Origin of the sequence: Bifidobacterium pongonis (assembly GCF_019331805.1) — a bacterium.
Taxonomy (GTDB): domain Bacteria; phylum Actinomycetota; class Actinomycetes; order Actinomycetales; family Bifidobacteriaceae; genus Bifidobacterium; species Bifidobacterium pongonis.
The window spans coordinates 1-84,271 of the sequence record NZ_JAHBBE010000004.1; the positions used below are offsets into that span (position 1 = coordinate 1).

Consider the following 84,271-nt stretch of genomic DNA (forward strand, 5'->3'; position numbering starts at 1 on the left):
CGCATCCGAGCGCCGCCGCCCACGCTTTGGACGTGGTTCGCAATCCCAACACCACGATGACCACGCACGCCACCATGGCGAGAACGGAAATCACCCACGTGAACCCCGAACCAACCCCTCCTCATCACCCCGACCACACACCCCTCGGTCACCGACAACCGTCCAAAACCAAATCAACGTTTATCCGCAAACCATCAACGTTTATCCGCAACCGTTGGCAACGCGAACACCACCGGTCGGACAACGCCATCCCATACTCATCCCTATACGTTCCGGGCGAAATGCCCGCATACCCTGATACGGTAAGGCCATGCTGATCTATTTCCTGCTACGCATCATCAACTTCGCAATCGACGCATATCTCACGGTGCTGTTCATTCGCATGCTGCTCGATTGGGCGGCGATCCTGTTCCCGCGCTGGTACCCGAGAGGCGTCGCCGCACAGCTCATCAACGCCGTATACATGGCGACCGAACCGCCGCTGAGGTGGCTCCGACGCTATATCCCGCCGATTCGCATGGGCGCCGTCGGGTTGGATGTGAGTTTCATGGTGCTGTATTTCCTGCTCGTCGTGCTCCGCATACTCGTCTGACGGGCTTGATCCCAAGCCTGAATAATCGCCGTTTTGCCCACGTAAGGCCGTATTACGTGGTAAGGTCGGAAATGTTATCAACGTAACCGAGGCATACACGGCCTTGAATCGAGGTGTAATTTTATGGTTCTGTTGACGCCGAAGGACATCAGGGAACATCGTTTCCAGCTCGTGCGCTTCAAGGAAGGCTATAACGCCGACGAGGTTGACGAGTTCCTTGATCAGGTCACCGAGACCATCGAGGCTCTCGGCAAGCAGGCTGTCGCTGGCGGTCAGTCCACCCAGGCTCTCGGCCCGGACGTCTCGTCGCTGAATACCAAGATCTCCGATCTCACCGCCCAGGTGCAGCAGCTTGAGAAAGAAAACGCGGAACTGAAGAATGTCGCCGCAGCGGCATCCTCCAACAACGACAATGACGTTCTGACCGCGAAGCTGAACGAAGCGACCAACAAGCTGAACGAAGCCAACGAAAAGCTCACCGAAGCCGAGGGTGCGAACCGTACGCTCGCCTCCAGCAACGAACAGCTGAAGGGCCAGGTCGACCAGCTCAACGCCCAGATCGACCAGCTCACCGCACAGGCGGCACAGGCATCCGGCAATCAGGATGCCGTCGCCCAGCAGATCGCCGCCGTCCAGCAGGAACGCGACCAGTTCCGCGCCCAGAGCGAACAGCTGCGCGGCCAGCTCGAACAGTTCCAGGCCAACAACCAGCAGCTGCAGGCCCAAGGCCAGCAGGTGCAGGCACAGGCCGAAGAGCTGTCCCGCAAGCTGCAGGAATCCCAGAAGCGCGAAGAGCAGCTGCGCGCCCAGCTCGCCAAAGTCGAGCCGAGCACCGAAACCGGCTCCCTGCAGAAGATCGCAGGCGCCGCCGCCACCGGCAGCAACGAGGCCGAGCGTGCCACCGCAATGCTGTCGCTGGCCATGCAGCTGCACGACCAGTACGTCGACAAGGGCAAGGCCCAGGCTCAGGAAATGGCCGAGGAAAGCCAGCGCGAATACGACGCCCTGATCGCCAAGGCCAACGAGTACTCCAAGCATTCGCACAACGAGGCCGACGCGTACAACAAGCGCATCCACGAGGAAGCCGACGCCTACAGCAAGCAGACCCGCGACGATGCCGACGCATATTCGCAGACCACTCGCAACGAGGCCGACGCCTACTCCGCGAAGACCCGTCAGGATGCCGAGAACTACGCTCAGAACAGCGCCAACGAGGCCGACGCGTACTCGCAGAACACTCGCAACGAGGCTGATGCGTACTCCGCAAAGACCCGTCAGGACGCCGACACCTACCTGAGCGGCAAGCACAACGAGGCCGACGAGTACGAGAACGAGGTCCAGAAGCGCGCAGCCGAATACGACCAGCAGACCCGTACCGCCGCCGACAACTACGCTCAGCAGGTGCGTGACAACCTCACCCACCAGTCCAAGGTTATCGAGGGCAACATCCAGGGCCTCAAGCAGTTCGAGAGCGAATACCGTGCTCGCCTGACCGAGTTCCTGACCAACCTGCAGCAGCAGGTGTCCGATTCCAACAACTACGACACTGTCGAGCAGCCTGCCCAGTGAGCGACAAGGCTATGGCAAGACGGCCGCGCCTGTGCGTGGCCGTCTTTGTGTGCGTGGCGGCGGTAGCGCTCCTGCTTGATCAGATCACCAAGCTGTGGGCGCTATCCGCTTTGAGCGACGGCCGTTCGTACCGTGTGATCGACGGGTTGCTGTCCTTCACGCTGGTGCGCAACCCCGGCGCGTCGCTCGGTCTTGGTTCGGGGTTCACGTGGGTGATTTCCGTTCTCGCCATGGTGGCGTGCGTGGTCATCGTGGTGTTGGGATTGCGAACCACGTCCAAAGCGTGGGCGGCGGCGCTCGGATGCGCTTTCGCCGGAGCGTTGGGCAATCTTGTTGACCGCGTGAGCTATGCGGACGGGTTCCTCAACGGCAAGGTCGTGGACTTCATCAACTACGGTTGGTCGGTCGGCAATGTGGCGGACATTTTCCTCACGATCGCCGGCGTGGGCATTGTGGTGATGATCCTGCTGAACGTGCCGTTCGCCGATGAGTCGTCCGATTCCGCAAGCCCTGCGGCAACCCCTGCGGCAACCCTTGCGGCAGCCTCTTCGGCAACCCCTGAATCTTCCGTAACCTCTGAATCAACTGCTTCATCCGAACAAGAAGGCAAGGTTCGATGAGTCGTTTGGTGCCAGCTCCCGATGCGCTCGTTGGCGCGCGTTTCGATGTCGCCGTTTCCAAGATGCTCGGCGTTTCGCGGTCCAAAGCCGCTACGCTGATCGACACAGGGCAGGTGCGCGTGCTGAATCGCGACCTCTCCAAGTCCTCCACGCTCCAGGCGGGGGAGACCGTGGAAATCGACCTCGTCGAGGAACGTAGGGAGCCGGAACCCATCGCCGACGATATGGCGATTCGGTACGAGGACGACGATGTGGTCGTGGTCGACAAGCCGGTGGGCGTGGCCGCGCATGCGTCCGTCGGTTGGACCGGGCCGACCGTGCTCGGCAGTCTGCTCGATCGCGGCGTGCACATCACGTCCTATGGTGCGGCCGGGCGGCAGGGCATCGTGTCGCGTCTGGACGTTGGCACGTCGGGACTGATGCTGGTATGCAAATCCGACCTCGCGTATGTGGAGATGCGGCGGCAGTTCGCCGAACATGAGGTCGTCAAAACGTACCATGCGCTCGTGCAGGGCAATCTGAAAGAAGATAAGGCGACCATCGACGCGCCGATCGGGCGTGCGAAGGTTTCCGATTTCCGATTCTGCGTGACGCCTGCGGGCAAGCCTGCGATCACGCATTGGGATGTGATGGAGCGGTTCGGCAGCGAGGCCACGCTGGTGAAGGTGAACCTGGAGACCGGGCGCACGCATCAGATTCGCGTGCATTTCTCCTCCATCGGGCATCCGCTGGCGGGCGACCACATGTATGGCGCGAACCCCGTGCTCGCCGAAGAGCTGGGGATTGAGCGGCAGTGGCTGCACGCCATGCAGCTGGAATTCCGTCACCCGCGCACGCACGTGTGGACCACGGTGTGCAGCTCCTATCCGGTCGATCTCGCGCACGCGCTCGACGCGATGCGTTCGCGCCACACCGAAGAATCCCAGCGCTGAAGAAGTTCGGCACTGATTCCACTGGCGCTATCCCCTTTCTCTACCCTGTTTGAATCGCACCCTTTACCGAAACCAGACAAAATCAGCCCATTTTTGTCCGATTTCGGTAACGGAGGGCGGGGCATTCTCATACCGTTTTCGGACAGATTCGGGCTGATTTTGTCTGATTTCGGTATGGGGGATTAAGAGGGCGGCGTGGAGTGTGTGAGACCGTAGGCTTGGCCGAACGGCCTTGAGTGTGTCGAACACGCTCCATGCCGCCCGTCCATTGCCGAGGATCTGGGTGCCCCGTTACCGGAATCGGACAGTTTCGGGCTATTTTTGTCTGATTTCGGTATTAATAGGCGGGCATTCTCATACCGTTTTCGGACAGTTTCGGCCCGTTTTTGTCTGATTTCGGTATGGGGGATTTGGAGAGCTGGGGCTGTCGCCGATTGTCTACGTTGAGTGCCACCTCATCGTACCCATTCGGCGAATCTCATACCGGAATCGGACAGAATTGGGCTGTTTTTGTCTGATTTCGGTAACGGGGGTGTTCTCATACCGGAATCGGACAGAATTGGGCTGTTTTTGTCTGATTTCGGTAATGGAGGGAGGGGCGGTATCGCCGTCTTTCTACGCTGGGTCATTCCTGGGCGTAACCGCTTGGCCATTTCTGGTAGTCCGGACAGTCGTGCCAAACGGTTTCAGCGGTCAACAGCGGACTCCATGCGGTACATGCGGTACATGCGGTACATTAGAGGGTATGTCTGATTCGGGAAACTTCGTACATCTGCACAATCACACCCATTATTCGCTGCTGGACGGCGCCTCGAAAATCCCCGAATTGGCGAAATACGCGGCCGAACTCGGCATGCCCGCGGTAGGTATCACCGATCACGGCAACATGCACGGCGCCTACGAAATGTACACCAACTGCGTCAAGGTCGGCGTCAAACCGATCATCGGCATCGAAGCCTACGTAACGCCGGAAACCGCGCGTCAAGACAAGAGTCGCGTGCACTGGGGCACCGAAGCGCAACGCCGCGACGACGTCTCGGGCGGCGGTCTGATCACCCATCTCACGCTGTGGGCGGAAAACGACGAAGGCCTGGTGAACCTCATCAAAGCCAGTTCCGTGGCCAACCTTGAAGGCCGCGTGCAGCGCTACCCGCGTATGGATAAGGAAGTGCTGTCCACGTATTCCAAGGGCATCATCTGCGGTTCGGGCTGCCCGTCCGGCATCATCCAGACGAGGCTCGCGCTCGGCCAGTTCGACGAAGCCCTACGCGCCGCCGGCGAACTGCAGGACATTTTCGGCAAGGACAATTTCTTCATCGAGATCATGGATCATGGTCTGAACATCGAAAACCGTAATATTCCGGGCCTGCTTGAAATCGCCAAGAAGCTCGACGCGCCGTTGCTGGCCACGAACGATTCCCACTACGTGCACGCCGAAGACGCCGAAGCCCAGGACGCCATGCTGTGCATCAACTCCGGCTCCCACCTGGACGACCCGAACCGTTTCAAATTCGACGGCACCGGCTACTACCTGAAGCCCGCGAACGAAATGCGCGAACTGTTCAAGGATTTCCCGGGCGCGTGCGACAACACGCTTGAAATCGCGGAACGTTGCAACGTGATGTTCGACGATCACGAGGACGGCGCATTCATGCCGCAGTTCGACTGCCCGGAAGGCTGGGATGAGGCGTCGCTCTTCCTGAAGAAGGTCGAGGAGGGCTTGGAACGCCGGTACGACAACAATGTGCCGGAAGAAGTGTCCAAGCAGGCCGATTACGAATGCGGCGTGATCTGCCAGATGCAGTTCTGCGGTTACTTCCTGGTGGTGGCCGACTACATCCAGTGGGCGAAGGATCACGGCATCATGGTGGGGCCGGGGCGTGGTTCCGCGGCAGGTTCGATGGTCTCCTACGCCATGGGTATCACGGAACTCGACCCGTTGAAGCACGGTCTGATCTTCGAACGCTTCCTGAACCCGGAACGTGTGTCGTTGCCTGATATCGACGTCGATTTCGACCCTGAAGGCCGTCTGCACGTCATCGACTACTGCGGTGAGAAGTACGGTCGCGACAAGGTCGCGCAGTGCGTGATCTACGGTGTGATCAAAACCAAGCAGGCGTTGAAGGATTCCGCCCGCATCATGGGCTACGATTTCGCGACGGGCGATAGGGTCACCAAGGCGCTGCCGCCCAGCAAGAACGGCAAGGACGCGAGCCTGAAGGAAATCTTCGACCCCACGTCCAAGCATTACGCGGAGGCGCGCGAATTCCGCGAACTGTACGAATCCGATCCGGACGCGCACAGGATCATCGACAAGGCGAAAACCATCGAAGGCCTGATCAGGCAGACCGGTGTGCACGCCTGCGCCACCATCATGGGTAGCGAGCCGATCACCGACACGTCGCCGCTGCTGCAGCGCGTGGACGACACCGTCACCACCACGTTCGAATACCATACGTGCGAAACGTTGGGCCTGGTCAAGATGGATTTCCTTGGCCTGTCCAACTTGACGGTCATCCAGGACACGTTGAAGAACATCGAAGCCAACGGCAAGGATCCGGTGGATTACACGAAGATTCCGTTGGACGACAAGGAAACGTACCAGCTGCTGTCGCGCGGCGACACCCTGGGCGTGTTCCAGCTGGATTCCGACGGCATGCGCGCGCTGCTCAAATCGTTGAAACCCGATAACTTCAACGATATTTCCGCACTGATCGCGCTGTACCGCCCGGGCCCGATGGATATGGATTCGCATAACAATTATGCGAAGCGTAAGAACGGTTTGCAGAAGATCGAGCCGATCCACCCCGAGCTGGAGGAGCCGCTCAAGCAGGTGCTCGACGAAACCTACGGTCTGATCGTGTACCAGGAGCAGGTGCAGTCGGCGGCGCGTATTCTCGCGGGCTATTCGCTGGGCAAGGCTGACGTGCTGCGTCGAGCCATGGGTAAGAAGAAGCCGGAAGTGCTGGCCAAGGAGAAAATCCCGTTCTTCCAGGGCATGAAGGAGCATGGCTATTCGGAGGAGGCCGCGCAGGCCGTGTGGGACGTGCTCGTGCCGTTCTCGGGCTACGCGTTCAACAAGGCGCATTCCGCCGCGTACGGTCTGATCTCCTATTGGACGGCGTATTTGAAGACGCATTACCCGGTGGAGTTCATGGCGGCGCTGCTGCAAGGCACCAAGGACAACAAGGATAAGACCGCGTTGTACTTGGGCGAGGCGAGGCGCATGGGCATTCAGGTGCTGTCGCCGGATGTGAACGAATCCGTGTACGCGTATTCCGCTGTTGGCGACGTGGTGCGTTTCGGTCTTGGCGCGATCCGTAACGTGGGCGATAAGGCTGTGGCCGATATTATCGCCGAGCGTGAGGGCAAGCGCGGCAAGTTCGTGAATTTCATGGATTTCATTCGACGTGTGCCGTTGAGCGCGTTGAACCGGCGTTTGGTGGAATCGCTGATCAAGGCGGGTGCGTTCGATTCGATCGATCCGAACCGTCGCGCGCTGTTCCAGATTCATGAGACGGCGATCGAATCGGTGGTCAGTCTGAAACGTAAGGAGGCGGAAGGCCAGTTCGACCTGTTCAGCGACATGGATGATGCCGATGAGCAGAATGCGATGGGCGACGCTTCCGTCACGGTGCCGGACGTGGAGGAGTGGGATAAGAAGACGAAGCTCAATTTCGAACGTGAAATGCTGGGCTTGTATGTGTCCGACCATCCGCTTTCCGGTATGACCGCGGTGCTGGCCGGGTTGCGTGAAATGTCGATCGCGCATCTGATCGACCGTGCCAAGACCATGGGCGAAGGGCAGCAGGTGACCATTGCCGGCCTGGTTACGAATGTGGACCGGCGCGTGTCGAAGCGCGGCAATGCGTGGGCGATCGTGACCGTGGAGGATTTGGAGAGTTCGATCCAGTGCATGTTCTTTGGCAAGGTGTATGAGGCTGCCGCCGCGGAACTGACGGTCGATCAGGTGGTGCAGATTCGTGGCATGGTCGAATTGCGCGATGAGAGCGTGAGTTTGCGCGCCACCGAAATGCAGGTGCCGACGTTGGAGGCGGCGGATGAGCGGCCGGTGATCATCACGCTGCCGCAGTCGGCGCTGGACCGGCAGCATATGATGCAGCTGGGGCATGTGTTGACGAATCATCCGGGGTATTGCGAGGTGAAGCTTGCGATCATGGACCCGAAGGGCAAGGCCGAGGTGTTGACGTTCGGCGACCGGTTCCGTGTGAAGCGCGACACCAGCCTGTTCGCGGAGATCAAGATTCTGTTCGGCCCCAGCTGCTTGCCTGCCTCCTGATGGGTGTTGCGCGTTGGTGTTGGCGGGTGCGGCGCGTGCTCATTACCGGAATCGGACAGATTCGGGCGGATTTTGTCTGATTCCGGTAGGGGAGAAGGGGCGTATGCGTGGCCATTTGGCGATGCTGTCCCCATCTTTCTACGCTGACTAGGACGTGACCCCTCCATACCGTTTTCAGACAAATTCGGCCTGATTTTGTCTGATTTCGGTAGGGGCGGATGGTGCTGGCGGACGGGTGACGCGTGCTCGTTACCGGAATCGGACAGATTTGGGTGAAATTTGTCTGATTTCGGTATGGGATGGCGTGTGGCTGTTTGGCGGCTCTCGGCTCGTTCCCGCTTACCTACGTTGTGAAGGCGGCCCTCATACCGGAATCGGACAGATTCGGGCGGATTTTGTCTGATTTCGGTATGGGGTGCGTGACCGTCTGGCGGTCTGTCCCTGTTTGGCTGACGCTGACTGAGACGGGAATCTCATACCGTTTTCGGACAAATTCGGCCTGATTTTGTCTGATTTCGGTATGGGAAGGTGGGTGGCTGTTTGGTGATGCCGTCCCGTTTCCGTTTGTCCGTGCTGATTGTGGTGTGCCTGTTACCGGAATCGGACAGAATTGGGCGGATTTTGTCTGATTTCGGTAGGGGAGAAGGGACGTATGCGTGGCCATTTGGCGATGCTGTCCCCATCTTTCGACGCTGACTAGGACGTGACCCCTCCATACCGTTTTCAGACAAATTCGGCCTGATTTTGTCTGATTTCGGTATGGGAAGGTGGGTGGCTGTTTGGGGAAGCTGTCTTTGTTTGGATGTGCAACAGGAATTCGCTTTCAGGAAAAACCCAAGAATCGTCCAGTTTCGGGCTAGGGTGTTGCTAGCCAACCGCCATGCTGCGGGAGCATGCTGGGCTGTGACGCGGCGGACATGGGGTCTGCCGCATGACATATGCCAAGGGAACCAGTATGTTCGTGTTGAAGAATGCCTGGAGATCGGTCGTACGCAACGCCGGGCGCAACATACTTATCGTCATTATCGTCGCGGTGATCGCAGCCGCGGCCACCATAGGACTCGCCATCCGCAACGCCGCGCAAACCGCACGCGAAACCGGATTGAGTTCGACCACCGTCACCGCAACGATCGATGTGGACCGCGATCAGATGATGAACGGTGCCGGCCAGTCGTCGAGCAGCGACGGCAATCCGGACAAGGACGCCATGCGCAAGGCCCTTGATCAGGATTCGCTGACCTTGACCGATTATAAGAAATACGCCAAGGCGTCCAGCGTTCCGGTGACGACGTACTATACGGAAACCACGTCGGTCAACGGCACCGATAGTTTCCAGCCGGTGGAGACATCCACGTCCAATAGCGAGCGCAGCTCGTCCGATTCCACCGATACCAACGCCGACTCCGGCTCCAGCAATTCCAGCAATTCCAGCAATTCCAACGATTCCAACGATGGCGGCAACGCTCCCGACGGTCAGAACGGCCAGAACGGCCAGAATGGCCAGGGCGATCAGGGCGGCCACGGCGGCTTCGGCGGCATGACATCCGGCGACTTCTCCCTGGTCGGTTTCTCCTCCGATACCGCGGTATCCAACGCATCCAACGGCACGTTCACCATGGCCAGCGGTAAGGTGTTCGGCTACGGATCGGATTCGGACGGCCAGGTCATCATCTCCCAGGCGCTCGCCAAGTTCAACGGTCTGAAGGTCGGCAGCACCATCACCGTCGAGGATCTGAGCGGCAGCGACACCACGTACACGCTCACCGTGGTCGGCATCTACAAGAACGATACGTCCGCGGACATCGGTTCGCACGGTCCGATGGGCGGCACGTCGTCCGATCCGGACAACGCCATCTACACGTCGGTCGGCACGTTGAAGAAGCTTGGATTGTCCACGGAATCCGACAGCGATTCCTCCGCTTCCACTTCCTCCACTTCCTCCGACTCCTCCACCCAGTCCACCCAGTCCACCCAAACCTCCGCTTCGCGCACCCAGCTGAGCTTCTCCTACGTGCTGGGCAGCAAGGACGATTACGAGACTTTCGCCTCCGACGTGAAGAAGGCGGGCCTCGATTCGAACCACAAGGTGTCGTCCGCCGACGTGGAGAACTACGAGTCGAGCTTGGTGCCGCTCGACAATCTCGCCAAGTTTGCGCTGACCTTGCTGATCATCGTGCTCGCGGTGGGTGCCGCGGTGCTCATCGTGATCAACCTGTTCAATATCCGCGAGCGCAAGTATGAGATCGGCGTGCTGACCGCGATCGGCATCACCAAGGCGAAGGTGGTGGCGCAGTTCGTGACCGAGCTGCTGATCGTCACGATGGCGGGTATCGCGATCGGTGTGGCGGGCGGTGCGGCCGCGTCGGTGCCCGTGTCCAACCAGCTGCTCGCGCAGCAGGTTTCGAGCCAGGAATCGCAGGCTTCCAGCCGTCAGGCGCAGTTCGGGCGTGATGCCGATATGCCGGGTGCGCCGGGGCAGGGTGGCCAGTCGGGTGATTCGCAGTCCGGCCAGTCGGATGGCAACAGTCAGTCGGATAGCGGCAGCCAGTCCAACGACGGCCAGTCGAACCAGTCGAATCAGCCGAATCAGTCGAACCAGCAGCAGTCCGCACCGTCCGGCCAGAACGCGCCGTCCGGTAAGGGTGATGCGCGCGGATTCGGCAAGGCGGTCGAATACGTGAGCACGATCAACGCCACCGTCAACTTCAAGATCATCGGCGAACTGGTGCTGATCGGCATCGCGCTCACGCTCGTCTCCGCACTGGTCGGTGTCGTGGCGATCGTACGGTACGAGCCGCTGCAGATTCTCGCCGACCGCTCCTGAACATTACGAACGTTTCTGAACATTACGAACGTTTCTGAAAGGACCTGATATGACTGACAATATCGAAACGACCGCGGCCGGGCTTGCGACCGATCCCATGATCGAACCCATGATCGAACCCGCCGCGCACGAGCCGAACGGTTCGGACACACCGAGCGCGATTCTTTCACTCGACCACGTCACGTATTCGTACACGAAGGGCGGCAAGAAGGTCATCAACGACCTGAGCCACGAGTTCCATCCGGGCAAGCTGATCGCGATCACCGGGCCTTCGGGCGCGGGCAAGACGACCGTACTGTCGCTGCTGTCGGGGCTGACGCTGCCCACCGAGGGACGCGTGGTCTATGATGGCCGCGATCTCGCCACGCTCAACCGTTACCGGTTCCGTAGCCATGACATCGGCGTGATTTTCCAGAGTTTCAACCTGCTGCCCGCGCTCACCGTGGAGGAGAACATCGTGCTTTCCATGGAGGCGTCCGGGGTTGCGTTCGACCGCCCGAAGCATGAGGTGGTGCTGGAGCTGCTGCGGAAGGTCCGGTTGCCGGAGGAGTACGCCAAGGAGCGCATCCTGCACCTGTCGGGTGGCGAGCAGCAGCGCGTCGCCATCGCGCGGGCGTTGAGTTATGGGCCGAAGATCGTGCTGGCCGATGAGCCGACCGGCAATCTTGACATGGCCACGCAGGATGACATTATGGCGATTTTCCGCAATCTTGCCCACGATGAGGGTAAGTGCGTGATTATCGTGACGCACAGCCCGGCGGTGGCTGAGCAGTCCGATGAGGTGTTCCAGCTCAAGCCGCTGCGGCGCGGCAAGCGCTCAGCGTAGACGGGCGGCGATGCCGTCTCTGTCTGGCTGCGCTGTCCGGCCATTTCCCAGAGCAACCCTTGACCGGAATCGGACAAAATCGGGCTGTTTTTGTCCGATTCCGGTAATGAGGGAGGGGGATTCTCGGGGCTGTCGTTGTTTATCCATGCCGCTCGGCCACTACTAGCGATAGCACAGACGAAAGCGCCCGTTGCGATGGGGCAGCGGGCGTTTTCGCGGAAGAAGGGAGGTGATGTAAAAGGTTGGAACTTTGGTCTTCCGAAGCGTTAGCTCCGGAAGACCAAAGTTCCTTGGAACAACAGGGGAGCTAAAACCCGGGAGAGGCTCTCAGGGAAGCCCCTCAGCCCCGGCCGATCACTTGCCGGCGGCGGCGAGGTAATCCGGGATCTGCTCCGGGTACTCCGGCCATGCGCCGTTCTGGGTGCACACGAATGCGGAGGTGTTCACGGCCAGACGGTGCGCTTCGACCAGGGAATCGCCCTGCAGGATGCGGGAGGCGAAGGTGCCGGAGAAGGAGTCGCCTGCGCCCACGGTGTCGACCACTTCGACGCGGGCGGTTTCCACGGTGGAGGTTTCGCCCTTCTTGGAGATGATCGTGGAGTAGGCGGCGCCGGCGGTCAGGATCACGTAGTCGAGGTCGAACTTCTCCATGAACCAGCGGCTGGCGTCTTCGCCGGAGGTGCCGCGGATGTCGAACATGTCGCGCAGCAGCAGGAGCTCCTCATCGTTGATCTTGAACACGGTGGCGTAGCCGAGCAGTTCTTCGATGAGCTCCTTGGAGTAGTGGTCGCCGCGCAGGTTGATGTCGAAGAACTTCATGGCGCCCGGCTTGGCGTGCTTGAGCAGCTCGGTGATGGTGGCGTGGGATTCGGGGGAGCGCAGCGCCAGGGTGCCGTAGCAGATGGCGTCGGCCTGCTGTACGATGTCGATGAGCTGGCGGGTGTAGAGGATGTGATCCCAGGCGACGCCCTTGACGATGGTGTACTCCGGGATGCCGTTGCGCAGTTCGACTTCGACGGTGGAGGTGGGCCATGCGTTGCGCTGGATGACGGCGTGGATGCCGGCCTTGGCGGTTTCGGCCAGCAGCTCGTCGCCGAGTTCGTCTTCGCCGACGGCGCTGATGGAGTAGCCTTCGGCGCCGTTCTTCATGGCGTGGTAGGCGAAGTTGACGGGGGCGCCGCCTGCGCGCTTGCCGGTGGGGAGCATGTCCCAGAGGAGTTCGCCGAGGGAGAGAACGATGGGTTTGGTCATGATGGGGTTCCTTTCGGTTGGTTGGTTGTGTGGTTGTCGGTTCGCTATTTCAAGTCGAAGAATTCGGAGGGGTGGTCGAGGAAGTAGCTGATGGCTACCGCCGCCGCGCCCAGCACCGCGGCATCGGTCGGTGTGGACGTGAGCCGTATGGTGGTGGATTCGTAGATTTCGGGTATCGCTCGCTGTTTGACGGTTTGTTTGACTTCGTCGAGCAGGGGCTGGCCGGCTTCGGAGACGATGTCGCCGATTACGATGGTGTGCGGGTTGAACGCGTTGAAGATGATGAGGCACCCGTAGCCGACGTATTTGCCGATGGTGCGGATCATGGCGAGCGCGGTTTCGTTGCCGTTGTTCGCGAGTTTGAACAGTTCGCGGCATGCTTCGGTGTGGCTCATGGCGGCCGCGCCGGGGATGAGCGTGCCTTCGTCGATGATCATCTGGTGGATGGCGGGGGTGGAGCAGTAGCGTTCCAGGCAGCCGATGTTGCCGCAGTCGCAGGGTTTGCCGTTCACGTCGATGGAGACGTGGCCGATTTCGGTTGCGGTGCCGAGTTCACCGTTGATGATTCGACCGTTGTCGATGACGCCCAGGCCTACGCCTTCGCCTACGAGGTAGTAGGCGAGGTTGGCGTTGCCGGTTTCGGTTTCGGGGTCGAACAGGTAGTTGGCGAGTACGCCGGCGCGGGCGTCCTGTTCGATGAGGACGGGTACGCGGAAGCTGCCGGCGAATTCGGTGATGAAGTTGACCGCGCGCCAGCCTTGCATGGAGGAGACGACCGCGGTGTGGCCGATGCCGCGCAGGTAGGGGCCGGGGACGGCCATGCCGATGGCGAGGATGGTGGGGTCGCTGTCGAGCAGTTGGCTGATGGTGCTGTGCACGGTGGCGATGGTTTCGGTGATGGTTTCGTTGGACACGTAGGGGAGTGCGGTGAGGCTGGATGCGTGCCCGGCGAGGTCGAAGACGCCGATTTGTACGAGGGAGCGTGCGAATTTGACGCCGATGACGTGGAAGCGGGTGGTGTCGAGTGCGAGGCCGATGGAGCGGCGGTTTTTCGCGCCTTCGATGCCGCCGGTTTCTTCGATGGCGTTGGCTTCGATGAGCTGTGCGGTGATTTTGGTGATGGCGGCCGGGGTGAGACCGAGTGCTTTGGCGATTTGCGCGCGTGAGCTGGTGCCGTGATGGTAGAGGTGTTGCATGACTCGTGACCGGTTGGTTTCCGCGACTCCCGCCTGTGATGCGGTGTTGGGGTTCGCTGTGTTCATGGTTGACACCTCCTTGCGTCGTGGTCGTTCATCGTCGAACCGTATCTGAACTTGGTTAAGATATTAACACTGTTAATAAATAGCGGCAAACGTGTGGAGAATACGGCGTGTCGCGCTCGCAGGCGCGGGAATCCGCCATTGCCCAACGTGCCGATACGAGATGAGCCCGGCGGGGAATTCCCCACCGGGCTCATCGCAAAACATGCTCGACATCACTCGGTATCGCTTGGTACTGCTCGGCACCACGCACTCGGCGCATATGCTCGGCGCGACCAGCGGCAACCGCAGCGGCTGCTACAACACCGTCCCGTCGAACTTGAACAGCGCGTGCGCGTCGCCCTGCGCCTTGGCGTCAAGATAGCGGCGGAACAACGCGAGCCGTTCCACACTGCTCGCCGTCATCGGCTCCGGCAGATCATCCCAGTCGAACCAGCCGACCTCCAGACTCTCATCGTCGCCGACGAACGGTTCCGCATTGCCGCCCGGCTTCAGCTCGCACAGGAACGAATGATCCATGTACTGCGTGATATCGCCGTTCATATAGGTGACGACGCGCGAATCCGAAATGACGGACACCAGATCGGTGACGATCACGTCGACGCCCGTCTCCTCCTTGACCTCGCGTGCCACCGTATCGGCGGGCTGCTCGCCCGGCTCGTTGATGCCGCTGATCAGCGCCCACTTGCCGTTGTCGGAACGCCGGCCCAGCAGAATACGGCCCTGATCGTCGCGCGCCAGCGCGGTCACGCCCATCAGCCACAGAAGATCGTGGCCGATCTTTTCCCTGAGATCCAGTACGAATTGCGGTGTCGCCATGCCAGCTCCTCTCAGCTCCTCGTCAACCGATCAACCGATCAACCGATCAGTCGATCAACCGATCACGCGCGGGCACGTTCGGCCATCCAGGCCTCCACGTCGTCGATCTGCTTCGGAATACCGGCGGACAGCCATTCCGGGCCATCCTCGGTCATGAGCACGTCGTCCTCGATGCGAATGCCGATGCCACGGTACTCCGGCGGAATGAGCATATCGTCCTCGCGGAAGTACAGGCCGGGCTCGATGGTGAAGATCATGCCCGGGCGGATCTGCGCACCCTGATACGCCTCGAAGCGGGCCTGCGCGCAATCGTGCACGTCAAGACCCAGATGGTGCGCCACACCGCAGGCGAGCCAACGGCGATGCTGCTGGCCTTCGGGGGAGAGGGACTCCTCGACGCTCACCGGCAGCAGACCCCACTCGTGCAGACGCTCGGCGATCACGCGCATGCAGGCATGATGGATATCGCAATACGTGGCACCCACCTTCGCGGCCTCGAAACCGGCCTGCTGCGAGTCGAGCACCGCCTGGTACAGGCGCTTCTGCAAATCGGTGAACTTGCCGTTCGTCGGGAACGTGCGGGTGATGTCGGCGGTGTACAGCGAATCGACCTCCACGCCGGCGTCCACCAGCAGCAGATCGCCGTTGCGCACCACGCCCGTGTTGCGCATCCAGTGCAGGATCGGGGCGTGCGGTCCGGAAGCGACGATCGAATCGTAGCCCACCGCGTTGCCCAGCTCGCGGGACACGGAGTTGAACGCGCCCTCCAGAATGCGCTCGCTGCGCGGCTTGTCAAGCGCGGACGGCAGCTTGGAAAGCAGACGGTCGAAACCGGCCTTGGTGGCGCTGATCGTCTTGCGCATCTCGCCCACCTCGTAGGCGTCCTTGCACATGCGGGCCTCGGAAGTGAACTCGCGCAGCTTGTCGTCGTCGGCGGCATTGCGATCCGGATCGGCGAAGCCGTTGGCCTTGCGCACATCGTTCACCAGCGCGGTGATCTGCGGATCGGTTTCACTCACGACACGCACGCGCACGGCACCGGCCTCGGTGCCGACATCCTTGCTCAGCGCGTCGGCCAGCTGCGCGATGTCATGCGTTTCGATACCGGTCATCGCCTGCATTTCGACCAGGCCGGCACGCGGGCCGACCCAGTATTCGCCGTAATGCGGGTTCATGAAGAAGTCGGCGGTGGAATTGTCGGCGCGAGGCGCGACGAACAGTTCCGGTACGTGGGTCTGACCGGCCTTCGCCTCCGGCGAATCCGGGTCGACGGGGTTGAGCACGAGCACGGCACCCGCCTCATAATCGGTGCCCAGACCCGTGTAATACGCGAACGTGGTGTCCGGGCGGAACATGTAATCGCAATCGTTGTTGCGCACCTTCGGCTGGCCTGCCGGGATCACCAGACGCTCGCCCTCGAACGCCTTGCCCAGCGCCGCACGGCGGGCCGGGGTGAACTTGGAGGATTCCAACGGTTCGATATCCGGGTCCTCATCGGCCCAACCGGACTTCATGAACTCGCGGAACGCGTCGGAATTCGGGCGCAGCGAACGGTTGTTCACGCGGTCTCCCATGGCCTGATCGTTGCCCGGCGCGGCGGCCTGTTCCGCCGCCTCGTATTCCTTGTCCTTATCGGTGATTACTTCACCCATGTCTGCTCCTTGGCTCATTGATTCCTGATTCGATGGTTCCGCGGCTCCAAACGGCCCGCACAAGGCCTCTGGCCACGCCATCACACCATCGTCCCATCGTAGTCCACGCGCGGCCCGCGCACACCGTGTTTCCTATGGGGTTTCCTATGGGGTTTCCTGTAGGGCTACCGGGCGGCGCGATCCGTGGCGAGGATATCCGGGCGGGGTATCCGGAACGCTGCGAACCGTACATCGGGGCGTGCAATAGAATATGAGAGGTTTGTACGTATCGGTTGTGCAGGTTGTACATATCTGTACGTATCGAGAGGAAGTCATGTCATTCGAGCATCCGAACAGAAACGGCGAATCCATCCACGATGTGGAACGCGACATCATGAGCCGCCCGCCGGAACACAACACCACCAATCTTGACCTTGACCGCATGAACCTCATGCTGGACGTGCTGGGCCATCCGGAGGAATCCTTCCGCGTGATCCACGTCACCGGCACCAACGGCAAGGGCTCCACCGCGCGCATGGCCGAAGCCATCTGCCGCGCATACGGTCTGCGCACCGGCCTGTACACCTCGCCGCACCTGGAGAAGGTGAACGAGCGTATCGCCATCGACGGCCAGGAGCTGAGCGACGACGACTTCATCGACGCATGGGACCAGATCAAGGACTACGTCAATCTGGTGGACGCCAAGATGGAGGAGCAGGGCAAGCCGCGCATGAGCTTCTTCGAAGTGCTCACCGCCATGGCGATCTGGAAGTTCGCCGACGCGCCGGTCGACGTCGCGGTCGTCGAAGTCGGCATGGGCGGCGCATGGGACGCCACGAACGTGCTGAACGCCGACGCGGCGATCATCGGACCGATCGACATGGACCACATGAAGTGGCTGGGCGACAGCGTCGAAGACATCGCGCAGGAGAAGGTCGGCATCATCAAGCCCGGCTGCACCGCGATCATCGGGCGTCAGCCGCACGAGGAAGCGGTTATGCCGATCATCGAGGAGGCCGCGGAACGCAACCACGCCAAGCTGGTACGCGACGGTTACGAGATGGAGGTCGTGGAACGCATGCCCGCAGTCGGCGGCCAGGTCGCCACCCTGTCCACGCCGCTCGGCACCTACACCGAAGTGCCCATCGCCAAATTCGGCGAACATCAGGCGCATAACGCGCTCGCCGCGCTCGCCGCCTGCGAGGCCGTGATCCCCACGTCGGGCGCGTTGGACGGCGATCTGGTCGCCGAAGCGTTGAGCGGCGTCAAGATCCCCGGGCGCATCGAGCAGATCCGCACTTCGCCGACCATCATCCTTGACGGCGGGCATAACATCAACGCCGCCGAATCGCTGCGTGCGGCGCTTGAGGAGAACTACAACTTCGAGCAGCTGGTCGGCGTGGTGGCCATGATGGCCGACAAGCAGGTCGAACAGTATCTGGGCATTCTGGAGCCGGTGCTCAGCCAGATCGTGGTGACCGAGAACTCGTGGCGCGACCGCGTCATGCCGGCCGACGAACTGGAGAAGATCGCCATCGACGTGTTCGGCGCCGACCGTGTGATCAAGGAGCCGAACCTGCCCGACGCCATCCAGACCGCCGTCAACCTGGTGGACGCGGATGATGAACTCGGCGTGGGGTACGGCCACGGCGTGCTCATCTGCGGCAGCTTCGTCACCGCCGGTGACGCGCGTGCCATGCTGAAGGAACATGCGAGCCCTGTCATGCAGAAGGCCATGAGCATCCATCAGGCAACGGTGGAGCCGGATGCCCGCGATGATGCGGATGCCGATTTCGATGCCGATGCCGACACCGGTGACGGCGAGGACGTCGAAGCAATCGAGGAGTGACCTAAGCCGCGTCATTCCAACGAAAACGGGAGCCGGGGCATTGAGTCCGACTCCCGTTTTCCTGTTATATGCGTGTTGTATGCGTGTTATGTACGCAGGTGTGCGCTGGTTCGTGTCGAAACGCTAGCCGTTCGGTGCGTTCGGCACGTTCAGTGCGTTCAGCGTAAGCCGCCGAACCTTCAGCCGCGCAAGGCCTTGGCACGTTCGACGGTCACATCCACCAGCACTGCCTGCGCGTCGATGACCGGCAGCTGGGGGAGCGGGAACGCCTCGTTGAGCACGCTGAGCTCGGTGCAGCCAAGGATCAGCGCATCGCACGCGCACGGGCCAGCCGGGTCGAGCATGTCGCGGAGCACGGATTCGTAGCGGGCGAGATTCAGCTCGCCGGTACCCTTCACATCGTCGTAGATCAGCGAGGTGATGTGCTCCTGCAAGGCATCATCCGGTTCCACGAACGTGTACCCGGCCTCCTCCACGGCATGCTTGTACACGCCCGAAGCGCGCGAACCCACCGTGCCGAGGAATCCGACGCGCGTGGCCGAACCGGCGGGGTACGATTTCGACAGTCGCTTGACGGCCTCACGTGGCATATGCAGGATCGGCACGTCGGTGAGCGCCTGGAAACGGTCGAAGAAATAGTGGGCGGTGTTGCAGGTCAACACGATGAAGCTCGCACCCATCGCCGTGGCCTTCTCGATATCGTCCGCGATCACGGGGAACGGGTCGTTATCCGATTCGCCGATGATGAACGCGGTACGGTCGGGCACGGACGCGTCGTTGAACACGACGTAATCCAGATACTCCTGATCGCTGTGCGCGTGCGTGGCCGCGTCGACCAAACGCACGTAGCTTTCCGTGGCCAGCGTGCCCATGCCGCCGAGCACGGCGAAGAACGGTCGTTTCATGATTTCCCCTTGCTTGGAATTCCGGCCGGGGCCATGCGATTGAACGGACTGAACATCACATGGCCCCGGCCGCCTGCCGAATGTATGCCGGCCCACGGCCGGTTCATTACCGGTCTGCCTCCGAATCAGCGCCGGTTCAGCCCCGAATCATTTGGAGACGGGAGTCAGATCGGGCTTCTCGCCGTTATGGTTGAAGAAGATGTCGTACCACACCAGGAAGGAATACACCGTCCAGATCTTGCGGCGTGCGTTGTTCTTGTTCGCGTAGTTGTCGTCGATCATCTTCAGCAGCGCGTCGCGGTCGAAGAACTTGGTGACGTAATCCTGTTCGAACACGGAACGCACCAGACGGTAGTAAGGCTCCTCTCTCAGCCAGTTCTTGATCGGCACGGGGAAGCCCATCTTCTCGCGGTTGTACCATTCCTCGGGCAGGTGGCGGGCCGCCGCCTCGCGGAACGCGTACTTGCTGTTATGCCAGTTGATCAGGTACTTGGTCGGCACGGTCTCCGCGACCTTCATCACCTCACGGTCGAGGATCGGCACGCGCAGCTCCAGCGAATTCGCCATCGACATCTTATCGGCCTTGAGCAGAATGTCCTTCACCATGCCCTGATGCATGTCGACGTACTGCTTCTTCTTGATATCGCTCACGTTCTGGATGGTGGGCGACTTGTACAGCTTGAGGACGGGATCCCACTGGCTGGTGCCCTTGTGGAACTCCGGGTTGAGCAGATGATCGGCCTCATCTTCGGTCATGACGCGGCTGCAGCCGTAGAAGCACTCCTCCGGGGGAGCCAAGTGCAGGTACATGTGCAGCTTGCCGTGGAAATCCTTACGGTTCCAGATGAAATGAGCCAGCGACGTGCGTGCGCGGCGCGGCAGCTTCTCCAGCATCTGCGTGACGAAACGGATGATCTTCGACTTCGTGTAGAAGCCGTACGGCTGGTAACCGGCGAACAGCTCATCCGCGCCCTCGCCGCTCATCACCACATGGACCTGGCTGCCGGCCAGCTGGGAGAGGAAGAACAGTGGCACGCACGACGGGTTGCCGTCGGGTTCGTCCAAATGCCACTGGATGCGGCGGAAGTAGGTGAACGCCTCGTCGGGGGAGACGATCTTGGACTCGTTGTTGAGCTTGATCATCTCCGAGAGTTCCTTGGCCTGCTTGGCCTCGTTGAACGGGCCGGTGCCGAAGCCGACGGAATAGGTGTGGTCGGGGCGGGCCACGGAGGCGACGTAGCTGGAATCGACGCCCGCGGACAGGAAGGAACCGACCTCGACATCGGCGATCTTGTGCGCTTCGACGGATTCCATGACGGCCTTATCGATCGCGTCGACGGTTTCCTTGAGGCTCTGACGCGATTCGCGCTGGCGCGGATCCCAATACTGGTGGGTTTCCATCTTGCCTTCGCGGTAGATGAACCAGTGCGCCGGCGGCAGCTGGAACACGCCCTTGAAGAAGCTCTGATTCGTGCAGTTGTACTGGACGGTCAGGTAGGCGCGCAGCGGGTCGGGGTTGAATTCCTTGACGAAATCGGGGTGCTGCAGCAGGGCCTTGATCTCGGAGGCGTACATGAAGGTGCCGTTCATCTGCGCGTAGTAGAACGGCTTGATGCCGAACTGGTCACGTGCGCCGAACATCTCCTGCTTGTTCTTATCCCAGATCACGAAGGCGAACATGCCGCGCAGCCTGTCGAGCAGCTTCGGACCCCACTCCTCGTAACCGTGCAGCAGCACTTCGGTGTCGCCGTTCGTGGTGAACGTGTGGCCGGCCTTGATGAGCTCCTCGCGGAGGGGCTGATAATTGTAGATCTCGCCGTTGAAGGTGATGATCATGCTTCCATCCTCATTGAGGATGGGCTGCTTGCCGCCTTCAAGATCGATGATGCTCAGACGACGGTGGCCCATCGCCACATGCTCGTCCACGTATTTGCCCTCATCGTCGGGTCCGCGATGCGCGATGATATCGGTCATGCGCTTGAGAACCGGGCATTTGACGTCGATCGGATCGTCGTTGACGAAACCAGCGATACCGCACATATCGGTATTGTTCTCCTTAAATATCAGGAATGAATCGAATAGGAATGGGTGACGAGTTCGAATCGTATAGGAACGATGTTACCGTTCGGGCGTGTACTTCGCGAAATCACGGCTGATGGCACGCTGCCAACGCAGCAATTCGAAGGATCTCTTGAAATTACGGTCGTCACGGTCATGGGCGGAACGGCTCCACTCTCCCTTGTCGAGCAGCTCCAGGGCCTTGTTCTTGACGGGGCCTTCCGGCGCGTACTTGCGGAACACCTTCGGCGGCACTTCCATCCACAGGTGGGAATCGAAGCACAGCTCGGTGTCCGCATGGCGATGCTGCACCAGATCGCGGCCGATGTACGCGGCGAGATTGTAGCCGGAGCAGGTGGTGAAATCGCTGCTTCCACCCGGGCGCGGGTTGAGTTCGAAGAACCGGTAGCTGCCGTCGCGCGGATCGCGCTTGATGTCGAAATTGGCAAACCCGGTGTAACCGAGGGTTTTCAGCAGCTTCGCGCACTGGCGGTACACTTCGCTGTCGCCTTCGGAAAGGATCGCGGCGTAGTTGCCGATACGGCTCGGAGCATACTCCTCCATGATCGGATTGCCCATGCACATCATGGCGATGCTGCCGTCCATGTTGACGTAGGCGTTCAGCGTGCGCATTTCCGTATCGTCGCCCGGAATGAACTCCTGGATGACCAGATCGCCACGGTAACCGGCCTCGTAGATCTTGCGGGCCACGGTGTTGAGTTCCTCACGGCTGTGGATAGTGTAGGCCTTCTTACGGCCCTCGAACTGGACATCAAGATACTGCACGGAATCGGCGGCCTTGAGTTCCAGCGGGAATTCGCCCGGTTCGGGGACCGGCGTGCCGTTGCGGTGATCCTCATAGGTGTATGCGGCGGTGGCCGGGGTGTTCACTTCCGCTTCCTCGCACAGCTTCCAGAATTCGACCTTGTCCACCGCACGGTCGAGCGTCGCGCCGTCGACGGAAGCGGTCAGGTAGTGTTCCGCGATGGCATCGCGGTGGTGGGCGAGCAGTGCCGCGGTGGTGTCGCCGCAGGCGACGATGAGCAGCTGACGGTTCGGGTCGGCTGCCTTAAGCTCCTTCGCCAGCTTCGTAAGTTCCGGGACGAAATGCTCGTCTTCGGCCAGATCGGGGATGAGCCTGGTGTCCACATACTTGGAGTTCCGGCATTGCAGCAGGACTGCCGGGCCGACAGCCAGGGACTTCACGCCGAATTCACGGAAGAAGCCTCGCGCCAGACCATAGGCGTTGGCGCCGGTGCCGAGCAGCACCGGCAGGAACGCGGTGCCGTTGGGGGAGTCTGTCGTGGAAGGGGATGATTGCTGATTCACTGTTCGAACCTCGATTGGCGGATGTGTGCGATGGAATGAAAGGAATGATACGCGCGGGATGTGCGCGTTATGTGCGTGTCGCAGCGCGGTTTTTGGGTGCGGTTTAGCGTTGCTGGCTGATGCGCGGAGCCGTGTGCTTCGCGATCGGCGGTATGGGGAGACGTGATGCCATGTGACGGATCCGTCACGCCCATGCCGCCGATCGCGGGTTCGGTCTCGGCCTTCCGCCCGATCAGTGGCGAAGATGCTTGCGGGCGGACTGCACCATGGTCAGCGTGCTGTAGAACGCCTTCTTGATCGGCACATCACGGCCTGCCGCAACCGGCGTGACCTCTTCCGTGAACTTGGTCTTGAACGCGTTCAGGCCGTTGAGGCTGGGAGCGAAATCGGATCCGATACCCATCAGATCGTATGCGGTGATGCCCTGAGCGCCCAGAATGCAGCACTCGGTGTACGCCAGCTTATCGGTGATATGCATACGCATCGCCTCGGTGCGCATGCCCGCATAGTAGCGCACCGCATGCGTGCCGTTGACCGTGACGATGGACCATGCGTCCACACGTCCGTCGACTCGCGCGGCGAACACGCGGCAATGATCGGGGCCGAGCGCGTTGATCATATCGGAATAATCGCTCATGGGAGCGGGGGTGAAACCATCGCGCTCGCCGGTCTCCACCATGACGTCATAGTATTCGGAGAAATCAGCCGTGGCCTGTGCGGTCTCGTCGGCCACCTCGGCGGGGCACTCGCGCAGCGACTTGCGCACGTCACGCCTGCCACGGCGCTTCATACGAGCCAGGATCTCCTCGTCGCCGCCGGTCACGTCGATCACCACGGTACGGTCATACGGCACGGTCGACAGCACCGGCACGGTTCCGTTCTCATACCAGGTGTCGATGCGCAGGAACGCCTGCTTCTTGTCATGCTCCTTGATATAGTCGCGGATCGCTTCGATGACCTCCAGCTCTTCGGCCTCATTGGGCTTGGCCAGCCAGACCGGGCCATGCAGCGAGCGCAGATAGTGGTACCCGTGGGTTTCCATATCGATGAAGGACAGGTAGGCCACGGCGGTCCCGTCACGCAGGATACGGTATGCGCCGGCGGGGGTACGTCCGTTGATACCGGCCTGATAGTTGGCCCACACTTCGGTCTGTTCGATGGGAAGGGTGATGCCGGCCTCGGAGGTTTCCTTCTCCATGTCGGCCAATGTGATGGGTTCGAGTGTAATCATGCTTTGGTCTTCTTTAGCTTGCGGTGTCTGATGTGATAGGTCGGAAACGGGCGGTAAGCCCATGTTTTCCGGGTCTGCTCAGTATGTTCTTCGCGTATGCCGGTAACAGTGTAGAACGGGGCGATGGACTTTGTAAGGCATGGCGAGTTACGCCGTTTCGCCCCCTGCCGGGCCGTCGCCCAGCTCACGGCGCACGATGGTCGCGTCGCCGGGCCAAGGCACGGCCGCACCGTTGATGATGTTGCGGCGTTCATGGCCTTTGCCGATCACGAGAACGATGTTGAACCGGTCCGCGTGCTCGCGCGCCTCGCCGATCGCGGTGACGATGGCCCGCTCACGGTCGGTGATGATCCGCACCTGCGCATCATCCGTCACATACGAGGCCATCTGCTCGCAGATTGTCTGCGGATCCTCGAAATTCGGGTCATCCGTCGTGAACACGAACGATTCGGCCCGGCCGAGCGCACCCTTGACGATACCCTCACGCCGATCGATGGCCTTGCCACCGGTGGAACCGGCGACCACGGTGATACGCGGGTCGCGCTCGCCGTACACGCGCATCATCTCATCCACCAGCGCCTTGGTGGACAGGTAGTTGTGCGCGAAATCCACGAACACCAGCAGATTCTCTCCGCCCGTGAACCGTTCCATATGGCCGGGGACCTGCACGGATTCGATGGCCTTCATGGCGTCATCGTCGAACGGTACGCCAGCGTTGACGGCCAGGGCGATGGCGGCCGCGGCATTCAGGAAGTTGAATTCGCCGAGCATATCCAAAGTGAACGTGCGCGTTTCGCCAGCGCAGGAGACGGTGATGCCCGTTTTCGTTTCCGCAGTGGGGGAGACGGTGAGATCGGCGGCGGTGCGCTTGCCCTCCGTATCGTCGTGGAGCGCGAACGAGAACACCGGCACGTTGTGCGCGGCGGCATCCTCGCGCAGCAGATCGGCATGGTCGCAGTCGGCGCCGAGCACGAACCTGCGGCTGTGGGCGATGATCTGCCGTTTGCAATGCAGGTAATCCTCGAACGTCGGATGCTCGATGGGGCTGATGTGGTCGGGGGAGATGTTGAGGAATGCCCCGGCGTCGAAGGTCAGATCATAGACGCGGTTGACCTTATAGGCCTGCGAGCTGACCTCCATGACGAAATATTCCATGCCGTTATCCACGGCTTCGCGCATCATGCGCGCCAAGTCCAACGAGACCGGCGTGGTGAGTTTGGATGGAATCCAAGTGCTGCCGTCCAGGCAGCAGGCGATGGAACTGGTGATTGCGGCGCGGCCATGCGAATACGCGTTGAGGATCGCATGGGTGAAATAGTTGGTGGTGGTTTTGCCCTTGGTGCCGGTGATGCCCACCATCTTCAATTGCCTGTCGGGGCGGCCGTAGAATTCGAGCGAGAGCAGGGCCATGGCCTTCGGGGCATCCTCGACGATGAGGCCGACCGCCGACGTGCGATCCGAAAACTCGGTTTCGGAAACGTAGACGGCCAGGCCGCGTTCATCGATGCCATCCATGAATTCAGGCTTGAATCGGCCCTTGACGAACAGCAACGACCCCGGCGTCACATCGCGGGTGTCGTAGGTGATGGCGGGGATCGGCGCATCCGCTCCGGGAAGGCCCTCCGCGCTGATGGTCCAGCGTTCGGGCGTGATGATCTCACGGAGCAGATGATGCCGTTTGAGCAGTTCGACCGCACTGGTCAGGGTGAACGATGCGTTCGTGAATGCCATAGGGGAAACGCTTCGACTTTCCTTGGGGGAACAGAATCCCCACCATCGTACCCCAGCGTTTACAGCAGCGTACGCTCCACTACACAATCATCACCTTCGTACGGCACATGCTTGTTGAGATCCTTGATCCAACGCTCATGGCCCTTGCCGATGATCAGCACCACGTCGAAACCGTCGACGTCGGTGCGTGCCTTTTCCACCGCGAATTCGATGGCCTTGGTGCGGTCGATGATCGTGTAGGACTCCACCCGGTCATTGGTGATGCAATCCGCCATATCACGGCAGATATCCTCATACGGTTCGGTGTCGGTGTCTTCGGCGGTGAACACGAAACGTTGGATGCGGTCCTGCGCGGCCTTGACGATGCCCTCACGGCGATCAAGCGCCTTGTTGCCCGCCGAACCGGTGACCAAGGTGATGCCCGGGCATTCATCGCCGTACCGCACGTCGACATAGTCAAGCAGTTTGACCACGGAATCGTAGTTGTGCGCGTAATCGACGATGGCGACGGTTTCCGTGCCCTCGTCGTAATACTGCATCATGCGGCCGGGCACCTTGGTGTGCTCCATGGCATGCATCGCTTCGCTGTCGATGGGCACGCCCGCGGCATGGGCGATGGTGACGGCCGCCAGCGCGTTCCGATAGTTGAAATCGCCGTCCAAATCAAGCGTGTACTCACCCAGATCCACGCCATCCAAATGCATATGGTAGGCGCGGTGCGTGTAATCGACCGCCCAGGCGCAGGTGGCGGGAAGATCCTCCAAATGCTCCGGATCGTAATGATCCTCCAGATCGTCGAACACCGAGAATTCGCTGACCGGCACGTTATGCGCGGCGGCGTCCTCGCGCAGCAGACCGATATGCTTGCAGTCGGAACCGAGCACGAGCTTGCGGCAGTTGGCGATGAGCTGGCGCTTGCAATACAGGTAATCCTCAAGCGTCGGATGCTCGATGGGGCTGATATGGTCCGGGGTGATGTTGAGGAACGCGCCCACATCGAAAGTGAGGCCATACACGCGCTGCACCTTGTACGCCTGCGAGCTGACCTCCATCACCAGGTATGTCATGCCGTTATCCACGGCTTCGCGCATCATGCGCAGCGCGTCCAGCGATTCGGGCGTGGTGAGATCCGATTCGGCGTAGGTGTGGCCGTCAAGGCAGTTGTCCACGGAGGAGAACAGGGCGCAGCGGCCGTCGCTGTAGGCGTTGAGGATGGCCTGCGTGAAATAGGCCGTGGTGGTTTTGCCTTTGGTGCCGGTGATGCCCACCAGCGTGAGCTCGCGTTCCGGGTGACCATAGAATTCGGCGGCGAGCAGGCTCAGGGCTTTGCGTGCGTCGTTGACGATGAGGCCCGGACGGTCGGTATGCTCCGACATGTCGGTTTCCGCGACATAGGCGGCGAGTCCCTTCTCCTCCGTACCATCGAGGAATTCCGGCTTGAATCTGCCCTTGCAGACCAGCAGCGTGCCGGGAGCGATCTCGCGCGTGTCATACGTGAGTTTTTCGAAAGGCGTGTCCGCGCCGTCGATACCCGAGGCGTCGAGTTGCCAGTTGTCGCCATGAATCACCTCTCTCAGAAGATTATGCTGTGAGAGAAGCGAAGCGGCGGAAGCCAGTGTCAGCGTCATGTTGGGTCCTTTCCCAAGTCTTTTTCCCGACCCCCATTGTGCTGAGCAAGCCTGACAAAAAACTGGGGATTACAATGGTGCTCGTGACGAATGATGACGGCGAAACTCTGACGCAGAAGCGAGAGCGCTTCGAACGGCTCGCCATGCCCGCGGTCAACGCGCTGTATCGTCAGGCGATGAAGCTGACCAATAATCCGGATGACGCGCAGGATCTGGTGCAAGACACCTTCGAACGGGGATTCAAAGCCTTCGACTCCTTCAAACAGGGCACGAACTTCGAAGCATGGATGACCACCATCGAACGCAACGCCTACTTCAACCAATACGCCAAAGCCAAGCGCCGCCCGCAACGCGCCAACGACTCCTCCGGCGAATACGACGACTGGGACATCTACTCCGCTTCGGAACACTCCTCGGACGGGCTGAAATCCGCCGAAGAGGAATACCTGGACGCGTTCGCGCCCGAAGAGATCATGGCCGCGCTCGCGAAACTGTCGCCGGAACGCCGGCAGGTGTTCATCGACGCCGCGATCGACGGCAAATCATACAGCCAGGTGGCCGAGGAACAGGGGGTGAAAATCGGTACGGTGATGAGCCGTTTGAATCGAGCCCGCACCCAGCTCAAACATGAGCTGGCAGCCTACGCGAAGGAGCGTGGGTACCTTGACCGCAAGACCGGCGGGCCGAAAGGTTCACTATGCGCAAAGACCAGTGACAATCCGCGGTCGGACAACGATAATACGAGTAAATAGGAGAGAGAACTATCATGTGTTGTTGTTGCGAATCGCCCCAGCGAAGCGAAGCGTCAGGCGACGTGCCGAGCGACAGACGGCCCGCCGCCATCGAACGCCATATTTCCATCACCCGCGCCGGTGCGGATGGTGTGGTGAGGCATACGGAAGTGCATATCACCACCACAACCACCACGGCCTCCGCGGCTCCCATGGCTCCCGCGGCTCCCCTGGGCGAGTACTTCGATCCGGCATCCTGCTGCGACGTGCATGAACGTGCGATGATCGCCGCGCTGCGCAGCTATCTGAGACCGGAAGTGGCACCCGCCTGCCTGTTGGCGCGGTTGCGAGCCACGCTTGACCACTGCTGCGAGGAGGAAGACGAGTAGAGGTTGCGGGGATGGGGAGTCGAGCCGTTGAGCCGTTGAGCCGTCGAATCATCGAACCTTCGAGCCGTCGAACCCCGGATCGCGCTTGACCGTGTCGGTCACGCCTGACTGTGCCGGTCAGGATGAACCGCCGAAATCCTCGGATGCTCATCGGATAAGACCCTCAGATAAGACCATCGGATAAAACGAAACCCTCCCGAACCGGAAGATTCGGGAGGGTTTCTACGTCTATTCGACAGGATCAGGCGTTCGGGCGCTTGCCGTGGTTGGCGGCCTTCTTACGACGATCCTTGCGCTTACGTCCACGCATGCCCATGATTGGACTCCTTTTCAGTAATAAAAATAAGCCTTAGGCATTATGCCATGACCGAAAGACCTTGGCAAATGCCCGTTTCATTATCCAGTCGCAGCGCGGCTTGCGGCCTTGCGAATCAGGCCAGTTCCGCGCCGAGATAAATCGCGGTGGTGCTGGTCTCGCCCGGCTTGATGACGATGAGCTCGTTGCCGGTGTTGAAGGCGTTCGCGTAGGCGGTCTGCGGCTCCACGGCGGTGCCGGCCGGGTGCTTCTCGGCGGGGAAGCCGGTGCCGGTGCACACTTGGAAGGAAGTGATGGTCTCGTCGCCGCCCACGGTGATGATCAGACCGTCCGGACGGGTGAACGTGGCGGTGGTCCTGCCGGACTCGTCATGCTCGACATCCGTCCAGGCGTCGTCGAACGGCTGGTTGGTCAGCAGCGTCGGCTTGCGCAGATCGTACTTGGTGCCGTCAACCGGTTCGGTGCCGGTCGGGATGAGGTTCTCGTTCACGGTGACGTGCGTGTTCGCCGGAACCTGCAGCGTGCACTGCGCGTTATGGCCGTCGATTTCGTCGCCGTAGCCGTTGAAGCCGTTATCCAGCCACGGGTGGAGCGCCAGCGCCCACGGGGCGTCGATGTCGCCGTTGTTGGTGGCGCTGATGGTGACCTTCATGCCCTCTTCGGTGAGTTCGTGCGTTGCGCTCACCGTGACGTCGAAGGGGTAGCCCAGCAGGTACGGCACGCGCCAGGACTGGGTGACGGAGGTTTCGGTGAGCGATTCGAGCTTCCAGAACGAGCGGTAGCCGTAGCCGTGGATGGCGTTGTTGCGGTCATGCTCGTCGATGGGCAGCTCGTAGGTGACGCCTTCGAAGGTGTAGGTGCCGGCCTCGATGCGGTTCGGGAACGGAACGAGCATCTGGCCTTGGCAGCAAGTGACCGGGTCATCGGGGCCGAGCGGGACGATGACGTTGCGGCCGCGGTAGGTGAGCTCGCGCAGGGTGCCGCCCAATTCGGTGACGACGGCCTTCCAATCGCCGCATGCGATCGAGTACTGCTGACCGGTACGAGGAGAAAGATGCTGTGCCATTGTTCACACTCCCATAGTGTTCGATGTATCTGATGGTCCGATGCGCAACGGTTGGAATTGCGGGTTTGTTACCGTTAACAACCGTTGCCGTCACTACCTAGTGTAGCGCGGGGAATCGGTGCCGCCCCGTTTCTAGTAAAAACGGTGGTGTTGTTGGTGGTGTTGTTGGTGGTGTTGGTGTTGGTCACCGCTAAAGTTCGGATCCCCATGATCGAAATCAGACAAAATCCGCCTGATTTTGTCTGATTTTGGTGACATGAGATTTGGAATCCCCATGATCGAAATCGGACAGAATTCCCCCGATTCTGTCTGATTTTGGTAATGGGGGAGTCGGGGCGGTGCTGCCAAGTGAGCATGGTCGGGATCTCCATGATCGAAATCGGACAAAATTCCCCCGATTCTGTCTGATTTTGGTGGCGTGGGGTTCGTGGCGTTGAAGGGTCGAGGACTTTGGAATCCCCATGACCGGAATCGGACAGAATCCGCCTGATTTTGTCTGATTATGGTAATGAGGGGTTCGGTGATGGGGGCGTGAGGTGATGAGGGTTCGGGGTTCCTATGAACGGAATCGGACAAAATCGGGCCATTTTTGTCTGATTTCGGTAATGGGGGGAGTCGGGGTGGTGCTGCCGAGTGAGCATGGTCGGGATTCCCATGACCGGAATCGGACAGAATCCGCCTGATTTTGTCCGATTTTGGTGACGTGAGGTTCGAAGTGACGGGGAATAGCGTTGCCATATCGCTACGCTGGGCGGCCTGACGCTAAGCGGGTCGGCGCGGTGTGCAAGGGCGAGGGTTTGCGGCTATGCTTGGTGGGGTTGTTTTCGCGACGAAAGGCGGATGATATGGGCAAGCGCATTATTCTGGCCGACCCACGCGGTTTCTGCGCCGGCGTGGACAGGGCGATACTGACGGTGCAGACCATTCTGAAATCCGTCCCGCAGAACGGCGATCACGGCGATCTGCCGCCGGTGTACGTGCGTCGTCAGATCGTACACAATCGTCACGTGGTCGAGGAACTGGCATCGCAGGGAGCGGTGTTCGTCGAAGAGCTTGATGAGATCCCCGACGCCGCGGCCGAAGCGAACGTGCCGGTCGTGTTCTCCGCGCATGGAGTGTCGCCGCAAGTCAAGGACGAAGCGAAACGTCGCGGTCTGAACGTGATCGACGCGACGTGTCCGCTCGTCGGCAAGGTGCATCGCGAGGTGCTGCGCTTCGTGCGTGAAGGGTATGAGATCGTGTACATCGGGCATCTTGGCCACGATGAGGCGGTCGGAGTGGTGGGGGAGAGCCCCGAGCATGTCCATCTGATCGAACATGCCGGCGATGTTGCAAAGCTTGATTTTGCGCCGGAAACCAAGCTGGTGCTGCTCACTCAGACCACGTTGAGCGTGGATGAGACGGCGGATACGATCGCCGCGCTGCAAAAGCGTTTCCCCTGGATCGAAATGCCGCCCAGCTCCGATATCTGCTATGCGACGTCGAACCGTCAGGCCGCGGTCAAGCTGGTTGCGGAGAAATCCGATTGCGTGGTGATCGTGGGATCGGCCAATTCCTCCAATTCCGTGCGACTTATGGAAGTGGGTCAGGAGGGGCTTGATGCGCGTTTCGCCGCCGAAGGTGCGCCGGCGCGGGTCGGAGCGTGCGGGGTGGCGCATCGTGTGGATGATGCGAGCGAGCTTGACCCGGCTTGGTTCGAAGGGGTTGAAGCGGTCGGTGTTTCCTCGGGTGCGTCGGTTCCGGAAATGTATGTGGAGGGCGTGGTCGAGGCGCTGCGTGGCATGGGGTACACGGGGATGGAATCCGTGGAGACCACCAAGGAGAACATGCATTTCGTGCTGCCCGCGGAATTGCGCCGCCAAGCCGCCCACTGATCCGCGGTTAGGTGTCCCGCGCTGTCCCGCCGCCGCTAGAGTTCGAGGTCCCCTTCTTCGGAATCAGACAAAATCAGGCCATTTTTGTCTGATTCCGGTAATGGGGAATTCGAAGGCCGGAGAAATTGGATCTCCCCTGTTCGGAATCGGACAGAATTGGGCTGTTTTTGTCTGATTTCGGTAATAGGGATTGGGGGGGGGGCTGTGAGTGTAGATAGATGGAGAAGAGGTTGCCGGTTGGCTGCGCCGGGTGGGGATTAGCGTAGACGATTGGGGATGGCTTCTCTGGTTGGCTACGCTTACAATCAGAGAAGCCGGGCGGTTGGTGTTTACCAGGTGCCGATCGGAGCGGCGATGCCGTCCAGCACTTTCAGCAGATCATGCGGGTCGAGCCCCACGGAGAATCCGCGCTTGCCGCCCGACAGCAGAATCTCGTCGAACTGCAACGCGCTCTCATCCAGCACGGTCTTATGCTTCGTGCGCTGCCCCAACGGCGAAATACCGCCGACCACATATCCCGATTCGCGCATCGCGACCTTCGGGTCGGCCATCGTCGCCTTCTTCGCGCCGACCGCCGCGGCCAACGCCTTCAAATCCATATGACCGCTCACGGGCACAACGCCCACCACGCGCTCCGAACCCGTATCGGCCATCAGCGTCTTGAAAACCTGATGCTCGTCGAAACCGAGTTTCTTCGCGGCTTCGATGCCGTAGCCGTCATCCATGTGGTCGTTCGAATGCTCGTATTCGTAGGTTTTGAACTCCACGCCCGCTTGTTCCAGTTGCACGGTCGCGGGAGTGGAACCCGCACCCTTCTCGCGCTTTTTCTTGCTCATGGTGCCTCATCATAGAACCCGGCGTGACCGATTCGGGAAATCCGACAAAGAGAGGGGCGAACAGGAAGGAAACGAAAGCGGAACGAAACGAGAGAAGCGCCATCATGCAAGCCGCAAGCCGCAAACCGCAAACCACACGCCCACAAACAGACGCAATACGAAAACCCCCGCCCGAAGTGGGGCGGGGGTTTCAGCTGAGACCGTCAGAGTCGTATATCAGACGGTTCCTCACGAATCGTCGCGGATCACTCCGCGCTGGTTCACTCGGAGATCTCGGCGAAGTACAGCAGGGTACGGATCATGTTGGAGGTGAAGCCGTACTCGTTGTCGTAGAAGGAGACGGTGCGAGCCAGGGTCACGCCGTCAACGGTGTTGACGTCGGTCTGGGTCGGATCGAACACACCACCGTGGGTGTCGCCCAGGATGTCGGAGGACACGATGCCCTCGTCGTTGTAGCCGTAGTACTCGCAATCAGCGAAGGCTTCCTTGAAGGCCTCGTTGATCTCGTCGGCGGTGGTCTCCTTGTTCAGGACGGTGGTCAGCTCGGTGACGGAGCCGTCCGGAACCTGGATACGCTGAGCGTGGCCCTGCAGCTTGCCGTTCACGGACGGAACGACCTTGCCGATAGCCTTGGCAGCGCCGGTGGAGTGGGCGATGGTGTTGATGGCGGCAGCGCGCAGGTTGCGGCCGGTCTTGGTGCCACGCGGGCCGTCCAGCAGCATCTGGGTGCCGGTGTAGGCGTGGATGGTGGTCATGAAGCCAGCCTTGATGCCGAACTTCTCGTCCAGCAGCTTGACCATGGCGGCCATGGAGTTGGTGGTGCAGGAGCCGGCGGAGACGATCACGTCGGAAGCCTTCAGGATGTCGTGGTTCACGCCGAACACGACGGTCGGGGTGGTGTCATCCTTGGCCGGGGCGGAGATCAGGACCTTCTTGGCGCCAGCGTTGATGTGGGCCTGGGACTTCTCAGCGGAGGTGTAGAAGCCGGTGCACTCGAGCACGTACTCGACACCGTCGTTCTTGACCCACGGGATGTTGTTGGCGTCCTTCTCGGCGTAGACCTTGTATTCCTTGCCGTCGACGATGATGGAATCCTCGGTGGCCTTGACGTCGACCGGCGTGCCGTCGTCGTGACGGAAGGTGCCGTGGGTGCTGTCGTACTTCAGCAGGTAGGCGAGAGTTGCCGGGGTGGTCAGATCGTTGATGGCGGCAACTTCGATGTCGCCAGCCTGGCCGCCACGAGCCTGCAGCTCGAAGATGCGGCGGAAGGCGAGACGACCGATACGACCGAAGCCGTTGATACCAATCTTAACTGTCATGTAATTCTCCCTTTGGGAAGGCGCGACATGCCGTTGCGCATGCCGAGCCATGGTTTTACCAACGTCTCCACTCTAATGCCTTACCTGTACTTCAGGCAATGAGAACGTACGCATTTTTCGATTCGTGACACACGGCGTTTCACCGCCGTTTTGTTGCGGTTGGGCGCATTGCTCCGCACGGTGTTTCATATGCCGTTCCGTGCGTCGCCCGGTGCGTCGTTCCGTGCATCGTTCGGCCTTGTTACGCCTCTTCCGTCGGGTCTTAACTATCGGTCCTTTTGCCAAGTCGCTCAGCGCGTGCCGTCGTGCAGCGCCGCCGACACCGACGTGTCGAGCGCACCCAGATCGCCGGTGAACTCGTGCAGTCTCGTCACGGCGGGAATCGGCGCTTCGATGGGGAAGGTGACGATGAGCGTGCCGTGGGCGACGGCGATTCGTGCGGGATTGCCGTGCAGGAACTCGTTGCTGACGCCGTTGACGCGGATGCTGCTCATAACCGCGTCGGTCAGTTCGTATTTGAGTCCGATTTCGCTCACGCCGGTGGAGATGTCGGAATGGGAGAATACGGACACCATGCGCCCGGGGCGCACATGGTTCTCGGGGAAGTCGAGCGCGCCGTCGCAGATGGCGGTGATGATCGTGCCGTCGCCGTGCAGGAAACCGGTGCCGCCGTGGCTGGCGAGCAGGGCGGTGAGCTGGATGTTCGAGATCGTATGGTCGACGCGCCCGCCGAGCGCACCATATATATGGAATGTTCGCGCACCGTGCGACCAGCCGATTTTCAGCGCGGACAGCATGTCCGGGTCGTCCTTTTCCGGGGGCAGCGCGATCGTGCGGTCGCCGGTTTGCGGCATCCGTCCGTTCAACGAATCGAAATCGCCCACGATCACGTCGGCGTCGATGCCCAGTTCGCGCGTGTGGTCGAGTCCGCCGTCGGCGGCCACCACGAACGCGCCCGCCGGTACGAGCGGCGTCTCATCGTAGTATTCGCCGGCTCCGAAGATCACGCATGTCGGTGCCATATCAGTCATGCTCATCATGCTCACATAGTCTAATTAACCGACCGGCCTACCGATCGGCGGGATTCCCGATTCGACCGATTCGACCGATTCGACCGATTCAAGCCGGATCGACCGGTGGGACGGTTGAGACGCGACGGTGAAGGAACGTCATGGTCACGCATCCGATGACGGATCCTTGCTAGTGTGGTGCTCGGTTTTGAGGCGAAAGGTTCGCAGGGCATTTGTGATCGGCGCCGGTGGCGCCGCAAGGTCTGCCGAACGCAAGTTGATCGATGCGGGTTGATGCGGAATGCATGACGCCGCGGAAGGGACGTTGGATGAAGGGTGTGGATCGAACCCGCATGGCGAAGCGTGCGGCGGCAGTGGTGTTGGCGATGGCGACCTGCGTGTCGGTGGGCGGCTGCACCATCGAGATCAAAGGCGGCAAACATGCGTCGCTCAACGGCAAGGCGCTCGATCTTACGGACGGCAAGTGGCATACCGGCAGCAACGGGTACGGCGGCAGCGACAGTTCCAGCTACCGGTATGTGACGCTGAAAACCCCGGACGGGGAGAAACATTGCGTCGTCTTCCGCGACAGCGGTGGCGCGGGCGGCATGAACTGCTGGGATAAGCAGACCGAGAGTGAGGACGATACGAAGTAGCGCCATGCCGGAACGCCACGCCGGAACGCCACGCCAGCCGTTTCACGAGTGCCGAAAGCCCCCTCTGACACGCGGGATGCCGTTTGTCAAGGCCGGTGGTACACTGAGCACTTGGCTTGAGAAATCAAGAAAGCGGGGCGACCCCACCTGGGAACCTTTCAGGGTTTCGGGTTCAAGGCAGTTTCCTCATGCGTTATGCATGGAAGAGAAACATAAGGCCGATGATTCGTTCGTGTGCGTATGAACGGGTATTCGGCATGCCGTGAAACCGATGCTGTGATTCCAGGTGAGCCTCGTGAAGGAATATAGAGGGATTGGAGTCATCATCAGCGACGAACCACGCATTAACGACGAGATTCGCGTCTCGCAGGTGCGCCTGATCGGCCCTAAGGGCGAGCAGGTGGGCGTTATCGCGACCTCGGTCGCACTGAACCTTGCGAAGGAAGCGAACCTCGATCTCGTCGAGGTGGCGCCCAATGCAAAGCCTCCGGTTGCCAAGCTCATCGATTACGGCAAGTACAAGTACAACGAGAAGATCAAGGCTCGTGAAGCTCGCCGCAATCAGAACACCGCAGAAGTCAAGGAAATCCGCTTCCGTTTGAAGATCGATGACCATGACTTCGACGTGAAGAAGGGTCATGTCACCCGCTTCCTCAACGGCGGCGACAAGGTCAAGGTCACCATCATGCTGCGTGGCCGCGAGCAGTCCCGCCCGATCGGCGGCGTCGAACTGCTGCAGCGTCTCGCCGCTGAAGTGGAGGAGAGCGGCACCATCGAGTCCCAGCCGAAGCAGGAAGGCCGCAACATCATCATGGTGCTTGCGCCTAAGGGCAAGAAGGTGCACACCCAGTCCGAGCAGCGCCGTCGTGGTGCGGAGTCCCGCGCCGAACGTCAGGCTCGCCAGGCCGCTCGCCTCGCCGCGAAGCAGGAGGCTCAGGCTCAGGCGGCAGCTGAGGCGCAGGCCTCGATTTCTAAGACTTCCAGCAAGAAGCACACCAACAAGGAGGGCAGCAATGCCGAAGATGAAAAGTAATTCCGCCGCTTCCAAGCGCGTCCGCCGCACCGGTTCGGGCAAGCTGATGCAGGCCGGCAGCGCCATGCGCCACAACCTTGAGCACAAGTCCGCTCGTAAGCGCCGTGCGCTGAAGGCCGATCAGGTTCTCGCGGGTCCGCAGGCCAAGAAGCTCAACCGCATGCTGAGCAAGTGAGACAATTCTTTTAGGATTTTATAAGAAAGCGAAGGAATAAATATGGCACGTGTGAAGCGCGCAGTAAATGCCCACAAGAAGCGTCGCGTCGTTCTCGAAAGGGCCTCCGGCTACCGTGGCCAGCGTTCCCGCCTGTACCGCAAGGCCAAGGAACAGCTGCTCCACTCCTTTAACTACAACTTCCGCGACCGCAAGGCTCGCAAGGGCGACTTCCGCAAGCTGTGGATCCAGCGCATCAACGCCGCTGTCCGCGCTGAAGGCATCACCTACAACCGCTTCATCCAGGGCCTCAAGCTGGCCGGCATCGAACTGGATCGCCGCGCCCTCGCCGAGCTCGCCGTGAGCGACCCGGAGACCTTCAAGGCCATCGTCGCCGAAGCCAAGAAGGCTCTGCCGGCTGACGTGAACGCTCCGGTCAACGCCTGAGATCCACGCGGATCGAACCTCCGACCGCATATCGCCGGTCGAATGAGGAGCGAAGCCGCATAGGCTGCATCGAACCCCGCCACATGGCGGGGTTTTCGTTATTCCGGCCGGTTTTCCGAATCGCCGCGCCGCCGTGCTCTCCGCAATCCAGTGATCTCCGCAATCCCGCGAATCCCGCGAATCCCCGAATCCTCGCACGGCGCGCGCCCGATACGCGCCCGATACGCGCGGACGCGCATACAATGGTCGGCATGGATAAGACCGACGCCCTCGCACGTTTGCACACGCAGTTCATCGCACACATCGACGTGGAGCGGGGACTTTCCAAGGCGACGGTCGCGGCGTACGATTCCGATCTCAAGCGTTACCGCGCATGGCTGAACGACCGCGGCGTCACCGATCCGAACGGCATCACCAAACAGCATGTCGAGGATTACGTCGCGTTTCTGGACGCCAACGGTGCAAGCGCCCGTTCCAAGGCCCGTAGTCTCGCCTCCATCCACGAATTCCACCGTTTCGCGCTCAGCGTGCATGCCGTAGCCGATGATGTGTCGGCCGCGGTCAAGGCGCCGAAGGGTGCGAGCACGTTGCCCGACGTGCTGACCGTTGACGAAGTGGCGAAACTGTTGGATTGCATGCTCGTTCCGGCGCCCGGATGCGTGATGGATGTGCCGAATGCCGTGCTGTTGCGTGACAAGGCGCTGCTGGAGTTCATGTATGCCACCGGATGCCGCGTTTCGGAGGCGGTGGGCGTTGACCTGGGTGACATCGATTTGGACGAGCGTGTGGCCAGGGTGACGGGCAAGGGCTCGAAGCAACGCCTGGTGCCGGTGGGGGACTGCGCCTGCGCGGCGATGGCGCGATACCTGCGTGAGGGGCGGTCGACATTGGAGGGTTGCGCGAAAAGCGGGGAGCCCGAACGCAGAGCGGTGTTCCTGAACAAGCGAGGACGGCGCATGTCGCGCCAGTCGGTGTGGGAGGTGGTGAACCAGGCCGGGCAGCGGGCGCATATCGGCAAACAGCTGCATCCGCATACGTTGCGCCACTCCTTCGCCACGCATCTCATCCAAGGCGGTGCCGACGTGCGCACCGTGCAGGAGCTACTTGGTCATGCGAGTGTCACCACCACGCAGATCTACACGCATGTGAGCCCGGAGAATCTCATCGAGACGTATCTCACCGCGCATCCACGCGCACGATGACGCGTTTCGGTGTTCGGAATATGGCGGCGAAACGCAGCCGGTGAGTACGATCGAGGCGTGGCAGGTGTTGCATGCGTCGTGCGAATCGCCGATGAACCACTGGCAGGTCGCCGATGAACCGCCGACGGATGCGCCGGGAAGTCGCGCATGAAGCGGCGTTTTTCCAAGGGGTGCCCGATTTCCCCGACGAATGTCGCGGGTTTGGTAAAGTGGAGGTTATGCCTACGGATTTGCTTGGACGCGACTATGAAACCTTCCCCGCTCCCGAGCCGCTGGAACACCACGGCCCGGCACGGGTCATCGCTATGTGCAACCAGAAGGGTGGCGTCGGCAAAACCACCAGTTCCATCAATATCGCCGGTGCGCTCAGCCAATTCGGCCGCCGTTGCCTGATCGTCGATTTCGACCCCCAAGGGGCTGCGACGGTTGGCCTTGGCATCAACGCCAACACCGTGGAGAACACGATCTACACCGCGCTGTTCACTCCGGACATCGACCCGCATGAGGTCGTGCAGCATACGAAATTCGAGAATCTCGACGTCATCCCCGCCAACATCGACCTGTCCGCCGCGGAAGTGCAGCTGGTCACCGAGGTCGGCCGTGAGCAGGTGCTCGCCAGCGTGCTGCGTCCGCTGAAGGACGAATACGATGTCATCATCATCGACTGCCAGCCTTCCCTTGGTTTGCTCACGGTGAACGCGCTGACCGCCGCCGACGGCGTCATCATCCCCGTGGCCGCCGAATTCTTCGCCCTGCGTGGCGTGGCGCTGCTCATGCAGTCCATCAAGAAGGTGCAGAGCCGCATTAACCCGAGCCTTGAGGTGTACGGCGTGCTGGTGACCATGTTCACCAAGACCCTGCATTGCGAGGAGGTCATGCAGCGCATCTACGAGGCGTTCCAGGAGAAGGTGTTCCACACCGTGATCTCCCGCTCCATCAAACTGCCGGATTCCACCGTCGCCGCGGCGCCGATCACGTTCTACTCGCCCGGTCACAAGACCAGCAAGGAGTACCGTGAAGTGGCGCGCGAGCTTGTGGCGGAAGGAATCGTCGCCTGACTTTTGGCCGCCGATCGCTTGGCTGCTGCACCATATCACCGCATCAGGCGATCACATTCGGCGTGAGAATGCGATGGATGGACCGGACGGTTCAGACGGTGTGCGGCGTGTCTTCAGCGGAGTCCATGCGAAGGTGATGTTCGAAGTCACCTTCCCATAGCGGCTCATCAAAGGATTTAGCGACCCTGAGACGCACCGGTGCGGAAAGATCCACCAGCTCGAACTCCAAGGTCGTGGACATCATCAGATTGGGATACACGCGTAGACTGTCGGAATACACGACGGAAGGATCCTTCTGTTTGGCGTAACGATCCCTGTACAGTTCTTTGCCGTTCTGGAAGAGCGTCGGATACAGGTCGCTGAAGTCGCATGGTTGGTCGGTCCATTCCACGAACCAATGAATCGTCATGGTGGCGAGTGAACGGCCCCTGACATATTCGTGGGTGAGGGATTCCACGGAGAAGGTGTATTTCCGATCCCGCGCGATGACCGTCACCGGTTTCTTCATGTCGCTTGGATTGGCCGTCGGAGGCTTGGGGAGTGAGCTGTGCGCAACACGTCGCAGCGCCGCCCCGCTTAGGGTGTTGTCGGTGAACATGAAGGCTGATTTCGCGCGGATCGTGCCGTTGTATTCGCGAACGGTCACGTCGACTCCGCTGACGGTATTGCGCGGCACATAGGTCACGGTGAGCGCCTTTGTTGTGGAAGCCGGTATCTCCGACATCACCATGAGTTGTGAAGGCTGTTCCGGGTACCGCATATTCATGGGGAGCAATTCCTTGCCATCCTGAAACACTCCCAGGTTACTGCCGCTGATATATGCGCTGCGGCTGCCTTTCGCGCGTATCTTATACCGTATCCGCAGCGTTGCCCCGCAAGGGATTTTTGGTCCGAAATACGCGTCAAGAATGGAGATATCCGTTTCCCCATCCGTGCCGGGACGTAGCGTTCCCGTCTGTTCACCATTGGGCATGTCATCCGATGCCGGTTCCAGAATGACTTCCTCCGTATTCGTTACCGGAGAGTAGATGCTGCGCTTGCTTGCATACATGTTGGAGCGTGATATGACCGTGACGATGAGAGCGAATATGACCATGATGAGAACCGCTATCCCGATTCCTCGGAATGTGGTTTCCGATCGTGTATTGGACGGCGGGAACAGTGTGGATATATGCGATTCGGTTTTCGCGTTCCAGGTCTTCCGGGTCTTCCGGGTCTTCCGGGTCTTCCGGGTCTTCCGGGTTTTCGTGGTGTGGAATGCATGCTCTGTTTTCGGTGTTTTCGGTACATAGTAGGGTTTGTCGTCCGAGATGTTGTCGCTGATCTTGTCATCGTCGGCGCTGTCAACGGTTTCGCTGGCATCGAATGGGGAGACGTAGCCGTCGTCGGAATGGAACAGGCCCATGTCGCTCCTTTGCGTATTGGGTTATGGGGACGGACTCATCTCAATCACCATTCTAGGGGAAAACCGCGTGTTGGGGGAGCGGTGGACTATTCTGTTCGCTGGCTTATGTATAACGATTGACGGAAGGGTGTGCCGTGAACGTAGCGCAGGGTGGGCAGTCATCGAAGGTTGCGAAGGTCGCGAAGCTCTCGAAGGCTTCGGCGGATTCGACCGTTTCCATTGCTTCGACTGCTTCGACTGCTTCGAACGCTTCGACCGATGAGGGAGGATTCTTCAACCTTCCCGTCGTCACGCTGATCGCGTTGAGCTTCGCGCTTGGCATGAGCGAATTCATCATGGTCGGCATTCTGCCGGACATCGCCGCGGGACTGAAGGTTTCGGAGGTGACGGTCGGCAATCTGGTGTCGTTGTTCGCGCTCGTCTACGCGCCCGTCACACCGCTCGGTTCCGCACTGTCCGCACGGTTCCCGCGTTTCGCCACGCATCTGACACTGGTCGCCGTGTTCCTTGCTGGCAATGTGATGTGCGCGTTCGCCCCGAACTATACGGTGCTGCTTATCGCGCGTATCGTCATCGCACTCGTATCCGGCACGCTCGTCGCCATCGCCATGACCTATGCGCCGGACGTCACCACCGAACGGTACCGCACGAAGTTCATCGCCTAGGTGTTCTCCGGCTTCTCCATCGCATCCGTGGCCGGCGTGCCGGTAGGCACATGGGTGGCCGGCGTGTTCGGATGGCGTTGGGCGTTCCTGCTGGTGTGCATCATCACGGTCGTGCTCATGGTGTTGATGGTCGCCGTGCTGCCCCGCAACAGTCATATCGTCAAGATCGGATTCCTGCCGCAGTTCAGGCTGTTTCTTGACCGGCGCATCCAACTCGGCGTGGCGGACGTGATGTTCGGTGCCGCGGCGAGCTACGTGTTCTACACGTATCTGACGCCGATCATGCGCGATGAAGTGCATGTGCCGGAACGGTTCCTGAGCATCGGCCTGGTGGTGTTCGGCGCGGCGTGCCTGTGGAGCAACCTGTATGGCGGCAAGCTGGCCGACCGTGGCAGGGGAGTGGAGCCTCTGACGCATATCCGGCCCATCTACTGCGTGCACACGCTGCTGCTCGCTTCACTGGTTCTTGTGCACTGGGTGCCGGCATACGGCGTGCCGCTGCTCGTGGTGCTCGGCATGTTCATGTACTTGCAGAACTCCGCGTCGCAGGTGCTGTACATGGATGTCGCCGCGCAATCGCATCCGGGGTCGCTCAATCTGGCGGCATCGTTGAATTCCATGTCGTTCAATATCGGCATCGCGCTCGGCTCGGCGGTCGGCGGTCTGGTCAACGATCATCTCGGTCTGATGTGGCTCGGCCCGGTCGGCGCGGTGTTCACCCTGCTCGCCGTCGGCACGACCACGCTGCTGCGCCCGTTCGTGGCGAAGGACCGCGGATTCTACGAGAGAGCGGGAAAGTAGGCCGCGCAGTAGCCTGCATGGTTCGGCGCGGGGTTATTGGAATGGTTGCCAGGGCGTTTCGTTGGCCGGGGTCACGTTCACGCCGGAGGTGACCAGGCAGTCCAATGCCTTGGCGTTGTCCGTCAGATCATTGTGGTCGGAACCGAGATCCTTCTCCAACTGTTCGACGGTGTAGCTTTTCGGCTTGACATTCTCTCGCCGTAGGCAGTCGACGGCGACGGCGCTGCTGTTCGTCGAGAGGCTTGGATTGCCGATCTGCAGTTTGTACACCGTGTCGATGTTCGTGATATGCAGCTGGTCGCATGTTATGAGATCCTCGCTGAGCTTGCTGGTCTGCTCCTGGGTCGCCTTGGAGGCATCGTACGAGGGGAGCGAGTACACGCCGCTGGAATACCGTTGCAATTCCGGTGCCGAATAGCCTTTGTCGACGATGCACTGCTTGTAATCCGACCAGGCACGTTCATAATCCGACCGGGAGACCTTGCCGTCGTTCTGCACGGCTCGTTCCAGGGCGGAACGCTGCTGGTCGGACATGGTGCCCTTGTCGGAATCGAGCAGGCTTTGGATGTAATCCTTCAAGGTCGGCGCGATCTTCGCGCCATTATTCTGCGTGGTCGCCGAGGATGCCGAGGAATCCGAGGAACCGGATTGGGAGGTGCTGCCTGGCGCGCCGCACCCCGCGCAGCCGGTAAGGGCCATACCGATGCAGAGTGCGAAAGCCGCCGTGCGATGCATGTGTCTGATGCTCATGATGATTCCTCCTTGAATCCGGTTCCCGAACGGTTCGTGAATGGTTGACTGGATGTTTGGGTAACAGGCCGTCCCCCTGAAACAAACCTATCCTTCCATTATCGTCGGGATGGCGCGGTGAAGGCAACCGTGGATTCCGCATTTGTGTAGGAAACGAAGTACACATTTGTGTAGGTGGTGGGCGTCCCGCAGAAAACAACCTATCCTTTCCTACAGGAAATCGATAGGGAGGGACTATGCCGAGGACCATGCCGAACGGATGCCGCAATGTGCCGAAGCGTATCGCGTTGGTCGACAATGACGAATTGGCGTTGCGCGTGCTGGATTCGCTTGTTTCCGATCATCTGCCGGGATTGTACGTTGCCTGGCAGTCCACGTCGGGGCTTGAAGCGGTATCCGAATGTTCCGGGCAGAACGGACATTATGATTTGCTGATGCTCGATATGTCGATGGAGGATATGCAAGGCGCATCGGTATGCAGAAGGATCCGTTGCAAGAACAGGTATTTGCCGATACTGGGCATGACGAGTTTCTCCCTGAACAGGTATAGGAACGCCCTGATCGAAGCCGGAGCACAGGGGTTGGTCGGCAAAGAGGACCTTAACCGGATGGCTGGCTCCATGGCGCAGGCGCTCAATGGTGGGGTGATGGAAGGCTTCGAGACGCCACAAGGGGCGTACTACCGCATTCGGAACAGCACGGAAGGGCCGCGGTTGACCCCGACGGAGGAGACGGTGATTGAATTGGCATCGAACGTGGGGCTGCGGGATGATGAAATCGCCGAACGGCTGCACATCGCTCCCGCGACGGTGCGTAAGCATATGCAGAACCTCACCAGAAAACTCGGATGCAGGACTTCACGCCAGGCCGTATCGCTATGGTTGCGTAACCATGAACACGATGGACAGTGAGGTGCACGCATGATGAACATTCGACATCGGCTGAGTCATCCTTTCCGTTTGTTGTTGCTGCTGATTCCCATCGCCAATCTGTGCTCGTACCTGGTGATGGGCGATTTCTCCCATTGGTGGGTTCTGTTGCCAGCCTTGGCGCAGATTGCGTTGCTTGTGGTCGCATATTGGTATCCCAAGGTCGCGTTCTACGTCGATAGGATTTCGGATTTGGGCGGTGTTCTGACGTCGGAGAATTTGGATGATGACTGGAATATGTACGCCAGCATTCCCGTGAAGGCGACGAAATGATGGCTTCGTCTCCCGTTTCACGGACGCGGCATATCCAGGCATATCCGGCGTACGCATACACAAATGCGGCAGAAAGAAATTGCGCTCCATAACGGTGCGGCGTGATACTGGCTGAAAACAGGCAAGGAATCGTACGGCATAGACGACGTAGGCTTCACATGAACATCATCGGGGGACTGGCATGAGCAAACAGGGGAGCGATTCGAAAAATGGTGGCAGATCGCGGAGAAGAGGCCTTACTTGGACGCTGTTGGCGGCCGCCTTGTCCGCATGTCTCGCAGTCGGAGCGTGTGCGCTATGGCTTCCCGACCGTTCTCCGCAGTTATTATCCGCGGCACAGGAGGTCACTTCCGCTCCGGCATCGGTCCAGGACTACAGCGGATCGCAGCAGGTGACGCTCGTGCCAACGGTTTCTGCCGACCGTGAGCTCATCGGTAACGCGACGGGCACCGTGACCGATGACTGGTCCGCGGGTGGCCTTGCCTCCGGCAGAAGAGCCTACCGCGTCGACGATCGCTCCATAGTGGCCTTGAATACGGCGACGCCCCTGTATCGCGATTTGCAGACAGGGGATAAGGGCGATGACGTGCTTGCATTGAACAACGAGTTGAATCGACTCGGTTATAACAGTGTTCCGGATTCGAACACCTACTGGTGGGCCACGTCCGATGGGTGGCGCCAGCTCATGGCGGACAACGGGAACGCATCGGATGGCTCGCTGAAACTTGCGGATACGATCTGGATTCCCGGCGATTCGGTGAACGTGGATCAGTGGAGTGCCGTCAAGGGAAGCGTGGTCGCCGCTGATGCCGCGGTGGGCAAGGTCCCCGGAAGCCTGATGAAACTTACCGTTAAGAACGGCGCGGCATCGTCCGAGGACCGCGTCGTCGTGACGTCCGGCGTCACGGGCACGTTGCCCGCGAATTCGACGGAGATGACGGACGGCACATTCCTGCAGCAAGTAGCGGGAACGGACGCGTATCGTTCGCTTTCGCAGGATGGGAAGAACGCTGGTCTGGATGCCACGCTGACATTGTCCGAACCGCTGCGTGCGCTAAGGGTTCCCGCTGGAGCGGTGTTCGGCATCAACGGTTCCGCCGGGTGCATCGTGCCGGAAACCGGGAAGGCCAAGGGGAAGCCGGTGCCGGTGTCGATAGTGGGTAGCGAGCTTGGTGTGAGTCTGGTCACTGTGGATGACGCGGATATTTCCACGATTTCGACGGTGCGTATCGGCAGCGGCTTGGATGCGCTGCGATGCGGATGATGGGTGGCGTCGTATGCATGTCGAGATGAGGGGATTGGCGCATCGCTTCCCGGGGACGGATGTGCTGTTCGAAAACCTTGATTATACGGTCGAACCCGGTGTTACGGTGGCTGTGTGTGGTCCTTCCGGATGCGGCAAGTCCACACTGTTGTCGATTCTGGCGGGTTGGGAGAAACCGTATCGGGGTACGGTGATTCGCGAAGGTGTGGAACGCATCGGTTGGGTGTTCCAGAATCCGTATGGGGTGGCGGAACGCACCGCGTTGGATCATGTGGTGTTTCCTCTGCTGGCGAAGGGAATGCGTCGAAAAGAGGCTGAGCCTGAGGCGTTGGGCGCCATGGACCTGTTCGATCTGGCCTATGCCGCGGACCGTCGTTTCTCGGATCTCTCCGGTGGTGAGGCGCAACGTTTGATGCTGGCTCGCGCGGTGTGCTCAAGGCCGGATATGCTGCTCGTCGACGAGCCGACGGCGCAGTTGGATACACGTACGGCGCATTCCGTAAGCCACGTGCTGGGCAATCTTGCCGGGCAGGGGATGATCGTGCTGGTGGCCACCCATGATCCGGATACGCGCGATGCGTGTGATTGCGTGCTCGATCTGGCGGACTATGCGCCGGGCGGCAAACGGTCCGGTGAGACGGAAGGCGAACACGCATGAGAGTATGGTCGGTGGTTTCCGAAGCGATGCGCAACATCGGCAGCGGGGTCAGTCGCGCGTTTACGATGTTCCTCGTGGTGTTGGTAGCCGGCACGCTTTTGGGCGGCTATGAGGCGATGAACGTGACCGGGTTGGAATCCGAGGCGAGCGAACGTATCCGTTCCGATGCCGATGTGAAATCCATCGTCGGCGGCGACGTCGATGGCGGTGCCTGCGATCGGCTTGCCGACGCGCTCGGCGGCGGTACCTCGGCTGGGGCGATGCGTGCCGCTTCCCGCATCATTATGCAGGCCACGCCGGGCAAAGACGTCACATCATATGAAGTGACTTCAGGCATGTTGCGCCTGATCGTTTCGGGAACGGATGGCGCGAAGGCCGACGCTTCCGGAGTGTGGATCTCATCCGATGTGGCTGGGGACTTCGGTTTGGCTCGCGGAAGCCTGATGCGTACCGGTGCCGGTACGGTGCGTGTGGCCGGTGTATTCGATTGGCCCAATGATGGGCGTGACACGCGGTTCGCCTACGCGGTGATCGTCCCTGTTTCCTCCGATGCGGGCACGTTCAACGAATGCTGGGTCAAGCAATGGCCGCAAAGCGAACAGTCGGAGAGCTTGCTGTACTCCACGTTGGTGGTGTCGGGTAGCGGCGGCGGTGGCGCCGGTGTGACGCAGGTGAACAGGGGATTCGACGCCCGTTATAATGCGTGGGCTTCGTATATGAATCGGCAGACCAGATGGATGCCGTGGATAGGCTTTGCCGTCGGTGTGCTCGTTGGTGCGATTGCGGTGAGACGTCGCCGTTTGGAGTATGCCGGGGCGTTGCATTCCGGTCAAGGTAAAGGCTCGCAATTGTTGGGCATCATGATCGAGACGAGTATCTGGTCAGGGTCCGCAACGTTGTGTTCATGCGTACTGCTTGCCGCATACTGTGCGCGTATGGGCGGTTCCGACCCGGTCGGTGTGCTGTTGGGGGCGGCACGTTCGCCGCTGTCGATGTTCGCCGGTTCGGTGGTAGCGGCCGTGGCGGCGGGCGCGTTCGTTCGGCAAAGCCAGTTGTTCAGGTATTTCAAGCGGCGCTGACGTGTAATGGAGTGAGCGTTGGAACACGGCTGATTCCACGGCGACACTACTTTTGGTCAGCTTGACTATAAATGGTGTTACGCTGTTCCGCAGCAGGGAAAGACCCCGCTTTGAAAGGAACGGCATGGGCATCGGCAACGTTTCGGAAAGACGCTTGGCACAACCGGGAATCGGCGTCTCCGTGGTGATTCTCGCGCTCGGCCCGCATGGCGACAGTGCGGCCAACGGAAGCAGCCGTCTGTGGCTACCACTGGTTCGCCGCGTCAGACAGCCCTTCATGGGGTGCTGGGCATTGCCGGGCGGCGACCTGCGCGTAGGGCATTCCCTGGAGGAATCGGCGTTCAAGGCATTGGAATCCACCACCGAACTGCATCCGAAATATCTCGAACAGCTCTACACGTTCGGCGACCCCTCACGGTCGAGCGGCGGGCTTCCCATGGTCTCCATCGTGTATTGGGCGCTCGTCGGCGAAGCGGAAACCAAGGATTTCGCCGAAGTGGACAACGTCAAATGGTTCCCCGTCGACGATCTGCCGGAACTCGCCTTCGACCATCGCCGCATCATCGACTACGCCCTATGGCGCTCGCGCAGCAAACTCGAATACCCCGACATCGCCACCAAACTCGTCGGCGAGGAATTCACCCTCAGCCAGTTGCACGACGTATATGAGGCGGTCACCGGGCAACCGCTCGATCTGGCGAACTTCCGCAGGAAAATGCTCGCCTCCGGGCACTTGGAGGACACCGGCAGGAAACTGCACGTGGGGCGCAGCCGTCCTGCGACCATATACCGGTACCGGCACGACGACGAAGCTCGCATGGAATTCGCATTCCCCGCGGCAACGGAACGCAGGAAACCGGAACCCCGGCCGGACGACGCGCTATCCGCGCTCATGCCGTCGTGACATACCACGACGAACACCATCGGAATTTCGGTACGGCACACAACCGCGCCATACCAGCAACATCGTGAACACCATATGAAAGGAACGCAGCATGACTGCAACACTCTCCTCGCCGTCCGTTGACGAGATCATCGCCAAGCTCGGCGCGCAAAGCACCTGTGACGCCGGACTCACCCAGGATCCGTGGCATTTCGACACCACCAAGCCGAGCTACGGGCCCGGCGCATCCATGTTCGACCCGCTGCCGAGCAACGCCCCCAGACAGCAGGTGCTTCCGGAGGAATACCGCAACGCCTCCGACGAGGAACTGCAGGAACGCATCAAAGCGGCCAAATCCCGCCTCGGCAAGAAGCTGCTGATCCTGGGCCACTTCTACCAGCGTGATGAGATCATCGGCCACGCCGACTTCGTAGGCGACTCCTTCCAACTCGCCAAGAACGCCACCGAACGTCCCGACGCCGACCATATCGTCTTCTGCGGCGTGCACTTCATGGCCGAAACCGCCGACATCCTCTCCACGCCCGAACAGACCGTGACCCTGCCGAACCTCTCCGCAGGTTGCTCCATGGCCGACATGGCCAACATCGACCAGGTCGAGGAATGCTGGCAGCAGCTCGGCGACATCTGCGGCACCAAGCCCGGTTCCGATGGCCGCCAACAGATCGTGCCCGTCACCTATATGAATTCGTCCGCCGCGCTGAAGGCGTTCTGCGGGCGCAATGGCGGCATCGTATGCACGTCCTCCAACGCGCACGCCGTACTCGAATGGGCGTTCGCCCGCGGCAAGCGCGTCCTGTTCTTCCCCGACCAGCATCTGGGCCGCAACACCGCCCGCGCCATGGGCATTCCGCTGGAGCAGATGCCGCTGTGGGATCCGTTCAAGCTCGCCGGCGGCGCCGAAGACCCGGCCGTGTACGCCAACGCCAAGATGATCCTGTGGAAGGGCTTCTGCTCCGTGCACCAGCGCTTCACCGTCGAACAGATCGAACGCGCCCGCAAGGCGTATCCGGGCGTGAAGGTCATCGTCCACCCCGAATGCGCGATGGACGTGGTCGATGCCGCCGACGGCACAGGCTCCACCGCCTACATCGTCAAGGAAATCGCCAACGCCCCGGCCGGATCCGCCGTGGCGGTCGGCACCGAAATCAACCTGGTGAACCGTCTGGCCGCGCAATACCCCGACAAGACCGTGTTCTGCCTCGACCCGGTGGTCTGCCCGTGCTCCACCATGTACCGCATCCACCCGGCCTACCTCGCATGGGCGTTGGAGAACATCGAACAGGGCAACATCGTCAACCGCATCACCGTGGATGACGACACCGCGCGTGACGCCAAAATCGCCCTGCAGCGCATGCTGGAGGTGCACCCGTGATCGTCGTGATCGGCGCCGGCATCGCCGGATTGTCCGCGGCGCTCGCGGCCGCGGGGGATGGGCGCTTGGGGGAGGAAGGGCTTACCGCGTACGGGAACGCCAGTATCGCCGGTGGTGTCGCTTCGGATGAGGTGCTGCTCGTCTGCAAGGACGAATTCGTGGAATCCAACACCTACCATGCCCAAGGCGGCGTGGCGTGCGCCATCTTCAGCGACGACAACCCGCAGCTGCACTCCGAGGACACCATGGCGGCCGGGCATGGCCTGTGCGACCGCACCGCCGTCGACGTGCTCACCGACGAGGGCGCACGCCGCGTGCGCGAACTCATCGCCGCCGGATGGCGCGTGGACCGTGCCGACGACGGGTCGGTGCTGCGCGGGCTCGAAGCCGCGCACTGCCGTTCCCGCGTGGTGCATGCCGGAGGCGACGCCACCGGCAAGGTGCTCGAACTGGACGTGAGCGCCATGGTTCGGCGCAACCCGCGCATCCATGTGCTCGAACACGCGTTCCTGGACGATCTGATCGTGCGTGACGGGTGTGTCGCCGGCGTGCGGCTTACCGTGCGGGGCGCGGACGGCGAAGCCGAAACGCGCACGGTCGACGCCGCGCGTGTGATCCTCGCCACGGGCGGTGCCGGGCGACTCTACCCGTACACCACCAATCCCGCCGTGGCCACCGGTGACGGCTTGGCCGCCGCGCTGCGGGCCGGAGCGCAGGTCGCCGACCTGGAGTTCTACCAGTTCCACCCCACGGCCATGGCCATAGGCGAGCATTTCCTCGTCTCCGAAGCCGTCCGTGGCGAAGGTGCGGTGCTGCTCGACGAGCATGGGCACCGTTTCATGACCGACGTGGACCCCCGGGCCGAACTCGCCCCGCGCGACGTGGTGGCCCGAGCCAACTTCCGCACCATGCAGGCGCAAGGCGGCAAGCCGGTTATGCTCGACGTCTCGCCCATGGCCAAGGAGAACCCCGATCTGGCCGCGTTCCTGCGCCACCGTTTCCCGACCATCGACGCCTACACGCGTTCCCTCGGCTTCGACTGGAGCAAGGAGCCGATTCCGGTCGCCCCCGCCGCGCACTACTGGATGGGCGGCATCCGCACCGACCTGTTCGGACGGTCCAGCATCCCCGGCCTGTATGCCGCGGGCGAATGCGCGCGAACCGGCGTGCAGGGCGCGAACCGTCTCGCCTCCAACTCACTGCTCGAAGGACTCGTCTACGGGTATCGCGCGGGACTTGCCGCGGTGCGCGACGCGGACGGTACCGTATGGCAGCCGCAAAGCCTTGACAACAGTGCGATCGAGGGTCTGCCGGTCGCCCAGGAGCCGATGGTGCTGGATATGCCGGGCCATGACGGTGGCAACGGTGGCAGCGACAACGTTAACGGCAGCATGGATGCGGGCGTATGGGACCGCGAGCGCATCGAGAACGAAATGTGGAAGCATGTCGGCGTGCTTCGTGACCATGACGGCCTGAACGTTGCCGTCACGGACCTTGCCGAGGCGCTCGCCGGGGCGAACGCCGTAGTGCCCGGCATGTCAGGCGCCGGTTCGTATGCCGATCGCATCGCCGTGCTGGAGAACCGTAATCTGCTCACCGTCGGGTATGTCGAAGCGGTTGCCGCGTTGAACCGTTGCGAATCGCGCGGCGCGCACACGCGTACCGATTATGCGGCGATCAATCCGACCATCGCCCATTCCATCGCCTACCGTCTGAAAGGAGTGCCATGCTGACCCGTCAGGTCATCCGCAAGGCCGTGGAGGCCGCTCTTGAGGAGGATGCGCCCAATGGCGACATCACCTGTGCCACGACCATTCCGCCGCTGGCCCGAGGCGAGGCGCGTCTCGCTGCCCGCGACCATGGTGTGATGAGCGGCATCGACGTGTTCGCTGCGGCGTTCGAGGCGCAGAATCCCGAGATTGCGTTCGCATCGGCGATTGCCGATGGCGAGCGTTTCGAGCCCGGGCAGACGCTCGCCACGGTGAGCGGCCCGGTGTGTGACCTGCTCACCGCGGAACGTGTGGCTTTGAACTTCACCCAACGCATGTGCGGCATCGCCACCATGACCGACATGTTCGTCCAAGCGGCCGAACAGGCGAGGATTCTGCCCGGGTATCGCGCCCCGCGCACCTATGCGGCCACGCGCATCGTCGACACGCGCAAAACCACGCCCGGACTGCGCCCGTTCGAAAAGTATGCGGTCGTCTGCGGCGGCGGGCATAACCACCGCTATGGCCTGTCGGATGCGGTGATGGTCAAGGATAACCATCTGGCCGCGCTCGCCGAGCAGGGCATCGACATGGCCGGTGCGATCAGGCATATCCGCGAACAGGTGGGGCACACCACGCATATCGAAGTGGAAGTGGACCGGCTCGAACAGATTCCCGCGGCGCTCGAAGGCGGTGCGGACACCATCATGCTCGACAATTTCACCTTGGAGGATACGCGTGCCGGCGTGGATATGATCAACGGCCGTGCGATCGTGGAGGCCAGTGGCACCATGACGGTGGAACGCGTGCCCGAAGTGGCGGCCACCGGCGTGGACGTGATCTCCGTGGGAGCGTTGACGCACAGCGTGCGCAGCATCGATCTGGGATTGGATTGGGTGCGATGAGCGGCAACGGGACGACGGGCGAACTGTATTTGGATGCGGCATCCACCGAACCGGTGTCGCGCACGGTGATCGAAGCCATGATGCCTTTCCTCACCGAAGCGTACGCGAATCCGCTGAGCGTGCATCAGCCGGGCAAAACCGCGGCGCGTGCGCTCGACGCGGCGCGCGCCTCGCTGGCCGCCGATCTGGGCGCACGGCCGGATGACGTGATCTTCACTTCGGGTGGCACCGAATCCGACAATCTCGCAGTCAAAGGCATCGGCATGGCCCGGATGCGCATGTTGCGCGACAAGTACGGCGAATCGGTGAAACCGCGCATCATCGTCTCCGCGATCGAACATCCCGCCGTACTGCAGTCGGCAGCCTGGATGGAACGATGGTTCGGCGTGGAGGTCGTGCGCATCCCCGTCGACGAACAGGCCCATATCGACACGGAAGCGCTGGAACGTGCGCTCGCGCAAGGCGACATCGATGACGGCGAACGGGAATCCGCCGGTCATGGAAGCGTTCTTACGCCGACCAACCGCACGCTGCTGGTGTCCGTCATGCTCGCCAACAACGAGGTCGGCACCATCGAACCCGTTGACGGGATCGCACGCATCGCGCACGCCCACGGCGTACCCGTGCATGTCGACGCGGTGCAGGCGGCGGGGCAGATCCCGATCCGCATGCGCGACTGGGATGTGGACGCGTTGAGCATATCCGGGCATAAATTCGGCACTCCGAAAGGGCTTGGCGCACTGCTGCTGCGCGGGCGCACGCCTGTCGAACCGGTGCTGTCCGGCGGCGGGCAGGAGCGCGGATTGCGGTCCGGCACGCAGAACGTGGCCGGTGCGGTGGCGCTCGCGATCGCGTTGCATGAATCGAATGAGCGTATGGCCGGGCAGTACCGGGCGCTGGCCGAATCGCGCGACAGGCTGATGGATGCCGTGCTGCGCGTCGAACCGAGGGCGCAGGTGACGGGCGATCCGGAGCGCAGGCTTCCCGGGCACGCGTCGTTCGTGTTCCCCGGTTTGGCGGGGGAGGCGCTGCTGGTCGATTTGGATGCGCGTGGCATCGCCTGTTCGTCCGGTTCGGCGTGTGCGCTCGGACGGCATGAGGTGCCCGCCACACTGTTGGCCATGGGTTTCACGCAGCCGGTTGCGAAATCGGCGTTGCGCATGACGTTCCGTACGCCGCTCACGCCCGAGCAGATCAACCGCGTCGCCGCGGCCGTCGAGGAATCGTGCCATTCGCTCACCCACACGTCCGCCGCGCCGTTGTGACGTTGTGACATCGTGACGTTGTAGCGCTGTAGCGCCGTTCTATGCCCGATCGGCACCGAACAGCCATGCGCGCAACGCTGCGATCTCCCCGTCGTCGATGCCGTGGCCCAAACCCGGGCATACGTGGTGGAACAGTCTGCCGGTCCGTGCGAGCACATCATGCGCATTGCGCTGGTCGTTTGCGGGAATCGTATGATCCTCATCCCCGTAGCACAAGGCGAAACGGGTGGAACCGCCTATGGTTTCCGCACCTTCCTCGCCCTTGAACGAAGGGCTCATAAGCGCCGCGGCATCGAACGCATCAGGGTGCTCGAGCACCATACGATACGACAAGTAGCCGCCTTGGGAGAAGCCGATCAACACCTTGCGGAAACGATCGTAGGCGGGGGAGCGCAGCAGTTTCGTCACCGCTTCGCCCACGGCGGCGCATTCACGCCGACGCTCCTCGACCCCGCAGCCGTCCGGATACCAGTAGCTGGTGCCGATGAACGGCCTGTCATACGTGCCGCGGAACGACATATAGTTCGGCTTGCGGCCCGTACCCTCATACAGCGCGTCGATGATGCGGATCATCTCATGCTCGTCATTGCCGAACCCATGGAAGCCGAGCAGCAGCAGATCGTCATCGCCTTCGAAATCAACGCTCGCCGTCATCCTGAGCCGTACGCCATGACGGTCATCACCAATGCGATCGGTCAATCGGAACCTCCCTCGAACATGCGGGGCGCGAACGGGGCGCAAGCCCCGGAACCAAGCGGCCTCAGCGGTCGCTGTCGCATTACCTCGCTAGTATTGGCTCGGTTTATGTGTAAGTGCAGATAATCAATCACGTACCGAACATTACGCAACAAGAACAGTAATACTAAGAGAGGTTTCGATGGCGGTTCGCGGCGATATTCGAAATGTAGCGATTGTGGCACACGTCGATCACGGCAAGACCACGCTGGTCAATGCCATGCTTCAGCAGTCCCACGTGTTCAACGAGCGTGAGGAAGTGCCGGATCGTGTGATGGATTCCAACGATCTGGAACGCGAGAAGGGCATCACCATCCTCGCCAAGAACACCGCCGTGGAATACAACGGCCCGATGGCCGCCAAGTACGGCTGCCCCGACGGCATCACCCTCAACATCATCGACACCCCCGGCCACGCCGATTTCGGCGGTGAGGTCGAGCGCGGCATCTCCATGGTCGACGGCGTGGTCCTGCTCGTCGACGCTTCCGAAGGCCCGCTGCCGCAGACCCGTTTCGTGCTGCGCAAGGCCCTCGAAGCCAAGCTGCCGGTCATCCTGTGCGTGAACAAGGTGGACCGCCCCGACGCCCGTATCGAGGAAGTCGTCGGCGAAACCTCCGACCTGCTGCTCGGCCTGGCCGACGACGTGCAGCACGAAGGCATCGACCTCGACCTCGACCAGCTGCTCGAAATGCCGGTCATCTACTGCGCCGCCAAGGCCGGTTACGCTTCCGCCAACCAGCCCGAAGACGGCGGTCTGCCGGACAACGACAACCTCGAACCGCTGTTCGAGGCCATCATCTCCACCATCCCCGCCCCGGAATATGAGGAAGGCGCGCCGCTGCAGGCCCACGTCGCCAACATCGACTCCTCCGACTTCCTCGGCCGACTCGGCCTGGTCCGCATCTACAACGGCACCCTGGAGAAGGGCAAGACCTACGGTCTGAGCCGTGTGGACGGATCCATCGAAAACTTCCGCGTGTCCGAGCTGCTGCGCACGCAGGGCCTGGACCGCACCCCGGTCGAATCCGCAGGCCCCGGCGACATCGTCGCCGTCGCAGGCGTGAACGACATCATGATCGGCGAAACCATCGTCGACCCCAGCGATCCGAAGCCGCTGCCGCTCATCCACGTCGACGATCCGGCCATCTCCATGACCTTCGGCATCAACGACTCCCCGCTGGCCGGCACCGAAGGCAAGGACCACAAGCTCACCGCCCGCATGATCAAGGACCGTCTGGACCGCGAGCTCATCGGTAACGTGTCCATCAAGGTGCTGCCGACCGACAGACCGGACGCCTGGGAAGTCCAGGGCCGTGGCGAACTCGCCCTGGCCGTGCTCGCCGAGCAGATGCGCCGCGAAGGCTACGAGCTGACCGTCGGCCGCCCGCAGGTGGTCACCAAGACCATCGACGGCGTGATCAACGAGCCTATGGAGAACACCACCATCGACGTGCCGGAAGAGTACATGGGCACCGTCACCCAGCTCATGGCCGACCGTAAGGGCCGTATGGACAACATGACCAACCACGGTTCCGGCTGGGTGCGTCTGCAGTTCACCGTGCCGTCCCGTGGCCTGATCGGCTTCCGTACCGCGCTGCTCTCCGCCACCCGCGGCACCGGCATCTCCTCCTCCATCTCCGCAGGCTACGCCCCGTGGGCCGGCGCCATCACCATCCGCCAGAACGGCTCCATGGTGAGCGACCGTCAGGGCGTCGCCACCCCGTACGCCATGCAGCGTCTGCAGGCTCGCGGCAACTTCTTCGTCGAACCGCAGTCCCCGGTGTATGAGGGCCAGGTCGTGGGCGTGAACAACAAGCCCGACGAGCTGGACGTGAACATCACGCTGGCCAAGCACATGACCAACATGCGTTCCGCCACCGCCGACGTGCTGGAAACCCTGACCCCGCCGATCAAGATGAGCCTCGAGGAGTCCCTGGACTTCGCCAACGAGGACGAGTGCGTGGAAGTGACCCCGGAGTCCATCCGCGTGCGCAAGATCATCCTCAACCGCGAGGACTGGTACAAGTGGCGCGCCAAGCAGCGTCGACAGAATGCTCAGAATAATAAGTAAATTCTGAGGGGCATTCTGTCGACCTTCGCGCACGCTCTGGCGTGCGCTGAGTGAAGCGTGAGGCCTCTTCCCATACGGGAAGAGGCCTTTTGCCGTTCACGGTCCGTTCTTTCCCGGCGCGAACGTTCTCGCCTACGGGCGGTAGAGTCGAAGGTATGAGTCGTAGGAATAACGAATCCCTGATGCCGTGGTCGCATCGCCAAAGCCCGTTCATGCAGATGTTCATCACCATGCTCGCCGGAGCCGCCAGCGCATTCGTCGGCACCATCGCGCATCGCATGGGCGCATCCATGAACATCCCCTACGGACTGGTGATCGCGCTGCTCATCCTCGGCGTATCCACCTGGTGCGCACGCGCCCGCATGGGTTCCACCGGCATCGGCGTGCATCTGATCGCATCCTCCATCACCGCGTGGGGCGTGGCCATCTGCGGTGTGAACGGCAGCGCCCTCACCCCGGTCGGCTTCTCCGGCAGCGTGCCGTTCTTCAGTCAGAACGTGGGATACATGTGGCTGTACGGCTTGGTCATCCTGCAGGTCGTCATGCTGTTCCTGCCGCGCAAGTGGTTCGCGATCCCGCCGCGCAAGGAATACACGACGTCCGCGAAGCGCACGTCGAAGGCGTGACGTTCCGCACGGCACCCGCGCAACGGAACAATACCGGCACACACGCGCAACGCGCGGTACGGTGGAGGTATGACGCATAAGCAGCTGACCTATCTCGGGCCGGAAGGCACCTTCACCCATCAGGCCGCCATCGAAGCGGGCGACCGTCTGATGGAGCAATACGGCATCGACAAGCCGGAACTGGTGGCCGCACCCGACGTGCCGGCCATCATGGCATCGGTGCAATCCGGCGAATCCTGGGGCGTGATCGCCTGGGAGAACAACGTCGAAGGGTATGTGATGCCCAACCTCGACGCCCTGATCGACGCCCACGACGCCGCAGGCCTCGCGCGCATCGGCATCGACATCTCCTTCAACGCCTTCGTCCCGCGCGGCGCCTCGCACAACATCGACGGCCTGCCCGTCAGCGCCCACCCGCACGGACTCGCGCAATGCAAACGATTCATCGCGCGGCATCACCTGCACCCCACGCCCGCCTCGTCGAACGCGGCCGCCTGCCGTGATCTGCAACCCGGAGGCGTCGCCCTCGGCCCGCGCATCTGCGGCGACCTGTACGGCCTCGACCTGGTGGGGGAGCGCGTGGACGATTTCGACGGCGCGCACACCGATTTCCTCGTCATCGCGCCACGCGCCGACGTCATGGCATACTCCTCCCAAGCCCGCGAGCGCGAATTCGAAACCGTGATCACCTTCATCCCCCTGGCCACCGGCCCCGGCGTCGTCGCCAACCTGCTGGACGTGCTGCGCGATTGCGGGCTGAACATGACCAGTCTCATCTCCCGCCCGATCAAAGGGCACGACGGCACCTACAGCTTCATCATCACGCTCGACGCGGCACCTTGGGAACCACGCTTCCGCGACATGCTCGTCGAAGTGGCGGAACATGGCGACTGGACGAAAACCATCGCCGTATACCCGCGCAGGGAACGGCCGAACCCGCCGGTCGACTCGTGGATGCTACCCGAAGGCGGCATCAGGCTCGACTCTTCGAAACTGGAATCGGATTGGCAGTCGGAACAAAGCGCAAGAAGGGAATTGCTGTGGTAGAGCAGGTTGGCATCGTAGGACTCGGACTGATCGGCGGTTCGCTGGCGCGCAGATTGAACGATCGCGGCGTCGAAGTGACCGCATGGAATCATCGCCCGCATCCGTATGCGGCGGCTCGCGCCGAAGGCATCCGGTGCGTGGATACGCTTGGTGAGCTCGTCGCCTCGAACCCGCAGGTGCTGGTGCTATGCAACCCGCTGAAAGCCATGCCCGCGATCCTGAACGAACTCGCGCCGCTGCTCGCGAGTCGCCCGGATATCACGCTCACCGACGTCGGCAGCGTCAAAGGCATGGTGCGCGATCAGGTCGAACAGGCGGGACTGGGGGAGCGGTACGTCGGCGCACACCCCATGGCGGGCAACGAACTGTCCGGCTGGACCGCCGCCGATCCGAGCCTGTACGACGGGGCGCTGTGGGCGATCACCGTCGACGCGAACACGGCTTACGAACGTTTCCTCGCCGTCGCCGAACTCATCGTCGAAGACAGCGGCAACCGTCTGATCGTGTTGGACGATGCCACGCATGATCGCGCGGCCGCGCTCATCAGCCACATGCCGCACGTGGTGGCCACTTCGCTCATCAACGAGCTGGTCGATAATCGCGACCGGAACATCGCCGCGGCGCTCGCCGCCGGATCATGGCGTGACATGACGCGCGTGGCGCTCACCGACCCGAACCGCACCCGAGCCATGGTCGAAGAGGACAAGGTCAACGTGGAAGGCTTGCTGAGAAGCATGGCGCAGCGGTTGACGGCGGTGGCCGACGAACTGCGCGACGGCGATGCGGACGCGCTTGGGAGGTTCTTCGCAGACGGCCAGCCGTTCCGCGAGTACAAGGCCGCGAAGGGGCGCGGCGGCGGTGAACTGGTCATTCCCGAAAGCGGATGGCAGCAGGCGTTGCTGGAATCCGCACGCCGCGGCGAAGCCATCATCGGCTTCCTTGACAGCCATACCGTGCGTCTGCGCGTCCACGCGATGTGACGGCATGGTTTGCCGATTCGCCTCGCGACATCATCGGGCGTAAGGCAAAAGGAATGGGGCCGGCCTCCGGTAATACGGTAATACCGAAGAACCGGCCCCATCGAAGTGCGGGCCAGGCTACTTTTTCTCCCGCACCACGTGTGGACGTTCCGGAACCGGTTTCAACCGGGCGATGGTGTCCGCATCGATCCTGACGCGCTGCGCCGGGCGCGAGCCATTGGCGGCCGCGTCGCGCACCATGTCGAGCGTGTAGCCGTTCCACGATTCCACGTGCCCCACGTAATCACGGAACTTGGTGCGCCCGTCCTGCGGGTCCACACCTTCGATCACACGCACCACGACGCGCGCACCGGTAGGGATTTCACGAGGTAAAGCCATGAGGAGCCTCCTTACTCCGAAGCGACGGCGTCAAGCACCGGTGCCTTCAACGCACGACGCGCGGGAGGCAGCGAGGCGAGAACGCCTATACCTATCGACAGTAGCAGGAACACGCCGAGTTGTCCCCAAGGAATCGCCAAATGTTCCATGCCGCTCGACTTGTAGGTCTGCTGGATCACCATGCCGGCGGCGGTTCCCGTGACCAATCCGAGCACCGTGCCGAGCACCGAGATGAGCGCCGCCTCGATGGCCAGCATGCCGCGGATCTTCGCCTTGGACGCGCCGATGGCACGCAATAGGCCGATTTCGCGTGTGCGTTCCGACACGCTCAACGCCAGCGTGTTCACGATGCCGAAGATCGCGATGATGATCGACAATGCCAGCAGCGCGTACAGCACGATCAGCATCTGGTCGACCAGCGAGCTCACCGTGGACTTGTATTCGTTGTGATCCTTCACGCTCAGCACGTAATACGGCTTCGTCTGCTTGAGGATCTTCGCGCGCAGACCGGCCACGTCGGAGCCCTTGCGTGCGGTGACGAACAGCATGATGGTGAACATCGCCTCCTTGTTGGTCAGCTTCTCCGCCTGCTCGTCGTTCATGAGCACCATGGTGCGGTACACCGAGTTGGAGATGACCGCGCCGATGCGCTTGGTGATCCTGGTCGGCTCCTCGCGCGTTTTGACCAGCGTGGCAGGGTCGACGTTTTTGGCGTCCTCGACGACCTTCTGCGCCTCATCGCCCTTGGCCTTCGCCCCGGCGATATCGCCCTGCGCGAGCAATGCCTGCGCTTCGGTTTGCAACGCCTGCGTCTTGGCCTGCACTTTCGCCTGGTAATCGGCCTGCGCCTTCGCCGTGGCATCCTTGTCGACCACCACGCGCGTGCCGGTGATCGTGACCTTGCCGCCAAGCTTCCAGCCGCGATCCTCCATAAGCTTCTCGCCCACGACGAGCTCGCCCGCGCGAAGCGCCTTGTCCGCATCGCCCTGCGTGGTCGTGGGATCCATCACGTCGGAGAACACGGTGGGCTGTTCGGCGAACGCCATGGCCGTCTTGCCGTCGAACTTCACGCTTGGCATCATGCGGCTGACAGACACGGATTGCACGTCCTTGATGCCTTTGATGCCGGCGACGGCCTTGTCGGGAATCCTGCCGTTGTTCGAATAGACGATGTAATCGGTCCGCAGGTCATTGTCGATCAGACCTGCCACGGAGGCGTTCACCGAGGAAGCCACCACGCCAAGGCAGCTGACGATCGCCACGCCCACGAACAGGGCGGCCGCGGTATTCGAAGTGCGGCGCTTCTGCCGGGACAGATTGCGCATCGCCAAGCGCCCGGCGACGGGGAACAGCAGGGAGGGCAGCCAGCCGAGCAATACGCTCGCCGCGTTCACCAGGGCCGGGCCGACCATGATCACGCCGATCACCACGCAGGCGGCGCCGATACCCAGCGTCCAGCCGGTGCCGAGTTGTTTCGCCAGCGCGTTCACCGGGGCGAACGGCGTCGGGCTGGCGCTGCCGGCCGCGCCGATCCGCCAGCACAACGCCCATGACGCCACGCCGACCAGCGTGACGACGGTGCCCGCGATGGCGCGCGGAACCACGGACGGTTCCGGGTTCACGGTTTCGTTCATCGCCTGGATCGGCGGTGCCATCGCGGCCCGGCGTGCGGGAAGCGCCGCGCCGATCACCGCCACCGCCACACCGACCAGCAGGCCGACGAGCATATCGTTCGGCGTCGGCGCGACTGAACCGGTCAGCGGCATACCCATTCGCGCCAGCAGCGCGGCGATGCCCTTGACCATGCCCCAGCCGAGCGCGATGCCCGCCACGGATCCCGTCAACCCCAGCAGCAGCGCCTGGATGATCACGGTGAGGAACACCTGGCCGCCGGAGGCGCCGATCGAACGCAGCAGCGCGTAGCCGCGCATGGATTCGCGCACGATCATCGAGAAGGTGTTGGCGATGATGAACGAGCCGACGAACAGCGCGATCACCGCGAAGATGAGGATCAGCGGCTGGATGAAGCCCAGCATCTCCTTATTGCTTTTGGAGCTTTCGTCGCGCATCTGGTCGCCGGTGATCGCATGCGCCTTGGCCGAAGCGGGAAGCGCCTTGTCGATGCGGGCGGCGAGTTCCCGCTGCTGGTCGGCGTCGAGCGGCGAACCGCCATTGGCGGAACCATACACGTTGATGGTCTGCGTGCGCCCGCTTTGCCCGCTGCTCTCGTGGCACAGGTCCTTGACCACGGTGCCGGGCAGCGCGATGAGCAGTGCGCCGGCCTGCGAGGAGTCGGTGGAGAACACGCCCACGACCTTCACGTCTTCGGGGCCGGAAGGGTAGACGAGTTTGGCGGTGCTGCCGACATGCAGGCCGGACTGTTCGACTGCGAAGGAGTGCAGAGCGACCTCATGACGGTTCTTCGGCCAACGGCCTTTGCTGAGATGCGCCGAACGCCACGCTTCGCCGTCCACGCCGATGGTCGTGCCGGACATGCCGCCCGAAACGGCGTTGCCGTCCTTGCCGACCAACGTCAGCCTGCCGCTGATCGATACGTCGGTGCTGACGGAATCCACGCCCTTCACCTTGCCGATGACGGATACGAGCGACGTGTCGATGTCGTTGTATGTCGCGGTGTCGGAGGAATCGGAGTCGGACGCGTCCTGCTGCTTTTCGGAGCCACGCACGTACACGTCATGGTCGGCGTTGGTCGCCATCATCTCGTCGACCTGGTTGTTGAGCATCTCGCGGAAGCAGAACGAACCGACCACGAACGAGACACCGAGCGCGATGGCGACGATGGATAGGAGGAAACGCGAGAAATGTGCGCGGGCGTCGCGCAGGCCTACACGGATCATGCGACGGCACCATCCCCGGTTTCGGCGGGCATGGCGTTCGCGGCGGCGTTCCCGCCATCGTTCCCGCCGTCTCCCATGCCATCGTTCCCGCCGTCGCCCGTGTCGGCGTCCATATCATCGTCATCCTCGGCGAACACCTGCAGGATCTCCTGATACGTCGGATGGTGCAGGTCGCGCGTGATCGAACCGTCCGCAAGCACCAGCACGCGGTCGGCATACGAGGCGGCTCGCGGGTCATGCGTCACCATCACGATGGTCTGCCCGTATTCGCTCACGGAATGTTTGAGGAAACTCAGCACCTCACGGCTGGTGCGCGAATCGAGGTTGCCGGTCGGCTCGTCCGCGAAGATCACGCTCGGCCGCGCCATGATCGCGCGGGCGCACGCCACACGCTGCTGCTGGCCACCGGAGAGCTGGCTGGGGCGGTGGGACAGGCGTTCGCCGAGCCCGACCACCTCCACGACCTTGTCGAACCATGCGCGGTCGATGGGCTTCTTCGCGATCTGCAACGGCAGCAGGATGTTCTCCTCCGCGGAGAGCGTGGGAACCAGATTGAACGACTGGAAGATGAAGCCGATCTGATCGCGGCGGAAGCGCGTCAGCTGGCGCTGGTTCATCGAGGAGACCTCAAGCCCCTCGACCTCGACCCTGCCGGACGTGGGCTTGTCGAGTCCGGCCATGCAATGCATGAGCGTGGATTTGCCCGATCCCGAAGGGCCCATGATCGCGGTCATTTCGCCACGGGCGAAATCGACGCTGAGATGATCGAGCGCCTTCACCTGGGCGTCGTCGGTGCCATACGTCTTGACCAGGTCGACGGCCCTCGCCACCACGGCTTCGTCGCCCTCCGCCGAAGCACGTCGTTCATTATGTTGTATGCCGTGTATTGCCATGTCTTCCTCGATTGCATGATGGCGATTGCATGATGGCGAAACGCCCTACGGATATGTCATACCGAGTTTATACGGAGGCGTACGGGTAAGGTGGCGCTATGGCCGATTGCATATTCGAGGAGCCGATTCGCGGGTTCGGGACCTATCTCAAGGCGAATCGGGGATTGAGCGAACACACGGTGAAGGCGTATCGCGCCGACGTGCACGACTGCCTCGCATATCTGGAGGAGCAGGGCGTACGCGACCTCAACGAGGTCACCGCCGACGACCTGCGCGCCTGGATGGGGAAGCGTTCGCCGTCCCACGCGCGCAGCAGCATGGCCCGCGGCGTCGTCGCGGTGCGCCGGTTCTTCGCCTGGGCGTATGAGCATGACGTGACGCGTTCCGATCCCGCGTCCACGTTGATGACCCCGAAGATTCCGGGTGTGCTGCCCACGGTGCTGTCCGAGGAACAGGCCGAAGAACTCATGAATCGCGAGGACCGCGACGCGGCCGAGGATCCCGACGACCCGAAGGCGTTGCGCGACGCGGCGATGCTCGAACTGCTGTACGCCACGGGTATCCGCGTGGCCGAACTCGTGGGGCTCGATACGGGCGACGTCGATTTCTCCAACCGCACGGTCAAGGTGACCGGTAAGGGCGACAAGCAGCGCGTGGTGCCGTTCGGGCTTCCCGCGGCCAAAGCGTTGGAGGCGTGGCTGGAACATGGCAGGCCCCGCGTGCTGGCGTCCCGTTCGGGCAAAGGCGACGTGCCGGCCGACGCGCGTGATGCGCTGTTTCTCGGTATGCGCGGCGGCAGATTGGATCAGCGGATGGCACGCCGCGTGGTCCACGGCGCGGCGCGGGAGGCCGGGGTGCCGGATATCGGCCCGCACGCCCTGAGGCATTCGGCAGCCACGCATCTGCTGGATGGGGGAGCGGACCTGCGCGAAGTGCAGGAGATGCTGGGGCACTCCTCACTCAAAACGACCCAGCGCTACACGCACGTCTCCATCGAACAGTTGAAATCGCGGTACCGTCAGGCGTTTCCACGTGCCTGAGCCGATTCGTTTTCGACGGTTTCGACGATTTTGCACGTGGATGCGGTGTGCCGATTGGAACGGAAAGCGGCCTGTTCGCTTATAGCGAAGTTATGGGGACTTCGAAAAGGGTGGACCATGCCGTTACCCGGCTGTCTTCGACGTGGGACACAATGGAGACAATGTCAAAGGGGCTGGATGCAGGCGATTGACTTTCGCCGTGCATCCGCCCCTTCGCATTCAGGGCGTCGACCATACGCCCTCACCGAATAGGAGAAACATATGAAGAACAAGGCATTCGCCGTTGCGGCCGCAGTGTGCGCCGCCGCGATGATGCTCGGCGGCTGCGGCGCCAGCAATGGCTCCAGCTCCGCCAGCGGCAACATCATCACCGCTTACAATTCCGAACCCCAGAAGAACCTGATTCCGGGCAACATCAACGAGACCGGCGGCGGCAAGCCCGCCGACCTGATGTTCGCCCGTCTGGTGTCCTTCGACGATAAGGGCAACGCCTCCAACGAGATCGCCGAATCCATCACCCCGAACAGCGACGCCACCCAGTACACCATCAAGCTGAAGGACTGGAAGTTCGCCAACGGCCAGACCGTGAAGGCCGAGAACTTCACCAAGGCCTGGAGCTACGTCGCCAACGCCAAGAACGCCATGCTGTGCTCCTCCTTCTTCAACACCATCGCCGGCTACGAGGATCTGCAGAAGACCAGCGGCCTCAAGGGCACCGAGCAGCTGAGCGGCCTGAAGGTCGTCGACGACAAGACCTTCACCGTCACCCTGTCCCAGCCTGATTCCGTGTTCGCCATGAAGGTCGGCTACACCGCATTCGCCCCGCTGCCCGACTCCTTCTTCAAGGACGCCGCCTCCGCCAAGGCCTTCGGCCAGAACCCGAAGGACGGCTGCACCGGTCCGTACGTGTTCGACCACTGGGATCACAACAAGGAAATCGCCATGCTGAAGAACGCGGATTACAACGGTAACCGCAAGGCTCAGAACGATGGCGTGACCTTCAAGGTCTACACCTCCGACACCGCCGCCTACGCCGACGTTCAGGCCGGCAACCTCGACGTGATGGAATCCGTCCCGGCCGCCCAGACCAAGACCTTCGAGAAGGATGCCAAGGTCCAGGCCTACAACAAGGCCGGCTCCGTCATCCAGACCTTCACCATCCCGTCCAACCTTGAGCACTTCAAGACCAACACCGAGGAAGGCCAGCTGCGTCGTCAGGCCATCTCCATGGCCATCGACCGTTCCGCCATCACCTCCAAGGTGCTCTCCGGCACCGGCACTCCGGCTCTCGACTTCACCTCCCCGATGACCCCGGGCTACTCCAAGAGCCTGAAGGGCAACGACGTGCTGAAGTACAACAAGGCCAAGGCCAAGGAACTGTGGGCCAAGGCCGACGCGATCTCCAAGTTCAGCGGCCAGCTCACCTTCTCCTACAACGCCGATGGCGGCCATGAGCCGATCTACAAGGCCATCGTCAACTCCATCAACAACACCCTGGGCTCCGAAGTCGCCGCCACCAACCCAATGCCGACCTTCAACGAGTTCCGTGAAGCGGTCACCAACCGCAAGATGACCGGCGCCTTCCGTACCGGCTGGCAGCCCGATTACCCGTCCGCCGAGAACTACCTGTTCCAGATCTTCGATTCGAAGGCCGCGGACGGCAACGGCTCCAACGACGGCGATTACAAGAACTCCGAGTTCGACGCCCTGCTGGCGAAGGCCTACGCCACCACCGACACCGACGAAGCCAACAAGCTGTACCAGCAGTCCGAGGAGATCCTCCTCAAGGAACTGCCGGCCTTCCCGGTCTACAACGCGAACGCCTACGGTGTCGCGTCCAAGAACGTGAAGAGCGGTTTCGCCATGAACTGGCAGAACCTGCCGACCTACGAGAAGATGAGCAAGAAGTGATGCTCCTTCCGTGATCGGAATCAAGGGCGAGGACCGAATGGTCCCCGCCCTTTCTGTTTTCGGGCGAACCTGTGGCGGTACGGCCCATGCACAGGCGCCTATTAGGGGGCGCTGAACGCCAAGTCAGTCCATGCGGTAGACTGTCACAGTATTTATTGACCGCGCATGAAGTAACGCCGCGCGAAGCGGAACGATGCCGCCGGCGCGTGCGCGGTTATGGAACAAGGAGTTTCTATGGGCAAGTATCTTCTGCACCGAGTGCTGCAGATGATCCCCGTGGTTCTCGGCACGACGTTGCTGGTGTACGCCCTCGTCTTTGCCCTGCCCGGCGATCCCGTGAAGGCGATGTTCGGCGACAAACCCGTCAATCCCGCCGTCGAGGCGCAGCTGCGAGCCGAATACAATCTCGACAAGCCGTTCATCATCCAGTACCTCATCTTCCTGAAGAACGCGCTGACGCTTGACTTCGGCAAGACCTTCTCCGGCCAGCTCGTCATCGACGAGATCGGGCGCGCGTTCCCCGTCACCATCAAGCTCGCGCTGATGGCGTTCGTGTTCGAAGCGGTGTTCGGCATCATCTTCGGTGTCATCTCCGGCCTGAAGAAGGGCAAGTGGTACGACACCGTCATCCTGATCGTCTCCCTGCTGCTCATCTCCGTGCCGACCTTCGTCACCGGCTTCCTCGGACAGTACCTGTTCGGCATCAAGTGGAGCATCCTCCCGGTCACCGCCGGCAACGACCCGACCTTCATCGACCTGCTCCTGCCGGCGATGGTGCTCGGATCGGTGTCGATGGCGTACATCATCCGACTCACCCGTTCCGAGATCTCCTCGAACATCGCCGAGGACTACGTGCGTACCGCACGTGCCAAGGGCATGAGCAACAAGCAGGTCATGCTGCGTCACGTGCTGCGCAACTCCCTGATCCCCGTGGTGACGTACCTCGGTCAGGACATCGCGGCCCTCATGGGCGGCGCGATGATCTCCGAAACCATCTTCAACATCCACGGTGTCGGCTGGCTGACCTACCAGAGCATCCTCAAGGGCGAAGGCAACCTGGTGGTGTCGATCGTGACGCTGCTCATGCTGATCTTCGTGGTCTGCAATCTTATCGTCGACCTGCTGTACGCGGCGCTCGATCCGCGTATCCGCTACGCCTGATTCGGAAAGGAGCATAAGGAAACATGACTGATATGACCACCCTTCCCGGTCAGGAGCGTTACGTCGCTCCGCTCGACGAAACCCCGCTGCAGGACGTCGACAAGGTCGACGAGACCGCACCCGCCAGCAGCATGTGGGCCGACGCCTGGCGCACGCTGCGCAGGAACCCGATGTTCATCATCTCGGGTCTGCTCATCATCTTCATCATCATCGTGGCACTGTTCCCGTCCCTGTTCACCAAGCAGAACCCGAACTACTGCACGCTGGAGAACTCGCTGGGACCGGCATCCGCCGGCCACCCCATGGGCTTCGACTTCCAGGGCTGCGACGTGTACACGCGCGTGGTCTACGGCACCCGCACCTCGCTGAGCGTCGGCCTGTGCGCCACCATCCTCGTGGTGATCATCGGTACGATCATCGGCGGTTTCGCCGGCTTCTTCGGCGGCTGGCTCGACTCCCTGCTGAGCCGTCTGACCGATATCTTCCTGGCGCTGCCGATCCTGCTCGGCGCCATCGTCGTGCTGCAGATGTTCAAGACCAACAGCTCGATCTGGAAGATCGTGTTCGTCATGGCGCTGTTCGGCTGGACCTCGACCGCCCGCATCGCGCGAGGCGCCGTGATGGAAGCGAAGAACCTCGAGTTCAACACCGCATCCACCGCACTCGGTTCCTCCCCGATCCGCAACCTGTTCCGTCACATCCTGCCGAACTCCCTGGCCCCGATCATCGTGGTCGGCACCACCTCGCTGGCCACCTACATCGTGCTTGAAGCCACGCTGAGCTTCCTCGGCGTCGGCCTGCCGAGCACCACCGTCAGCTGGGGCGGCGACATCTCCCAGGCGCAGACCAGCCTGATGACGAACCCGATGGTGCTGTTCTACCCGTCCGCGGCATTGGCCATCACCGTGCTGTCCTTCATCATGATGGGCGATGCGGTGAAGGATGCCCTCGATCCGAAGAGCCGTTCGCTCTGAGCTAGGAGGAGAAGACAATGGAAAACAACGAATCCAAGCTCGTCGCCATGCAGAAGGAGCAGGGCCCCCTGCTCGAGGTGAAGGATCTCGCCATCGATTTCACCACCGATGACAAGCGTGCCGTCCACGCGGTGCGCGACGTCTCCTTCTCCGTCTACCCGGGCCAGTGGGTCGCCATCGTGGGCGAATCCGGCTCCGGCAAGTCCACCTCCGCCATGAGCGTGCTCGGCCTGCTGCCCGGCACCGGCCATGTGGTCGGCGGCTCCATCAAGCTCGACGGCCAGGAGCTCGTCGGCTTGAAGCAGAAGGACTTCGACAAACTGCGCGGCACCAAGATGGGCCTCGTGCCCCAGGACCCGATGAGCAATCTCAATCCGGTGTGGCGCATCGGCACCCAGGTCAAGGAGGCGCTCGTCGCCAACAACATGGACGTCGCCCACGAGAAGCGTTCGAAGCTCGCCAAGGCGCTCGCCGGCGATGAGGTCGCCGTCAAGGGCAGCGACGACGAGACCTTCATCTCGTCCGCCGAACTGCCCGCGCTGCTCGACGCCGCCAAGGCCGCGATCGCCGAAGCCGGCATCACCGGCGACGCCGCGGAACGTTCCCTCGCCTATTTCAAGGAGGAGTGGGTCCCCGGTTCCGAAACCCGTTGGCGCGTCGCCGACGATCTCATCAAGGCCGGTGTGAAGGATGACACCGCTTGGGATATCGCCAAGAAGCACGTCACCGGTTCGACCATGGACGACCGCATCGCCGGCCTGCTTTCCGAAGCCGGCCTGCCCGACGCGGCGACCCGTGCACGCCAGTTCCCGCACGAGTTCTCCGGTGGTATGCGCCAGCGTGCGCTGATCGCCATCGGCCTGGCCTGCCGCCCCGACCTGCTCATCGCCGACGAGCCCACTTCGGCGCTTGATGTGACCGTGCAGAAGAAGATTCTCGACCACCTGCACATGCTCACCGATTCGCTGGGCACCGCCGTGCTGTTCATCACGCACGATCTTGGTCTGGCCGCCGAACGCGCCCAGCACATCGTGGTGATGTACAAGGGTCAGGTCGTCGAATCCGGCCCGTCCCTGGAAGTGCTGCAGCACCCGCAGCATCCGTACACCAAGCGTCTGGTCGCCGCGGCGCCGTCGCTGGCCTCCCAGCGCATCATCTCCGCGAAGGAGCACGGCGAGAACACCGACGCCCTGCTCGAACACCATGTGGTGGGCGAGCAGAAGCTCGAAGCGAGCGAGACGATCATCACCGTCGACCATTTGACCAAGGAGTTCAAGCTTCCGCGCAAGAAGGAAATGTTCAAGGCCGTCGATGACGTGTCCTTCTCCGTCAAGCGCGGCAGCACCCTGGCCATCGTGGGTGAATCCGGTTCCGGCAAGTCCACCGTGGCGAACATGGTGCTCAAGCTGCTCGAACCGACGAGCGGCACCGTGACCTATGAGGGCAAGGACATCTCCGGCTTCAAGGGCAAGGAACTGCTTGACTTCCGCCGTCACGTGCAGCCGGTGTTCCAGAACCCGTACGGCTCGCTCGACCCGATGTACTCGATCTACCGTTCCATCGAGGAACCGCTGCGCATCCACGGCATCGGCGACAAGAAGAGCCGTGTCAAGCGCGTGCGTGAACTGCTCGACATGGTGGAGCTGCCCGAGTCCGTGATGACCCGTTACCCGAACGAGCTGTCCGGCGGCCAGCGTCAGCGCATCGCCATCGCGCGAGCCATGGCGCTCGACCCTGACGTGATCGTCTGCGACGAGGCCGTGTCCGCACTGGACGTGCTCGTGCAGGATCAGGTGCTGCGACTGCTCAACGACCTGCAGGCCGAGAAGGGCCTGAGCTACCTGTTCATCACGCACGATCTGGCCGTGGTGCGTCAGATCGCCGATGAGGTGGTCGTGATGCAGAAGGGCAAGCTGGTCGAGCATGCCACCACCGATGAGGTGTTCGACCACCCGCGCAAGCAGTACACGCGCGACCTGCTTGACGCCATCCCCGGCGGCAAGCTCCAGCTCGGCTTGGACTGATAGTCCGAACCCGGCAACCGGCATCAGCCGGCAATAGCGTTGGGCCCGTTCCCGGAATTCCGGGAACGGGCCCAACGCCGTATCTGGTGCTCGTCCGCTCAACGTCGACGTATCGGCATCGGCGTATCGCGCGTTCCAGGCGCTCAGTCGGCGGCGGAACCGATCTTCTCATAGAACGTCATGGTGGAGCTGCCGACGTGCAGCGTCCTGATCTTCCGGTATCGCGACGTTTTCGGCTGCGAGAAATTCATACGATTGACGATTACCACACGCTTCGTATCGAGGTCGTCGAGATTGCGCAGTTGCGCGGTGCTACCGTGCAGCGGTGCATATCCGCCTCGCGTATCGACGTTTCCGCGTTTCAGGAACCGGTACCGGCTGCAGGAACGGAAATAGTAATACGACTCGATGTAATCGAATTCACTGGCGGCGACGATCGTCTGATCCGCATCGCAGGCGACTTGTTCGGCTACCTGGGCGGTGGAAGGCGTGGTCGCCTGTTCATAGATGTAGTTGCCTTGGAACGCGTAGCCGATTGCCCCGCCGGCAAGTAACGCCACCGTGAGCAGCCAAGCCGACCAACGGCATATGAAACGGGCGTAGGCACGGCGCTCGACCTGCGGCCTGCCTGGCACGTATTCGATCACCGTATACGAGCAGGTCAGGCCGATGAACGCATAACAGTACGGCGTGAACGGGGTGACGTAACGCATGGTGAAGAAGCCATACGGGTGGGTGAACGGCTCCCTGATCGCGGAGATGAGCAGCAGCATGACCATCGGCGTGAAGGCGAGGAATGCGAGGGTGCCCAGCGCGTCACGCGCGGCGCGGGTATCGTCGTCCTGCCGGAGCCGCCAAGCATCGTGCAGTTGAATCGCGCGTGTGATGATCAGGGCGAGCATTGCGACCAGCACGACGGTCACGCAGGATGGGAGACGGGAACCGTTAAGCCCGGTGACGAGAACCGAGAACACCGAGCCGAGTTCGTTGAGGTTCAGGGTTCCTTTAAGCGCCGGCAGCGCGTTATGCGTAATCTGGTCGATCGCCGAAGGCAGCCACGGCAGGTAGAACATCACCGCGAGAAGATAAGGTGCCAAATAGCGGCGCAGCGCGGCGAAACGTCCGACGTGTCGCGCGCGTAGGCACAGCCAGATGAGATGGGTCAACCACACCAGTGCCATCATGTACTGCGTGTACATGCCTAGGACGACGACGATTGCATACGCCAGCCACCAGCGTTTCCCGCTGATCGATGCGCTCCCGCGGAGCTTCGGATCATGGTTCCCCGACGCGCGTTCGGCTTCGACGGCGCGCAGCAGCATGTACGTGCCCAGCGCGGAGAGGAACGGTACCAGCGAGTACATGCGGATTTCGTAGCCGTAGCGCAGCAGCATCGGCGCGGCCACGAGGAACGGCATGGTCATCAGCGCGGCCCTCTCACCGGCGAGGCGGCGTAGCGACGCCATCATCGCCACCACGGTCAGCCCGCAGAACAGGCAGCTCATCGCCCGCATGGCGGTCACGGATGAGCCGAATATGCCGGTCCATCCGCGCAGCAGCAGGTAGTACAGCGGCGGGTGCACATCCACTTTCAGCAGCGCCATCATGCGGTCGAACGGCTGGTCGAGCACAATGATGGTGTAGCCCTCGTCGAACCACACCGACCTGCCGAAGCCGAGCGCGAAGGAAATCAAAGCCGCGAGGCATGCACCAGCCACGGCGACAAGCGTGAAACGCCTAGTCCTGATATTCATTATTGATCCTCGCTTCCTGTACCAGGTAACCGGGGCGACGCTTCACTTCGGTGAACACGCGGCCGAGATATTCGCCGATGATCCCCAACGCCAGCAGCTGGATGCCGCCGAGCGTGAGCACGACGACCAGCAGCGAGGCATAGCCCGGCACATCCACGCCGTACACGAGCGTGCGGGCGATGATGACTACGGCATACGCGAGCGCGGCTACGGAGACGGCGAGACCGCAGCAGAATGCGATGCGCAGGGGAGCGGTGGAGAATGACATGATGCCGTCCATCGCAAGCCCGATGAGCTTCGGATAGCTCCACTTGCTTTTGCCTGCAGCGCGTGCGTCACGGTCGTATAGGAATTCGATTTTGCGGAATCCGATCCAGCTGAACAGCGCCTTGCTATTGCGGCCGGTTTCACGCAGACGGCGCAGGGCGAGAATGCATTTGCGGTCGAGCAGCCGGAAATCGCCGGTATCCACTTGGATGCTGACCGGCGACATCGCTTGCAGCACGCGGTAGTACAGGTGCGAGGTAGCGCGCTTGACGAGGCTTTCGCCGCGCCTGGTCCGGCGTCTCGCATACACGTCGTCGTATCCGCGCAGCCACAGGTCGACCATGTCGGGGATGAGTTCCGGCGGGTCCTGCAGGTCGGCGTCGATAATGGCCATGGCGTCGGAGTCGATGGCGTCGATGCCGGCGAGCATCGCCTGTTCCTTGCCGAAATTGCGTGACAGGATGATGAAATCGACATGGTTTCTGCCATCGGCGTAGTCGGCGATCATGTCGCGCGTGGCGTCCTTCGAACCATCATCGACGAACATGAACCGGTAATCGGCGGTTTCGCGCGCGTTCGAACGCAGCTTGTCGAGCCGGTCGAACAGAACGGGTAATACCGCCTCCTCGTTGTAGCAGGGGATGAGAATCGTGACGGTCGGCGTGTGGTCGAAAGTTCGCTGACGATTCTCTTTGTCAACAGGTGCCGTTCCGTTCGTCGTATCGGCCGTTGCCGTTGCCGTGTCTACTGTTGATATCGCCATGAAATCGGCTCCCCCCTATGTTGTGTATGCCTGTACGTTGCCGTTCGGGCATCCGATGCGGCTGTTGCCATGAAAGCCCCAATCTCATCGAGAACGTCGTGTGCTCTCTGTTCTCCCATGGCTGCATCTGTGCCCAGTATGGCAGGGAGGGTTGAGTTTTGTCGCGCCACTGTTCGGGACGTGCCTGCGCTCCCGCTATGTGGAACGTGTTCACGACCGGCGTTTTCGCGCATTCGGGCTACGCTAGGCGCTATGAGCATCACCATCACCACCTCGAACGTCAACGGCATTCGCGCGGCCAAGCGCAAGGGCATCGAAAGTTGGGCGGCGCAGCATACGCCGAACGTGTGGTGCATGCAGGAAGTGCGTGCGCCGCAGAACGAGATCGACCCCATCTTCGACGAATTCGCCTTCGAATACGCCACCGTCGGCGCGATCGGCGATCAGGGCGAGCTCGCCCGCACCAACGAGGTGTGCCGGGTGAAAGGGCGCGCCGGTGTGGCGCTGCTGACCGATCTTGCGGTGACGGAACGCCGCTACGGTCTGCCGGGGCTTGAGGAGGACGTGGACTCCGGGCGTTGGATCGAGAACGACGTCACCACGCCGTCCGGCAACACGCTGACGGTGGTTTGCGTGTATGTGCATGCGGGCAATACCGACGACCCGTTGAAGATGGAACAGAAATACCGGTTCCTCGACACCATGCTGAAGCGCATGGGCGAACTGAGGGATGCCGCCGCCTCGGGCGGCAGGCAGGCCGTGCTGTGCGGCGATTTCAACATCGCGCACACGCCCGCAGACATCAAGAACGCCAAGGCCAACGAGAAGCACGCCGGATTCCTGCCCGAGGAACGCGCCTATGTGGACCGCTGGCTGGGGGAGTACGGTTTCGTGGACGTGACGCGCCGTCTCGCCGGCGATATCCAAGGCCCGTACACCTGGTGGAGCCAGCGCGGCCGCGCCTTCGACAACAACGTCGGTTGGAGACTCGACTACCAGTTCGCCACCCCGGCGCTGGCCGAAACCGCCGTCTCGTTCGACATCGACAAGGCGCCCAGCTACGACACCCGTTGGTCCGATCATGCGCCGCTGAGCATCACCTACGAGTTCTGAGACGGTCGAACACCCCGCAAATCCCCGCAAAATCACCGCAACACGGCGCATCGCATCGGCATGGGCGGCACCTGACGGCGCGAATGGAGCCACGCGGCACGTTCGCAGCGTCAGGTGCTAGTCTTATCAACGGTTACACACGCATCGAAATGAGGAGCCCATGGGACTATTCGGATTCGGTAAGAAGAAGGACAAGGCCGACAAAGCCACCAAGGCTGAGGACGAGGACGTCAAGGCGGCGAAGGCGGCGAACGAGGCGGCCAAGGCCGACAGCGAGCTGGCGCAGGAGACCGCCGCGGCGGCGCTTCCGGAAGCCGCGAGCGACTATGAGGGGCGCGGCGAGGAACGCGGCCCGTGGGATGTGAACGACGAGAACGTTCCCGACTACGACGAATATCTCGATCTGGGCGCCTACTACCTGCCGTTCCTGCAGCACATCGAACTGCGTATCAAGGCATCCCGCGCCACCCGCGCGGTGCTCGGCTCCACCACCACCTACTACAACTCCAGCCTTGAGGTCGAGGCCTACGCCGCCCCGAAGACCATGGGCCTGTGGGAGGATTGGCGCGAGGACTTCCTGGCCGCCAACCCGAACGCCAAGGCCGTGGACGGTGTGTTCGGCACCGAGATCCTCCTGCCGGTCGAAGTGTCCGGCGGCAAGACCGTGCTCACCCGCATCGTCGGCGTGGACGGTCCGCGATGGATGCTGCGCGGCATCTTCTCCGGCAACGCGGCCAGCGACCCGGATTCCGAAGAGACCCGCAAGCTCAACGAATTCTTCTCCAACATCGTGGTCGAACGCGGTGACGAGCCGCTCGCCCCGCGCGACCCGATCCCCATGCACCAGCCCGTCACGCCCGGCGAGCGCAAGGCCGCCGCGGCAGCCGAGGAAGGCGACGCGGAAGGCGAAGGCAAGGAGCATCTGAAGGACATCCCGAACCGCCCTGAGGGCCCGCTTTCCCAGGACCAGCAGACGGAAGTCAAGACCACGCTGTCGCGTGGCCCGATGTTCTCCGAAGTCCGTTGAGCATGGCGGAGAACAAAGCCGGTTCCGCCAACGGCACGGGGCTTAAAGCGCTCGCCTCTGCCGGCGAAGGCGACGATTTCTCCGTCATCGCGGCGATCGGCGGCGTGCGCGGCGTGGTGGAATCCATGCTGCCGGGCGTCGTGTTCGTGGTGCTGTTCGTCGCCACGCAGAACCTCGATCTGACCATCGGCGTCTCCGCCGCGCTGGCCGCGGCCCAGGTGATCGTACGCCTGCTGCAACGCCAGTCCGTAATGGGCGCGCTCAGCGGTCTCGTGGCCGTGGGCATCTGCCTGATCTGGGCGTGGAAATCCCATGAGGCACGCGACTATTACATGTTCGGCTTCCTCACCAACGCGGCCTATGCCACGTTGCTCGGCGTTTCCCTGATCGCGCGTGTTCCGGCACTGGGCGCGATCATCGAGTTCATCCGCCAGCTGCCCACGGAGCATTTCCGGGCGTGGTTCAACGACTGGATGGGCGACAAGGCGTTGAAGAAGGCGTACACCATCATCACCTGGCTGTGGATGGCGCTGTTCCTGTTGCGCCTGGCGGTGCAGGTGCCGCTGTACCTGACCAACCATGTGGCGGCCCTTGGCGTGGCGCGACTGCTCATGGGCATCCCGTTCTGGGCGCTCGCCATCTGGGTGAGCTATCTCATCATCGCCACGCCGATGCACCGGCACAAGGTGGCTCAGGCCCGTGCCGCGCAATCCGCTTCGCGGGAACGCGACGGGCTGGGCGACGGGCCGGACGAATCGACCATCATCACGGAAAAGGACAGATGACTTATGCAGGCTGAGGTTCGCATCGAACGGTATGCCGATCAGGGCCGCTGCGTGGCCCATATCGACGGGCGCGTGGTATTCGTGCGCTTCGCGCTTCCCGGTGAACTGGTGCGCATTGAACTTGACGAGCCGCACGACCGCGACGAACGGTTCTGGACCGGCGAGGTCGTCGAGGTTCTGGAGGCGAGCGCCGACCGTGTGGAACCGGCTTGGGAGCTTGCCGGCCCGCTCGCCATGGGTGGCGGCGTGGGCGGCGCCGATCTGGTGCATGTTTCGCTTGCCGGCCAGTTGACGTGGAAGGCAGTGACCGTCAGCGAGCAGATGAAGCGTCTCGGCCATGTGGATGTGGCCGTCCCCATTTCCCGCGCGGCGGGCGATGAGGAGTTGGGCGGCCTGCATTGGCGTACCCGCATCGAGATGATCGCGGATGAGAACGGTATGCCGTCGATGAGACGCCGTGGCACGCATGTGCGCGTGCCGTTGACCACCATGCCGTTGGCCACGAACGCGCTGCTGGATGTGGCTGCGGCCAATGGCGTCTGGAACGGCGGGTTCGAACCGGGTTCGCAGATTCGCCTGTCCGTGCCGGAGCCTCGCCACGGCGAGGGGAGCACCGGTGTGGGCGACGATTACGCCGTGCTGGTGGACGGCGAGCTGAAGGCGGGAAGTCGTCGTCTGACGGAGCGGGTCACGGTGGCCGGCCGCGAATTCACGTATGGGGTGGATGCGAACGGTTTCTGGCAGGTGCATCGTGAGGCGCCGGTCGCCTTGGCCAATCATGTGATCGATCTGGTGCGCGGCGAGATGGATGGTGCCGTTTCCGCCGTGCTGTGGGATTTGTATTCCGGCTCCGGCCTGTTCACGCTTCCGTTGGCCACGCTGGTGGCCGAGCGTACGCGCGTGTTCAGCGTGGAGGGCGGCGATGTGGCGGTGAAGAGCCAGCAGCGCAATCTTCGCGCGTTGGGCTTGAACGATGTGGATGTGCGTTGCGGCGACGTGTCGCGCACACTCACCCATGTGCCTGCCCATCTGGCGCATCCCGACGTGGTGGTGCTCGATCCGCCGCGTGCCGGCGCGCATGCCAAGGTCTGCCGTCAGATCGCGCAGGCCGCGCCGCGTGCGATCGTCTACATCGCATGCGATTGCACGAGCCTCGCCCGCGATACGGCCACGCTGGTCGACCTGGGGTATGAGCTGGCGGATATCCACGCCTACGACATCTATCCGATGACCCATCATGTCGAGACCGTGGCGCTGTTCCGTCGCGCCTGAACCGTGTTATGGCAGGGATGAGATCGTTCGTGCGCCGTGCAGGCGCCGTATTGCTGGCGGTGGCGTTGATGCCGCTCGCCTCATGCGCGCCGGCCGGTGCCGCCGTGGGTGATGCCGGAAGCGGCGAATCGGCCGTGCGTTCGACCGGCGTGGAGCGCAATGACGTGTCGATCGGCATGGTCGGCTCGCAGGATGCGTCGGCCGACGGACTGGTGCTGGATGCCTACGATCATGCAGGATTGGGCACGTCATACGTGCAGTTGCGTAACAGCAATGATTCGGTGAGGGATGGCGAGCAGGCCGTGCGTGACTTGGCGACCCGCCAGGTGACGCTTATCATCGTCGGCGGGATCGACGCGTCGCGGGATGCCGAGGGCTGGAATGATGCGCTGCGCGGCGCCCGTGCGGCGGGCATTCCGGTCGTGCTGCTCAATCCCGTTCATGAGCCGTCCGATAAGCGCTTGTTCGCCGCCTCGTTCACGGTCAACGACCGCGCCACGGACGCCATGCCGATCGACAAGGCGACCATGCTGGTGATCAACGACCGCCCGCATGAGCGGAATCTGATGGTGTCCACGCTGACGCATTGACCCGGATTGCGCCGAAGCGCACTGAATCGCATCGAATCGCCCGGAATCGCGTGAATGTTCCGTAAGGTTCTGCAATCGGAATCATCCCCCGACTTGGCGGAAACCGCGCGGATGCCGCCGGACATCATCCCGGCGGACGAACGTGCCTGACGGCCACCGGAGTAGGGTAGTGCTCATGGAATCTGCAACAACCGTAGCCATGCCGGGCATCGACGAGCCTGGACTGAGCGCGCGCGATGTGACCGAACGTCAGGCCGACGGGCGCGGCAACGCGATGAAGACATCGTCGTCCCGTTCGGTCAAGGACATCATCCGCGCCAACGTATTCACCCTGTTCAACGGCATCATCCTCGGTGCCATGCTGCTGGTGCTGATCACCGGATCGTGGAAGGACGCCGTATTCGGGTTCGTGATCATCGTGAACACCGGCATCGGCATCGTCACGGAACTACGTTCCAAGCGCACGTTGGACAAGCTGTCCATTCTCGTCGCATCCGATTATCTGGTGCATCGCGACGGCGAGGACGTGGAGGTCCCGCACGACGCGATCGTGCTCGACGATCTGCTGTGGATCCGTTCCGGCGAACAGGTGCCGGCAGACGGCACCATCGTCGAAACCTGGGGTTTGGAACTTGACGAATCCATGCTCACCGGCGAATCGCGCACGGTGCGCAAGAAGGCCGGCGACGACGTGTACTCCGGCTCCACCGCTGTGTCCGGCATGGCCCTGATCAGGGTCACCGCCGTGGGCGAACACTCCTATGCGGCGAAGATCACCGCCGAAGCCAAGGTGTTCAAGAAAACCACCTCCGACCTGAACAAGGGCATCAACACGATCCTGAAGGTGATGACCTTCGTGGTGGTGCCGCTGTGCGTGCTGCTCATCTGGTCGCAGATGCGCACGGTCGGCGGATGGTCGCAGGCCTTCGCCACGGGCCAATGGCGTCAGGCCGTGGTATCCGCGGTCGCCGGTGTGGTGGGCATGATCCCCGAAGGACTCGTGCTGCTGACCTCGCTGAACTTCGCGGTCGCCGCCATGAGGCTGGCCCGCAAGAACACGCTGGTGCAGGAACTCGAATCGGTGGAGACGCTGGCGCGCGTCGACTGTCTCAACCTCGACAAAACCGGCACCATCACCGATGGCGGCATCGCGCTCAATCAGGTGACCATGCTCGCTGAAGCGAACGGCATCGCGGAACAGGACGTCAAACAGGCCCTGTTCGACCTGTCGAACGAGGAGCAGCCGAACGGTACCGGCAAGGCCGTGCTCGAAGGGCTCGGGCGCGAAGGGTTCGCTGGCGGTGCGGTCTACGCGCGCGTGCCGTTCTCGTCGGCCCGCAAGTGGAGTGCCATCGTCTCCAGCACCGGCGTCTGGTTCATGGGCGCGCCCGAAGTCATCATCTCCGCGTTGGACGGCGACTACGGCGACGTGCTCGCCATGGTCAACGAGAACGCCAACGAAGGCAACCGCGTGCTGCTCATCGCCCACCAGAACGTCGGCGCCGCACCCGATTTCGAGGAGAATCCGAGACTCGACCCCGCGGCCGAACCCGTGGCGCTCGTCCTGTGCTCCGAACGTATCCGTTCCGACGCCGAACCCACGCTCGCCTGGTTCCGCGAACAGGGCGTGCGTTGCCGCATCATCTCCGGCGACAACCCGGTGACGGTCGGCGCGATCGCCCGCAAGGTGAGACTTACTGGCGACCGCGAACCCGTATACATGGACGCCCGCGAACTGCCCGACGACATCGACGAACTGGCCGACGTGCTGCGCAACGTCGACGTGCTCGGGCGCGTGCTGCCGAATCAGAAGAAGGCCGTGGTGCAGGCCCTGCACCGCGACGACCACGTGGTGGCCATGACGGGCGACGGCGTGAACGACGCCCTGGCCCTGAAGGAAGCGGATCTCGGCATCGCGATGGGCAACGCGGCGCCCGCCACCAAGGCCATCGCGCAGGTCGTGCTCGTCGATTCGAAATTCTCCCACCTGCCCGACGTGGTCGCCCGTGGCCGCCAGGTTATGGCCAACATGGAACGCGTCGCCAGCCTCTTCCTCGTCAAAACCGTGTATTCGGCGCTCATCTCGCTCGGCGTGGTGCTCTCGCAGACCCCGTTCCCGTACCTGCCGCGCCACATCACCTACTTGGGTGCCCTGACCATCGGCATGCCCGCGTTCATCCTCGCCCTCGCGCCGAACACGCGCCGCTACATCCCCGGATTCCTCAAACGCGTGGTGATGTTCGCCTTGCCGGGCGGCATCGCCGTGGCGTTGTCGGTGCTGCTGTCCACATGGATCCTGCCCGGCGTCATGGGATGGGATATCACGGGCAATCCGGCCGATCTGGCCAAACTGCGCGCGGTGAACGCCATCATCCTGTTCGTGCTCGGCATCCTCGTGCTCGCCCGCGTCGCCCAGCCGCTCACCGGCTGGCGCGGACTCATGGTGCTCGCCTTCGCCGCTGCCGGCATCATCGGCGTGCTCATCCCGTTCGTCAGGCACTTCTTCGCGCTCATCGTGCCCGGCGGCTCCATGCTGATCGCCGTGCTCATCGCGCTCGCCATTTCCGCAGTCATCTTCTTCATCTGCGTCGGCACGGCACGCGTGCTGTCCAAGCGCGGGAAAGGCGGTACTACCGCAGGCGAGTGACCTGTAGGGGAGCGGCTTTCCAGCGGGCGCGACGTGATTTCGTTCACGTCGCGCCCGTTCGTTTTTCCATGTTCCCGCTCACATGGGCATGTGCGGCCGCGCATTGTCTCACATCTCAAACCGACACGCCAGAAGCGTAGTAACGCGGCCGTACCATTCGAAGTGTTATATCGACGATGGTATTGCACTATCGCTTATCGCATCGGAGGAAACATGTCCTTGACTGATGATCAGCTGACGACCTTGACCGCGGCTGGCAAGGATTACGAGTACTACAACATCGCGAACCTTCCCGGCATCGACCATCTGCCTTACTCGTTGAAGGTCCTCGTCGAAAACCTGGTCCGCAACATCGACGGCGCCAACATCACCGACGAGCACGTCAAGGCGCTGCTCGATTGGGATCCGAACGCGCAGCCGAGCCACGAGATCCAGTTCACGCCGTCCCGCGTGGTGATGCAGGACTTCACCGGCGTGCCGTGCATCGTCGACCTGGCCACCATGCGCGACGCTGTCAAGGAGCTCGGCGGCGATCCAGAGGTCATCAACCCGCAGGTCCAGTCGGATATGGTGATCGACCATTCCGTGCAGATCGACAAGTACGGCGTCGCCGACGCGGTCGAACAGAACATGAACATCGAATACCAGCGCAACGGCGAACGCTACCAGTTCCTGCGCTGGGGTCAGCAGGCGTTCCGCAACTTCCGCGTGGTGCCGCCGGGAACCGGCATCATCCATCAGGTCAACATCGAATACCTCGCCAAGGTCGTCATGACCAAGGCCAGAGAGAACGGGCATGAGCTCGCCTATCTCGACTCCTGCGTGGGCACCGATTCGCACACCACCACCGTCAACGGCCTGGGCGTGCTCGGTTGGGGCGTGGGCGGCATCGAAGCCGAAGCCGCCATGCTCGGCCAGCCGATCTCCATGCTCGTGCCGCGCGTCGTCGGCTTCAAGCTCACCGGCTCCATCCCCGAGGGCGTCACCGCCACCGACGTGGTCCTCACCATCACCGACATGCTCCGCCAGCACGGCGTGGTCGGCAAGTTCGTCGAATTCTACGGCGAAGGCATCGCCTCCGTGCCGCTGGCCAACCGCGCCACCATCGGCAACATGGGACCGGAATTCGGCTCCACCTGCGGCATCTTCCCGATCGACGGCGTCACGCTCGACTACCTGCGCCTCACCGGACGCTCCGAAGAGCAGATCGCGCTCGTCGAAGCCTACGCCAAGGCCAACAAGCTGTGGGGCGACACCACCGACCCGAACTACGTGGAACCGCAGTACTCCGAATACCTCGAACTCGACCTCGGCACCGTCGTGCCGTCCATCGCCGGCCCGAAGCGCCCGCAGGATCGCATCAAGCTGTCCGAATCCAAGGCGAAGTTCGCCGAGACGCTCCCGGCCTACGAGACCGAGAAAACCGTGCAGGAGCCGGTCGCCGTCTCCACCGATTTCCGTGGCGATTTCGAGATCGAAAACGGTGACGTGGCCATCGCATCCATCACCTCGTGCACCAACACCTCCAACCCGTCCGTCATGATCGCGGCCGGCCTCATCGCCCGCAACGCGCACGCCAAGGGCCTCAAGCCCAAGCCGTGGGTCAAGACCTCCCTGGCTCCCGGCTCGCAGGTCGTGGCCGACTATCTCAAGGCCGCCGGCCTGCAGGACGATCTTGACGCGCTCGGCTACCAGCTCGTCGGCTTCGGCTGCGCCACCTGCATCGGCAACTCCGGCCCGCTGCTGCCGGAAATCTCCGAAGCCATCAACGCCAACGACCTGACCGTCACCTCCGTGCTGTCCGGCAACCGCAACTTCGAAGGCCGCATCAGCCCCGACGTCAAGATGAACTACCTGGCATCCCCGCCGCTGGTCATCGCCTACGCGCTCGCCGGCACCATGGACTTCGATTTCGAAACCCAGCCGCTTGGCACCGACGCGGACGGCAACGACGTGTATCTGAAGGACATCTGGCCCACCAACGCCGAGGTCGAAGCCGTGGTGAACGGCACCGTCAGCCGCGAGATGTTCCTCAAGGACTACGCTTCCGTGTTCGAAGGCGATCACCGCTGGAAGGGCCTGGATGTGCCGGAAGGCGAGCTGTTCGCATGGGATGAGCAGTCCACCTACGTGCGCAAGCAGACCTTCTTCGACGGCATGAAGGCCACGCCGGATCCGGTCGAGAACATCCACGGCGCCCGTGTGCTCGCGCTGCTCGGCGACTCCGTGACCACCGACCACATTTCGCCGGCCGGCGCGTTCAAGGCCTCCAGCCCCGCAGGCAAGTACCTGACCGATCGTGGCGTCGAACCGAAGAACTTCAACTCCTACGGTTCCCGCCGAGGCAACCATGAGGTCATGGTCCGCGGCACCTTCGGCAACATCCGCCTGCGCAACCAGCTGCTCGCCTCCGTCGGCGAGGAGGTCACCCCCGGCGGCTTCACCTACGATTTCCTGGCAGGCAAGCCGACCACCATCTTCGAAGCGTCGCGCGACTACATCGACCATGATGTGCCGCTGGTCGTGCTCGCCGGCAAGGAATACGGCACCGGCTCCTCCCGCGACTGGGCGGCCAAGGGTACGGTCATGCTCGGCGTCAAGGCGGTCATCACCGAAAGCTTCGAACGCATCCACCGTTCCAACCTCATCGGCATGGGCGTGCTGCCGCTGCAGTTCCCCGAAGGCGAATCCTATGAGAGCCTCGGCCTCGACGGTACGGAAACGTACGACATCGACGGCGTCGACGGGCTCAACAACGGTTCCACGCCGAAGACGGTCCATGTCACCGCCACCCACGCGGATGGCGCCAAGACCGAATTCGACGCGGTTGTGCGCATCGACACCCCCGGTGAGGCGGACTATTACCGCAACGGCGGCATCCTCCAGTATGTGCTGCGCAATCTGATGAAGTGATCGGTTGATCAGTATCGGATTCACCCGCAAATAGCAAACAGGCCCGGAATCGCAAGGTTCCGGGCCTGTTCGCGTATCGGGGGAGGCGTTGTGGTTAGGGTGGAGGCATGATCGACCACATCACCCTGCATATGAGCGATGCCGAACAGGGCATCGATTTTTACACGCGTGCGCTCGCGCCGCTCGGCTATATTCCCAAAGTCCGTCATGGGCGGACCGTCGGTTTCGGCGTCGACGATGGCACGCCGCGTTCCGACTTCTACGTGTCGCCGATGGAAGACGATGCCGAATTGCCGATTCCGACGCATATCGCCTTCCGCGCGGGCAGCGAGCGCGCGGTGCATGATTTCCATGAGGCGGCCATCGCCGCGGGCGGCGTCGACAATGGCCGTCCCGGGCCACGCGCCTACCATCCCGGTTATTACGCGGCTTTCGTGCTCGACTCGGACGGCAACAACATCGAAGCCGTCACCGACTGGTCGCACGCGGACTGAGCTGTTGACGAGGGGTTGACGAGGGAAGTCACCAGGGCAGCGGGGGAGCGGCTTGCCGGTCAGGCGCTGAGCGAATCCTTCCACGCACGGTATTCCGCGGCCTTGCCCTCCCAATATTCGCGGTCGGCGTCCGTGATCTTACGGATCACATGGCAGGGATTGCCTACGGCCACCGAATGGGACGGGATGTCCTTGACCACCACGGAACCGGCGCCGATCACCACATCATCGCCGATGGTGACGCCGGGGCCGACCACCACGTTGCCGCCGAACCACACGTCACTGCCGATGGTGATCGGGCGTGCGCCTTCCGGGCCGGAGGCACGCACCGCGGCGTCGATCGGATGATACGGGGTGTACAGGCCCACGCGCGGGCCGAAGAACACGCGGTCGCCGATGGTGATCGGCGCCACGTCGAGGAAGATGCAGTCCATGTTGGCGTAGAAGTTGTCGCCGATGTACGTGTTGCAACCGTAATCGCAGTTGAACGGCGGTTCGAGGAACGCGCCCTTGCCGAGCGAGCC

At 62.0% G+C, this 84,271-nt stretch carries 68 protein-coding genes and 1 pseudogene; 45 read left to right on the forward strand and 24 right to left on the reverse strand.

Annotation, left to right across the window (positions count from 1 at the left end; translation table 11 throughout):
* The first annotated feature begins 310 nt into the window (after positions 1 to 310).
* From KIH75_RS02030 to KIH75_RS02060, 7 genes are all read left to right on the forward strand, one after another.
* A complete protein-coding gene (locus tag KIH75_RS02030; RefSeq protein ID WP_219055153.1) occupies positions 311 to 592 on the forward strand; it encodes a YggT family protein in 282 nt (93 codons plus the stop codon).
* A gap of 123 nt (positions 593 to 715) precedes the next feature.
* Positions 716 to 2,161 carry a DivIVA domain-containing protein gene (locus KIH75_RS02035; RefSeq protein ID WP_219055154.1) on the forward strand — a complete coding sequence of 482 codons (1,446 nt, stop codon included), beginning with the start codon at positions 716 to 718 and terminating at the stop codon, positions 2,159 to 2,161.
* An 11-nt stretch (positions 2,162 to 2,172) separates the two neighbouring features.
* Positions 2,173 to 2,781, forward strand: a complete 609-nt coding sequence (locus KIH75_RS02040; protein ID WP_219055155.1) for a signal peptidase II — start codon at positions 2,173 to 2,175, stop codon at positions 2,779 to 2,781.
* Complete coding sequence (locus KIH75_RS02045) at positions 2,778 to 3,713, forward strand: RluA family pseudouridine synthase (protein ID WP_219055156.1); 936 nt, start codon at positions 2,778 to 2,780, stop codon at positions 3,711 to 3,713. The genes KIH75_RS02040 and KIH75_RS02045 overlap by 4 nt, the downstream gene beginning before the upstream one ends.
* A gap of 745 nt (positions 3,714 to 4,458) precedes the next feature.
* Entirely contained in the window at positions 4,459 to 8,013 is a 3,555-nt protein-coding gene (gene dnaE, locus KIH75_RS02050; RefSeq protein ID WP_219055157.1) for a DNA polymerase III subunit alpha, read from the forward strand.
* Between the two features lie 955 nt (positions 8,014 to 8,968).
* Complete coding sequence (locus KIH75_RS02055; RefSeq protein WP_219055158.1) at positions 8,969 to 10,837, forward strand: ABC transporter permease; 1,869 nt, start codon at positions 8,969 to 8,971, stop codon at positions 10,835 to 10,837.
* Positions 10,838 to 10,946: 109 nt separating this feature from the next.
* Positions 10,947 to 11,663: an ABC transporter ATP-binding protein gene (locus KIH75_RS02060; RefSeq protein WP_219055212.1), complete on the forward strand. Its 717-nt coding sequence runs from the start codon at positions 10,947 to 10,949 to the stop codon at positions 11,661 to 11,663.
* Positions 11,664 to 12,017: 354 nt separating this feature from the next.
* On the opposite strand, the gene KIH75_RS02065 is transcribed toward KIH75_RS02060, so the two are convergent.
* The 4 genes from KIH75_RS02065 to KIH75_RS02080 all read right to left on the reverse strand — a co-directional run bounded on the left by KIH75_RS02065 (position 12,018) and on the right by KIH75_RS02080 (position 16,644).
* Positions 12,018 to 12,914 carry a carbohydrate kinase family protein gene (locus KIH75_RS02065; RefSeq protein WP_219055159.1) on the reverse strand — a complete coding sequence of 299 codons (897 nt, stop codon included), beginning with the start codon at positions 12,912 to 12,914 and terminating at the stop codon, positions 12,018 to 12,020.
* Positions 12,915 to 12,958: 44 nt separating this feature from the next.
* Positions 12,959 to 14,176 carry an ROK family transcriptional regulator gene (locus KIH75_RS02070; protein ID WP_219055160.1) on the reverse strand — a complete coding sequence of 406 codons (1,218 nt, stop codon included), beginning with the start codon at positions 14,174 to 14,176 and terminating at the stop codon, positions 12,959 to 12,961.
* Positions 14,177 to 14,470: 294 nt separating this feature from the next.
* Complete coding sequence (locus KIH75_RS02075) at positions 14,471 to 14,992, reverse strand: NUDIX hydrolase (RefSeq protein ID WP_219055161.1); 522 nt, start codon at positions 14,990 to 14,992, stop codon at positions 14,471 to 14,473.
* 62 nt (positions 14,993 to 15,054) lie between these two features.
* Positions 15,055 to 16,644: an aminopeptidase P family protein gene (locus KIH75_RS02080; RefSeq protein ID WP_219055162.1), complete on the reverse strand. Its 1,590-nt coding sequence runs from the start codon at positions 16,642 to 16,644 to the stop codon at positions 15,055 to 15,057.
* 313 nt (positions 16,645 to 16,957) lie between these two features.
* Between KIH75_RS02080 and KIH75_RS02085 the strand changes: the two genes are divergently transcribed.
* A complete protein-coding gene (locus KIH75_RS02085; RefSeq protein ID WP_236027965.1) occupies positions 16,958 to 18,472 on the forward strand; it encodes a bifunctional folylpolyglutamate synthase/dihydrofolate synthase in 1,515 nt (504 codons plus the stop codon).
* A 179-nt stretch (positions 18,473 to 18,651) separates the two neighbouring features.
* Here the strand turns inward: KIH75_RS02085 and KIH75_RS02090 are convergent, their stop codons facing one another.
* The 6 genes from KIH75_RS02090 to KIH75_RS02115 all read right to left on the reverse strand — a co-directional run bounded on the left by KIH75_RS02090 (position 18,652) and on the right by KIH75_RS02115 (position 27,354).
* Positions 18,652 to 19,377 carry an aspartate/glutamate racemase family protein gene (locus KIH75_RS02090; protein ID WP_219055163.1) on the reverse strand — a complete coding sequence of 242 codons (726 nt, stop codon included), beginning with the start codon at positions 19,375 to 19,377 and terminating at the stop codon, positions 18,652 to 18,654.
* Between the two features lie 147 nt (positions 19,378 to 19,524).
* Positions 19,525 to 21,417: an asparagine synthase (glutamine-hydrolyzing) gene (asnB, locus tag KIH75_RS02095; protein WP_219055164.1), complete on the reverse strand. Its 1,893-nt coding sequence runs from the start codon at positions 21,415 to 21,417 to the stop codon at positions 19,525 to 19,527.
* Between the two features lie 78 nt (positions 21,418 to 21,495).
* Positions 21,496 to 22,764, reverse strand: coding sequence for a carboxylate--amine ligase (locus KIH75_RS02100; RefSeq protein WP_219055165.1), 1,269 nt, complete (start codon positions 22,762 to 22,764; stop codon positions 21,496 to 21,498).
* 232 nt (positions 22,765 to 22,996) lie between these two features.
* On the reverse strand, positions 22,997 to 23,995 hold the full coding sequence (locus KIH75_RS02105) for a lipid II:glycine glycyltransferase FemX (protein WP_219055166.1): 999 nt from the start codon (positions 23,993 to 23,995) through the stop codon (positions 22,997 to 22,999).
* A gap of 147 nt (positions 23,996 to 24,142) precedes the next feature.
* Positions 24,143 to 25,726, reverse strand: coding sequence for a UDP-N-acetylmuramoyl-L-alanyl-D-glutamate--2,6-diaminopimelate ligase (locus tag KIH75_RS02110; protein ID WP_219055167.1), 1,584 nt, complete (start codon positions 25,724 to 25,726; stop codon positions 24,143 to 24,145).
* A gap of 59 nt (positions 25,727 to 25,785) precedes the next feature.
* The gene (locus KIH75_RS02115) at positions 25,786 to 27,354 is read right to left on the reverse strand and encodes a UDP-N-acetylmuramoyl-L-alanyl-D-glutamate--2,6-diaminopimelate ligase (RefSeq protein ID WP_219055168.1); all 1,569 of its coding nucleotides are present in this window, start codon (positions 27,352 to 27,354) and stop codon (positions 25,786 to 25,788) included.
* Positions 27,355 to 27,428: 74 nt separating this feature from the next.
* Between KIH75_RS02115 and KIH75_RS02120 the strand changes: the two genes are divergently transcribed.
* Both KIH75_RS02120 and KIH75_RS02125 read left to right on the forward strand, forming a co-directional pair.
* Positions 27,429 to 28,106: a sigma-70 family RNA polymerase sigma factor gene (locus tag KIH75_RS02120; RefSeq protein WP_219055169.1), complete on the forward strand. Its 678-nt coding sequence runs from the start codon at positions 27,429 to 27,431 to the stop codon at positions 28,104 to 28,106.
* A gap of 62 nt (positions 28,107 to 28,168) precedes the next feature.
* Complete coding sequence (locus KIH75_RS02125) at positions 28,169 to 28,474, forward strand: hypothetical protein (protein ID WP_420829162.1); 306 nt, start codon at positions 28,169 to 28,171, stop codon at positions 28,472 to 28,474.
* A 241-nt stretch (positions 28,475 to 28,715) separates the two neighbouring features.
* On the opposite strand, the gene KIH75_RS10345 is transcribed toward KIH75_RS02125, so the two are convergent.
* Together KIH75_RS10345 and KIH75_RS02130 are read right to left on the reverse strand one after the other, a co-directional pair.
* The gene (locus tag KIH75_RS10345) at positions 28,716 to 28,790 is read right to left on the reverse strand and encodes a 50S ribosomal protein bL37 (RefSeq protein ID WP_003817083.1); all 75 of its coding nucleotides are present in this window, start codon (positions 28,788 to 28,790) and stop codon (positions 28,716 to 28,718) included.
* A gap of 115 nt (positions 28,791 to 28,905) precedes the next feature.
* The gene (locus KIH75_RS02130) at positions 28,906 to 29,856 is read right to left on the reverse strand and encodes an aldose 1-epimerase family protein (RefSeq protein WP_219055170.1); all 951 of its coding nucleotides are present in this window, start codon (positions 29,854 to 29,856) and stop codon (positions 28,906 to 28,908) included.
* An 845-nt stretch (positions 29,857 to 30,701) separates the two neighbouring features.
* Between KIH75_RS02130 and KIH75_RS02135 the strand changes: the two genes are divergently transcribed.
* Complete coding sequence (locus tag KIH75_RS02135; protein ID WP_219055171.1) at positions 30,702 to 31,730, forward strand: 4-hydroxy-3-methylbut-2-enyl diphosphate reductase; 1,029 nt, start codon at positions 30,702 to 30,704, stop codon at positions 31,728 to 31,730.
* A 329-nt stretch (positions 31,731 to 32,059) separates the two neighbouring features.
* Here KIH75_RS02135 and ybaK read toward each other — a convergent pair whose 3' ends face one another.
* The 3 genes from ybaK to KIH75_RS02150 all read right to left on the reverse strand — a co-directional run bounded on the left by ybaK (position 32,060) and on the right by KIH75_RS02150 (position 34,907).
* Positions 32,060 to 32,566 (reverse strand): Cys-tRNA(Pro) deacylase, encoded by a 507-nt coding sequence (gene ybaK, locus KIH75_RS02140; protein ID WP_219055172.1) that lies wholly within the window; start codon positions 32,564 to 32,566, stop codon positions 32,060 to 32,062.
* 260 nt (positions 32,567 to 32,826) lie between these two features.
* Positions 32,827 to 33,885 (reverse strand): type I glyceraldehyde-3-phosphate dehydrogenase, encoded by a 1,059-nt coding sequence (gene gap, locus KIH75_RS02145; RefSeq protein ID WP_219055173.1) that lies wholly within the window; start codon positions 33,883 to 33,885, stop codon positions 32,827 to 32,829.
* Positions 33,886 to 34,175: 290 nt separating this feature from the next.
* Positions 34,176 to 34,907, reverse strand: a complete 732-nt coding sequence (locus KIH75_RS02150; RefSeq protein ID WP_219055214.1) for a thiamine diphosphokinase — start codon at positions 34,905 to 34,907, stop codon at positions 34,176 to 34,178.
* A 317-nt stretch (positions 34,908 to 35,224) separates the two neighbouring features.
* On the opposite strand from KIH75_RS02150, the gene KIH75_RS02155 reads away from it, so the two are divergent.
* The 6 genes from KIH75_RS02155 to KIH75_RS02180 all read left to right on the forward strand — a co-directional run bounded on the left by KIH75_RS02155 (position 35,225) and on the right by KIH75_RS02180 (position 39,445).
* Positions 35,225 to 35,551 (forward strand): hypothetical protein, encoded by a 327-nt coding sequence (locus KIH75_RS02155; RefSeq protein WP_219055174.1) that lies wholly within the window; start codon positions 35,225 to 35,227, stop codon positions 35,549 to 35,551.
* Positions 35,552 to 35,846: 295 nt separating this feature from the next.
* Positions 35,847 to 36,584 carry a translation initiation factor IF-3 gene (infC, locus tag KIH75_RS02160; RefSeq protein WP_338024266.1) on the forward strand — a complete coding sequence of 246 codons (738 nt, stop codon included), beginning with the start codon at positions 35,847 to 35,849 and terminating at the stop codon, positions 36,582 to 36,584.
* Positions 36,565 to 36,759 (forward strand): 50S ribosomal protein L35, encoded by a 195-nt coding sequence (rpmI, locus tag KIH75_RS02165; protein WP_219055175.1) that lies wholly within the window; start codon positions 36,565 to 36,567, stop codon positions 36,757 to 36,759. Before infC ends, rpmI begins: the two co-directional genes overlap by 20 nt.
* 42 nt (positions 36,760 to 36,801) lie before the next feature.
* Entirely contained in the window at positions 36,802 to 37,185 is a 384-nt protein-coding gene (gene rplT, locus KIH75_RS02170; protein WP_033523643.1) for a 50S ribosomal protein L20, read from the forward strand.
* Between the two features lie 251 nt (positions 37,186 to 37,436).
* A complete protein-coding gene (gene xerD / locus KIH75_RS02175; protein ID WP_219055176.1) occupies positions 37,437 to 38,387 on the forward strand; it encodes a site-specific tyrosine recombinase XerD in 951 nt (316 codons plus the stop codon).
* 218 nt (positions 38,388 to 38,605) lie between these two features.
* The gene (locus tag KIH75_RS02180) at positions 38,606 to 39,445 is read left to right on the forward strand and encodes a ParA family protein (protein WP_219055177.1); all 840 of its coding nucleotides are present in this window, start codon (positions 38,606 to 38,608) and stop codon (positions 39,443 to 39,445) included.
* Between the two features lie 91 nt (positions 39,446 to 39,536).
* On the opposite strand, the gene KIH75_RS02185 is transcribed toward KIH75_RS02180, so the two are convergent.
* The gene (locus KIH75_RS02185) at positions 39,537 to 40,850 is read right to left on the reverse strand and encodes a hypothetical protein (RefSeq protein ID WP_219055178.1); all 1,314 of its coding nucleotides are present in this window, start codon (positions 40,848 to 40,850) and stop codon (positions 39,537 to 39,539) included.
* Positions 40,851 to 41,068: 218 nt separating this feature from the next.
* Here KIH75_RS02185 and KIH75_RS10280 point away from each other — a divergent pair.
* A pseudogene (locus KIH75_RS10280) lies at positions 41,069 to 42,316 on the forward strand (MFS transporter).
* A gap of 33 nt (positions 42,317 to 42,349) precedes the next feature.
* Here KIH75_RS10280 and KIH75_RS02200 read toward each other — a convergent pair.
* Positions 42,350 to 43,066 carry a hypothetical protein gene (locus KIH75_RS02200; RefSeq protein ID WP_219055179.1) on the reverse strand — a complete coding sequence of 239 codons (717 nt, stop codon included), beginning with the start codon at positions 43,064 to 43,066 and terminating at the stop codon, positions 42,350 to 42,352.
* A 269-nt stretch (positions 43,067 to 43,335) separates the two neighbouring features.
* Here KIH75_RS02200 and KIH75_RS02205 point away from each other — a divergent pair, with 269 nt between their 5' ends.
* The 10 genes from KIH75_RS02205 to KIH75_RS02250 all read left to right on the forward strand — a co-directional run bounded on the left by KIH75_RS02205 (position 43,336) and on the right by KIH75_RS02250 (position 53,424).
* Positions 43,336 to 43,977, forward strand: coding sequence for a response regulator (locus tag KIH75_RS02205; RefSeq protein ID WP_338024268.1), 642 nt, complete (start codon positions 43,336 to 43,338; stop codon positions 43,975 to 43,977).
* 9 nt (positions 43,978 to 43,986) lie between these two features.
* Positions 43,987 to 44,268: a hypothetical protein gene (locus KIH75_RS02210; RefSeq protein WP_219055180.1), complete on the forward strand. Its 282-nt coding sequence runs from the start codon at positions 43,987 to 43,989 to the stop codon at positions 44,266 to 44,268.
* Between the two features lie 400 nt (positions 44,269 to 44,668).
* Complete coding sequence (locus tag KIH75_RS02215; protein ID WP_338024269.1) at positions 44,669 to 45,532, forward strand: hypothetical protein; 864 nt, start codon at positions 44,669 to 44,671, stop codon at positions 45,530 to 45,532.
* A gap of 13 nt (positions 45,533 to 45,545) precedes the next feature.
* A complete protein-coding gene (locus KIH75_RS02220) occupies positions 45,546 to 46,190 on the forward strand; it encodes an ATP-binding cassette domain-containing protein (RefSeq protein WP_219055182.1) in 645 nt (214 codons plus the stop codon).
* Positions 46,187 to 47,269 carry a hypothetical protein gene (locus KIH75_RS02225; protein WP_219055183.1) on the forward strand — a complete coding sequence of 361 codons (1,083 nt, stop codon included), beginning with the start codon at positions 46,187 to 46,189 and terminating at the stop codon, positions 47,267 to 47,269. The genes KIH75_RS02220 and KIH75_RS02225 overlap by 4 nt, the downstream gene beginning before the upstream one ends.
* Positions 47,270 to 47,393: 124 nt before the next feature.
* A complete protein-coding gene (locus KIH75_RS02230) occupies positions 47,394 to 48,173 on the forward strand; it encodes an NUDIX hydrolase (RefSeq protein ID WP_219055184.1) in 780 nt (259 codons plus the stop codon).
* A gap of 91 nt (positions 48,174 to 48,264) precedes the next feature.
* Positions 48,265 to 49,545 carry a quinolinate synthase NadA gene (nadA, locus tag KIH75_RS02235; RefSeq protein ID WP_219055185.1) on the forward strand — a complete coding sequence of 427 codons (1,281 nt, stop codon included), beginning with the start codon at positions 48,265 to 48,267 and terminating at the stop codon, positions 49,543 to 49,545.
* 104 nt (positions 49,546 to 49,649) lie between these two features.
* Positions 49,650 to 51,278 carry an L-aspartate oxidase gene (locus KIH75_RS02240; protein WP_420829163.1) on the forward strand — a complete coding sequence of 543 codons (1,629 nt, stop codon included), beginning with the start codon at positions 49,650 to 49,652 and terminating at the stop codon, positions 51,276 to 51,278.
* A complete protein-coding gene (gene nadC, locus KIH75_RS02245) occupies positions 51,272 to 52,159 on the forward strand; it encodes a carboxylating nicotinate-nucleotide diphosphorylase (RefSeq protein ID WP_219055187.1) in 888 nt (295 codons plus the stop codon). Before KIH75_RS02240 ends, nadC begins: the two co-directional genes overlap by 7 nt.
* Positions 52,156 to 53,424: a cysteine desulfurase family protein gene (locus KIH75_RS02250; RefSeq protein WP_219055188.1), complete on the forward strand. Its 1,269-nt coding sequence runs from the start codon at positions 52,156 to 52,158 to the stop codon at positions 53,422 to 53,424. The genes nadC and KIH75_RS02250 overlap by 4 nt, the downstream gene beginning before the upstream one ends.
* 39 nt (positions 53,425 to 53,463) lie before the next feature.
* Here the strand turns inward: KIH75_RS02250 and KIH75_RS02255 are convergent, their stop codons facing one another.
* On the reverse strand, positions 53,464 to 54,078 hold the full coding sequence (locus KIH75_RS02255) for an alpha/beta hydrolase (protein ID WP_219055219.1): 615 nt from the start codon (positions 54,076 to 54,078) through the stop codon (positions 53,464 to 53,466).
* Positions 54,079 to 54,301: 223 nt separating this feature from the next.
* Here KIH75_RS02255 and typA point away from each other — a divergent pair, with 223 nt between their 5' ends.
* From typA to KIH75_RS02275, 4 genes are all read left to right on the forward strand, one after another.
* Positions 54,302 to 56,230 (forward strand): translational GTPase TypA, encoded by a 1,929-nt coding sequence (gene typA / locus KIH75_RS02260; RefSeq protein WP_219055189.1) that lies wholly within the window; start codon positions 54,302 to 54,304, stop codon positions 56,228 to 56,230.
* A gap of 155 nt (positions 56,231 to 56,385) precedes the next feature.
* The gene (locus KIH75_RS02265; protein WP_219055190.1) at positions 56,386 to 56,856 is read left to right on the forward strand and encodes an alcohol dehydrogenase; all 471 of its coding nucleotides are present in this window, start codon (positions 56,386 to 56,388) and stop codon (positions 56,854 to 56,856) included.
* A 69-nt stretch (positions 56,857 to 56,925) separates the two neighbouring features.
* Positions 56,926 to 57,903: a prephenate dehydratase gene (locus KIH75_RS02270; RefSeq protein WP_219055191.1), complete on the forward strand. Its 978-nt coding sequence runs from the start codon at positions 56,926 to 56,928 to the stop codon at positions 57,901 to 57,903.
* The gene (locus tag KIH75_RS02275; RefSeq protein WP_219055192.1) at positions 57,897 to 58,883 is read left to right on the forward strand and encodes a prephenate dehydrogenase; all 987 of its coding nucleotides are present in this window, start codon (positions 57,897 to 57,899) and stop codon (positions 58,881 to 58,883) included. The genes KIH75_RS02270 and KIH75_RS02275 overlap by 7 nt, the downstream gene beginning before the upstream one ends.
* Positions 58,884 to 59,000: 117 nt before the next feature.
* On the opposite strand, the gene KIH75_RS02280 is transcribed toward KIH75_RS02275, so the two are convergent.
* From KIH75_RS02280 to KIH75_RS02290, 3 genes are read right to left on the reverse strand one after another with little or no spacing between them, the layout of a single operon-like run.
* Entirely contained in the window at positions 59,001 to 59,261 is a 261-nt protein-coding gene (locus tag KIH75_RS02280) for a DUF6725 family protein (RefSeq protein WP_219055193.1), read from the reverse strand.
* An 11-nt stretch (positions 59,262 to 59,272) separates the two neighbouring features.
* Complete coding sequence (locus KIH75_RS02285) at positions 59,273 to 62,119, reverse strand: ABC transporter permease (protein WP_219055194.1); 2,847 nt, start codon at positions 62,117 to 62,119, stop codon at positions 59,273 to 59,275.
* Positions 62,116 to 63,012: an ABC transporter ATP-binding protein gene (locus KIH75_RS02290; protein WP_219055195.1), complete on the reverse strand. Its 897-nt coding sequence runs from the start codon at positions 63,010 to 63,012 to the stop codon at positions 62,116 to 62,118. Before KIH75_RS02290 ends, KIH75_RS02285 begins: the two co-directional genes overlap by 4 nt.
* Before the next feature lie 98 nt (positions 63,013 to 63,110).
* Here KIH75_RS02290 and KIH75_RS02295 point away from each other — a divergent pair, with 98 nt between their 5' ends.
* The 5 genes from KIH75_RS02295 (at position 63,111) to KIH75_RS02315 (ending at position 70,122) form a co-directional block, all read left to right on the forward strand.
* The gene (locus KIH75_RS02295; RefSeq protein ID WP_219055196.1) at positions 63,111 to 64,052 is read left to right on the forward strand and encodes a tyrosine recombinase XerC; all 942 of its coding nucleotides are present in this window, start codon (positions 63,111 to 63,113) and stop codon (positions 64,050 to 64,052) included.
* Between the two features lie 261 nt (positions 64,053 to 64,313).
* The gene (locus KIH75_RS02300) at positions 64,314 to 65,963 is read left to right on the forward strand and encodes a peptide ABC transporter substrate-binding protein (protein WP_219055197.1); all 1,650 of its coding nucleotides are present in this window, start codon (positions 64,314 to 64,316) and stop codon (positions 65,961 to 65,963) included.
* A gap of 234 nt (positions 65,964 to 66,197) precedes the next feature.
* Positions 66,198 to 67,124, forward strand: coding sequence for an ABC transporter permease (locus tag KIH75_RS02305; RefSeq protein WP_219055198.1), 927 nt, complete (start codon positions 66,198 to 66,200; stop codon positions 67,122 to 67,124).
* 23 nt (positions 67,125 to 67,147) lie between these two features.
* A complete protein-coding gene (locus KIH75_RS02310; protein ID WP_219055199.1) occupies positions 67,148 to 68,098 on the forward strand; it encodes an ABC transporter permease in 951 nt (316 codons plus the stop codon).
* 17 nt (positions 68,099 to 68,115) lie between these two features.
* A complete protein-coding gene (locus KIH75_RS02315) occupies positions 68,116 to 70,122 on the forward strand; it encodes a dipeptide ABC transporter ATP-binding protein (RefSeq protein WP_219055200.1) in 2,007 nt (668 codons plus the stop codon).
* A 143-nt stretch (positions 70,123 to 70,265) separates the two neighbouring features.
* On the opposite strand, the gene KIH75_RS02320 is transcribed toward KIH75_RS02315, so the two are convergent.
* Both KIH75_RS02320 and KIH75_RS02325 read right to left on the reverse strand, forming a co-directional pair.
* Complete coding sequence (locus KIH75_RS02320) at positions 70,266 to 71,876, reverse strand: glycosyltransferase family 39 protein (RefSeq protein WP_219055201.1); 1,611 nt, start codon at positions 71,874 to 71,876, stop codon at positions 70,266 to 70,268.
* Complete coding sequence (locus KIH75_RS02325; protein WP_219055202.1) at positions 71,860 to 72,906, reverse strand: glycosyltransferase family 2 protein; 1,047 nt, start codon at positions 72,904 to 72,906, stop codon at positions 71,860 to 71,862. Before KIH75_RS02325 ends, KIH75_RS02320 begins: the two co-directional genes overlap by 17 nt.
* Positions 72,907 to 73,158: 252 nt before the next feature.
* Here KIH75_RS02325 and KIH75_RS02330 point away from each other — a divergent pair, with 252 nt between their 5' ends.
* The 8 genes from KIH75_RS02330 (at position 73,159) to KIH75_RS02365 (ending at position 83,747) form a co-directional block, all read left to right on the forward strand.
* Positions 73,159 to 74,019, forward strand: a complete 861-nt coding sequence (locus tag KIH75_RS02330) for an exodeoxyribonuclease III (RefSeq protein WP_219055203.1) — start codon at positions 73,159 to 73,161, stop codon at positions 74,017 to 74,019.
* 160 nt (positions 74,020 to 74,179) lie between these two features.
* Positions 74,180 to 75,046, forward strand: a complete 867-nt coding sequence (locus KIH75_RS02335) for a DUF3710 domain-containing protein (protein WP_219055204.1) — start codon at positions 74,180 to 74,182, stop codon at positions 75,044 to 75,046.
* 2 nt (positions 75,047 to 75,048) lie between these two features.
* The gene (locus KIH75_RS02340; protein ID WP_219055205.1) at positions 75,049 to 75,831 is read left to right on the forward strand and encodes a DUF3159 domain-containing protein; all 783 of its coding nucleotides are present in this window, start codon (positions 75,049 to 75,051) and stop codon (positions 75,829 to 75,831) included.
* Between the two features lie 3 nt (positions 75,832 to 75,834).
* The gene (locus tag KIH75_RS02345; RefSeq protein ID WP_219055206.1) at positions 75,835 to 77,103 is read left to right on the forward strand and encodes a class I SAM-dependent RNA methyltransferase; all 1,269 of its coding nucleotides are present in this window, start codon (positions 75,835 to 75,837) and stop codon (positions 77,101 to 77,103) included.
* Between the two features lie 17 nt (positions 77,104 to 77,120).
* On the forward strand, positions 77,121 to 77,693 hold the full coding sequence (locus tag KIH75_RS02350) for a type 1 periplasmic-binding domain-containing protein (RefSeq protein ID WP_219055207.1): 573 nt from the start codon (positions 77,121 to 77,123) through the stop codon (positions 77,691 to 77,693).
* A 175-nt stretch (positions 77,694 to 77,868) separates the two neighbouring features.
* The gene (locus KIH75_RS02355) at positions 77,869 to 80,340 is read left to right on the forward strand and encodes a cation-translocating P-type ATPase (protein ID WP_219055208.1); all 2,472 of its coding nucleotides are present in this window, start codon (positions 77,869 to 77,871) and stop codon (positions 80,338 to 80,340) included.
* Positions 80,341 to 80,553: 213 nt separating this feature from the next.
* A complete protein-coding gene (gene acnA / locus KIH75_RS02360) occupies positions 80,554 to 83,253 on the forward strand; it encodes an aconitate hydratase AcnA (protein WP_219055209.1) in 2,700 nt (899 codons plus the stop codon).
* A gap of 107 nt (positions 83,254 to 83,360) precedes the next feature.
* Positions 83,361 to 83,747 (forward strand): VOC family protein, encoded by a 387-nt coding sequence (locus KIH75_RS02365; RefSeq protein ID WP_219055210.1) that lies wholly within the window; start codon positions 83,361 to 83,363, stop codon positions 83,745 to 83,747.
* A gap of 59 nt (positions 83,748 to 83,806) precedes the next feature.
* Here the strand turns inward: KIH75_RS02365 and KIH75_RS02370 are convergent.
* The coding region (locus KIH75_RS02370) for a sugar O-acetyltransferase (RefSeq protein ID WP_219055211.1) at positions 83,807 to 84,271 on the reverse strand (465 nt) is incomplete at its 5' end.

Coding starts and splice junctions, on each gene's coding strand:
- KIH75_RS02030 (WP_219055153.1), top strand. CDS start 311: ATGCTGATCTATTTCCTGCTACGCATCATCAACTTCGCAATCGACGCA.
- KIH75_RS02035 (WP_219055154.1), top strand. CDS start 716: ATGGTTCTGTTGACGCCGAAGGACATCAGGGAACATCGTTTCCAGCTC.
- KIH75_RS02040 (WP_219055155.1), top strand. CDS start 2,173: ATGGCAAGACGGCCGCGCCTGTGCGTGGCCGTCTTTGTGTGCGTGGCG.
- KIH75_RS02045 (WP_219055156.1), top strand. CDS start 2,778: ATGAGTCGTTTGGTGCCAGCTCCCGATGCGCTCGTTGGCGCGCGTTTC.
- dnaE (WP_219055157.1), top strand. CDS start 4,459: ATGTCTGATTCGGGAAACTTCGTACATCTGCACAATCACACCCATTAT.
- KIH75_RS02055 (WP_219055158.1), top strand. CDS start 8,969: ATGTTCGTGTTGAAGAATGCCTGGAGATCGGTCGTACGCAACGCCGGG.
- KIH75_RS02060 (WP_219055212.1), top strand. CDS start 10,947: ATGATCGAACCCGCCGCGCACGAGCCGAACGGTTCGGACACACCGAGC.
- KIH75_RS02065 (WP_219055159.1), bottom strand. CDS start 12,914: ATGACCAAACCCATCGTTCTCTCCCTCGGCGAACTCCTCTGGGACATG.
- KIH75_RS02070 (WP_219055160.1), bottom strand. CDS start 14,176: ATGAACACAGCGAACCCCAACACCGCATCACAGGCGGGAGTCGCGGAA.
- KIH75_RS02075 (WP_219055161.1), bottom strand. CDS start 14,992: ATGGCGACACCGCAATTCGTACTGGATCTCAGGGAAAAGATCGGCCAC.
- KIH75_RS02080 (WP_219055162.1), bottom strand. CDS start 16,644: ATGGGTGAAGTAATCACCGATAAGGACAAGGAATACGAGGCGGCGGAA.
- KIH75_RS02085 (WP_236027965.1), top strand. CDS start 16,958: ATGTCATTCGAGCATCCGAACAGAAACGGCGAATCCATCCACGATGTG.
- KIH75_RS02090 (WP_219055163.1), bottom strand. CDS start 19,377: ATGAAACGACCGTTCTTCGCCGTGCTCGGCGGCATGGGCACGCTGGCC.
- asnB (WP_219055164.1), bottom strand. CDS start 21,417: ATGTGCGGTATCGCTGGTTTCGTCAACGACGATCCGATCGACGTCAAA.
- KIH75_RS02105 (WP_219055166.1), bottom strand. CDS start 23,995: ATGATTACACTCGAACCCATCACATTGGCCGACATGGAGAAGGAAACC.
- KIH75_RS02110 (WP_219055167.1), bottom strand. CDS start 25,726: ATGGCATTCACGAACGCATCGTTCACCCTGACCAGTGCGGTCGAACTG.
- KIH75_RS02115 (WP_219055168.1), bottom strand. CDS start 27,354: ATGACGCTGACACTGGCTTCCGCCGCTTCGCTTCTCTCACAGCATAAT.
- KIH75_RS02120 (WP_219055169.1), top strand. CDS start 27,429: ATGGTGCTCGTGACGAATGATGACGGCGAAACTCTGACGCAGAAGCGA.
- KIH75_RS02130 (WP_219055170.1), bottom strand. CDS start 29,856: ATGGCACAGCATCTTTCTCCTCGTACCGGTCAGCAGTACTCGATCGCA.
- KIH75_RS02135 (WP_219055171.1), top strand. CDS start 30,702: ATGGGCAAGCGCATTATTCTGGCCGACCCACGCGGTTTCTGCGCCGGC.
- ybaK (WP_219055172.1), bottom strand. CDS start 32,566: ATGAGCAAGAAAAAGCGCGAGAAGGGTGCGGGTTCCACTCCCGCGACC.
- gap (WP_219055173.1), bottom strand. CDS start 33,885: ATGACAGTTAAGATTGGTATCAACGGCTTCGGTCGTATCGGTCGTCTC.
- KIH75_RS02150 (WP_219055214.1), bottom strand. CDS start 34,907: ATGGCACCGACATGCGTGATCTTCGGAGCCGGCGAATACTACGATGAG.
- KIH75_RS02155 (WP_219055174.1), top strand. CDS start 35,225: ATGAAGGGTGTGGATCGAACCCGCATGGCGAAGCGTGCGGCGGCAGTG.
- rpmI (WP_219055175.1), top strand. CDS start 36,565: ATGCCGAAGATGAAAAGTAATTCCGCCGCTTCCAAGCGCGTCCGCCGC.
- rplT (WP_033523643.1), top strand. CDS start 36,802: ATGGCACGTGTGAAGCGCGCAGTAAATGCCCACAAGAAGCGTCGCGTC.
- xerD (WP_219055176.1), top strand. CDS start 37,437: ATGGATAAGACCGACGCCCTCGCACGTTTGCACACGCAGTTCATCGCA.
- KIH75_RS02180 (WP_219055177.1), top strand. CDS start 38,606: ATGCCTACGGATTTGCTTGGACGCGACTATGAAACCTTCCCCGCTCCC.
- KIH75_RS02185 (WP_219055178.1), bottom strand. CDS start 40,850: ATGGGCCTGTTCCATTCCGACGACGGCTACGTCTCCCCATTCGATGCC.
- KIH75_RS02200 (WP_219055179.1), bottom strand. CDS start 43,066: ATGAGCATCAGACACATGCATCGCACGGCGGCTTTCGCACTCTGCATC.
- KIH75_RS02210 (WP_219055180.1), top strand. CDS start 43,987: ATGATGAACATTCGACATCGGCTGAGTCATCCTTTCCGTTTGTTGTTG.
- KIH75_RS02220 (WP_219055182.1), top strand. CDS start 45,546: ATGCATGTCGAGATGAGGGGATTGGCGCATCGCTTCCCGGGGACGGAT.
- KIH75_RS02225 (WP_219055183.1), top strand. CDS start 46,187: ATGAGAGTATGGTCGGTGGTTTCCGAAGCGATGCGCAACATCGGCAGC.
- KIH75_RS02230 (WP_219055184.1), top strand. CDS start 47,394: ATGGGCATCGGCAACGTTTCGGAAAGACGCTTGGCACAACCGGGAATC.
- nadA (WP_219055185.1), top strand. CDS start 48,265: ATGACTGCAACACTCTCCTCGCCGTCCGTTGACGAGATCATCGCCAAG.
- nadC (WP_219055187.1), top strand. CDS start 51,272: ATGCTGACCCGTCAGGTCATCCGCAAGGCCGTGGAGGCCGCTCTTGAG.
- KIH75_RS02250 (WP_219055188.1), top strand. CDS start 52,156: ATGAGCGGCAACGGGACGACGGGCGAACTGTATTTGGATGCGGCATCC.
- KIH75_RS02255 (WP_219055219.1), bottom strand. CDS start 54,078: ATGACGGCGAGCGTTGATTTCGAAGGCGATGACGATCTGCTGCTGCTC.
- typA (WP_219055189.1), top strand. CDS start 54,302: ATGGCGGTTCGCGGCGATATTCGAAATGTAGCGATTGTGGCACACGTC.
- KIH75_RS02265 (WP_219055190.1), top strand. CDS start 56,386: ATGAGTCGTAGGAATAACGAATCCCTGATGCCGTGGTCGCATCGCCAA.
- KIH75_RS02270 (WP_219055191.1), top strand. CDS start 56,926: ATGACGCATAAGCAGCTGACCTATCTCGGGCCGGAAGGCACCTTCACC.
- KIH75_RS02280 (WP_219055193.1), bottom strand. CDS start 59,261: ATGGCTTTACCTCGTGAAATCCCTACCGGTGCGCGCGTCGTGGTGCGT.
- KIH75_RS02285 (WP_219055194.1), bottom strand. CDS start 62,119: ATGATCCGTGTAGGCCTGCGCGACGCCCGCGCACATTTCTCGCGTTTC.
- KIH75_RS02290 (WP_219055195.1), bottom strand. CDS start 63,012: ATGGCAATACACGGCATACAACATAATGAACGACGTGCTTCGGCGGAG.
- KIH75_RS02295 (WP_219055196.1), top strand. CDS start 63,111: ATGGCCGATTGCATATTCGAGGAGCCGATTCGCGGGTTCGGGACCTAT.
- KIH75_RS02300 (WP_219055197.1), top strand. CDS start 64,314: ATGAAGAACAAGGCATTCGCCGTTGCGGCCGCAGTGTGCGCCGCCGCG.
- KIH75_RS02305 (WP_219055198.1), top strand. CDS start 66,198: ATGGGCAAGTATCTTCTGCACCGAGTGCTGCAGATGATCCCCGTGGTT.
- KIH75_RS02310 (WP_219055199.1), top strand. CDS start 67,148: ATGACTGATATGACCACCCTTCCCGGTCAGGAGCGTTACGTCGCTCCG.
- KIH75_RS02315 (WP_219055200.1), top strand. CDS start 68,116: ATGGAAAACAACGAATCCAAGCTCGTCGCCATGCAGAAGGAGCAGGGC.
- KIH75_RS02320 (WP_219055201.1), bottom strand. CDS start 71,876: ATGAATATCAGGACTAGGCGTTTCACGCTTGTCGCCGTGGCTGGTGCA.
- KIH75_RS02325 (WP_219055202.1), bottom strand. CDS start 72,906: ATGGCGATATCAACAGTAGACACGGCAACGGCAACGGCCGATACGACG.
- KIH75_RS02330 (WP_219055203.1), top strand. CDS start 73,159: ATGAGCATCACCATCACCACCTCGAACGTCAACGGCATTCGCGCGGCC.
- KIH75_RS02335 (WP_219055204.1), top strand. CDS start 74,180: ATGGGACTATTCGGATTCGGTAAGAAGAAGGACAAGGCCGACAAAGCC.
- KIH75_RS02340 (WP_219055205.1), top strand. CDS start 75,049: ATGGCGGAGAACAAAGCCGGTTCCGCCAACGGCACGGGGCTTAAAGCG.
- KIH75_RS02345 (WP_219055206.1), top strand. CDS start 75,835: ATGCAGGCTGAGGTTCGCATCGAACGGTATGCCGATCAGGGCCGCTGC.
- KIH75_RS02350 (WP_219055207.1), top strand. CDS start 77,121: ATGAGATCGTTCGTGCGCCGTGCAGGCGCCGTATTGCTGGCGGTGGCG.
- KIH75_RS02355 (WP_219055208.1), top strand. CDS start 77,869: ATGGAATCTGCAACAACCGTAGCCATGCCGGGCATCGACGAGCCTGGA.
- acnA (WP_219055209.1), top strand. CDS start 80,554: ATGTCCTTGACTGATGATCAGCTGACGACCTTGACCGCGGCTGGCAAG.
- KIH75_RS02365 (WP_219055210.1), top strand. CDS start 83,361: ATGATCGACCACATCACCCTGCATATGAGCGATGCCGAACAGGGCATC.